113 protein-coding genes, 6 tRNA genes and 3 rRNA genes (2 of these 122 running past the window's edge) are annotated in these 114,256 nt (G+C 60.4%); 27 read left to right on the top strand and 95 right to left on the bottom strand.

Annotated features, from left to right (window positions below):
- The 48 genes from KI611_RS02005 to ilvD all read right to left on the bottom strand — a co-directional run.
- On the bottom strand, positions 1–901 hold the 5' portion of the coding sequence (locus tag KI611_RS02005; RefSeq protein WP_226418160.1) for a DNA-directed RNA polymerase subunit alpha. The gene continues 74 nt to the left of window position 1, outside the view; 901 of the gene's 975 nt are visible here — the first part of the coding sequence; it begins with the start codon at positions 899–901; its stop codon lies beyond the left edge, outside the window.
- Positions 902–925: 24 nt separating this feature from the next.
- Positions 926–1,555 (bottom strand): 30S ribosomal protein S4, encoded by a 630-nt coding sequence (rpsD, locus tag KI611_RS02000; RefSeq protein WP_226418159.1) that lies wholly within the window; start codon positions 1,553–1,555, stop codon positions 926–928.
- Positions 1,556–1,567: 12 nt separating this feature from the next.
- Complete coding sequence (rpsK, locus tag KI611_RS01995) at positions 1,568–1,957, bottom strand: 30S ribosomal protein S11 (RefSeq protein ID WP_226418158.1); 390 nt, start codon at positions 1,955–1,957, stop codon at positions 1,568–1,570.
- A 12-nt stretch (positions 1,958–1,969) separates the two neighbouring features.
- Positions 1,970–2,332 carry a 30S ribosomal protein S13 gene (rpsM, locus tag KI611_RS01990; protein ID WP_226418157.1) on the bottom strand — a complete coding sequence of 121 codons (363 nt, stop codon included), beginning with the start codon at positions 2,330–2,332 and terminating at the stop codon, positions 1,970–1,972.
- Between the two features lie 51 nt (positions 2,333–2,383).
- Positions 2,384–2,497 (bottom strand): 50S ribosomal protein L36, encoded by a 114-nt coding sequence (rpmJ, locus tag KI611_RS01985; protein ID WP_028994206.1) that lies wholly within the window; start codon positions 2,495–2,497, stop codon positions 2,384–2,386.
- A gap of 75 nt (positions 2,498–2,572) precedes the next feature.
- Positions 2,573–2,791, bottom strand: coding sequence for a translation initiation factor IF-1 (gene infA / locus KI611_RS01980; protein WP_226418156.1), 219 nt, complete (start codon positions 2,789–2,791; stop codon positions 2,573–2,575).
- A 6-nt stretch (positions 2,792–2,797) separates the two neighbouring features.
- The gene (secY, locus tag KI611_RS01975; protein ID WP_226418155.1) at positions 2,798–4,120 is read right to left on the bottom strand and encodes a preprotein translocase subunit SecY; all 1,323 of its coding nucleotides are present in this window, start codon (positions 4,118–4,120) and stop codon (positions 2,798–2,800) included.
- A gap of 20 nt (positions 4,121–4,140) precedes the next feature.
- A complete protein-coding gene (gene rplO / locus KI611_RS01970; protein ID WP_226418154.1) occupies positions 4,141–4,575 on the bottom strand; it encodes a 50S ribosomal protein L15 in 435 nt (144 codons plus the stop codon).
- 3 nt (positions 4,576–4,578) lie between these two features.
- Positions 4,579–4,761, bottom strand: a complete 183-nt coding sequence (rpmD, locus tag KI611_RS01965; protein WP_226418153.1) for a 50S ribosomal protein L30 — start codon at positions 4,759–4,761, stop codon at positions 4,579–4,581.
- A gap of 3 nt (positions 4,762–4,764) precedes the next feature.
- A complete protein-coding gene (rpsE, locus tag KI611_RS01960) occupies positions 4,765–5,292 on the bottom strand; it encodes a 30S ribosomal protein S5 (RefSeq protein WP_226418152.1) in 528 nt (175 codons plus the stop codon).
- A 26-nt stretch (positions 5,293–5,318) separates the two neighbouring features.
- On the bottom strand, positions 5,319–5,675 hold the full coding sequence (gene rplR / locus KI611_RS01955) for a 50S ribosomal protein L18 (protein ID WP_226418151.1): 357 nt from the start codon (positions 5,673–5,675) through the stop codon (positions 5,319–5,321).
- Positions 5,676–5,684: 9 nt separating this feature from the next.
- A complete protein-coding gene (rplF, locus tag KI611_RS01950; RefSeq protein WP_226418150.1) occupies positions 5,685–6,215 on the bottom strand; it encodes a 50S ribosomal protein L6 in 531 nt (176 codons plus the stop codon).
- A gap of 11 nt (positions 6,216–6,226) precedes the next feature.
- The gene (gene rpsH / locus KI611_RS01945) at positions 6,227–6,622 is read right to left on the bottom strand and encodes a 30S ribosomal protein S8 (RefSeq protein WP_117607656.1); all 396 of its coding nucleotides are present in this window, start codon (positions 6,620–6,622) and stop codon (positions 6,227–6,229) included.
- Between the two features lie 14 nt (positions 6,623–6,636).
- Positions 6,637–6,942 carry a 30S ribosomal protein S14 gene (gene rpsN / locus KI611_RS01940; protein WP_226418149.1) on the bottom strand — a complete coding sequence of 102 codons (306 nt, stop codon included), beginning with the start codon at positions 6,940–6,942 and terminating at the stop codon, positions 6,637–6,639.
- Between the two features lie 7 nt (positions 6,943–6,949).
- The gene (gene rplE, locus KI611_RS01935; protein ID WP_226418148.1) at positions 6,950–7,489 is read right to left on the bottom strand and encodes a 50S ribosomal protein L5; all 540 of its coding nucleotides are present in this window, start codon (positions 7,487–7,489) and stop codon (positions 6,950–6,952) included.
- A 9-nt stretch (positions 7,490–7,498) separates the two neighbouring features.
- Positions 7,499–7,816 carry a 50S ribosomal protein L24 gene (gene rplX / locus KI611_RS01930; RefSeq protein ID WP_226418147.1) on the bottom strand — a complete coding sequence of 106 codons (318 nt, stop codon included), beginning with the start codon at positions 7,814–7,816 and terminating at the stop codon, positions 7,499–7,501.
- A 10-nt stretch (positions 7,817–7,826) separates the two neighbouring features.
- Positions 7,827–8,195: a 50S ribosomal protein L14 gene (gene rplN / locus KI611_RS01925; protein ID WP_066879990.1), complete on the bottom strand. Its 369-nt coding sequence runs from the start codon at positions 8,193–8,195 to the stop codon at positions 7,827–7,829.
- A 156-nt stretch (positions 8,196–8,351) separates the two neighbouring features.
- Positions 8,352–8,618 carry a 30S ribosomal protein S17 gene (rpsQ, locus tag KI611_RS01920; RefSeq protein ID WP_226418146.1) on the bottom strand — a complete coding sequence of 89 codons (267 nt, stop codon included), beginning with the start codon at positions 8,616–8,618 and terminating at the stop codon, positions 8,352–8,354.
- The gene (rpmC, locus tag KI611_RS01915; RefSeq protein WP_226418145.1) at positions 8,615–8,809 is read right to left on the bottom strand and encodes a 50S ribosomal protein L29; all 195 of its coding nucleotides are present in this window, start codon (positions 8,807–8,809) and stop codon (positions 8,615–8,617) included. Before rpmC ends, rpsQ begins: the two co-directional genes overlap by 4 nt.
- A 2-nt stretch (positions 8,810–8,811) precedes the next feature.
- A complete protein-coding gene (gene rplP / locus KI611_RS01910; RefSeq protein ID WP_226418144.1) occupies positions 8,812–9,225 on the bottom strand; it encodes a 50S ribosomal protein L16 in 414 nt (137 codons plus the stop codon).
- 1 nt (position 9,226) lies between these two features.
- Positions 9,227–10,012 (bottom strand): 30S ribosomal protein S3, encoded by a 786-nt coding sequence (gene rpsC, locus KI611_RS01905; protein ID WP_226418143.1) that lies wholly within the window; start codon positions 10,010–10,012, stop codon positions 9,227–9,229.
- A gap of 9 nt (positions 10,013–10,021) precedes the next feature.
- Entirely contained in the window at positions 10,022–10,351 is a 330-nt protein-coding gene (rplV, locus tag KI611_RS01900) for a 50S ribosomal protein L22 (protein ID WP_066879987.1), read from the bottom strand.
- A 9-nt stretch (positions 10,352–10,360) separates the two neighbouring features.
- A complete protein-coding gene (gene rpsS / locus KI611_RS01895; RefSeq protein ID WP_226418142.1) occupies positions 10,361–10,636 on the bottom strand; it encodes a 30S ribosomal protein S19 in 276 nt (91 codons plus the stop codon).
- Between the two features lie 10 nt (positions 10,637–10,646).
- A complete protein-coding gene (gene rplB / locus KI611_RS01890; protein ID WP_226418141.1) occupies positions 10,647–11,474 on the bottom strand; it encodes a 50S ribosomal protein L2 in 828 nt (275 codons plus the stop codon).
- Entirely contained in the window at positions 11,474–11,776 is a 303-nt protein-coding gene (gene rplW / locus KI611_RS01885) for a 50S ribosomal protein L23 (protein WP_226418140.1), read from the bottom strand. Before rplW ends, rplB begins: the two co-directional genes overlap by 1 nt.
- Positions 11,773–12,396 (bottom strand): 50S ribosomal protein L4, encoded by a 624-nt coding sequence (rplD, locus tag KI611_RS01880; RefSeq protein ID WP_226418139.1) that lies wholly within the window; start codon positions 12,394–12,396, stop codon positions 11,773–11,775. Before rplD ends, rplW begins: the two co-directional genes overlap by 4 nt.
- A 9-nt stretch (positions 12,397–12,405) precedes the next feature.
- Positions 12,406–13,044, bottom strand: coding sequence for a 50S ribosomal protein L3 (gene rplC / locus KI611_RS01875; protein ID WP_226418138.1), 639 nt, complete (start codon positions 13,042–13,044; stop codon positions 12,406–12,408).
- Positions 13,045–13,153: 109 nt separating this feature from the next.
- Entirely contained in the window at positions 13,154–13,465 is a 312-nt protein-coding gene (gene rpsJ, locus KI611_RS01870; RefSeq protein WP_028994183.1) for a 30S ribosomal protein S10, read from the bottom strand.
- Positions 13,466–13,527: 62 nt separating this feature from the next.
- Positions 13,528–14,718 carry an elongation factor Tu gene (tuf, locus tag KI611_RS01865; RefSeq protein ID WP_226418128.1) on the bottom strand — a complete coding sequence of 397 codons (1,191 nt, stop codon included), beginning with the start codon at positions 14,716–14,718 and terminating at the stop codon, positions 13,528–13,530.
- 21 nt (positions 14,719–14,739) lie between these two features.
- On the bottom strand, positions 14,740–16,833 hold the full coding sequence (fusA, locus tag KI611_RS01860) for an elongation factor G (protein WP_226418137.1): 2,094 nt from the start codon (positions 16,831–16,833) through the stop codon (positions 14,740–14,742).
- An 18-nt stretch (positions 16,834–16,851) separates the two neighbouring features.
- Entirely contained in the window at positions 16,852–17,322 is a 471-nt protein-coding gene (gene rpsG / locus KI611_RS01855; protein WP_226418136.1) for a 30S ribosomal protein S7, read from the bottom strand.
- Positions 17,323–17,432: 110 nt separating this feature from the next.
- On the bottom strand, positions 17,433–17,810 hold the full coding sequence (gene rpsL / locus KI611_RS01850) for a 30S ribosomal protein S12 (RefSeq protein WP_066879509.1): 378 nt from the start codon (positions 17,808–17,810) through the stop codon (positions 17,433–17,435).
- Positions 17,811–17,966: 156 nt separating this feature from the next.
- A complete protein-coding gene (gene rpoC, locus KI611_RS01845; protein WP_226418135.1) occupies positions 17,967–22,178 on the bottom strand; it encodes a DNA-directed RNA polymerase subunit beta' in 4,212 nt (1,403 codons plus the stop codon).
- A gap of 21 nt (positions 22,179–22,199) precedes the next feature.
- On the bottom strand, positions 22,200–26,483 hold the full coding sequence (gene rpoB, locus KI611_RS01840) for a DNA-directed RNA polymerase subunit beta (protein WP_226418134.1): 4,284 nt from the start codon (positions 26,481–26,483) through the stop codon (positions 22,200–22,202).
- A gap of 207 nt (positions 26,484–26,690) precedes the next feature.
- Positions 26,691–27,062 (bottom strand): 50S ribosomal protein L7/L12, encoded by a 372-nt coding sequence (gene rplL, locus KI611_RS01835; RefSeq protein ID WP_226418133.1) that lies wholly within the window; start codon positions 27,060–27,062, stop codon positions 26,691–26,693.
- Between the two features lie 38 nt (positions 27,063–27,100).
- Complete coding sequence (rplJ, locus tag KI611_RS01830; RefSeq protein ID WP_226418132.1) at positions 27,101–27,598, bottom strand: 50S ribosomal protein L10; 498 nt, start codon at positions 27,596–27,598, stop codon at positions 27,101–27,103.
- 227 nt (positions 27,599–27,825) lie between these two features.
- Positions 27,826–28,521: a 50S ribosomal protein L1 gene (gene rplA, locus KI611_RS01825; RefSeq protein ID WP_226418131.1), complete on the bottom strand. Its 696-nt coding sequence runs from the start codon at positions 28,519–28,521 to the stop codon at positions 27,826–27,828.
- A 2-nt stretch (positions 28,522–28,523) separates the two neighbouring features.
- Positions 28,524–28,955 (bottom strand): 50S ribosomal protein L11, encoded by a 432-nt coding sequence (rplK, locus tag KI611_RS01820; RefSeq protein WP_226418130.1) that lies wholly within the window; start codon positions 28,953–28,955, stop codon positions 28,524–28,526.
- Between the two features lie 107 nt (positions 28,956–29,062).
- The gene (nusG, locus tag KI611_RS01815; protein ID WP_226418129.1) at positions 29,063–29,596 is read right to left on the bottom strand and encodes a transcription termination/antitermination protein NusG; all 534 of its coding nucleotides are present in this window, start codon (positions 29,594–29,596) and stop codon (positions 29,063–29,065) included.
- Positions 29,593–29,946, bottom strand: coding sequence for a preprotein translocase subunit SecE (gene secE / locus KI611_RS01810; protein ID WP_264180018.1), 354 nt, complete (start codon positions 29,944–29,946; stop codon positions 29,593–29,595). Before secE ends, nusG begins: the two co-directional genes overlap by 4 nt.
- 24 nt (positions 29,947–29,970) lie before the next feature.
- Positions 29,971–30,046: transfer RNA gene (locus KI611_RS01805), tRNA-Trp, on the bottom strand.
- 61 nt (positions 30,047–30,107) lie between these two features.
- The gene (tuf, locus tag KI611_RS01800) at positions 30,108–31,298 is read right to left on the bottom strand and encodes an elongation factor Tu (RefSeq protein WP_226418128.1); all 1,191 of its coding nucleotides are present in this window, start codon (positions 31,296–31,298) and stop codon (positions 30,108–30,110) included.
- 52 nt (positions 31,299–31,350) lie between these two features.
- Positions 31,351–31,425, bottom strand: a tRNA-Thr gene (locus KI611_RS01795).
- A 30-nt stretch (positions 31,426–31,455) separates the two neighbouring features.
- Positions 31,456–31,529: transfer RNA gene (locus tag KI611_RS01790), tRNA-Gly, on the bottom strand.
- Positions 31,530–31,571: 42 nt separating this feature from the next.
- Positions 31,572–31,656, bottom strand: a tRNA-Tyr gene (locus KI611_RS01785).
- Positions 31,657–31,750: 94 nt separating this feature from the next.
- Positions 31,751–32,059: a c-type cytochrome gene (locus KI611_RS01780; protein WP_226418127.1), complete on the bottom strand. Its 309-nt coding sequence runs from the start codon at positions 32,057–32,059 to the stop codon at positions 31,751–31,753.
- A 173-nt stretch (positions 32,060–32,232) separates the two neighbouring features.
- The gene (rhtB, locus tag KI611_RS01775; RefSeq protein ID WP_226418126.1) at positions 32,233–32,853 is read right to left on the bottom strand and encodes a homoserine/homoserine lactone efflux protein; all 621 of its coding nucleotides are present in this window, start codon (positions 32,851–32,853) and stop codon (positions 32,233–32,235) included.
- On the bottom strand, positions 32,850–34,706 hold the full coding sequence (gene ilvD, locus KI611_RS01770; protein ID WP_226418125.1) for a dihydroxy-acid dehydratase: 1,857 nt from the start codon (positions 34,704–34,706) through the stop codon (positions 32,850–32,852). Before ilvD ends, rhtB begins: the two co-directional genes overlap by 4 nt.
- An 88-nt stretch (positions 34,707–34,794) precedes the next feature.
- Between ilvD and lgt the strand changes: the two genes are divergently transcribed.
- The 3 genes from lgt (at position 34,795) to KI611_RS01755 (ending at position 36,891) form a co-directional block, all read left to right on the top strand.
- Positions 34,795–35,583: a prolipoprotein diacylglyceryl transferase gene (gene lgt, locus KI611_RS01765; protein WP_226418124.1), complete on the top strand. Its 789-nt coding sequence runs from the start codon at positions 34,795–34,797 to the stop codon at positions 35,581–35,583.
- 73 nt (positions 35,584–35,656) lie between these two features.
- The gene (locus tag KI611_RS01760) at positions 35,657–36,133 is read left to right on the top strand and encodes a VOC family protein (protein WP_203468420.1); all 477 of its coding nucleotides are present in this window, start codon (positions 35,657–35,659) and stop codon (positions 36,131–36,133) included.
- A gap of 8 nt (positions 36,134–36,141) precedes the next feature.
- On the top strand, positions 36,142–36,891 hold the full coding sequence (locus KI611_RS01755) for a hypothetical protein (protein WP_226418123.1): 750 nt from the start codon (positions 36,142–36,144) through the stop codon (positions 36,889–36,891).
- Here the strand turns inward: KI611_RS01755 and KI611_RS01750 are convergent.
- From KI611_RS01750 to htpX, 6 genes are all read right to left on the bottom strand, one after another.
- Complete coding sequence (locus KI611_RS01750; protein WP_226418122.1) at positions 36,888–37,808, bottom strand: PAS domain S-box protein; 921 nt, start codon at positions 37,806–37,808, stop codon at positions 36,888–36,890. The genes KI611_RS01755 and KI611_RS01750 overlap by 4 nt on opposite strands.
- Positions 37,809–37,933: 125 nt before the next feature.
- Entirely contained in the window at positions 37,934–38,269 is a 336-nt protein-coding gene (locus KI611_RS01745; RefSeq protein WP_226418121.1) for a P-II family nitrogen regulator, read from the bottom strand.
- Positions 38,266–41,376 carry an efflux RND transporter permease subunit gene (locus KI611_RS01740; protein ID WP_226418120.1) on the bottom strand — a complete coding sequence of 1,037 codons (3,111 nt, stop codon included), beginning with the start codon at positions 41,374–41,376 and terminating at the stop codon, positions 38,266–38,268. The genes KI611_RS01745 and KI611_RS01740 overlap by 4 nt, the downstream gene beginning before the upstream one ends.
- Entirely contained in the window at positions 41,373–42,512 is a 1,140-nt protein-coding gene (locus KI611_RS01735) for an efflux RND transporter periplasmic adaptor subunit (protein ID WP_226418119.1), read from the bottom strand. The genes KI611_RS01740 and KI611_RS01735 overlap by 4 nt, the downstream gene beginning before the upstream one ends.
- Positions 42,509–43,708: a TolC family protein gene (locus KI611_RS01730; RefSeq protein ID WP_226418118.1), complete on the bottom strand. Its 1,200-nt coding sequence runs from the start codon at positions 43,706–43,708 to the stop codon at positions 42,509–42,511. The genes KI611_RS01735 and KI611_RS01730 overlap by 4 nt, the downstream gene beginning before the upstream one ends.
- 79 nt (positions 43,709–43,787) lie before the next feature.
- Positions 43,788–44,666, bottom strand: coding sequence for a protease HtpX (gene htpX, locus KI611_RS01725; RefSeq protein WP_226418117.1), 879 nt, complete (start codon positions 44,664–44,666; stop codon positions 43,788–43,790).
- 105 nt (positions 44,667–44,771) lie between these two features.
- On the opposite strand from htpX, the gene KI611_RS01720 reads away from it, so the two are divergent.
- The 6 genes from KI611_RS01720 to lipA are packed head-to-tail and all read left to right on the top strand — an operon-like array spanning position 44,772 to position 49,618.
- On the top strand, positions 44,772–45,680 hold the full coding sequence (locus tag KI611_RS01720; protein ID WP_226418116.1) for a LysR family transcriptional regulator: 909 nt from the start codon (positions 44,772–44,774) through the stop codon (positions 45,678–45,680).
- Positions 45,681–45,719: 39 nt separating this feature from the next.
- The gene (locus tag KI611_RS01715; protein ID WP_226418115.1) at positions 45,720–46,859 is read left to right on the top strand and encodes a D-alanyl-D-alanine carboxypeptidase family protein; all 1,140 of its coding nucleotides are present in this window, start codon (positions 45,720–45,722) and stop codon (positions 46,857–46,859) included.
- Between the two features lie 5 nt (positions 46,860–46,864).
- Positions 46,865–47,740: a D-amino acid aminotransferase gene (locus tag KI611_RS01710; protein WP_226418114.1), complete on the top strand. Its 876-nt coding sequence runs from the start codon at positions 46,865–46,867 to the stop codon at positions 47,738–47,740.
- Between the two features lies 1 nt (position 47,741).
- Positions 47,742–48,011 (top strand): YbeD family protein, encoded by a 270-nt coding sequence (locus KI611_RS01705; RefSeq protein ID WP_226418113.1) that lies wholly within the window; start codon positions 47,742–47,744, stop codon positions 48,009–48,011.
- A 28-nt stretch (positions 48,012–48,039) separates the two neighbouring features.
- The gene (lipB, locus tag KI611_RS01700; RefSeq protein WP_413463943.1) at positions 48,040–48,651 is read left to right on the top strand and encodes a lipoyl(octanoyl) transferase LipB; all 612 of its coding nucleotides are present in this window, start codon (positions 48,040–48,042) and stop codon (positions 48,649–48,651) included.
- The gene (gene lipA, locus KI611_RS01695) at positions 48,644–49,618 is read left to right on the top strand and encodes a lipoyl synthase (protein ID WP_226418111.1); all 975 of its coding nucleotides are present in this window, start codon (positions 48,644–48,646) and stop codon (positions 49,616–49,618) included. Before lipB ends, lipA begins: the two co-directional genes overlap by 8 nt.
- Before the next feature lie 84 nt (positions 49,619–49,702).
- Here lipA and KI611_RS01690 read toward each other — a convergent pair whose 3' ends face one another.
- The 6 genes from KI611_RS01690 to KI611_RS01665 all read right to left on the bottom strand — a co-directional run bounded on the left by KI611_RS01690 (position 49,703) and on the right by KI611_RS01665 (position 54,557).
- Positions 49,703–50,236, bottom strand: a complete 534-nt coding sequence (locus tag KI611_RS01690) for a YMGG-like glycine zipper-containing protein (RefSeq protein ID WP_226418110.1) — start codon at positions 50,234–50,236, stop codon at positions 49,703–49,705.
- Positions 50,237–50,241: 5 nt separating this feature from the next.
- The gene (locus KI611_RS01685; protein ID WP_226418109.1) at positions 50,242–50,571 is read right to left on the bottom strand and encodes a hypothetical protein; all 330 of its coding nucleotides are present in this window, start codon (positions 50,569–50,571) and stop codon (positions 50,242–50,244) included.
- A 146-nt stretch (positions 50,572–50,717) separates the two neighbouring features.
- A complete protein-coding gene (locus tag KI611_RS01680; RefSeq protein ID WP_226418108.1) occupies positions 50,718–52,013 on the bottom strand; it encodes an acetyl-CoA hydrolase/transferase family protein in 1,296 nt (431 codons plus the stop codon).
- Between the two features lie 104 nt (positions 52,014–52,117).
- Positions 52,118–53,263, bottom strand: a complete 1,146-nt coding sequence (locus tag KI611_RS01675) for a THUMP domain-containing class I SAM-dependent RNA methyltransferase (RefSeq protein WP_226419861.1) — start codon at positions 53,261–53,263, stop codon at positions 52,118–52,120.
- Positions 53,260–53,676, bottom strand: coding sequence for a CopD family protein (locus KI611_RS01670; RefSeq protein ID WP_226418107.1), 417 nt, complete (start codon positions 53,674–53,676; stop codon positions 53,260–53,262). Before KI611_RS01670 ends, KI611_RS01675 begins: the two co-directional genes overlap by 4 nt.
- A complete protein-coding gene (locus tag KI611_RS01665) occupies positions 53,664–54,557 on the bottom strand; it encodes an NAD-dependent epimerase/dehydratase family protein (protein WP_226418106.1) in 894 nt (297 codons plus the stop codon). The genes KI611_RS01670 and KI611_RS01665 overlap by 13 nt, the downstream gene beginning before the upstream one ends.
- Positions 54,558–54,590: 33 nt before the next feature.
- On the opposite strand from KI611_RS01665, the gene KI611_RS01660 reads away from it, so the two are divergent.
- Positions 54,591–55,607, top strand: coding sequence for a CDP-6-deoxy-delta-3,4-glucoseen reductase (locus KI611_RS01660; RefSeq protein WP_226418105.1), 1,017 nt, complete (start codon positions 54,591–54,593; stop codon positions 55,605–55,607).
- On the opposite strand, the gene KI611_RS01655 is transcribed toward KI611_RS01660, so the two are convergent.
- From KI611_RS01655 to KI611_RS01630, 6 genes are all read right to left on the bottom strand, one after another.
- Entirely contained in the window at positions 55,608–56,228 is a 621-nt protein-coding gene (locus KI611_RS01655) for a COG3650 family protein (protein WP_226418104.1), read from the bottom strand.
- Between the two features lie 89 nt (positions 56,229–56,317).
- A complete protein-coding gene (locus KI611_RS01650) occupies positions 56,318–57,022 on the bottom strand; it encodes an ABC transporter ATP-binding protein (RefSeq protein WP_226418103.1) in 705 nt (234 codons plus the stop codon).
- Positions 57,015–57,776: an ABC transporter ATP-binding protein gene (locus KI611_RS01645; RefSeq protein ID WP_226418102.1), complete on the bottom strand. Its 762-nt coding sequence runs from the start codon at positions 57,774–57,776 to the stop codon at positions 57,015–57,017. The genes KI611_RS01650 and KI611_RS01645 overlap by 8 nt, the downstream gene beginning before the upstream one ends.
- Positions 57,776–58,834, bottom strand: a complete 1,059-nt coding sequence (locus KI611_RS01640) for an ABC transporter permease subunit (protein ID WP_226418101.1) — start codon at positions 58,832–58,834, stop codon at positions 57,776–57,778. The genes KI611_RS01645 and KI611_RS01640 overlap by 1 nt, the downstream gene beginning before the upstream one ends.
- Positions 58,831–59,754, bottom strand: a complete 924-nt coding sequence (locus tag KI611_RS01635) for a branched-chain amino acid ABC transporter permease (RefSeq protein ID WP_226418100.1) — start codon at positions 59,752–59,754, stop codon at positions 58,831–58,833. The genes KI611_RS01640 and KI611_RS01635 overlap by 4 nt, the downstream gene beginning before the upstream one ends.
- A gap of 70 nt (positions 59,755–59,824) precedes the next feature.
- Positions 59,825–61,189 (bottom strand): branched-chain amino acid ABC transporter substrate-binding protein, encoded by a 1,365-nt coding sequence (locus tag KI611_RS01630; RefSeq protein WP_226418099.1) that lies wholly within the window; start codon positions 61,187–61,189, stop codon positions 59,825–59,827.
- A 121-nt stretch (positions 61,190–61,310) separates the two neighbouring features.
- On the opposite strand from KI611_RS01630, the gene KI611_RS01625 reads away from it, so the two are divergent.
- From KI611_RS01625 to KI611_RS01600, 6 genes are all read left to right on the top strand, one after another.
- On the top strand, positions 61,311–62,606 hold the full coding sequence (locus tag KI611_RS01625) for a GNAT family N-acetyltransferase (RefSeq protein ID WP_226418098.1): 1,296 nt from the start codon (positions 61,311–61,313) through the stop codon (positions 62,604–62,606).
- Positions 62,603–63,994, top strand: a complete 1,392-nt coding sequence (locus KI611_RS01620) for an FAD-binding oxidoreductase (protein ID WP_226418097.1) — start codon at positions 62,603–62,605, stop codon at positions 63,992–63,994. The genes KI611_RS01625 and KI611_RS01620 overlap by 4 nt, the downstream gene beginning before the upstream one ends.
- 51 nt (positions 63,995–64,045) lie before the next feature.
- Entirely contained in the window at positions 64,046–65,911 is a 1,866-nt protein-coding gene (locus tag KI611_RS01615) for a hybrid sensor histidine kinase/response regulator (protein WP_226418096.1), read from the top strand.
- Positions 65,912–66,029: 118 nt separating this feature from the next.
- Entirely contained in the window at positions 66,030–69,521 is a 3,492-nt protein-coding gene (locus tag KI611_RS01610; protein ID WP_226418095.1) for an indolepyruvate ferredoxin oxidoreductase family protein, read from the top strand.
- A gap of 7 nt (positions 69,522–69,528) precedes the next feature.
- Complete coding sequence (locus KI611_RS01605; RefSeq protein WP_226418094.1) at positions 69,529–70,278, top strand: class I SAM-dependent methyltransferase; 750 nt, start codon at positions 69,529–69,531, stop codon at positions 70,276–70,278.
- Between the two features lie 6 nt (positions 70,279–70,284).
- Positions 70,285–72,375, top strand: coding sequence for an ATP-binding protein (locus KI611_RS01600; RefSeq protein WP_226418093.1), 2,091 nt, complete (start codon positions 70,285–70,287; stop codon positions 72,373–72,375).
- On the opposite strand, the gene KI611_RS01595 is transcribed toward KI611_RS01600, so the two are convergent.
- A complete protein-coding gene (locus KI611_RS01595) occupies positions 72,345–73,007 on the bottom strand; it encodes a response regulator transcription factor (RefSeq protein WP_226418092.1) in 663 nt (220 codons plus the stop codon). The genes KI611_RS01600 and KI611_RS01595 overlap by 31 nt on opposite strands.
- A gap of 142 nt (positions 73,008–73,149) precedes the next feature.
- Between KI611_RS01595 and KI611_RS01590 the strand changes: the two genes are divergently transcribed.
- A complete protein-coding gene (locus tag KI611_RS01590; RefSeq protein ID WP_226418091.1) occupies positions 73,150–73,602 on the top strand; it encodes a PhaM family polyhydroxyalkanoate granule multifunctional regulatory protein in 453 nt (150 codons plus the stop codon).
- Here KI611_RS01590 and KI611_RS01585 read toward each other — a convergent pair whose 3' ends face one another.
- Entirely contained in the window at positions 73,603–74,502 is a 900-nt protein-coding gene (locus KI611_RS01585) for an AEC family transporter (protein WP_226418090.1), read from the bottom strand.
- Between the two features lie 108 nt (positions 74,503–74,610).
- Here KI611_RS01585 and KI611_RS01580 point away from each other — a divergent pair, with 108 nt between their 5' ends.
- Positions 74,611–75,051, top strand: a complete 441-nt coding sequence (locus KI611_RS01580; protein ID WP_226418089.1) for an NfeD family protein — start codon at positions 74,611–74,613, stop codon at positions 75,049–75,051.
- A 12-nt stretch (positions 75,052–75,063) separates the two neighbouring features.
- The gene (locus KI611_RS01575; protein WP_413463998.1) at positions 75,064–75,927 is read left to right on the top strand and encodes an SPFH domain-containing protein; all 864 of its coding nucleotides are present in this window, start codon (positions 75,064–75,066) and stop codon (positions 75,925–75,927) included.
- An 11-nt stretch (positions 75,928–75,938) separates the two neighbouring features.
- Here the strand turns inward: KI611_RS01575 and KI611_RS01570 are convergent, their stop codons facing one another.
- The 10 genes from KI611_RS01570 to KI611_RS01525 form a co-directional block, all read right to left on the bottom strand.
- Positions 75,939–76,160 carry a hypothetical protein gene (locus KI611_RS01570; RefSeq protein ID WP_226418088.1) on the bottom strand — a complete coding sequence of 74 codons (222 nt, stop codon included), beginning with the start codon at positions 76,158–76,160 and terminating at the stop codon, positions 75,939–75,941.
- Positions 76,161–76,340: 180 nt separating this feature from the next.
- A complete protein-coding gene (locus KI611_RS01565) occupies positions 76,341–77,498 on the bottom strand; it encodes a CaiB/BaiF CoA transferase family protein (protein ID WP_226418087.1) in 1,158 nt (385 codons plus the stop codon).
- Entirely contained in the window at positions 77,495–77,995 is a 501-nt protein-coding gene (locus KI611_RS01560; protein WP_226418086.1) for a hypothetical protein, read from the bottom strand. The genes KI611_RS01565 and KI611_RS01560 overlap by 4 nt, the downstream gene beginning before the upstream one ends.
- 13 nt (positions 77,996–78,008) lie before the next feature.
- The gene (locus tag KI611_RS01555; RefSeq protein ID WP_226418085.1) at positions 78,009–79,238 is read right to left on the bottom strand and encodes a phenylacetate--CoA ligase family protein; all 1,230 of its coding nucleotides are present in this window, start codon (positions 79,236–79,238) and stop codon (positions 78,009–78,011) included.
- Complete coding sequence (locus KI611_RS01550) at positions 79,235–80,062, bottom strand: ABC transporter ATP-binding protein (protein WP_226418084.1); 828 nt, start codon at positions 80,060–80,062, stop codon at positions 79,235–79,237. The genes KI611_RS01555 and KI611_RS01550 overlap by 4 nt, the downstream gene beginning before the upstream one ends.
- 72 nt (positions 80,063–80,134) lie before the next feature.
- The gene (locus tag KI611_RS01545) at positions 80,135–81,457 is read right to left on the bottom strand and encodes an ABC transporter substrate-binding protein (RefSeq protein WP_226418083.1); all 1,323 of its coding nucleotides are present in this window, start codon (positions 81,455–81,457) and stop codon (positions 80,135–80,137) included.
- Between the two features lie 64 nt (positions 81,458–81,521).
- The gene (locus KI611_RS01540) at positions 81,522–82,598 is read right to left on the bottom strand and encodes a branched-chain amino acid ABC transporter permease (protein ID WP_226418082.1); all 1,077 of its coding nucleotides are present in this window, start codon (positions 82,596–82,598) and stop codon (positions 81,522–81,524) included.
- A gap of 53 nt (positions 82,599–82,651) precedes the next feature.
- Positions 82,652–83,566, bottom strand: coding sequence for a branched-chain amino acid ABC transporter permease (locus KI611_RS01535; protein ID WP_226418081.1), 915 nt, complete (start codon positions 83,564–83,566; stop codon positions 82,652–82,654).
- Between the two features lie 12 nt (positions 83,567–83,578).
- Positions 83,579–84,361 (bottom strand): ABC transporter ATP-binding protein, encoded by a 783-nt coding sequence (locus KI611_RS01530; protein ID WP_226418080.1) that lies wholly within the window; start codon positions 84,359–84,361, stop codon positions 83,579–83,581.
- A 2-nt stretch (positions 84,362–84,363) separates the two neighbouring features.
- On the bottom strand, positions 84,364–86,331 hold the full coding sequence (locus tag KI611_RS01525) for an AMP-dependent synthetase/ligase (RefSeq protein WP_226418079.1): 1,968 nt from the start codon (positions 86,329–86,331) through the stop codon (positions 84,364–84,366).
- A 181-nt stretch (positions 86,332–86,512) separates the two neighbouring features.
- On the opposite strand from KI611_RS01525, the gene KI611_RS01520 reads away from it, so the two are divergent.
- Both KI611_RS01520 and pepA read left to right on the top strand, forming a co-directional pair.
- Complete coding sequence (locus KI611_RS01520) at positions 86,513–87,187, top strand: Crp/Fnr family transcriptional regulator (protein ID WP_226418078.1); 675 nt, start codon at positions 86,513–86,515, stop codon at positions 87,185–87,187.
- Between the two features lie 161 nt (positions 87,188–87,348).
- On the top strand, positions 87,349–88,155 hold the full coding sequence (gene pepA / locus KI611_RS01515) for a flocculation-associated PEP-CTERM protein PepA (RefSeq protein WP_226418077.1): 807 nt from the start codon (positions 87,349–87,351) through the stop codon (positions 88,153–88,155).
- A 28-nt stretch (positions 88,156–88,183) separates the two neighbouring features.
- Here the strand turns inward: pepA and KI611_RS01510 are convergent, their stop codons facing one another.
- From KI611_RS01510 to icmF, 3 genes are all read right to left on the bottom strand, one after another.
- The gene (locus KI611_RS01510; protein WP_226418076.1) at positions 88,184–89,512 is read right to left on the bottom strand and encodes a M48 family metalloprotease; all 1,329 of its coding nucleotides are present in this window, start codon (positions 89,510–89,512) and stop codon (positions 88,184–88,186) included.
- A gap of 168 nt (positions 89,513–89,680) precedes the next feature.
- Complete coding sequence (locus KI611_RS01505; RefSeq protein ID WP_226418075.1) at positions 89,681–91,288, bottom strand: methyl-accepting chemotaxis protein; 1,608 nt, start codon at positions 91,286–91,288, stop codon at positions 89,681–89,683.
- A gap of 199 nt (positions 91,289–91,487) precedes the next feature.
- Entirely contained in the window at positions 91,488–94,751 is a 3,264-nt protein-coding gene (icmF, locus tag KI611_RS01500; RefSeq protein WP_226418074.1) for a fused isobutyryl-CoA mutase/GTPase IcmF, read from the bottom strand.
- 172 nt (positions 94,752–94,923) lie between these two features.
- Here icmF and KI611_RS01495 point away from each other — a divergent pair, with 172 nt between their 5' ends.
- A complete protein-coding gene (locus KI611_RS01495) occupies positions 94,924–95,973 on the top strand; it encodes an AraC family transcriptional regulator (RefSeq protein WP_226418073.1) in 1,050 nt (349 codons plus the stop codon).
- 87 nt (positions 95,974–96,060) lie between these two features.
- On the opposite strand, the gene KI611_RS01490 is transcribed toward KI611_RS01495, so the two are convergent.
- Positions 96,061–96,819, bottom strand: coding sequence for a TerC family protein (locus KI611_RS01490; RefSeq protein ID WP_226418072.1), 759 nt, complete (start codon positions 96,817–96,819; stop codon positions 96,061–96,063).
- Positions 96,820–97,145: 326 nt separating this feature from the next.
- Between KI611_RS01490 and KI611_RS01485 the strand changes: the two genes are divergently transcribed.
- Positions 97,146–97,886, top strand: a complete 741-nt coding sequence (locus tag KI611_RS01485) for a PEP-CTERM sorting domain-containing protein (RefSeq protein WP_226418071.1) — start codon at positions 97,146–97,148, stop codon at positions 97,884–97,886.
- A 114-nt stretch (positions 97,887–98,000) separates the two neighbouring features.
- On the opposite strand, the gene gpmI is transcribed toward KI611_RS01485, so the two are convergent.
- Positions 98,001–99,641, bottom strand: a complete 1,641-nt coding sequence (gene gpmI / locus KI611_RS01480; protein ID WP_226418070.1) for a 2,3-bisphosphoglycerate-independent phosphoglycerate mutase — start codon at positions 99,639–99,641, stop codon at positions 98,001–98,003.
- A gap of 278 nt (positions 99,642–99,919) precedes the next feature.
- On the opposite strand from gpmI, the gene minC reads away from it, so the two are divergent.
- The 4 genes from minC (at position 99,920) to clpX (ending at position 102,895) form a co-directional block, all read left to right on the top strand.
- Positions 99,920–100,699, top strand: coding sequence for a septum site-determining protein MinC (minC, locus tag KI611_RS01475; protein ID WP_226418069.1), 780 nt, complete (start codon positions 99,920–99,922; stop codon positions 100,697–100,699).
- Positions 100,700–100,737: 38 nt separating this feature from the next.
- On the top strand, positions 100,738–101,553 hold the full coding sequence (gene minD / locus KI611_RS01470; RefSeq protein ID WP_226418068.1) for a septum site-determining protein MinD: 816 nt from the start codon (positions 100,738–100,740) through the stop codon (positions 101,551–101,553).
- Position 101,554: 1 nt separating this feature from the next.
- A complete protein-coding gene (gene minE, locus KI611_RS01465) occupies positions 101,555–101,812 on the top strand; it encodes a cell division topological specificity factor MinE (protein WP_226418067.1) in 258 nt (85 codons plus the stop codon).
- 81 nt (positions 101,813–101,893) lie between these two features.
- A complete protein-coding gene (gene clpX, locus KI611_RS01460; RefSeq protein ID WP_226418066.1) occupies positions 101,894–102,895 on the top strand; it encodes an ATP-dependent Clp protease ATP-binding subunit ClpX in 1,002 nt (333 codons plus the stop codon).
- A 62-nt stretch (positions 102,896–102,957) separates the two neighbouring features.
- On the opposite strand, the gene KI611_RS01455 is transcribed toward clpX, so the two are convergent.
- The 12 genes from KI611_RS01455 to KI611_RS01400 form a co-directional block, all read right to left on the bottom strand.
- Complete coding sequence (locus KI611_RS01455) at positions 102,958–104,199, bottom strand: hypothetical protein (RefSeq protein ID WP_226418065.1); 1,242 nt, start codon at positions 104,197–104,199, stop codon at positions 102,958–102,960.
- 12 nt (positions 104,200–104,211) lie between these two features.
- On the bottom strand, positions 104,212–104,967 hold the full coding sequence (locus tag KI611_RS01450; RefSeq protein WP_226418064.1) for a hypothetical protein: 756 nt from the start codon (positions 104,965–104,967) through the stop codon (positions 104,212–104,214).
- A 61-nt stretch (positions 104,968–105,028) separates the two neighbouring features.
- The gene (locus KI611_RS01445) at positions 105,029–105,562 is read right to left on the bottom strand and encodes a hypothetical protein (protein ID WP_226418063.1); all 534 of its coding nucleotides are present in this window, start codon (positions 105,560–105,562) and stop codon (positions 105,029–105,031) included.
- Positions 105,559–105,837: a DnaJ domain-containing protein gene (locus KI611_RS01440; protein ID WP_226418062.1), complete on the bottom strand. Its 279-nt coding sequence runs from the start codon at positions 105,835–105,837 to the stop codon at positions 105,559–105,561. Before KI611_RS01440 ends, KI611_RS01445 begins: the two co-directional genes overlap by 4 nt.
- Before the next feature lie 202 nt (positions 105,838–106,039).
- Positions 106,040–106,152: ribosomal RNA gene (gene rrf, locus KI611_RS01435) — 5S ribosomal RNA — on the bottom strand.
- Positions 106,153–106,257: 105 nt separating this feature from the next.
- Positions 106,258–109,138 (bottom strand): 23S ribosomal RNA (locus KI611_RS01430).
- 208 nt (positions 109,139–109,346) lie between these two features.
- Positions 109,347–109,422: transfer RNA gene (locus KI611_RS01425), tRNA-Ala, on the bottom strand.
- A gap of 12 nt (positions 109,423–109,434) precedes the next feature.
- Positions 109,435–109,511: transfer RNA gene (locus tag KI611_RS01420), tRNA-Ile, on the bottom strand.
- Positions 109,512–109,575: 64 nt separating this feature from the next.
- Positions 109,576–111,113 (bottom strand): 16S ribosomal RNA (locus KI611_RS01415).
- The 16S, 23S and 5S rRNA genes sit together here with 2 tRNA genes alongside, the layout of an rRNA operon.
- Positions 111,114–111,529: 416 nt before the next feature.
- A complete protein-coding gene (locus KI611_RS01410) occupies positions 111,530–112,174 on the bottom strand; it encodes an acetate uptake transporter (RefSeq protein ID WP_226418061.1) in 645 nt (214 codons plus the stop codon).
- A 176-nt stretch (positions 112,175–112,350) separates the two neighbouring features.
- Positions 112,351–113,994, bottom strand: a complete 1,644-nt coding sequence (locus KI611_RS01405) for an electron transfer flavoprotein-ubiquinone oxidoreductase (RefSeq protein ID WP_226418060.1) — start codon at positions 113,992–113,994, stop codon at positions 112,351–112,353.
- 2 nt (positions 113,995–113,996) lie between these two features.
- A protein-coding gene (locus KI611_RS01400; protein ID WP_226418059.1) for an acyl-CoA dehydrogenase crosses the window boundary here: on the bottom strand, positions 113,997–114,256 show its end. 1,519 nt of this gene lie beyond the right edge of the window; only the last 260 of its 1,779 coding nucleotides appear in the window; its start codon lies off the right edge, out of view — the gene reads right to left on this strand; the stop codon is at positions 113,997–113,999.

Below are 114,256 nucleotides of genomic sequence, written 5' to 3'. Positions count from 1 at the left end.
CTTCCTTGATCTCATTCAACGACTTGCGACCCAGATTCGGGGTCTTGAGAAGTTCATTCTCGGTGCGCTGAATCAGATCGCCGATGTAGTAAATGTTCTCAGCCTTGAGACAGTTCGCAGAACGAACGGTCAATTCGAGATCATCAACCGGGCGGAGCAGAACCGGATCAACCTGGGCCGGCTTGGAGGCCTCGGTAACCGGTGCAGTACCTTCCAGGTCGGCAAAGACGGAGAGTTGTTCCATCAGCACGCGTGCCGCGTAGCGAATGGCCTCTTCCGGCTCGACGACGCCGTTGGTTTCAATATCGACGATCAGCTTGTCGAGGTCGGTCCGCTGCTCGACGCGAGCGCTTTCCACAGCGTAGGCGACGCGGCGAATCGGGCTGAACGAAGCATCCAGAACCAATTTACCGATCGTCTTGGCATCGCCCAGATTACGGACGTTGCCCGGCACATAGCCGCGACCTTTTTCGACCTTGATCTCCATGGACAGCTTGCCGCCGGGAGACAGGTGAGCGATCACATGTTCGGGGTTGATGATTTCCGCATCGTGCGGCAATTCGATATCACCAGCACGAACCGGACCTTCACCTTCCTTGACCAGATTGAGATTCACGACATCGCGGCCGTGCAGCTTGAATACGACACCCTTCAGGTTGAGAAGGATATCGACGACATCCTCCTGAACACCATCAACGGTGGAGTACTCATGGAGCACGCCTTCGATTCCGACTTCGGTCGGCGCATAACCCGGCATCGAAGACAGCAGAATGCGTCGCAGGGCGTTTCCCAAGGTGTGACCGTAACCGCGTTCAAACGGCTCCATCACAACCTTGGCTTGCACGGGCGAAACGCTCTGCACATCAATGATGCGGGGTTTCAGAAGTCCACTGCTTTGCATGGGCTAAATTCCTCTGCTCAGTGCTTACTTCGAATAAAGTTCGATGACGAGACCTTCGTTCAGGGTCGACGGCAGCTCTGAGCGCTGCGGCATGGCCTTGAACGTTCCCTTGCCTTCTTTGACGTCAACTGCAATCCATTCCGGGAAACCACGGGATTCCGCAGCTTCGAGGGCGGCCTTGCAACGCAGGGAGGCACGGGACCGATCGGTCAACTGCACCACGTCGCCCGGCTTGACCAGATACGACGGGATGTTGACGCGCTTACCATTGACCAGCACGCCGTTGTGACGGACGACCTGGCGGGATTCGCTGCGCGAAGCGGCAAAACCCATACGGTAGGCAACGGAGTCGAGACGGGCTTCCAGCAGTTGCAGCAGATTCTCACCGGTCTGGCCCTTGCGGCGCTCAGCTTCGGCGAAAGTCTTGCGGAACTGGCCTTCGAGCACGCCGTAGACGCGACGAATCTTCTGCTTGGCGCGCAGGTGCACGCCGTAGTCGGACAGACGGGCGCCGGATTTTTGACCGTGTTGGCCAGGAGCGTACGAACGACGCTCGATGGCACACTTGTCGGTAAAACACTTTTCGCCCTTCAGGAACAGCTTTTCGCCTTCGCGGCGGCACTGACGGCATTTCGGATCGAGATTACGAGCCACTTGTCTTTCTCCTTAGATGCGGCGCTTTTTAGGCGGACGGCAGCCGTTATGCGGCACCGGCGTCACGTCGGAAATTGAAGTGATCTTCATGCCCAGTGCGTTGAGCGCACGGACGGAAGATTCACGACCAGGACCGGGGCCCTTGATACGGACTTCAATATTCTTGACGCCACATTCCTGAGCAGCCTTACCGGCAGCTTCGGCAGCGACCTGAGCGGCAAACGGGGTGGACTTACGCGAACCGCGGAAGCCGGCACCACCGGAAGTTGCCCAGGACAGCGCGTTGCCCTGACGGTCGGTAATGGTGATGATGGTGTTATTGAACGAGGCGTGAATGTGGGCGATGCCCTCAGCGACGTTCTTTTTAACCTTTTTGCGAACTTTGGTAGCAGTCTTTGCCATGTTCTGTCCCTATTACTTCTTGCCAGCGATGGCCTTGCGCGGACCTTTGCGGGTACGTGCATTGGTACGGGTGCGCTGACCACGGCAAGGCAAACCCTTGCGATGGCGCAGTCCACGGTAGCAACCTAGGTCCATCAGACGCTTGATGTTCATCGTAACTTCGCGGCGCAAGTCACCTTCAACGGTGAATTTCCCCACTTCGTCACGCAGACGATCCATGTCCGTGTCGGACAAGTCTTTCATTTTGATGGTACGACCAACGCCGGCCGCATCACAGATCTTCTGTGCGCGGGTACGACCGATGCCGTAAATCGCCGTCAAGGCAATTTCAGCATGCTGATGGTTCGGAATGTTTACCCCTGCAATACGGGCCATCGAATCACTCCAATATTTCGAAAATTAACAAATGCCGGACACGACAGAGCATTAGCCCTGGCGCTGCTTATGACGCGGGTCCTTGCAAATGACGCGCACCACACCCTTGCGACGGATGACTTTGCAATTGCGGCAAACGCGCTTCACTGAAGGTTGAACTTTCATGTTTTACTCCTCGTCTGCGAGAGCTTGGAAGCAGCCGTGATTCCTTGCCCTGCGGTTTATTGCGTAGAGAACTTTTTACTTAACGCGGAAAACGATCCGCGCCTTGGTTAAATCGTAGGGCGTCAACTGCACGGTCACCTTATCGCCCGGAAGGATGCGTATATAGTGCATACGCATTTTTCCAGAGATGAATCCATGCACTATGTGCCCATTTTCCAGCTTGACCTTGAAGGTCGCATTCGGGAGGTTCTCAACCACCTCCCCTTGCATTTCAATGTAATCTTCCCTGGCCATAACTGATTACTTGTTCATAGGTGCTCCCTTGAAGTTTGCTTTCTTCAAGAGACTTTCGTATTGATGCGACATGACATAAGCCTGAACCTGAGACATGAAGTCCATGGTCACGACTACGATAATCAACAACGAGGTGCCACCGAAATAGAACGGAACGTTCCATTTCAAAATCAGGAATTCGGGGAGCAAACAGACGATAGTGATGTAACCGGCGCCAATCAGCGTCAAGCGCATCAGGATTTTGTCGATGTAGCGCGCCGTTTGCTCGCCAGGACGAATACCGGGAACGAACGCACCGCTCTTCTTCAGGTTATCGGCGGTCTCTTTTGAATTGAAGACCAGCGCGGTGTAGAAGAAACAAAAGAAGATGATCGCGGCAGCATAAAGCATCACGTAAATCGGCTGACCCGGAGAAAGCGTACCCGCCACGTCTTTCAGCCAGCTCATCGACTCTCCGGAGCCGAACCAACCTGCGATGGTCGCCGGGAACAGGATGATGGACGACGCGAAGATCGGCGGGATGACGCCCGACATATTCAGTTTGAGCGGCAGATGCGAACTCTGCCCGCCGTAAATTTTGTTACCAACCTGGCGTTTGGCGTAATTGACGAGAATTTTTCGCTGACCACGCTCGACAAAAACCACAAATCCGGTAACGGCCACTACAAGAATACAAATGATCAGGGCGGTCAGCGGATGCATTGCTCCGGTGCGCACCAACTCGAGCAAGCCGCCAATGGCAGTCGGCAATCCGGCGGCAATACCCGCGAAAATAATAATCGAGATACCGTTACCAAGCCCACGCTCGGTGATCTGCTCACCCAGCCACATAAGGAACATCGTGCCGGTCAGCAGGGTCGACACAGTCGTCAAACGGAACATGAACCCTGGATCGTTGACCAATCCGGCCTGCGACTCGAGAGCAACGGCAATACCGATGCCTTGAAACAGCGCAAGCAACACGGTGCCGTAACGGGTGTATTGGGTAATCTTGCGACGCCCCGCCTCGCCTTCCTTCTTGAGGGCCTCAAGTTGGGGACTGGCTACACTCATCAATTGCATGATGATCGACGCCGAAATATACGGCATGATCCCCAATGCAAAAATCGTAAACCGCGACAAGGCGCCCCCGGAGAACATGTTGAACATGCCCAGGATGCCACCTTGCTGCGAATTGAACAGATCGGAAAGAACGTTGGGATCAATCCCGGGCACCGGGATATGGGCGCCCAAGCGGTAAACCACGAGCGCACCGAGCAGGAACCAAAGACGGCGTTTCAGATCGCCAAATTTGCCACCTTTACCAACGGTATTGGGATTTGCAGCCAACGTTCTAACCTTTCCCTAACTTACTCGGCGACCGAACCACCGACTGCTTCGATAGCAGCCTTGGCACCTTTGGTCGCACCGACGCCCTTGAGCGTAACTTTGCGGGTAATTGCACCTGCGAGGATGACCTTGGCGGCCAGCGCATCACCAGGAACGATACCTGCGGCTTGCAACGCCAACAGATCGATCTCATCGATCGGCAGGCGATCGAGATCGGTCAGGCGGACTTCGTAGTTGCGAGCGCGCGTCAGCGAGTTGAAACCACGCTTGGGCAAGCGACGTTGCAACGGCATTTGACCGCCCTCGAAGCCGACCTTGTGGAAACCGCCGGAACGGGACTTTTGACCCTTGTGACCGCGACCACAGGTCTTGCCGAGGCCAGAACCGATGCCACGGCCAACACGCTTGGCGGCCTTCTTGGCACCTTCGGCCGGTTTGATGGTATTCAGACGCATGGCTTAACCCTCAACCTTAACGAGATACTGAACCTTCTGGATCATGCCGCGAACAGCCGGCGTATCTTCCAGTTCGGCCGAACTGTTCAGCTTGCGCAGCCCCAGGCCGCGCACGGTGGCGCGATGGTCCTGCTTGGTACCGATGATGCTTTTGACGAGCGTCACTTTGATTTTTTTGTCAGCCATGACTTACCCCAGAATCTGATCAACCGACAAGCCACGCTTGGCGGCAATCTCGGCCGGCGTATTCACTTTCGACAAACCGTCGATAGTGGCACGCACGATGTTGTAGGGATTGGTCGAGCCATGAGCCTTGGCCACCACATTGGTGACACCGACAACCTCGAAGACAGCGCGCATGGCGCCACCGGCGATGATGCCCGTACCTTCCGGAGCAGGCTGGATCATCACGGTAGTAGCGCCGTGGCGACCAAAAACGGTGTGATGAACGGTACCGTTCTTCAGGCTGACCTTGGCCATCTTGCGACGGGCCTCTTCCATAGCCTTCTGAGCGGCAACCGGCACTTCGCGGGACTTGCCCTTACCCATGCCGATGCTGCCATCACCGTCGCCAACCACGGTCAGTGCTGCGAAACCGAGAATACGGCCGCCCTTCACTACCTTGGTGACGCGGTTGACCGCAACCATCTTCTCGCGCATACCGTCATCACGCTCTTCAGCGTGTTGCGGCTTTTTGTTTCTTTCAGGTTTAGCCATTTTCTAACCTTATCCTTATGCGGCGATCAGAACTTCAGACCGGCTTCACGCGCGGCTTCAGCCAGCGCCTGAATACGACCATGGTACTGAAGACCGGAACGATCGAAAGCAACCTGCTCGATGCCGGCAGCTTTGGCGCGCTCGGCGATCAGCTTGCCAACCGTAGTTGCCGCAGCCTTGTTGCCGCCATTCGGCAGGTCCGTACGGACCACCGTTTCGAGCGTGGAAGCCGAAGCCAAGACCTTGCCGCCGCAGGGTGAAATGATCTGGGCGTAAATGTGGCAGTTCGTGCGATTAACGCACAAGCGCACAGCCTTAAGCTCGGCGATTTTGGCCCGGGTTTGGCGGGAACGGCGCAGACGCGCTTGTTTCTTGTTAAACATATGCCACCCTTACTTCTTCTTGGTTTCCTTGATAACCACCACTTCATCCGAGTAACGAACACCCTTGCCCTTGTAGGGCTCGGGTTTGCGATACGCACGGACTTCGGCAGCAACCTGGCCGACCTGTTGCTTGTCAGACCCCTTGATCAGGATTTCGGTCTGGGTCGGACATTCGACTTTCACACCAGCAGGCATCTTGTGCGCCACCGGGTGAGAAAACCCCAGCGACAGATTCAGAATATCGCCTTGAGCCTGAGCGCGGTAACCCACGCCAACCAGCTGCAGCTTCTTCTCAAACCCCTTGGAGACACCGATCACCATGTTGTTGAGGTTGGCACGCATGGTGCCCCACATGGCGCTGGAGTTAACCGCACCTTCAACTTTGGAGACCTGGACGTTCTGACCTTCAACAGACACCTGTACGGACGGGTGAGCAGCAGCCAACAAGGTACCCAGCGGCCCCTTGACGGAAATGCGCTCACCAACCGTGACTTCGACGCCGGCGGGCAGAACAATAGGATTCTTACCAATACGAGACATGAATTCCCTCCTTACGCCACGATGCAAAGGACTTCGCCGCCAACCTTGCTGGCACGAGCCTTGCGGTCAGTCATGACGCCCTTGGGGGTCGACACAATGGCGACGCCCAGACCGTTCATGACGCGGGGGATATCTTCACAGCCCTTGTAAATCCGCAGACCAGGCTTGGAGACACGCTCGATGCGCTCAATGACCGGACGACCGGCATAGTACTTGAGTGCGATATCGAGTGTCGGCTTGCCATCAGCCTGACGAACTGCGAAATCATCAACGTAACCTTCATCTTTCAGCACAGCGGCGATAGCCACTTTCACCTTGGACGACGGCATGGAGACAGACGCCTTTTCGGCGAGCTGGGCGTTGCGGATGCGTGTCAGCATGTCCGCGATCGGATCGCTCATAGCCATTTCTGAATCTCCTTTTACCAGCTGGCCTTAACAACACCCGGGATCTCGCCATTGAAGGCCAGCTCACGGATCTTGTTACGGCACAGACCGAATTTACGGAAAACACCACGCGGACGACCGGTCAGAGCGCAACGATTGCGCAGACGGGACGGGCTGGAGTTACGCGGAAGTGCCTGCATCTTCAGACGAGCGTCGTAGCGCTCCTGGTCAGAGAGGCTTACGTCATTGAAGATCGCCTCCAGGGCCGCACGCTTTTTGGCGTATTGCGCGACCATTTTGCGGCGCTTTTCATCACGGTTGATCAGAGCAAGTTTTGCCATGATTGCCTCAATTCTTGAACGGGAACTTGAACGCTACGAGCAGGGCTTTCGCTTCTGCATCGGTCTTCGCGGTCGTGGTGATGCTGATATTCATACCCCGGAGAGCATCGATCTTGTCGTACTCGATTTCCGGGAAAATGATCTGCTCTTTGACGCCCATGTTGTAGTTGCCCTGGCCATCGAAACCCTTGCCGGAGATACCACGGAAGTCACGAACACGCGGCAGAGCCACGGTTACCAGACGATCGAGGAACTCGAACATACGGGGACCACGCAGGGTGACCATACAACCAATCGGGTAACCGTCACGAATCTTGAAACCAGCAATGGACTTGCGAGCCTTGGTCGTCACCGGCTTTTGACCCGCAATCTTCTGCATGTCGCCAACGGCATTCTCAAGAACCTTCTTGTCAGCCACAGCCTCACCAACACCCATATTCAAGGTGATCTTGGTGATCCGCGGCACTTCCATCACCGATTTGTAGCCAAATTGCTTGGCCAAATCACCGACGACGGTTTCTTTATAAAACTGCTGCAAACGCGCCATGACTGTCCCTTATGCGTTCACCAGTTCGCCGTTCGACTTGAACACGCGAACCTTGCGGCCATCATCCAACTGCTTGAAGCCAACACGATCGGCTTTCTTGGTAGCAGGATTGAACAGCGCAACATTGGAGAGATGAATCGGCATGTCTTTATCAACAATGCCGCCAGCTACGCCCTTGATCGGGTTCGGCTTCACGTGCTTTTTGGCACGATTGACACCCTCAACAAGCACATGCTCTTCACCGACGCGAGACAGCACGGAACCGCGCTTACCCTTGTCTTTACCGGTAATAACTACGACTTCGTCGCCTTTACGAATCTTTTCCATCTCGCGTTCCTTACAGCACTTCAGGAGCAAGGGACACGATCTTCATAAAGCGCTCGGTACGCAGTTCGCGTGTCACCGGGCCAAAGATGCGCGTGCCAAGAGGCTCGAGCTTGTTGTTGAGAAGAACTGCGGCATTGCCATCAAAGCGAACCAGCGAACCATCCGGACGACGAACACCCTTGGCGGTACGAACCACCACGGCATTGTAAACATCGCCTTTTTTAACGCGGCCACGCGGCGCAGCATCCTTGATGCTGACCTTGATGATGTCACCAATACCCGCATAGCGGCGCTTGGATCCACCCAGCACTTTGATACACATTACTGAACGGGCGCCGGTGTTATCGGCGACGTCCAGAGTCGTCTGCATCTGAATCATTAATTTATACTCCAACTTAATCCGCTTGCGCGGTCAGTCTTGGAACCCGTACGGGTCGAACAACTTTGCAAGCCAGCGAATGTGGCGGCTCGCAAAAAAGAAGCCGGATTATACCGGCTTCTTAGTTGACTAGGCAAGCGCTTTCAAAATAAATCGTTATACAACGATCGCTTTTTGCAGAACGCTAGTTACTGCCCAAGACTTGGTACGGGAAACCGGACGCGTTTCGACAATCTCTACCAGATCACCGGCTTTGGCCGTATTGCCGTCATTGTGAGCGTGATATTTCTTGGAACGAACCATCACCTTGCCATACATCGGGTGCTTGACCTTACGTTCGACAAGGACGGTGACCGTTTTTTCCATCTTGTCGCTGACAACGCGACCGATCAGAGTACGTTTGTTACTGGTGGTTTCGCTCATTGCTGCACCGCCTTTTCACGGATAAGCGTGCGGACGCGAGCGATGTCGCGGCGCACCTTGGACATTTGGCTGGTATTGGACAGCTGCTGGGTAGCAAGCTGCATACGCAGACCGAACCGGGCCTTCAGGAGGTCCAGCAATTCCTTGTTGAGCTCGTCCACGCTCTTGGTTCTCAATTCACTAGCTTTCATGATTACCCCAGATGACGAGTCACGAAGGTGGTGGCAATTGGCAGCTTAGCGGCCGCAAGCGCAAAGGCCTCGCGCGCCAGAGCTTCATTGACACCATCCATCTCATAGAGCACTTTGCCCGGCTGGATTTCGGCAACCCAATACTCCGGATTACCCTTACCGTTACCCATTCGAACTTCGGCAGGTTTCTTGGAAACCGGCTTGTCCGGGAAAATACGGATCCAGATGCGGCCGCCACGCTTGATGTGGCGGGTCATCGCACGGCGAGCTGCTTCAATCTGACGAGCCGTCAGACGGCCGCGACCGGTCGCCTTCAGGCCCCACTCACCAAACGACACCTTGGTGCCGCGGGTGGCCAGACCTTCGTTACGTCCCTTTTGCTCCTTGCGGAACTTGCGACGATTTGGTTGCAACATGTTAAGCACCTGCCTTTCTTACGCGCTTGGCCGGATCACCTGCGCCGTCGGCCTTCTTGACGGTGCGGGTGCGCGGCTTGTCACCTTCCGGCTTGCCGGGGGCACGACGCGGGCGGCGATCATCAGCAGCTGGCTCAACAACTTCCGGCTGCTCGTTGCGATCAAGCATGTCGCCCTTGTAAACCCAGACCTTGATCCCGATGATGCCGTAGGTGGTCAGCGCTTCAGAAGTTGCGTAATCGATATCGGCACGCAATGTATGAAGCGGCACGCGACCTTCGCGGTACCACTCGCTACGGGCGATTTCGGCACCGTTCAGACGACCGGCACTCATCACCTTGATCCCTTGGGCACCAAGACGCATCGCGTTCTGCATCGCACGTTTCATGGCGCGGCGGAACATGATGCGCTTTTCAAGTTGCTGGGCAATCGAGTCGGCGATCAGTTGCGCATCGATTTCCGGCTTGCGGATTTCTTCGATCGAAACATGGACGGGAACGCCCATGATGCGCTGAAGATCCGAACGGAGTTGTTCGATGTCTTCGCCCTTTTTGCCGATGACGACGCCAGGACGAGCAGAGAAAACGGTTACGCGGGCATTCTTCGCCGGGCGCTCGATAAGAACGCGACCAACCGAAGCATGTGCCAGCTTGCGCTTGAGATACTCACGAACCTTGATATCTTCGTTGAGCATCCCGGGAAAGTCCTTGCTGTTAGCGTACCAGCGTGAACTCCAGTTCTTGGTGACGGCCAGACGGAAGCCAGTCGGATGAATTTTCTGTCCCATGGCTTTTCCTTAGTTACCAACGGTCAGATAGATGTGGCAGGTCGGCTTGATGATCCGATTGCCACGACCTTTGGCGCGCGCCGTAAAGCGCTTGAGCACCATGCCTTTTTCGACGTAGATGATTTTCACCTTCAATTCGTCGATATCAGCACCGTCGTTATGCTCGGCGTTGGCGATAGCCGACTCCAGCACTTTTTTAACGATACCAGCTCCCTTTTTCGGGGAAAAGGCCAGGATGTTGAGAGCCTGACCAACCGGCTTGCCACGCACCAGATCAGCCACGAGGCGACCTTTTTGCGCAGAGAGGCGTACGCCTCGCAGACTTGCACGAGTTTCCATGTCAGCTCCTTACTTCTTGGCCTTCTTGCCGGCGGTGTGACCCTTGAACGTCCGGGTCAGCGAAAATTCGCCGAGCTTGTGACCGACCATATTTTCGGTGACGAACACCGGAATATGCTGCTTGCCATTGTGAACAGCGATCGTCAGACCGATAAACTCGGGGAGGATCGTCGAACGACGCGACCAAGTCTTGATCGGGCGCTTATCGCCTGTGGCGCGAACCGCTTCGACCTTGTCGATCAGGTACGCATCAACAAACGGGCCTTTTTTGAGAGAACGTCCCATTTCCTACCCCTTAACGCTTATGACGGCGCTGAACGATCATGCTGTTCGTGCGCTTGTTGCTGCGAGTGCGGTAGCCCTTGGTGGGCTGACCCCACGGGTTAACCGGCACACGACCTTCGCCAGTACGACCTTCACCACCACCGTGCGGGTGATCAACCGGGTTCATGGCAGTACCACGAACGGTCGGACGAACACCGCGCCAACGCATGGCACCGGCTTTACCGTATTTGCGCAGGTTGTGCTCTTCGTTACCGACTTCACCGATGGTGGCGCGGCACTCGACGTGAACCCGACGAACCTCACCGGAGCGTAGACGGATCTGCGCATAGGTACCTTCGCGAGCCAGCAATTGAGCCGATGCGCCAGCAGAGCGAGCCAACTGAGCTCCCTTGCCAGGCAACATTTCAATGCAGCAAATCGTCGTACCAACCGGAATATTGCGAATCGGCAAAGCATTCCCGGACTTGATCGGCGCTTCGGAACCGCTCATGACCGGCTGACCAACCACCATGCCTTTGTTGGCAATGATGTAACGACGCTCGCCATCGGCATAGCACAACAGTGCGATATTGGCGGTGCGATTCGGATCATATTCGAGACGTTCAACCTTGGCCGGAATACCATCCTTGGCCCGCTTGAAATCGATTACACGATAAGACTGCTTGTGCCCGCCACCTTGGTGACGAACGGTAATGCGGCCATTGTTGTTACGACCGGCATTCCCGGACTTGGCTTCAACCAGACCTGCAAAAGGCTTGCCCTTGTGCAGATTCGGATTGACGACCAAAACGACGGCACGGCGACCCGGGGAAGTCGGCTTGACTTTAACGAGAGCCATTAGGCATTCCCCCCTTCAACAAAATTGATTTCCTGGCCCGGCTTCAGGCTCACATAGGCTTTCTTCCAGCCTTTGCGCCGACCGGTTGCGCCCTTGAAGCGCTTGACCTTACCCTTGACGTTGGCGACCTGAACGGACTCAACTTCAACCTTGAACAACAGTTCGACGGCAGCTTTGATTTCCGGCTTGGTTGCATCGGTGGCAACGCGGAAGATCACTTGCTCGAACTTGTCGGCCAGGTAAGTGGCCTTCTCGGAGATTTGCGGTGCCAGCAGCACCTGCAGCAGACGTTCTTGGTTCATCCCCACATCTCCTCGAACTTGGCCACGGCATCCTTGGTAACGAGAACCTTGGCAAAGCGAACCAGGGATACCGGATCAGCTTCCTGGGCCTCGAGAACCAGAACGTTGGGCAGATTGCGTGACGAGAGATACAAATTCTCACTCAGCTTGTCGGTGATGATCAGAAGATTGCCTTCCAGACCCAAGCCTTTCAACTTCTCGGTGAAGAGCTTGGTCTTCGGCGCGTCGATGGAAAGGCTATCGATCACAACCAGGCGATCCTGACGGGCCAACTCGGAGAGGATCGCGGCCATACCGGCGCGGAACATCTTCTTGTTAACCTTATGGCTAAAATTCTCTTCAGGAGAGCTCGGAAAAATCCGACCGCCCCCACGCCACAGCGGGCTGCCATTACTACCGGCACGGGCACGACCCGTACCCTTCTGGCGCCACGGCTTGGTCGTGGTGTGACGGACTTCGGAGCGATCCTTCTGCTGACGGTCACCGGAGCGCCCATTGGCCTGATAGGCCACGACGATCTGATGCACCAGCGCTTCATTGAAGTCGCGACCGAACAGCACGTCGGAAGCCTGCAACTTGGCCGCTTCCTGTCCTTGTTCGTTAATTACCTTAAGTTCCATGTCGCCCCCTTAAGCCTTGACTGCCGGACGCACAACGACGTCGGAACCCTTGGCACCAGGAACGGCACCTTTGACCAGCAGAAGCTGGCGTTCAACATCGACGCGAACAATCGTCAGTCCTTGCATCGTGGTCTGGACATCACCCATATGACCGGCCATGCGCTTACCCGGAAAAACACGACCCGGATCCTGCGCCATACCGATAGAACCCGGCGCGTTATGCGACAGCGAGTTACCGTGGGTAGCACGATTGGAGCTGAAATTATGGCGCTTGATGCCGCCTTGGAAGCCCTTACCAATGGACTTGCCACTGACATCCACTTTCTGCCCTTCGGCAAAAATGGTGGCAGCAACCTGATCGCCGGCCTTAAAAGTAGCCAGCTGATCAGCATCGATACGGAATTCCTTGAAGACGTGCCCGGATTCCACACCCGCCTTGGCCAAATGGCCAGCAAGGGGCTTGGAAACACGCGAGGCACGGCGCTTGCCGAAAGAGACCTGAATGGCTGCATAGCCATCGGACTCCGGCGTTTTAACTTGGGTCACACGGTTATTCGACACGTCAAGCACAGTTACCGGAATGGACGCGCCATCCTCAGCAAAAATGCGAGTCATGCCGACCTTGCGACCTACAAGGCCTAGACTCATGGTTATTCTCCTCATCGCCGGCTGCGATTGGCCGGTCGATGTAAAACAACAAATGGGCAGCCGTCGCCGGCCACCCCCGAAAGGCGCGGATTATATCCGCAACCCCTAATTACTGCAACTTGATTTCGACGTCGACGCCTGCCGGCAGATCCAGCTTCATCAGGGCATCAACGGTTTTGTCGGTCGGATCAACGATATCCATCAGACGCAGATGGGTGCGAATTTCCAACTGATCACGGGAAGCCTTGTTGACGTGCGGCGAACGCAGGATGTCAAAACGCTGCTTACGCGTCGGCAGCGGCACGGGACCACGAACAACAGCACCGGTACGCTTGGCGGTTTCAACGATTTCCTGAGCAGACTGATCGATCAGGCGATAGTCGAAGGCCTTCAGACGGATACGGATTTTTTGACTTTGCATGTTTGGCTTCCAAAGAACGATGGGGTGAAATCGCTTCCACCCCGGATTTCAAAAAGAACGAATTACTCGATGATCTTGGCAACGACACCGGCGCCGACGGTACGACCGCCTTCACGGATGGCGAAACGCAGACCTTCTTCCATGGCGATCGGAGCGATCAGCTTGACGGTCATCTGGATGTTGTCACCCGGCATGACCATTTCAACGCCTTCCGGCAGCGAGATCGCGCCGGTCACGTCGGTCGTGCGGAAGTAGAACTGCGGACGATAGTTGTTGAAGAACGGGGTGTGACGACCACCTTCGTCTTTCGACAGCACGTACACTTCGCCGGTGAAGTGGGTGTGCGGGGTGATCGAACCCGGCTTGCACAGCACTTGACCACGTTCGACATCTTCCCGCTTGGTGCCGCGCAGCAGCGCGCCGACGTTGTCGCCAGCCTGACCTTGGTCAAGCAGCTTGCGGAACATTTCCACACCGGTACAGGTGGTCTTGACGGTCGGGCGGATACCGACGATTTCGATTTCTTCGCCAACCTTGACGACGCCGCGTTCGATACGACCGGTAACGACAGTGCCGCGACCGGAGATCGAGAAGACGTCTTCCACCGGCATCAGGAACGGCTGATCAACGGCACGTTCCGGGGTCGGGATGTAGGAGTCCAGAGCATCAGCCAGACGGAAGATCGACGGTTCGCCGATTTCGGATTGATCGCCTTCCAGAGCCTTCAGGGCGGAGCCGTGAATGATCGGGGTGTCGTCGCCCGGGAAATCGTACTTGGAGAGCAGCTCGCGCAGTTCCATTTCGACGAGTTCGAGCAGTTCGGCATCGTCAACCATGTCGCACTTGTTCATGTACACCAGCACGTACGGCACGCCGACCTGACGGGCCAGCAGGATGTGCTCGCGGGTCTGGGGCATCGGGCCGTCAGCGGCGGAACAGACGAGAATGGCGCCGTCCATCTGGGCGGCACCGGTAATCATGTTCTTGACGTAGTCAGCGTGGCCCGGGCAATCAACGTGGGCGTAGTGACGGTTGGCGGTTTCGTACTCGACGTGGGCGGTATTGATGGTGATACCGCGAGCCTTTTCTTCCGGCGCCGCATCGATCTGGTCATACGCCTTGGCGGAGCCGCCGAACTTCTTGGCCAGCACCGTGGTGATCGCAGCCGTCAGCGTGGTCTTGCCATGGTCAACGTGACCAATCGTGCCCACGTTTACGTGCGGTTTCGTACGTTCAAATTTCTCTTTTGCCATTATCGGTTCTCCAATAACGAATTACTTTTTGTTAATGACGGCCTCGGCGACATTCTTCGGCGCCTCGGTATAGTGCTTGAATTCCATCGAGTAGGTCGCGCGACCTTGCGACAACGAACGCACGGAAGTCGAATAACCAAACATCTCGGACAGCGGAACCTCGGCCTTGACCAACTTGATGCCGCCGACCTGATCTTCCATGCCCTGGACGATGCCACGACGGGAGGAAAGGTCACCCATGACGTTGCCCATGTACTCTTCCGGGGTCTCGACTTCAACGGCCATCATCGGCTCAAGCAGCGTCGGATTAGCCTTCTTCATGCCTTCCTTGAAAGCCATGGAAGCGGCCATGCGGAACGCGTTTTCATTCGAGTCAACGTCGTGATAGGAGCCGTCGAACAACGTGAACTTCACGTCGACAACCGGGAAGCCAGCCAAAACACCGCTCGTCACTGCATCACGCAAACCCTTGTCAACCGCGGGAATGAATTCGCGGGGCACGACACCGCCCTTGATCGCATCGATGAATTCGTAACCCTTGCCGGCTTCGTTCGGCTCGATCTTGAGCCAGACGTGACCGAACTGACCACGACCACCGGATTGCTTGACGAACTTGCCTTCCTGTTCGACAGCCTTCTTGATGCACTCGCGGTAGGCAACCTGCGGCGCACCGACGGTTGCTTCGACGTTGAATTCACGACGCATGCGATCAACCAGAATTTCCAGGTGCAGCTCGCCCATACCCGAAATAATGGTCTGACCGGACTCTTCGTCGGTACGCACACGGAACGACGGATCTTCCTGAGCCAGACGACCGAGCGCCAGGCCCATTTTTTCCTGGTCGGCCTTGGTCTTCGGTTCGACGGCAACGTGAATCACCGGTTCCGGGAAAACCATGCGCTCCAGGGTGATGACCTTCGCCGGATCACACAGCGTATCGCCGGTCGTGGCTTCTTTCAGGCCCACGGCAGCAGCGATGTCGCCAGCGCGCACTTCCTTGATTTCTTCACGCTGATTGGCGTGCATCTGCAGGATGCGACCGAGACGTTCCTTGCGGCCCTTGACCGGGTTGTAGACCGTATCACCAGAATTGATCACGCCGGAATAAACGCGGAAGAAGATCAACTGGCCAACGAACGGGTCGGTCATGATCTTGAAGGCCAGCGCGGAGAACGGCTCATCATCGGCGGCACGACGTTCGCCTTCGGTTTCGTTCTCGAGAATACCCTTGACCGGCGGAATATCGACCGGCGACGGCAGCAGCTCGATCACGGCGTCCAGCATCTTCTGCACGCCCTTGTTCTTGAAGGCGGTACCGCAGAGCATCGGCTGGATTTCGCAAGCCAGCGTGCGCGTGCGCAAACCAAAAATGATGTCGGCTTCGGAAAGCTCACCATTTTCGAGGTACTTGTTCATCAGGTCTTCTGACGCCTCGGCAGCGGCCTCAACCATTTGCTCGCGCCACGTATTGGCTTCATCAACCAGATTGGCCGGGATTTCGCGAGCGTCGTACTTCATGCCTTGCGACGCTTCGTCCCAGTAGATCGCCTTCATGCGAATCAGGTCGACCACACCTTCGAAGTTGTCCTCTGCACCAATGGGGATGACCACCGGGATCGGATTCGCCTTGAGGCGCACCTTCAGTTGCTCGACCACCTTGAAGAAGTTGGCGCCAGAGCGGTCCATCTTGTTCACGAAGGCCAGGCGGGGCACGCCGTACTTGTTAGCCTGACGCCAAACGGTTTCCGACTGCGGCTGCACACCACCGACGGCGCAATAGACCATACAGGCGGCATCAAGCACACGCATCGAACGTTCGACTTCAATGGTGAAGTCCACGTGCCCCGGGGTGTCGATAATATTGATATGGTGCGGCGGGAACTGCTTGTCCATACCGCTCCAGAAGCAGGTGGTCGCAGCAGAGGTAATGGTAATACCACGTTCCTGTTCCTGCTCCATCCAGTCCATGGTGGCAGCGCCATCATGCACTTCACCGATCTTGTGGTTAACACCGGTGTAGAAAAGGATACGTTCAGTCGTCGTCGTCTTGCCGGCGTCGATGTGAGCGCTGATACCGATATTCCGGTAGCGCTCGATAGGAGTTTTACGTGCCACGTTAGAGCCCTTTGAAAATTAGAAGCGGAAGTGAGCAAAAGCCTTGTTGGCTTCAGCCATACGGTGCACTTCATCACGCTTCTTGACGGCACCACCGCGATTTTCAGCGGCTTCCATCATTTCGGCAGCCAGACGCTGACCCATGGATTTTTCCGAACGCTTGCGGGCCGACTCACGCAACCAGCGCATGGCAAGCGCAGCACGGCGAGCCGGACGCACTTCAACCGGCACCTGGTAGTTGGCACCGCCAACACGACGGGACTTCACCTCAACCATCGGGCGAACGTTCGACATGGCCGAACCGAAAACTTCTAGCGGATCCTTGCCACCCTTGGTGGTGATGATCTCGAAAGCACCGTAAACAATGCGCTCGGCAACCGACTTCTTGCCGCTCTGCATGATTGCATTGATGAACTTGGAAACTTCGACATTGCCGAACTTGGGATCCGGAAGAATGTCACGTTTTGCTACTACACGACGACGGGGCATATTAACCTCAAATAAACACGATTCAGTTGAAAAGCCGGGTATGGGTTAACACCCACCCGGCTCTCACGGCCATCCAGAAGAATGACCACTTACTCAGGCTGCTTAGTGAATCAGGCAGCCTTCGGACGCTTCGCCCCGTACTTGGAACGGGACTGCTTGCGATCTTTGACGCCCTGGGTATCCAGGGAGCCGCGCACGGTGTGGTAACGCACACCCGGCAAATCCTTGACACGACCACCACGAATCAGGACCACGGAGTGTTCCTGCAGGTTATGGCCTTCACCACCGATGTAGGAAATGACTTCAAAGCCATTCGTCAGACGAACCTTGCACACTTTACGCAGCGCAGAGTTCGGCTTCTTCGGGGTGGTGGTATAGACGCGAGTACAAACGCCACGCTTCTGCGGGCACTTTTCCAGAGCGGGAACCTTGCTCTTGGTGACCTCGGCAACGCGCGGCTTGCGCACGAGCTGATTGATAGTCGGCATATCGAACTTCCTTCAACGACCGGGCACCAAAAGACGGCGCACGACGGCAATTTTGTTATCCAAAGCAGAGACAATGATTAGTCTCTGCCGACAAAGACCATAGATTCTATGGTTGATCAACCCCCGTGTCAACGAGACACGAGGGTCGCTCTTGACTTACAGGCCCAGATCGGCATCCTGCGTTGCGTTTTCCGCAGCAGCCGGCTCGAGAGCCCTTGCCGCTGCGATGTCCTCACCCGCCAGCTGAGCCTTGCGGCTGCGGTGGTAGGCAAGACCGGTACCGGCCGGAATGAGGCGTCCGACGATAACGTTTTCCTTGAGGCCACGCAGTTCGTCGCGCTTGCCCATGATGGCAGCCTCGGTGAGAACACGCGTGGTTTCCTGGAAGGACGCGGCAGAGATGAACGAATCGGTCGACAGCGAGGCCTTGGTAATACCGAGCAACATGTGGTCGAAGGTAGCCGGCAGCTTGCCCTGGGCGATCATGCGATCGTTTTCGGCCAGCAGTTCGGCACGCTCCACCTGTTCCGACTTGATGAACTTGCTATCACCCGGCTCGACGATGGCGACCCGACGCAGCATCTGACGAACAATCACTTCAATGTGCTTGTCGTTGATCTTCACGCCTTGCAGACGATAGACGTCCTGGACTTCGTCGGTAATATAGCGGGCCAGCGCTTCGACCCCCTGCAGACGGAGAATGTCATGCGGATCGGGCAGACCTTCGACGATCTTCTCGCCCTTGTTCACTACCTGACCGTCATGGACCAGCACATGCTTGTCCTTCGGAATCAGGAATTCGTGGACCGTACCGTCGAGATCGGTGATCACCAAGCGCTGTTTGCCCTTGGTGTCCTTGCCGAAGCTGATAGTCCCGGTGAACTCGGCCAGCACTGACGCATCCTTCGGCGTCCGGGCTTCGAACAACTCGGCGACGCGCGGCAGACCGCCGGTAATGTCGCGGGTCTTGGCGGACTCCTGCGGCATCCGGGCCAGCACATCGCCGACACCAACCTGCTGACCGTCAACCACCGAGATGATCGAGCCAACCTGGAAGGCGATCGACACATGGTGGTCGCTGCCGGTGATCTTCACTTCCTGACCGCTTTCATCAAGCAGCTTGACCACTGGACGAATACCCTTGGTGGCAGCCTTGCCACCACGTTTGTGGTCGATAACGACGAGAGTCGACAGCCCCGTAACATCGTCCACCTGCTTGGCGACGGTGACGCCCTCTTCGACATTCTCGAAGCGGACCGTACCGGCATATTCGGTAACGATCGGACGGGTGTGCGGATCCCAGGTCGACAACTTGGCACCAGCCTTGACCACCTTGCCTTCATCGACGGAAAGCGTGGCGCCGTACGGCACCTTGTGGCGCTCGCGCTCACGACCATGGTCGTCGGTAATCAGCACTTCACCGGAGCGGGAGATGACAACCTTCTCGCCCTTGGCACTGGTCACATAACGCATATTCGAGGTGTAGCGAATCGTACCGGCCGATTTGGCTTCAATCTGCGATGCAACAGCAGCCCGGGAGGCCGCGCCGCCGACGTGGAAAGTCCGCATGGTCAGCTGGGTACCCGGCTCGCCGATCGACTGAGCGGCGATAACGCCGATGGCCTCGCCGGCATTGACCATCATGCCGCGACCGAGGTCACGACCGTAGCACTTGGCACACAGACCATAGCGGGTATCGCAGGAAAGCGGGGTGCGAACCTTGACTTCGTCGATACCCAACTTGTCGATCAGATCAACCAGATCCTCGTCCAGCATGGTACCGGCGAAAATAACGGTTTCCTGGGTTTCCGGGTCGACCAGATCGTCAACCGTGACACGGCCGAGAATCCGCTCGCGCAACGGTTCGATGACCTCACCGCCTTCGACCAGGGCCTTGACGACAAAGCCGTTCTGCGTTCCGCAGTCATCTTCGGTAATGACCAGATCCTGCGTCACGTCCACCAGACGGCGGGTCAGGTAACCGGAGTTGGCGGTCTTCAGTGCCGTGTCTGCCAGGCCCTTACGAGCACCGTGGGTCGAGATGAAGTACTGGAGGACGTTCAGGCCTTCGCGGAAGTTGGTGGTAATCGGCGTCTCGATAATCGAGCCATCCGGTTTCGCCATCAGGCCGCGCATACCAGCCAGCTGACGGATCTGGGCAGCAGAGCCGCGAGCCCCGGAGTCGGCCATCATGTAGATGGAGTTGAAGGACTCTTGCTTGACCTTCTTGCCGTGGCGGTCGATGGTGTCCTCGTGGCCGAGTTCGTCCATCATGACCTTGGCGACCTGGTCACCGGTCCGGCCCCAGATATCGACGACCTTGTTGTAACGCTCGCCATTGGTCACCAGACCGTTGGTGTACTGGATTTCGATTTCTTTCACTTCCGCTTCAGCGGCGGAAATGATTTCGTACTTCTTGCTCGGCACCAACATGTCGTCGGAACAGAAGGAAATGCCGGCCCGGGTGGCCAGGGCATAACCGTTCTGCATCAGCTTGTCGGCGAAGATAACCGTTTCCTTCAAACCGCAGCGACGGAAGGATTCGTCGATCAGCTTGGAGATTTCCTTCTTCTTCAGGGCGCGGTCGATAACCTTGAACGGCAACCCCTTCGGCAGGATCTTGGAAAGCAGCGCACGACCAGCCGTCGTTTCGACGCGAACGATTTTCTCGACCCATTCACCATCCACCGCAGCCGGTTCGTATTGCTTCAGGCGAACCGAAATCCGCGACTGGACGTCGAGTTCCTTGGCGGCCATGGCGCGTTCGATTTCGGCGATGTCGGCAAAGTACATGCCTTCACCCTTGCCATTGGTCTTTTCGCGGGTCGCGTAGTACAGACCAAGCACGATATCCTGCGACGGCACGATGATCGGCTGGCCGTTGGCCGGCGACAGCACATTGTTGGAGGCCAGCATCAGCGTGCGGGCTTCCATCTGGGCTTCAAGGGACAGCGGCACGTGAACAGCCATCTGGTCACCGTCGAAGTCGGCGTTGAAGGCCGCGCAGACGAGCGGGTGCAGCTGGATGGCCTTGCCTTCGATCAGGGTCGGCTCGAAAGCCTGGATACCCAGACGGTGCAGGGTCGGCGCGCGGTTCAGCATGACCGGATGTTCGCGGATGACATCTTCGAGGATGTCCCAGACGACCGGTTCCTGGCCTTCGACCATCTTCTTGGCTTGCTTGATGGTGGTGGCGTAGCCGAGCACTTCCAGCTTGTGGAAGATGAAGGGCTTGAACAGCTCCAGGGCCATCAGCTTGGGCAGGCCGCACTGGTGCAGCTTGAGCTGCGGACCGACGACGATGACCGAACGGCCGGAGTAGTCGACGCGCTTACCGAGCAAGTTCTGACGGAAACGACCGCCCTTGCCCTTGATCATGTCGGCCAGCGACTTCAGCGGACGCTTGTTGGCACCGGTCATGGCCTTGCCGCGACGACCGTTGTCGAGCAGCGAGTCGACCGACTCCTGCAGCATGCGCTTTTCGTTGCGGACGATGATTTCCGGCGCCTTCAGCTCGAGCAGACGCTTCAGACGGTTATTCCGGTTGATGACGCGACGGTAGAGGTCGTTCAGATCGGAGGTCGCGAAGCGGCCGCCGTCGAGCGGAACCAGCGGACGCAGATCCGGCGGCAGAACCGGCAGGACTTCAAGAATCATCCAGTCCGGCTTGATGCCGGATTTCTGGAAGCCTTCAAGGATCTTCAGGCGCTTGGCCAGCTTCTTGTTCTTGGCTTCCGAACCGGTCACTTCCAGTTCGGCATGCAAAGACTCGACTTCGCTGGTCAGATCGAGGTTGCGCAGCAGTTCGCGGATACCTTCGGCACCCATGAACGCGACGAACTCGTCGCCGTGCTCTTCCATCATTTCCAGATACTGCTCTTCGGTGAGCAGTTGGGCACGCTGGAGGTTGCTGACCATGCCGGGATCAGTCACGACATAGGCTTCGAAATACAGGACGCGCTCGATATCGCGCAGCGTCATGTCGAGCACCATACCGAGACGGGACGGCAAGGATTTCAGGAACCAGATGTGGGCGGTCGGCGAGGCCAGCTCGATGTGACCCATGCGGTCACGACGAACCTTGGCCAGCGTCACTTCGACGCCGCACTTCTCGCAGATCACGCCACGGTGCTTGAGGCGCTTGTACTTGCCGCACAGGCATTCGTAATCCTTGATCGGGCCAAAGATCTTGGCGCAGAACAAGCCATCGCGTTCCGGCTTGAAGGTGCGGTAGTTGATGGTTTCCGGCTTCTTGACTTCGCCGTAGGACCAGGAACGGATCTTTTCGGGCGAAGCGAGGCCAATGGTAATGGCATCAAATTCCTCTTCCGCCGTTACCTGCTTGAATAGATCGAGCAATGCTTTCATCGTTTAACTCCCAGCCCTAAATCAGTAACGTTCCAGATCGATATCGATCGCCAGCGAACGAATTTCCTTGACCAGCACATTGAAGGATTCCGGCATGCCGGCATCGATCCTGTGCTCGCCCTTGACGATGTTTTCGTACACCTTGGTACGACCATTCACGTCATCGGACTTCACGGTCAGCATTTCCTGCAGCACGTAAGCTGCACCATAGGCTTCCAGCGCCCACACTTCCATTTCACCGAAGCGCTGACCACCGAACTGCGCCTTGCCGCCCAGCGGTTGCTGGGTAACCAGCGAGTACGGACCGGTTGAACGAGCGTGCATCTTGTCATCGACCAAGTGGTGCAACTTCAGGTAGTGCATGTAGCCGACGGTTACCGAGCGCTCGAAAGCTTCGCCAGTGCGGCCGTCGTACAGCGTCATCTGACCGGAAGACGGCATGCCGGCGAGCGCCAGCATCGCCTTGATTTCTTCTTCCTTGGCCCCGTCGAACACCGGCGTCGCGAACGGCACGCCGCTTTGCAAATTGCCAGCCATCTCCATCACTTCGACATCGTTCAACTCGTCGAGGTTCTCGGACTTGCCACTGGAGTTGTATACCGTATCCAGGAAGCCACGCATTTCCTTGGCACTGGACTGGGCGCGCAACATCGCGCCGATCTTGTGACCGAGGCCCTTGGCGGCGAGGCCGAGGTGGACTTCGAGAATCTGACCGACGTTCATCCGCGACGGCACGCCGAGCGGGTTCAGCACGATATCGACCGGGCTGCCGTCAGCCATGTGCGGCATGTCTTCGACCGGCAGGATGCGGGAAACCACACCCTTGTTACCGTGGCGACCGGCCATCTTGTCACCCGGCTGCAGGCGACGCTTGACGGCGACATAGACCTTGACCATCTTCTGCACGCCCGGCGGCAGTTCGTCGCCCTGGGTCAGCTTCTTGCGCTTGGCTTCGAAAGCCAGATCGAAGTCCTTGCGGGCCTGTTCCAGGCCATCCTTGACCTGTTCCAGCTGCAGTGCGGCGTCATCTTCGGACAGACGAATATCGAACCAGTGGTGCGGATCCATGCCATCGAGATAGGCCTGATCGATGCTCGCGCCCTTGGCCAGCTTCTTCGGTCCGCCATTGGCTTTCTTGCCAACAATCAGACGACCAACCCGCTCGAACGCGTCGCGCTCGACGATACGCATCTGGTCGGCCAGATCCAGCTTGTAGTGCCGCAGGTGCTCGTCGATGATCGACTGGGCACGCTTGTCGCGCTCGATGCCTTCGCGGGTGAACACCTGAACGTCGATGACCGTACCAGCGATGCCCGAAGGAACGCGCAGGGAAGTGTCCTTAACGTCGGAAGCCTTTTCGCCAAAGATGGCGCGCAACAGCTTTTCTTCCGGCGTCAGCTGGGTTTCGCCTTTGGGCGTAACCTTGCCGACCAGCACGTCGCCGGCTTCGACTTCGGCACCGATATAGACGATGCCGGAATCATCCAGACGCGACAGCTGGACTTCACCCAGAGACGCGATGTCGCGGGTGATTTCTTCAGGACCAAGCTTGGTGTCGCGGGCGACGACCGTCAGTTCCTCAATATGGATCGAGGTATAGCGGTCTTCGGCAACGACCCGTTCGGAGATCAGGATCGAGTCTTCGAAGTTGTAGCCATTCCACGGCATGAAGGCGATCAGCATGTTCTGACCGAGGGCCAGTTCGCCCTTGTCGGTAGAAGCGCCGTCGGCCACCACGTCGCCCTTGGCGATAATGTCGCCAACGCGGACCAGCGGACGCTGGTTGATGTTGGTGTTCTGGTTGGAACGGGTGTACTTGACCAGGTTGTAGATATCGACGCCGACTTCACCGGCAATCGTTTCATCGTCGTTAACCCGGACCACGACGCGCGCTGCATCGACATAGTCGACCTTGCCGCCGCGCAGGGCGACAACCGCGGTACCCGAGTCGACCGCAACGGTGCGCTCGATACCGGTTCCGACCAACGGCTTTTCCGGACGCAGACAAGGCACGGCCTGACGCTGCATGTTGGCGCCCATCAGCGCGCGGTTCGCATCGTCATGCTCAAGGAACGGAATCAGCGATGCGGCAACGGAAACGATCTGGCCGGGAGCCACGTCCATGTATTGAACACGGGCCGGTTCAGCCAGGATGGTTTCGCCCTTTTCGCGGCAGGTGACCAGATCGTCGGACAGACGACCGTTTGCGTCGAGCGAAGAATTGGCCTGGGCGACGACATAGTTGCCTTCCTCGATCGCCGAGAGGTATTCGATCTCGTTGGTAACCTGACTGTCGGAAACCTTGCGGTAGGCCGTTTCGATAAAGCCGTAATCATTGACCCGGGCAAACAGTGCCAAGGAGTTGATCAGACCGATGTTCGGACCTTCCGGTGTTTCGATCGGGCAAACACGACCATAGTGGGTCGGGTGCACGTCGCGGACTTCAAAGCCGGCGCGTTCACGCGTCAGACCACCTGGGCCGAGAGCGGAAACCCGACGCTTGTGGGTAATTTCCGACAGCGGGTTGGTCTGGTCCATAAACTGCGACAACTGACTGGAACCGAAGAATTCCTTGATCGCGGCACTGATCGGCTTGGCGTTGATCAGGTCGTGCGGCATCAGGTTGTCGGATTCGGCTTGCGACAGACGTTCCTTGACGGCGCGTTCGACACGAACCAGACCGGCACGGAACTGGTTTTCGGCCAGTTCGCCGACCGAACGGACGCGGCGATTACCGAGGTGATCGATATCGTCGATTTCACCGCGGCCATTGCGCAGTTCAACGAGGATCTTGATCACTTCAACGATGTCGCGCGGCGACAGGGTCAGTTGCTCACGCACTTCGGCATTGGCGCCGAGCGGCTTGATCTTGGCAACCAGCGACTCGGCTTCTTCCAGAGTCAGGTTCTCCGAGAAGGCACGCGGGCCGTAAGGCAGCAGACCGACCAGATCCTGAATGGCGGCCATCGAGAAGCCCGAACCTTCAGACAGGTTCTTCAGAGCTGCTTCGGCACGCGACGCCAGATTCTTGACCGTAACCTTGTATTCAATGACACCGGGGCGCGTCAGGCGGCGATTGAACTTCATCCGGCCAACGCCGGACAGGTCGTAGCGCTCATCCGAGTAGAAGAGACCGTTGAACAGGATCTCGACAGCTTCCTCGGTCGGCGGCTCACCCGGACGCATCATGCGGTAGATGGCGATGCGAGCGGCCTGGCGGGAAGCTGTTTCGTCAGCCCGCAGGGTGTTCGAGATGAAGGCACCACGATCGAGTTCGTTGGTGTACAGCGTCTCAACGGTCGTGATCTCGGCTTCGCGCAACTTGGCGAGCAGGGTTTCAGTGATTTCGTCGTTGGCATTGGCAATGACTTCGCCAGTGGCCTTGTCGATGATGTTACGGGCGACCACGCGGCCGACGATGAAATCTTCCGGCACGACGAGTTGCTGCAGCCCAGCGGCGCCAATATCGCGGATGTGCTTGGCGGTGATGCGCTTGTCCTTGGCGACGATAACCTTGCCGTCCGGACCAACAAAATCAAAGCGGGCAACTTCACCGCGCAGACGCTCGGGAACCAGCGTGAATTCGATCTTTTCCTTACCCAGCAGGAAGGTATCGAAATCGAAGAACTGGTCGAGGATCTCCTCGGAGGACATGCCGATGGCTTTGAGCAGCGTGGTCACCGGCATCTTGCGACGACGGTCGACACGGAAGAACAGCGTGTCCTTCGGATCGAACTCGAAATCGAGCCAGGAACCGCGGTAAGGAATGATCCGGGCGGAGAAAAGCAGCTTGCCCGAGCTGTGGGTCTTGCCCCGATCATGCTCGAAGAAGACGCCAGGCGAGCGATGCAACTGCGAAACGATGACGCGCTCGGTGCCGTTGATCACGAAGGAACCATTGGTCGTCATGAGCGGAATTTCGCCCATATAGACTTCCTGCTCCTTGACTTCCTTCACGGTGTCCGGTGCTTCGCGATCCATGATCACCAGGCGCACCCTGGCGCGCAGCGAAGAGGCAAAGGTAAGGCCGCGCTGCTGACACTCGGTTACATCAAAGGCCGGAGCACCCAACATGAAGCTGACGAACTCGAGGCGCGCATTGCCGGAGTGAGAAACAATCGGAAAGATCGAGTTGAATGCAGCCTGCAAGCCTTCATTTTTGCGTTTTTCAGCGGGGACTTCCGCTTGCAGGAAAGCTGTAAAGGACTCGAGCTGGGTCGCAAGCAGAAAGGGAACATCAAGCACGCTGGCGCGCTTGGCGAAACTCTTGCGGATGCGTTTCTTCTCGGTGAAGGAGTAAGTCATGGTAACTCCGTGAGGATTAAATCAAACGTAGAACCTGTCGAAACAGGCAAACGCAAACGTGCTCGCCTCCCGTTCAGGGAAGAGGAAAGCGTCGTTTGCGTTTGCCGCTTGGCGATATTCAAGTTCGTTTTTTGGATCAATGAAACCTGTCGTACAAAGCACAAAAGGGCTGGCGGGTGAACCGCCAGCCCGAACACCTGTCGTCGATTACTTGACTTCGACCTTGGCGCCTGCGTCTTCCAGTTGCTTCTTGAGGGCTTCCGCGTCAGCCTTGGAAACGCCTTCCTTGACGGCCTTCGGGGCACCATCAACCAGGTCCTTGGCTTCTTTGAGGCCCAGACCGGTCACTGCGCGCACGACCTTGATGACTTCAACCTTCTTGTCGCCGGCAGCATTGAGCATGACGGTGAATTCGGTCTGCTCTTCGGCAGCAGCGGCACCAGCAGCAGCCGGGCCAGCAACGGCGACGGCAGCGGCGGAAACGCCGAACTTCTCTTCGAATGCCTTGACCAGGTCATTCAGTTCCATAACGGTCAGGGAGCCAACGGCTTCCAGGATGTCTTCTTTGCTAATTGCCATTTCAATAAACTCCTAAATCAGTTCGTATGCGGTAAGGATCAAGCGGCGACTTCTTCGCGCTGCTTGGCAAGAGCATCCAGAGCACGGACGAAGCCGGCAACCGGAGCCTGCATGACATACAGCAGCTTGGAGAGCAACTCTTCGCGGCTCGGGATGGAGGCAAGCGCCTGCACACCGGCTTTGTCGAGCACGTTGCCGGCATAGGAACCGGCCTTGAGCACGAGCTTGTCGTTGGTTTTGGCGAAATCGCTGAGAACCTTTGCAGCAGCTACCGGATCGGCAGACACGCTGTAAATCAGCGGACCGACCATTTGGTCAGCCAGGCCGGCGAACGGGGTGTCCGCGACCGCGCGACGCACCAAGGTATTCTTCAACACACGCAGATACACACCAGACTCGCGCGCCTTCTTGCGCAGCACGGTGAGGTCGACGACCCCAATGCCACGATATTCGGCAATCACGATGGTCTGTGCGTTGGCCACTTGTGCCGACACCTCAGCTACAACCGCTTTTTTGTCGTTCAGATTGAGACCCACAGGTCTTTCCTCCTTTCAAGTCATAACACGGCGGAAAGAATTTTCCGCCGCACCTACGGCGACCTGAACCAGAAGCTATGCTGCCCTCATCGGCCAGCAAGAAATCTTGTTCTGGGGCACCGTCTGCGCAGGTTGCAGTTGCGATTAAGCTCCGTTACCGGGGCGCCTGCGGTCTTTGACGATCCGCTGATTGCTGCCTAGACAGCAATCAGCAGCCCAAAGTACTTTTAGCCAACCAGCGTAGCCTGATCAACGCGAACGCCCGGGCCCATGGTGGCGGCGACCGCGACTTTGCGCAGATACTGCCCCTTGGAGGAAGCGGGCTTCGCCTTGTTCAAGGCATCAATCAAGGCCTTCAGGTTGCTTTCAAGGCTTTCGACAGAGAACGATGCGCGACCGATCGTGGCGTGCACGATGCCGCCCTTGTCGGTGCGGTATTGAACCTGGCCGGCCTTGGCGTTCTTGACAGCCGTCGTGACATCCATCGTCACGGTACCAACCTTCGGGTTCGGCATCAGGCCGCGCGGGCCGAGAATCTGGCCGAGCTGACCAACGATACGCATGGCGTCCGGCGTGGCGATGACGACATCGAAGTTCAGATTGCCGGCCTTGACTTCGGCAGCCAGGTCGTCGAAACCGACGACTTCGGCGCCTGCAGCCTTGGCGGCCTCAGCCTTTTCGCCCTGAGCGAACACGGCAACGCGAACCGACTTGCCGGTACCGGCCGGCAACACGACCGAACCACGCACAACTTGGTCGGACTTACGTGCATCAACGCCAAGGTTAACGGCGACGTCGATCGACTCATCGAATTTGGCAGTGGCGGTTTCCTTGGCCAGGGTCAGCGCTTCCTGAACCGGATAGAGCTTTTGCGCGACGACCTTGCCCTGCTGGGCTTTTTGTTTCTTCGTAAGCTTAGCCATGATTAGAGGCCCTCCACCGTGATGCCCATCGAGCGGGCGGAGCCGGCGATGGTGCGGACAGCTGCTTCGAGATCGGAAGCGGTCAGATCCGGCTGTTTGGCCTTGGCGATTTCTTCAGCCTGAGCACGCGTAATTTTGCCAACCTTGTCGGTATGCGGCTTGGCCGAACCGGACTTGATGCCAGCGGCCTTCTTGATCAGGATGGTAGCCGGCGGGGTCTTCATCACGAAGGTGAAAGACTTGTCCGCGAAGGCGGTAATCACGACCGGAATCGGCAGGCCCGGCTCGACGCCTTGCGTCTGGGCATTGAAGGCCTTGCAGAATTCCATGATGTTCAGGCCGCGCTGACCCAGCGCCGGACCAATCGGGGGCGACGGGTTTGCTTTGCCCGCCGGCACTTGCAGCTTGATGTAGCCAACAATCTTCTTCGCCATAATGGCTCCTAATAAATGAGTGGTAGCGCGCCTTCATGAGGATCACCTCACTACCAACGCTCCTCTTGCCGAAACACAAGGCTTTCGGCCTGCCCTAAACTAAACAATCAGGCTTTTTCGACCTGACCGAACTCCAACTCAACTGGCGTCGCCCGACCAAAAATGGTCACGGAAACACGCAGGCGATTTTTTTCGTAATTGACGTCCTCGACCGAGCCGTGGAAATCAGTGAACGGACCTTCCTTGACCCGAACCACTTCCCCTGCCTCGAAGAGCACCTTGGGACGGGGCTTTTCAACCCCTTCCTGCATTTGCTGCATGATCTTTTCGACTTCCTTTTCGGAAATCGGGGTCGGCTTGGTGGCGGTCCCGCCAACGAATCCGGTGACCTTGGGCGTGTTCTTCACCAAGTGCCAGGAATCGTCGTCCATATCCATTTCGCACAGCACGTAGCCTGGAAAGAACTTACGCTCGGAAATGGCCTTTTGACCGCCCTTCATTTCCACAACTTCTTCAACCGGCACCAGAATGCGGCCGAATTTTTCTTCCATACCCAAACGGGTGATGCGCTCCTGTATGGCGCGCATCACACTTTTCTCGAAGCCGGAGTAGGCATGTACGACGTACCAGCGTTTGCTCATGATTTCTTCCAGCCCAACACGAGGTCGTAGAGAACCCACTCGAGGCTCTTGTCAGTCAGATAGAGGAAGACCGCCATAACCACGACAAAGGCAAAAACCGCCCCGGTGGTCTGCATGGTTTCCTTGCGGGTTGGCCAGACAACTTTCTTGGCTTCAACCACTGACTCGTTGGCAAATACAAAAAAGCGCTGACCGGGCTCAGTCTTCCAAGCCACGGCAATCGCCAGCGCAAACCCAACGAGGACCGCCAGGACGCGCAAAATCATTGCCTGCTCCGAGAGCAGGTAGAAGCCAGCCACGCCAGCTGCCAGAATTACCAGCGCCAGCGCAAACTTGATCTTGTCAGCCATGAAGTTCGCGATCTTTAAAGAGGGTGGCAGGGGCGGAGGGAATCGAACCCCCGACCTACGGTTTTGGAAACCGTTGCTCTACCAATTGAGCTACACCCCTGCTGCAGAAACATCAAAGCGCCTCGGTCTCCCGAAGCGCCTTGATTACAAAAGACTACCGATTACTCGATGATCTTGGCAACGACACCGGCGCCGACGGTACGACCGCCTTCACGGATGGCGAAACGCAGACCTTCTTCCATGGCGATCGGAGCGATCAGCTTGACGGTCATCTGGATGTTGTCACCCGGCATGACCATTTCAACGCCTTCCGGCAGCGAGATCGCGCCGGTCACGTCGGTCGTGCGGAAGTAGAACTGCGGACGATAGTTGTTGAAGAACGGGGTGTGACGACCACCTTCGTCTTTCGACAGCACGTACACTTCGCCGGTGAAGTGGGTGTGCGGGGTGATCGAACCCGGCTTGCACAGCACTTGACCACGTTCGACATCTTCCCGCTTGGTGCCGCGCAGCAGCGCGCCGACGTTGTCGCCAGCCTGACCTTGGTCAAGCAGCTTGCGGAACATTTCCACACCGGTACAGGTGGTCTTGACGGTCGGGCGGATACCGACGATTTCGATTTCTTCGCCAACCTTGACGACGCCGCGTTCGATACGACCGGTAACGACAGTGCCGCGACCGGAGATCGAGAAGACGTCTTCCACCGGCATCAGGAACGGCTGATCAACGGCACGTTCCGGGGTCGGGATGTAGGAGTCCAGAGCATCAGCCAGACGGAAGATCGACGGTTCGCCGATTTCGGATTGATCGCCTTCCAGAGCCTTCAGGGCGGAGCCGTGAATGATCGGGGTGTCGTCGCCCGGGAAATCGTACTTGGAGAGCAGCTCGCGCAGTTCCATTTCGACGAGTTCGAGCAGTTCGGCATCGTCAACCATGTCGCACTTGTTCATGTACACCAGCACGTACGGCACGCCGACCTGACGGGCCAGCAGGATGTGCTCGCGGGTCTGGGGCATCGGGCCGTCAGCGGCGGAACAGACGAGAATGGCGCCGTCCATCTGGGCGGCACCGGTAATCATGTTCTTGACGTAGTCAGCGTGGCCCGGGCAATCAACGTGGGCGTAGTGACGGTTGGCGGTTTCGTACTCGACGTGGGCGGTATTGATGGTGATACCGCGAGCCTTTTCTTCCGGCGCCGCATCGATCTGGTCATACGCCTTGGCCGAGCCGCCGAACTTCTTGGCCAGCACCGTGGTGATCGCAGCCGTCAGCGTGGTCTTGCCATGGTCAACGTGACCAATCGTGCCCACGTTTACGTGCGGTTTCGTACGCTCGAATTTTTCCTTAGCCATTCCAGTTCCTCAATGATCAAATAACAAAAAATCCAGAATCCAAGCTAAACGGTGGTGCCCATGGGCAGGATCGAACTGCCGACCTCTCCCTTACCAAGGGAGTGCTCTACCACTGAGCCACATGGGCCTACCTTAAAAACCCAGCCTTACCGCATCGTGGAGCGGGTGAAGGGAATCGAACCCTCGTCTTAAGCTTGGAAGGCTTCAGCTCTACCATTGAGCTACACCCGCAAAACCCAACGCCCGCAGCACAGGCCGCTACAGCATTAAATCTGGTGGAGGGGGAAGGATTCGAACCTTCGAAGGCAGAGCCGTCAGATTTACAGTCTGATCCCTTTGACCGCTCGGGAACCCCTCCGGAGAACGCAAGATTATCCGGACCCAGCCGAAGACTGTCAACCCCTAAAATAAAAAAAGCCGGCTCGAGGCCGGCCTTTTCCGCAGAGAGCAGATTATTTCTGGGACAAAACCCAGGTAACCAGCTTCTTGGCTTCGTCATCGGTCACATTGTTCGGCGGCATCGGAATCTGACCCCAGACGCCCTTGCCGCCTGCCTTGACCTTGGCAGCCAAGGTAGCAACCGCGCCCTTGTCACCCTTGTACTTGGCGGCAACTTCCTTGTAGGCCGGGCCAACGAGCTTTTTGTCGATGGCATGGCAGGACATACAGTTCTTGGCTTTGGCCAAGGCTTCGTCGGCGTGGGCCTGGCCGGTCATCACGATGCCTGCGGCAGCCATCATGGCGATATAAACAGCTTTCATTCGTTCACTCCGTGTGTCAGGTTTATAGGTAGAAAATCAGCTTCGGATGATAAGACCCTTTCCCGTCGCGTGCAAACCGCTTCAGCAGTAGGGGATTTCGCTGGCGGGAACGTCGGCCGACCGGTATCGGTGGTCAATTAACGCACACCTCGACCGGACGTTGACCAGCACACTCAGGAAGATCGAGAGGACATTGCCAGGAGCGCCCCGGCCGATACGAACAAACCGCCGAAGGCGCGATTCTGCAGACAAATGGTACGCGGATCATGCAACCAGCGCGCCAAACTTGCCGCGCCCAAGGCGTAGGTCGACATCACCATCATGTCAGTCAGGCACAGCGTCACGGCGATCAGCAAATACTGGGGCACCTGCGGCCTTGCCGGATCGATAAACTGCGGCACCAGGGCACAGATGAAGACAATTGCCTTAGGGTTGGTCAGATTGACCAGCAGTCCCTGGAAAAACAGGCCTTTATGCGTCAAAGGCACCGCACCAGCTGCCGCCGGAACGGTCGGAGCACGCCATTTCTGAATGCCCAGCCAGACCAGATAGGCGGCGCCTACGAATTTGACGATGGAAAAGGCCGTTTCGGAAGTTGCCAGCAACGCCCCCAGACCGATTGCCACGATCAGCAGATGCAGAATGATCGCCGCCTGCAGGCCGCAAATGGCCAACAATGCCGCCCGGTAGCCATGACGCAGCCCGGTACTCATGCTGATCACGGCACCCGGCCCGGGCGTGACGGCGATCAGGATCGCCGCCAACAGGAACCCGAGCCAGACCGCGAAACTCATTTGCGGCGCTGAATCTGCGTCACGTCGCGCACCGCGCCCTTGTCAGCCGAGGTCGCCATCAACGCGTAAGCCTGCAAGGCGGCCGAAACAACACGTTCACGGTCGACCGGCAGCCAGGCGGCGTCACCCTTGGCATCCATGGCGACCCGACGCGCCGTCAGTTCGTCATCGCTAATCGCCAGATGAATGCGCCGATTCGGGATATCGATCTCGATCGTATCGCCTTCTTCCACCAGACCGATCGCGCCGCCATTCGCCGCTTCCGGCGAAGCATGCCCGATCGACAGCCCGGAGGTGCCCCCCGAGAACCGGCCATCGGTCAACAGTGCACATTCCTTGCCCAGCCCCATCGATTTCAGATAAGAGGTCGGATAGAGCATTTCCTGCATGCCCGGGCCGCCCTTCGGGCCTTCGTAGCGAATGACGACAACGTCACCGGCAACGATTTTCTCACCGAGAATGGCCTCCACCGCGGCATCCTGGCTTTCGAAGACACGCGCCTTGCCGGTGAATTTCCAGATCGATTCATCGACCCCGGCGGTCTTGACGATGCAGCCGTCGAGGGCGATGTTGCCATAGAGCACGGCCAGCCCGCCATCTTGCGTATACGCATTGGCCTTGTTGCGGATGCAGCCATGCGTGCGATCGAGATCGAGTTCGTTGTAACGGCGATCCTGCGAGAAGGCGGTCTGCGTCGGCACGCCACCCGGGGCGGCCTTGAAAAACTCATGCACCGTCACGTCATGCTCACGGACGACGTCCCAACGGTCAATGGCCTCACCCAGCGTTGCTGAATAGACCGTCGGCAAATCGCGGTGCAACAGGCCGGCCCGATCGAGTTCGCCCAAGATGCCCATGATGCCGCCGGCACGGTGTACGTCCTCGATGTGGTATTCCTGGGTCGCCGGCGCCACCTTGGCCAGGCAGGGCACGCGGCGGGAAATGCGATCGATGTCCGGCATGGTGAAATCGACGCCGCCTTCGCGCGCCATCGCCAGGATGTGCAACACGGTGTTGGTCGAACCGCCCATCGACACATCGAGGGTCATGGCGTTCTCGAAGGCTTCCTTGGTGACGATCGAGCGCGGCAGCACCGACGCGTCGTCCTGTTCGTAATAGCGCTTGCACAAGTCGACGACGAGACGGCCGGCGCGCAGGAAAAGCTGCTTGCGGTCGGCATGCGTGGCGACGACCGTTCCATTGCCGGGCAAGCTGAGACCCAGGGCCTCGGTCAGACAGTTCATCGAATTGGCGGTAAACATGCCGGAGCACGAACCGCAGGTCGGACAGGCGGAACGCTCGAAGCTCTCGACTTCCTGATCGGAAACCGACCGGTCGCCGGCCTTGATCATCGCATCGATCAGATCGACCTTGATGGTCTGGTCTTTCCAGCTGACCTTGCCGGCTTCCATCGGACCGCCGGAGACGAAGACCACCGGGATGTTCAGGCGCATGGCTGCCATCAGCATGCCCGGGGTGATCTTGTCGCAGTTGGAGATGCAGACCATGGCGTCGGCACAGTGGGCATTGACCATGTATTCGACGGAGTCGGCGATCAGGTCGCGCGACGGCAAGGAATACAGCATGCCGCTGTGCCCCATGGCGATGCCGTCATCGATGGCAATCGTGTTGAACTCCTTGGCGATGCCGCCGGCCGCCTCGATTTCGCGGGCGACCAGCTGGCCCATGTCCTTCAGGTGCACATGGCCCGGCACGAATTGCGTGAAGGAGTTAACGACGGCAATGATCGGTTTGCCGAAATCGCCGTCCTTCATGCCGGTGGCGCGCCACAAGGCGCGCGCGCCGGCCATGTTGCGACCGTGGGTGGAAGTGCGGGAACGGTACTGGGGCATGACTATCTCCGTCAAAACTATGCGCCGGAATTCGATAACGAAAGGCGCGAACTATAATCGGCTAATTCTAGCCCACTCTAAGCCATCAATGCTTCTTCACCCCCAGTTCGACCCGGTCGCTTTTTCGCTTGGCCCACTGTCGGTGCGTTGGTACGGTTTGATGTACCTCGTTGCCTTCGTTCAGTTTATTTTGCTCGGCCGCTACCGGATCAAGACCCGCCCCGGCTTCATTACTGCCGAACAGCTCGACGATCTGCTGTTCTACGGCATGCTCGGCGTGATCATTGGCGGCCGGCTCGGCCAGGTGCTGTTTTACGAGCCGGCCTATTACTTGAGCCACCCGCTTGAGATCGTCGCTGTCTGGAAGGGCGGCATGAGCTTTCATGGCGGCTTTCTCGGGGTCTTGCTGGCCATGACGCTGTGGGCACGGAAAAATCGCCTGGCCTGGTTCGACATCACCGATTTCATCGCCCCGCTCGTCCCGCTAGGCCTGGCCGCCGGCCGTCTCGGCAATTTCATCAACGGCGAGTTGTGGGGCCGCGTCGCCGACGCCAGCCTGCCGTGGGCGATGATCTTTCCGCAAGCCGGCGACATGCAGCCGCGCCACCCATCGCAGCTCTATCACATCGGTCTCGAAGGCCTCGCACTGTTCATCATCCTGTGGCTCTACACCAGCCGGCCACGCGCGCGTGGCGCGGCCTCCGGCGTGTTCTTGATCGGCTACGGCGCATTCCGCTTCTTCACCGAATTTTTCCGCGAACCGGATGCCGGGATTTTCGGCCAGTCCTACACCATCAGCATGGGGCAATGGCTGTCGCTGCCGATGATCTTGATCGGTATCGGCCTGCTCCTCATGGCGCACCGACGACGCACCTGAAGCGCCTTCCCAGGCGGCGCCCAGCCTTTATAATTATGGATTAGGTCTTTCAATTCACGACAGGAATCAAGCCATGCAACGTCCGTTCAAGGTACTCGGCATTCAGCAAATCGCCATCGGCGGCCCCTCCAAGGAAAAGCTCCGCACCTTGTGGGTCGAGAAATTCGGCCTCGAAATCACCAGCACTTTCGTTTCCGAGCGCGAGAACGTCGACGAGGACATCTGCGCCATGGGCACCGGCCCGTTCAAGGTTGAAGTCGACCTGATGCAGCCGCTCGACCCGGAAAAGAAACCGGCCGTGCACACCACGCCGCTCAATCACGTCGGCCTGTGGATCGACGACCTGCCCAAGGCCGTCGAATGGCTGTCGGCCAATGGCGTGCGTTTCGCCCCGGGCGGCATCCGCAAGGGCGCCGCCGGCTTCGACATCACCTTTCTGCACCCGAAGGGCAATGAAGAATTTCCGATCGGCGGCGAAGGCGTACTGATCGAACTGGTCCAGGCGCCGCCGGAAGTTGTTTCCGCCTTCGCCAAACTGGCCGCGCAATAATCATCGACATGTCCGACATCCCCGAGAAGGATCTCGAGGAAACCCGCGCGGCGCTCGCCCCCACCCTGGAGGCGACCGCCGCCATCCTGCCCTGGCTGGCCAAACCACAGCCACTGCGTTTCGATGAAAAGCTCAACGAGCACTGGATTGCCGCTTGCGGTTGTCTCGCCCAGGCCTGGTCGGATCGCTACCGCGACGATGGCAGCGCAGTGCGCAGCGCCATTTTTGCGCTCTATGGCGTGGCGCTGGAAACCGCCGATGCCGACTGCCTGCGCCTGGGTGAAGCGCTGGCCAGCGCCGCCGATCAGCTGGAACGGACGACTGCCCCGCGCCTGATTGCGGCACTGACCGCGACCATCGAGTGTCTCGGCGAAGCAGGCGGTCTGGAACACAAGGTTTTTGCCGAGCGCGCCCGTCATTTCGCCCAGCGACTGGAGGCGACGCTGAGCGTGCGCCCGGAAGCCGGCGAGCGCTCAGCGGTGCTCGACCACTTGTTTGCCGAGGAAGCCCGGGAACACATCGAACAGATGCATGACGCGCTGGCTGCCCTACCGCCCGATGCCTATGCACTGAAGAGTGCAGCGACGCAGATCGCCCAGCAGGCGGAGCATCTCGAACTCTACGGCCTCATGCATCAGGGGCGCCAACTGGCCGATCTCGTCGGCAGTGAACTTGATCTCGACAACGATGCCGCCCGCCGGCGGATCAACGAGAGCCTGCGCCAATTGACTGCGGCGATTGCGTTGGTCGACGCCTAAACCTGGCGAAAAATGCCGAGCGCCAGGCGCCGGCCGTCGCTGAGATCGGCGACTTCAGTGGTGATTTCGACCGCCTGGACCGTGCCGTCGCTACGCTTGATTTCCGAGAGCTGCACGGCATCGCCCAGCCCATCAAGGACCCGTTGAAACTCGCGAGCCGCTTTCGCCGCGACCGATTCCGGATGCAATTGCCGGTGATGCCGCCCGACCAGTTCGCGACGCGCGCAGCCAAACAGCTTTTCCGCCTGACGATTGGCATCGAGAATCACCCCGCTTTCCCCATCGGACAGCAACAGGGCATCCCGTGAGGCACTGAATACCGCCTCCAGGCGCTCCTTGGCGCTCGCCGCCAAACGCCGCGCCTCGTCGGCTTCATACTCGACCAGCGCCAGCGTCACCAGATTCGCCACGGCATGGGCAAAGAGCCGGTGGGCCGTTGCCCAGGGCTGGCGCGAGCCGACCTGTTCGAGGCGAAAAACGCCCTGCAACTCGCCGCGGATATGTATCGGCGTATCGAGCATGGCGGTTATTTTGTGCTTGGCCAGATAATCGCCGGCGAACTCGGCGGTCGATGGATGCAAGCTGGCGTCGTCGGCGGAAATGCAGTTCGCACTGCTCAAATCGATGAAATAGCGCGGATAGCGGCTGGCCCGCACCGCCTCGCCGCGACTGTGCCGGCGCCCGGCCAATTCATAGAGATCCAGGCAGCGCAATTCCTGCTGCTGATCGGTCAACGCCCAGATGCTGACCCGCTCGATGCCCGACATCTGCGCCGCGGACTCGGTGAGGATGCTCAGCGTCATCTCGAACGAGGCCTCTTTGAAATAGGCCCCACGCGAAAGGCTGGCGACGCCTTCCTGCAATTCGGTCGGCGACATCAGCGTAAGGCTGGCGCCAGGATTCAGTACATTTTCCATAAACTCGACAAGCCGCCCACCCAAATCGGGACATGAACAGCTGTCGAGTGTACAAATGCCTGGCGAATCCCAGCGTGAAAAGCTTCACATATCACGAAAGTAATACACCGAAAAAACATGCAGTACTAATCTGCGCCTGGCGTGCTCTTGAAAATGAAAGCGGCCTTCTCAAGTTCGGTGATCCAGACCAGGCCATCACCATAATGGCCGGTCTGGGCGACCTCGGTAATCCGCTGGAAAATGGCTTCGGCGACATCGTCGGGAGCAACGATCTCGATCCGCACCTTGGCGGTGTAATCGGTCAGCACCTCCTTGATCGTATGCCTTGCCACATGGCGCGATGGCGCACTGCAACCTTCGACGCGGGTAACCGTCATGCCGGGAAAACCGGGCAGGGAAACCAGCGCGTCACGCAATGCGGACAGTTTGTTGGGGCGGATAACCGCCTTGATTTCTTTCATGCTTCGACCTCCTCATCGTCAAACCAGCGGTAAATGGTTGGCAAAACCAGCAGCGTCAGCAAGGTGCAGGTGATCAGCCCGCCGATGACGACAATCGCCAGCGGCCGCTGCACTTCCGAACCCGGCCCGTTGGAGAACAGGAAGGGAATCAGGCCAAGCATGGCGACGGTTGCCGTCATCATCACCGGCCGGAAACGCAGCGATGCCCCTTCGATCACCGCCTCACGCACGGTGCGTCCTTCCTGACGCAAGCCGCGAATATACGAGACGAGCACGACACCGTTGAGCACGGCGATGCCCCACAGCGCGATGAAGCCGACCGAGGCCGGCACCGACAGGTATTCCCGGCTGACGAACAGACCGACGATGCCGCCGATCGAGGCGAAGGGCAGTACGGTAATGATCAGCGTGGCGAAACGCAGCGAATTGAAGAGCAGGAACAGCAGGAAGAAAATGGCCGCAATGGTGATCGGGATAATCACCGTCAGGTGGCCCAGCGCCCGCTCCATGTTCTGGAACTGACCGCCCCACTCGAGGTAATAGCCTTCCGGCAACTTGATCTCCTGCCCGACTTTTTGCTGCAGCTCGGCGACGAAACTGCCGAGGTCGCGATCCTTGACGTTAACACCGACGACAATGCGACGCTTGCCGAGTTCACGCGAAATCTGGGCCGGACCGTCCATCACCTTGATTTGCGCGACGTCGGCCAGGCGGGCCTGGGCGCCGTTCGGCGAGGTGATCAGGACGTTCGAGATCGCCTCGACATTATTCCGGAAGCGCTCCGGCAGGCGAACGACCCCGGGAAAGCGGCGCTCGCCTTCGAAGATTTCCGTCGCCACCTTGCCACCAATCGCCGTTTCCAGCAGATCGTTGACATCCGAGACGTTGATGCCGAGCCGGGCAATGGCCTGCCGGTCGATTTCGACCGACAGATACTGCTGGCCGCTGATCCGCTCGATGCGCAGATCCTGCGCGCCGGGCAGCGCCTGCGCCACCTTGCCGATCTGGCCGGCAATTTTTCGCAGTTGATCGAGATCGTCGCCAAACACCTTGACGGCAATGTCCGAACGAACCCCGGTCACCATTTCGTCGACCCGGTCAGAAATCGGCTGGGCCATGACAATCTGCACGCCGGGCAAGGCTTTCAGCTTGTCGCGCATGGCATCCTGAATATCGTCCTGGTTCCAACCGGACGGCCACTCGCTGCGCGGCTTCAGGCTGACGATGGGGGTCGATTCGTTCGGCCCCTGCGGATCGGCCGGCGACTCACCCCGACCGACGCCGGAGACCGCCGATTTGACGCCGGGCACCTGCATGACCAAGCGCATCGCCTCCATTTCCATCTTGATCGATTCGTCGAGGGAGATGTTCGGCACCCGGTTGATGCCGGGCACCACCGAGCCTTCCTTCATTTCCGGAATGAAGGCGGTGCCGAGGAAGGGCAGGACGCCGACCGTCGCGACGAAAGCCGCGACAGCCAGGGTAACGGTCTTCTTCTCGTTGCCCAGCGTCCAGTGCAGCAGCTTCATGTAGCGCTTCTTCATCGCGGCGATCAGCTTGGTGTCGTGATCGCCATCATGGACCGGCGGCTTGAGCAGGTAGGTCGACATCACCGGCGTCAGGGTCATCGACAGGATCAGCGAAATGCCCAGCGCAATGGCAATGGTGTAGGCGAGCGGCGCAAACATCTTGCCTTCCATGCCCTGCAGCGTCATCAGCGGCAGGAACACCAGGATGATGATGCCGACACCGAAGATGACCGGCGTCGCAACTTCGACCACCGCCCGCAATATCACCCGCAGCTGGCTTTCGCCGGACTTGGCCTGACGGCCGAGCTGGAGGAAGGCATTCTCGACCACCACCACCGAACCATCGACCATCAGACCGATGGCGATCGCCAGACCGCCCAGCGACATCAGGTTGGCCGAAATGCCCAACTGGTTCATCGCCATGAAGGTCAGCAGCGGCGTCAGCACCAGGGTGGCGACGACGATCAGCGAGGAGCGGACATCGCCGAGGAAGAGGAACAGCACGACGACGACGAGCACGACGCCTTCCAGCAAGACCTTGGTGACGGTCCACAAGGCGGCATCGACGAGTTCGGAACGGTCGTAGTAGGCGGTGATTTTCAGGCCATCCGGCAACATGCCCTTGGCGTTGATCTCATCGACTCGCGCCTTGATCAGGCCGACCACCGCCTTGGCGTTGCCGCCGGCGGTCATCATCACCACACCGCCAACCGCCTCGGTCACCCCATTCTTGATCACCGCGCCCTGGCGCACCTCGTGGCCGATCTCCACTTCCGCGACATCGCGGACATAGACCGGCACACCGTCCTTTTCGCGCAGCACGATGGCGCGCAGGTCTTCCAGGTCACGGACCAGGCCGACGCCGCGAATCAGGTACTGCTCGGCGAATTGCGGCAGCACACCGCCGCCGGCATTGGCGTTGTTGCGCCCGACCGCCTGATAGACATCAGCCACCGACAAGCCGTAATGGCGCAACTTGTCGGGGTTGACCAGCACCTGGTACTGCTTGGCATAGCCACCCTGGGAGTTGATCTCGGCCACCCCGGGAATCGAGCGCAACAACGGCCGGACCACCCAATCCTGGGCAATCCGGCGCTGCATCAGCTCTTCCGGCGTCAAGGTCCGGTCGCCATCGTCCGGGCGTTCCAGCGTGTATTGATAGACCTCGCCGAGGCCGGTCGACACCGGCCCGAGCACTGGCGTGATGCCCTGCGGCAGGCGCGAACCGACTTCGAGCAGGCGCTCCATGACCAACTGGCGGGCAAAATAGACATCCGTCTTGTCGTTGAAGACCAGGGTGATCAGCGACAGGCCCGGCTTGTTCAAGGAGCGCATTTCCTCCAGCCCGGGCAGGCCGGTCATCGCCACTTCGAGCGGCACGGTGGCAAAGCGCTCGACCTCTTCCGGCGAGCGCCCTTGCGCCTCGGTGGCGATCTGGACCTGGACATTGGTGACATCGGGGAAGGCATCAACCGACAGCTTGCGTGCGGCATCCATACCAAACACAAAAAGCACGATGGCGATGACGACGACAATCAGGCGCTGCTTGAGCGCCGCACGAACTAGTGACTCGATCACGCGCCCTCCATTTCCTTGCGATTACGCTCGTTGTTCAGGTGGAAAGCGCCGTCGATGACCAGCTTTTCCTGGCCTTTCAGGCCGGACAGCACGACCCGCCGTCCGCCCTGCTCCGGCCCCAGCTTGACCTTGAGCAGCCGGAATGCCCCATTCGCCTCGGCAACGAAGACGTGGTCTTCGTCGTTCTCGCGCACCACGGCGCTGGCCGGCACGACCAGGCGGTCGACGGCCTTCGCCTCGATCAGCATGGTGGCCAGCATGGCCGGCTTCAAACGGCCATCGGCATTGTCGAGTTCGGTCCGCACCAGCACGGTCCGGGTGTCCGGATCGATCGTCTGGCCGACGAAAATCAGCTTGCCGACCAGCTTCTCATTACCCAGCGCCGGCACTTCGATGTTGACGATCTGCCCGGTCTTGACCTGGCTGACCTGCTGCTCCGGCACCTGGGCCACCGCCCACAACCGGGTCAGGTCGGCGACGACAAACAAGGCATCGGCCGGCTGCACAACCTGTCCCTGCGCCAGCTTGCGTTCGACAACCACGCCGCCCAGGCTGGCCACCACCGGCGTCACCGAATCGACGGCGCCCTGCTTGGCCAAACGGTCGATGGCCGCCGGGCTGACGCCGAGCAATTGCAACTGGTCGGCGGCGGCCCGGGTTTCGGCCAGCGAAATCTGGTGTTCGCTTTCGCGCCGCTGCAGTTCAGCGGCTCCGATCACATCGGCCTGGAACAGCGCCTTCGCCCGTTCGGCGTTGCGCCGGTTCAGTTCGAGCTGGGCGCGCGCCTTGAGGTAGGCCAATTGCTGACTGGACAGTTCACTGCTGTTCAGGCGCGCCAGGACCTCGCCCTTTTTGACCGCTTGGCCAAGCAGGGCGTCGATCTGGGTGACCCGCCCGGTTACCGTCGCCCCGATCCGCGCCAGACGCTGTTCGTCAAAATCGATCTTCCCGGCCACCCGCAAGGTTTCCGCGACCGGCTCGGTAGTGACCTGGTGCAGCTTGAGCTGCGCCAACAGTTCCGGGGCCGGTGTGACGACCGCCGGATCGGCAACCGGGGCGGCGGCCCCTGGCGCATCCTCCTTGTCGCAGCCAAGCAGCAGCGCCGCGCTCAACAGTAAAACCAACGCATTTTTCATTCTGTTTTTTCTCCGGGAGTCGCCCGCAGCCTTTCAATATCAACCCAGGCCGCTGCCAGTTCGTAGGCAGCCGCAATCAATTCGGAACGCGCCGCGCGATAAACGCGCTGGGCATCAAGCACTTCAAGGAAACCGCGCTCGCCAAAGCGGTAGGCCGATTCGGCCACCTTCAGGGCCGCCTGGGCCTGCTTGACGATGCCGCCTTCCAGCGCGGTGACCTGCGCCTCGGCGATTTCATATTGCTGATAGGCCACCTGCAACGCCTGGCCCAGCGAAAACTCCTGGGCCTCCAACTCGTTGCGGCTCCGCGCCAGTTGCGCCGCCGCTTCGCCGACTGGTCCGCGCCGCCGATCCCAGAGCGGGATCGAGACGACGACGCCGAACTTCGAGGTGCGCATATCGGGGTCCTCATCGACGCTGGCTTTCAGCGCCAGGTTGGGCCAGCGCTGGGCTTTCTCGAAATCAAGCTGACGCTGGGCGCGGCGCATTTCGGCACGGGCCCGCGCCAAATCGGGGCTGTTTTCCGCCAGTTGCTTGCTCAGGCCGGGCAGCGGCGGCAGATCGGGCACATCCCTGAGCCGCCCGCTCAGCGTAAAGTCAGCCGGCAGCGCATTGCCGACCGCCTGGCGCAGCAAGGAGCGCGACTGCTCAACGCGAAAGCCCGCCGCCTGGGCGGTTTTCCGGGCCATCAGCATTTCCGCATCGGCCTTGATCAGCTCGAAACGCGGCGCCTCGCCGACCTCGACGCGCAAGGCAATCCGCGAGCGCACATCGTCCATCAGCGCGGCATCCTCCAAGGCGTTCTGCAACTCGACCTGACGCCGCAACACTTCGAAGTAACGCATGCGCAGACGGGCCAGGATGTCGGCCTCGAAAGCCCGTGTGGCCGCCACGGTGACATCCAGCCCGGCCTCGGCCGCACCGATCCGGGCTACCCGACGCCACGGCATGTCGAGCGGCTGGGTCAAGGTCAGGCTGCGGGCATCGCCCGGATTACCGGCCGCCCCTCGCGAACGTGCCGTACCGGCGAGGAACTCGACTTCGGGATTGGCGAAGGCGCCGGCGCTGTCGATCGCCGAACGTGCCGCCGTTACCTGATCGCGGGCGGCGAGAACCGCCCGGCTCGATTCCATGGCCAACGCTTCCAGATGCGGCAGGTCATAGGCCGGCTGGGCGAAGGCGAGGCTGGCGCTCAAGCCCAGTCCGAGAGCGATTAATTTTGTGCAGCGCATCATGGTTTTGTATTGGCTAACTCGCATGCCTTTCAGCACCCGCTCAGCGCGACTGGGCCAGCGCAGCGATACGCTCTTCCAGCGGTGGATGGGTCGAAAACAGTGCCATCCAGCCCTGACCACCGGCGATCCCTGAGGCCGCCATGTTCTGCGGCAGGGGTTCGGTGTGCAGATTGCCCAGGCGACGCAGCGCGTTCTGCATCGGCAACGGCGAACGCATCAACTGCGCCGCCCCGGCATCGGCCCGAAACTCGCGCTGCCGCGAGAACCAGGCGACGATGATGCTGGCCAGAACACCGAACACCACTTCGCAGATCATGCTGGTCACCATGTAGCCGATGCCGGGGCCGCTACTCTCCTGGTCGTTCTTGCGCAGGAAGGAATCGACCAGATAGCCGACGACCCGCGACAGGAAGATGACGAAAGTGTTCACGACGCCCTGGATCAAGGTCAGCGTCACCATGTCGCCGTTGGCGATGTGGGCAATCTCATGGGCCAGCACCGCTTCCGCCTCTTCCCGCGTCATGCTGGCGAGCAAGCCGGTGGACACGGCAACCAGCGAACTGTTTTTGCTGGCGCCGGTAGCGAAAGCGTTCGGCTCGCCATCGTAAATCGCCACTTCCGGCATCGGCAGGCCGGCCCGTTCGGCCAGACGGGCCACGGTATCGACCAGCCAGACCTCGGTCGAACTGCTCGGCGACTCGATGACGCGCGCCCCGGTGCTCCACTTGGCCATCATTTTCGACATCAGCAGCGAAATGAAGGAGCCGCCGAAGCCGATCACGGCAGCGAAGACGAGCAGCATGCCAAGATTGAGGCCGTTGGCGGTCAGGAAGCGATTGACGCCGAGCAGGCTGGTGACCAGACTGAGGACCAGCATTACGGCAAGATTGGTAGCAAGGAAGAGTAGAACGCGTTTCATGGCGAACTCCTAAATGAGGGAAACAGCGGAATAATATTGCATCGCACACTACGGTAAAATCACATCTAACTTGACAATTACATCGGTTTTTTCTGCAAAACAACCATGACGCCACTCAATTACAAACACCTCCACTATTTCTGGGTCGTCGCCCAGGAAGGCAGCATCACCCGTGCCGCCGAACGCCTCGGGCTGGCCGTGCAGACGATCAGCGGCCAGCTGTCGCTGCTCGAACGCCAGTTGGGCAAGGCCCTGTTCAACAGCCAGGGGCGCGGCCTCGTGCTGAGCGAGGCGGGACGGGTGGCGCTCGGCTACGCCGACCAGATATTCCAGTTGGGCGACGCACTGGTCGATGCCGTCCAGGCCAGCGGCAGCGAATCGACGCTGCGTCTGCGCACCGGGATTTCCGACGGCATCCCGAAACTGCTTGCCTATCGGCTGCTCTCGTCGGTCACCAGCATGCCGGTCGACGTCCGGCTGATCTGCGACGAGGGCGAGTTCGAGAGCTTGCTCGCCGAGCTCGCCCTGCACCGCCTCGATGTCGTGCTCACCGACCGGGCGGCGCCGGTCGGCGGCAATCTGAAGGTCTTCAGCACACGCCTGGGCGACTTCGAAAACGGCCTGTTCGCCACGCCCGATTTGCTTGAGCGCTATCAGGCCGGTTTCCCGAAAAGCCTGGATGGCGCGCCGCTGCTGCTGCCGACCCGGCACAACGCCCTGCGCGGGCGGATCGACCGCTGGCTGGAAAGCACCGGGATCCGCCCGAAAATCGTTGGCGAGTTCGAAGACAGCGCCCTGCTCAACACCTTTGGCCGCGGCGGACTCGGCATCTTTCCGGCGCCGCTGGTTCTTGCCGAACAGATCGCAAGCCAGCTCAACGCCCGCGTACTCGGCCCGATGACCGGCGTCAGCGAGCAGATTTACGCCATCTCGAATGAACGCCGCATCCGTCATCCAGCCATCGAGGTCCTCTGCGCCGCCTCGGCACAGGTCCAGTCCGGGCCGGGGGTATAATCAATTCCCCCCAACGCACCGCGAAATAAAACAAATCCCATGCCGATGTTTCACAAGACTTTCCTCTTCGCACTCAGCCTCTTTTTCGCCGCCCAGGCAGCCGCCCAGCAACTGCCCATCCCGCCGTCGCTGGCTGCCAAGTCCTGGCTGTTGCTGGAAACCGGCTCCGGCCAGATCTTGAGCGCGGAGTTGCCGGACGAACGCCTTGAGCCGGCCTCCCTGACCAAACTGATGACCGCCTACCTGACCTTCTCGGCCATGCGCCAGAAGACCATTGCCCTCAGCCAGTCCCTGCCGGTCTCGGAAAAAGCCTGGCGGACCGGCGGTTCGAAGATGTTCGTCCGGGTCAACACCCAGGTGCCGGTCGAAGACCTGATCAAGGGCATGATCGTCCAGTCGGGCAACGACGCCTGTGTCACGCTGGCCGAAGGCATTGCCGGCAGCGAGGAAAACTTCGCCCAGATGATGAACCGGGAAGCACAGCGGCTGGGGATGAAAAACTCCAGCTTCCGCAACTCAACCGGCCTGCCCGATCCGCAGCATTACACCACCGCCCGCGACCTCTCCGTTCTGGCCAGCGCGCTGATCCATGACTTCCCCGAGGAATACAAAAAGTATTACTCGATGAAGGAATTTCGCTACAACAACATCACCCAGCCCAACCGCAACCGCCTGCTCTGGGTCGACCCCACCGTCGATGGCGTCAAGACCGGCCACACCGATGCCGCCGGCTATTGCCTGATTTCCTCGGCGCAGCGCAACAAGCGCCGTCTGCTCTCCGTCGTGCTGGGCACCAGCTCCGACTCGGCGCGCGCCAGCGAATCCCTGAAACTGCTCAACTGGGGCTTCACGGCCTACGACGCCGTCAAGCTCTACGCCGCCAATCAGCCGGTCTCGTCGCTGCGTGTCTGGAAGGGCGCCCAGAAGGAGGCCAAGGCAGGTTTCCCCGCCGACCTGATGGTCGCCGTACCGAAGGGCTATGCCGACAAGGTGCAGGCCCAGTTTATCTCGCAACAACCGTTGATGGCCCCGGTCCAGATCGGCCAGAAAGTCGGCGTGGTCAAGGTCAGCATCGATGGCAAGGCCTACGGCGAATATCCGGTCAGCGCCCTTGAAAATGTGCCGGTCGCCGGCATCTTCGGTCGCACCATCGACACTGTAAAACTCTGGTTCAACTGAGACCCATGACCCCTTACGTCGCTGATCCCGTTTATCTGAACGGTCAATTCCTGCCCCTGGCCGAGGCCGGCATCTCGCCGCTCGACCGCGGCTTTCTCTATGGCGACGGGGTTTATGAGGTCATTCCGGTTTACTCCCGGCGCGCCTTTCGCAGCGACGAACACCTGCGGCGCCTGCAAGCGACACTGGCCGGCATCAAGCTGGCCAATCCGCTCGATCTCGCCGGCTGGACGGCGGTCGTCGAGCAGTTGATCGGCAGCGCGCCATGGGATGACCAGTCGATCTACCTGCAGGTCACGCGCGGCGCCGACAACAAGCGCGACCACGCCTTCCCGCCGGCCAGCGTACCGCCGACGGTCTTCGCCTTCGCTTCACCGCTGGTCACTCCGTCGGCCGAAACGCGGGCCCAGGGCGTTGCGGCGATCACCGTGGCCGACCAGCGCTGGGCGCGTTGCGACCTCAAGGTCATTTCGCTGCTCGCCAACGTGCTGGCCCGCCAGCAGGCGATCGAGGCCGGCTGCGCCGAAGCGCTGCTGGTTCGCGACGGCTACCTGAAGGAAGGCGCCGCCTCGAACATTTTCCTGGTCAAAAACGGCGTGCTGCTTGCGCCGCCGAAGACGCAGCTGATGCTGCCCGGCATCACCTACGACGTCATCCTTGAACTGGCCGACCTCCACGGTCAAGCCATCGAAGTCCGCGAGATCCAGGAAATTGAACTTCGTACCGCCGACGAGGTCTGGATGACCTCGTCGACCAAGGAAATCCTGGCGATCACGACCCTCGACGGTAGCGCTGTCGGCACCGGCCAACCAGGCCCGATCGGCGAAAAGATGTGGCGGTGGTATCAGGATTTCAAAAACACGGTAATGCGCAAAGGCTGAAATGGCTTCCTACAAGGACACCCTCCTCGAATTCCCCTGCGCCTTCCCCCTGAAAATCATGGGCAAGGCGGAGGAGACGCTCGCCCAGGTCGTTCTCGAAATCGTCACCCGACATGCCCCGGACTTCGACGCGGCGCGGATGGAAATGCGTGCCAGTTCGGGCGGCAACTACCTGAGCCTGACCTGCACCGTGATTGCCACCTCGAAGCCGCAGCTTGATGCGCTGTACACCGAGTTGAGCGGCCACCCCCTGATCAAAGTGGTGCTGTGAGGTACCGAGCAGGGGCAAGGCTGTGAACCTGCTGGTCAAACGGCTTGGCCGGGTCGACTACGCCCCGACTTTTCAGGCCATGCAGGATTTCACCGCCAGCCGCCAGCCGGACACCGCGGACGAGCTGTGGATCGTCGAACACCCGCCGGTGTACACGCTCGGCCAGGCCGGCAAGCCGGAACACATCCTGCGCGACATCGGCATCCCCATCGTCAAGATCGACCGCGGCGGCCAGGTCACCTACCACGGCCCTGGCCAGGTGGTGATCTACCTGCTGCTCGACCTGCCCCGCCTGAAAATCAAGGTGCGCGAACTGGTCACCGCCATCGAACAGGCGGTCATCGACCTGCTCGCCGCCCATGGCGTCAGCGCCGAACGGCGTGCCGGGGCGCCCGGCGTCTACGTCGGCGAAGCCAAGGTCGCGGCACTCGGCCTGCGCATCCGCAATGGCTGCTCCTACCATGGCGTTTCGCTCAATGTCGATATGGATCTTTCCCCATTTACCGCCATCAACCCCTGCGGCTATGCTGGACTGGAAGTAGTCCAGACCAAGGATCTGAACATCCCGCTCACCGTCCGCGAGGCCGGCGAACAACTCTCCCAACATCTACTGCAGCAACTGGACAAACAACATGGCTGACAACGTAGGCAGCGCGAAGCAAAAAGGCGTCAAACAAAAAGGCGAACTGAAGACCGCGCGCATCCCGATCAAGATCATCCCGGTCGATCAGCCGCTGAAAAAGCCCGACTGGATACGCGTCAAGGCCGGCAACAGCGCCGGCCGCTTCGGCGAAATCAAATCCATGCTGCGCGAACGCAAGCTGCACACCGTCTGCGAAGAAGCGACTTGCCCGAACATCGGCGAATGTTTCGGCCGTGGCACCGCAACCTTCATGATCCTCGGCGACATCTGCACCCGCCGCTGCCCGTTCTGCGACGTCGGCCACGGCCAGCCCTTGCCGCCCAACCCGGACGAGCCGCGCCAGCTCGGCGAATCGGTCGCCGCGCTGAAACTCAAATATGTCGTGATCACCAGCGTCGACCGCGACGACCTGCGCGATGGCGGTGCCCAGCATTTCGTCGACGTGATCGGCCAGGTGCGTGAGCTGTCGCCGAGCACGACCATCGAAACGCTGGTGCCGGACTTCCGCGGCCGGATGGAGGTTGCCCTCGACGTCCTCGGCGGCGCGCTGCCCGACGTCCTCAACCACAACATGGAAACCGTGCCCCGCCTCTACAAGCAGGCCCGCCCGGGCGCCGATTACGCACACTCGCTGGAATTCCTCAAGCAGTTCAAGGCACGCTATCCGAACGTTTCCACCAAGTCCGGCCTGATGGTCGGGCTCGGCGAAACCGACGAGGAAATCCTCGACGTCATGCGCGACCTGCGCGCCCACGATGTCGAAATGCTGACCATCGGCCAGTACCTCGCCCCGACCGGCCATCACCTGCCGGTCGTCCGCTACGTACCGCCCGATACTTTCAAGATGTACGAAGCAGAAGCCAAGAAAATGGGGTTCACCGGCGCCGCCTGCGCCCCGATGGTCCGTTCCAGCTACTGGGCAGATGAGCAAGCGCATTCGGCCGGGATCAATCCGCTCAGTTGAACGGCGCCGGCCGCTTTCAGGCCACCTGGGTAAAACGCAACAATGGCGCTCCGCGGAGCGCCATTGTCATTTCCGGTCAGCTGATTATTTGGCCGGCGGCGGTGGCGGCGGAGCGCCCGGCGGCGGTGGTGGAATACCGGCATCGGCGGCCCGTACCGGCCGGGAATAGCTGACATTGGCTGGCACCGGCACCCGATGCCCCTTGGCGTACATGCACTGGATGTAGGCATTGTCGTACTGGCGCTGGGTACCGATACCCGAACTACGCGCCGCATCGCTGCCGACCGCACTGCCCATCAGCAGGCCGGCACCGGCACCGACTGCGGCGCCATCACGGCCACCGCCGATCGCCGCCCCGGCCAGCGCGCCAACCGCCGTTCCGACCGCGGCACTGGTCACCGCCGACTGCCGCGCGGCCTGTTCGGCTGTCTTGCCGCCGATCTGGACATAGGCGAATTGCCGGCACAGCGCATCATCGTCGCGGAAGCGTTCCAGCGTCTGCCCGGTCCCCGGCAAGACCATTACATCGGGCCCGCTTGGCATGACCGTGCACGCCGTCAGGAAAACCACGCCGAATACGGCGGGCACCCGGTAAAACACACTCATTTTATTTGCCATGCTGATCACCTTGCCGGTTGCGGCAAGACCTTCTGCCAACCGCCCGGGCATTCCTGAACATAAGGATAGTAGCCCTTGGCAGCGGCGCAGTAATACCAGTATTGCTGGGCTGCTGCGGCCGGCTCGGCGGGCGCTTCGTATTGTTCGACGTAGACCGGCGGCGGCGAGGGCCGCACGACGATGACCTGGGGCGGATAGTAGAACGGCGGCGGATAGCCCCAGAACGGATTCACATAGACGCCGACCTGCCCTCGAACGCCGTGGGCCAAGGCCCCGCCGATTCCGGCGAAGCCGAGAACCAGCAAGGCCAGCAGCAGTTTTTTCGCTTTCATCATCACACCCGATCGTCCTGATACTCGCTATTCACAATAGCGAATTATCAGGCGACCGGATGAATTAAATTGCTACATTTTGTAAGCAGGCCGGGCGCTCGATGCTTTCCAGTTGCTGGTCGCCGTAGCGGGTCGGTAGCGAGACGCCCTCAGAGCAAGTTCATCCGCTTGGCCGACTCGCGCAACTCGCTGCGAAAATCCGGGTGGGCGATGCCAATCAGGGCGGCACAACGCTGCTGGGCTGTCTTGCCGCGCAACTGGGCAACGCCATACTCGGTGACGACGTAGTTGATGTCGTTCTTGCTGGTCGTCACATGGGTGCCCGGCGAGAGGGTCGGGACGATGCGCGAAATGGTGTCGTTCTTGGCCGTGGACGGCAGAACGATGAAGGCCTTCCCGCCGTTCGAACGGTTCGCCGCACGGACAAAATCGCTCTGCCCACCGGTACCGGAATACGGGGCGAACCCGAGACTCTCCGAACCGCACTGCCCGATGAAGTCGATCTGCATCGTCGCGTTGATGGCATGCAGGTTGTCGTTCTGACCGGCCAGGAACGGGTCATTGGTGAAATCGACCGGATGCATTTCGAGCGAAGGATTGCGATGCATGAACTGATACAGCTTCTTGGAGCCGAGCGCGAAGGTCGCCAGCATCTTGCCCGGGTGGTAGTTCTTCTTCCGGTTGGTGATGACGCCGGCCTCAACCAGGGTCATGATGCCGTCGCCGACCATTTCGGTATGGATGCCGAGATCGTGCTTGTGCGTCAGCTGCATCACCACGGCATCCGGAATGCCGCCATAGCCGATCTGCAGGGTCGCGCCATCGGGAATCATCTCGGCGACATACTTGCCGATCGCCTCCTGAACCGGGCCGATTTTCGGCAGGCCGACTTCCAGGATGGGATCCTCGCTCTCGGTCAGCGCGGTGACCTGAGAAATGTGAATATGGCAATTGCCGTTGGCGAACGGCACGTTCGGATTGACTTCGAGGACCACCGCACGGGCCTTGGCAATGGCGGCCATGGTGTAGTCAGGGGCCAGGGAAAGCGAGAAGTAGCCGTGCTCGTCCATTGGCGATACCAGCGAGAAGACGACATCGGCCGGAGAAAGATTGCGATTGATCAGCGCCGGCAGTTCGGAGAAGAAGGCCGGGATATAGTCAATCCAGCCGGCCTGGCCGCCCGGGCGAGTCACGCCACTGAAAAAATAGGCCGAGTGCCGTACGTGCTCCGCCGTTTCCGGGTCCAGATATCCGTACTTGCGAACCGGCAGAATCTGCGAAATCTGTACGTCGCGAAAATCGCGACGCGCTTCGGAAAGCGCCGTCAGCAAGGCCGGGGGTTCGCCCACGGCGGTCGGCACGACGATCGTGTCGCCATTCTTGACCACCCGGATGGCATCGGTGGCAGGCATGCGTTTTTGCTGATACAGCGACTGAACAGACATACGACTATCTCCAATAATTGTTTTGAAAAACTACGATGCTCGCATAGCGATCAGCGCAAATTGCTGACCAGGATCAAAAGGACGAGTTTATTGCAACGCAACAATCACGGCTTGCGGTTGCTCCCCGCCACCATCCGGATTTCAAACAGCCGACATTCGAGCGGGCCGTTGAACAGCGGCGTTTTGCGACTGGGTTTGAGACCGACCAGCTTGGGCAGACGCAGGTCGGCGGTAAAGAAGAAACAGTTCCAGCCGGCCCAGTATTTCTTCAGGGCCGAACCGAGTTGCGGATAGAACTCGGCCAGTTCTTCCTGCTCGCCGATCCGCTCGCCGTAGGGCGGATTGGCGACGAGGATACCGTGCTCGGTGAGCGGCTGGACCTCCAGCACATCGGCGTGATCGACCGTGACCACGCCGCCGAAGCCAGCCTCCTGCAAATTGCGGCGGGTCGCCCGGACGGCCTTTTCATCGCTGTCGTAGCCGCGAATGTCCATCGGCTCTGCCGGCTTGCAGCGCAACTCGGCAGCCCTCCGGATATCGGCCCAATTCAGGGCCTCGAATTTGCCGAGCAGTTCGAAGGCAAAGCCGCGATCCAGGCCGGGCGCCCGGTCGAGCGCCATCTGCACAGCTTCGAGCAGGAAAGTCCCGCTGCCGCACATCGGATCGATCAGCGGCGTACCGGGCTGCCAGCCAGTCAGTTTCAGAATGCCGGCCGCCAGATTTTCCTTCAGCGGCGCATCCACGCTGGCCTTGCGGAAACCGCGCTGCCACAAGGGCTGACCGGAGGTATCGAGGTACAGCGTGCACTCGTTCTCGCTGAGGAAGACATGGACGCTGACATCGGGATTGCGCGTCTCGATATTCGGCCGCTCGCCGAGATCCTCGCGGAAGCGGTCGCAGACGGCGTCCTTGACGCGCAGCGTGACGAAGTCGAGCGACTTGAGCGGACACTTGATCGCCGTCGTCACGACACGCATCGTCCGCGATACGGCAAAGTGATTCGGCCACAACTGGCGGACGGCCAGCCGGTAGATATCCTCTTCCTTGGCGTAAGGCCCCTTGACGATATGCCAGAGGATGCGCGTCGCCAGCCGGGATTCCAGATTGGCCCGATAACAGACCGACCAGTCCCCGGCAAAAAATACGCCGCCGTGCGTCGTGCGCAGTTCGCTGGCGCCAACGCCAGCCAGTTCGGCGAGGAGCAGTTCTTCCAGCCCGCGCGGGCAGATTGCAAAATATTTATTCATCAGAAAGGCTTCAGGACAGCGAGAAAGACCACGGCGAACAAGACGACCACCGGCATTTCGTTATAGAAACGGAACCAGACATGGCTACGGGTATTGCGCCCGGCGCGAAAGGCGTTCAACAGCACGGCGCAATGCACGTGGTAAGCGACAAGCAAGGCGACCAGCGCGGTCTTGGCATGCAGCCAGCCACCGGAAAAACTATAGCCAAACCATAACCACAGGCCAAGCAGCACCGCCAATATGCCGAGCGGCGTCATGAACTTGAACAGTTTGCCGGCCATCAACAGCAGGCGATCGCGCTCAGCCGGACTGTCGGCCGGCACCATGGCCAGATTGACGAAAATTCGCGGCAGGTAGAACAGCCCGGCGAACCAGGCGACAACCAGTGAAATATGAAGCGCTTTCACGACGAGCATGCATTTCTCCTTGAGCGAAGGGCCTCTGCTATCCCGTCGTCGATCGTCGGGTACGCGAAGCTTAATTTGAGTTCTTTCTTGATTCTACGATTGCCGATCCGCCGCGATTCGCGCATGAATGACATCTGCACCGGCGACAAGGTCTTTTCGGCTTGGTCACGGGTGATGCGCGGCGCTCGGGGCAAGGCAAAAGCATCGGCGACCCGGTCGAAATACTCGGCCATGCGCAGAGCGGAATCATCGACCGCATTGTAGGCGCGGTTAGCCCCGCCGCGGCGCAACGCGGCAACGCAAGCGGCGGCCAGATCGTCGGCGTGAATATGATTGGTGAACACGTCATCGGCCGCAACGAGGGCCGGCAGGCCCTTGTGCAGACGCTCGACGGGCAGGCGATCCGCGGCGTAAATGCCGGGCGCCCGCAGGATCGAGACCTGGACGCCAGTCTGCTTGCCCCAGCGGCGCAGGCAACGTTCGGCATCGACCCGCCGGCCGGCCCGCGCGCTTTCCGGATTCAGGCGGCGCGTTTCATCGATCGAGGCCCCGGCGCAATCGCCGTAAACCCCCGTCGTGCTTACGTAAACCAGCCGGCGTGGTAGACTTTTGCTCTTGCCCAAGGCGGCCAGCAGGTTGCGGGTGCGCGTATCCCTCGGCCCTTCGGCCGGCGGTGGTGCCAGATGCAGAACCAGATCGGCCAGGCCGCTCAGACGCTGCAAGCTGGCCCGGTCGTCAAGATCAGCCACCACCGGTTTGGCGCCGGCGTTACGCCACGCGACGGCCCGGCCTGAATCGCGCAACAAGGCGTAGACACGATAGCGGCGGGCAAGGCGGGAGAGAATGCGGCGGGCCACGTCCCCGCTGCCGACAATCAGGATTTTTTGCACGCCGGCATTGTAGCCGACGACCAAGGGGAACCAATGAGCTACCAGATTACTGTCCAGCCCAGCGGACGTCAGTTCGCCGCCGAAGCCGATGAAACGCTGCTCGACGCCGCCTTGCGCCAGGGCCTGACCCTGCCCTACGGCTGCAAGGATGGCGCCTGCGGCGCCTGCAAAGGCAAGGTGCTGGCCGGCAGCGTCGAGCACGGCAAAGCCCAGGAGCATGCGCTGAAAGAGAGCGAAAAGGCCGCCGGTCTGGCGCTCTATTGCTGCGCCACGGCCAAGTCGGATCTGGTCATCGAATGCAAGCAGCTCGGCTCGATCAACGACATTCCGGTCAAGACCCTGCCCTCGCGCATCGAAAAGCTGGAAAAACTGGCGCCGGACGTCATCGAAATGCACCTGCGCCTGCCGGCCAATGAACGCCTGCAATTCTGGGCCGGCCAATACATCGACATCCTGCTCAAGGATGGCAAGAAACGCAGTTTCTCGCTGGCCAACGCGCCGCACGACGACGCCGTGCTGCAACTGCACATCCGCCACGTGGCGGGTGGCCTGTTTACCGAGCAGGTGTTCTCGACGATGAAAGTGCGCGACATCCTGCGCTTCAATGGTCCGCACGGCAGTTTCTACCTGCGCGAAGACTCGTCGAAGCCGATGATCCTGCTGGCCGGCGGCACCGGTTTCGCGCCGATCAAGGCGATTGTCGAACACGCCATCGCCGAGCAGTGCCAACGCCCGATCTACATTTATTGGGGCGCCAAGGCGCGTGTCGATCTTTATCAAAATGCCCTGGCCGAGCAATGGGCCGCCCAACACGCCAACATCACCTACCTGCCGGTGCTTTCCGAACCGGCCGCCAGCGATGCCTGGAGCGGCCGCACCGGCTTCGTGCACCAGGCGGTGCTGGCCGATTTTCCGGACCTCTCCGGCTACCAGGTTTATGCCTGCGGGGCGCCGGTGATGATCGATGTCGCCCGGCGCGACTTCACCACGACGCGGCAGCTGCCGGAAGAGGAATTCTTCGCCGACGCGTTCACCTTCTCGGCCAGCTGATCAACGCTGCCAGGCACAGCCTTTCAGGGTCTGGCCATTGGCCGTCACCGTGGCCGTCCAGCCGAAGACGGCAGTGGCCAGCGCATCGCGACACAAGCTATTGTCCAGACGCAGCGTCAGCTTGTCGGAGGTGAAACTGGCCCGCCCCCCGTCAAGCTTCAAGGGGGTGTAGGGCACGACGACGTCCGGCTGGCCCGGACGTTTCAGGGTGACGCTATCGCCGCCCGCCGCAAGCAGCCAGCCCGGCTCGTTGCCGGCTGCCCGCCAGGCCTCGTCCCGGGTGCCGGGCAACTGGCAGCGCCCTTCGGTCTGCGCCATATTGATCGCCGAGGCTTTCAGGGTATCGCCTTCGACGACGGCCAGCAGCTCGGCATAAAGCTTCTTGCCGGCGGCCAGCCCGACGCTGTTCAAGGCCTTGGTCACTGCCTTGTCGGGTGAGACATCTTCCATGGTGGAGTAACTGCGATCGCGGCACGGCGAGAACACCACCTTGTCGCCGTGCTTGAGCATCATTCCGTAAGCGAATTTCGGTGCGTTGTCGGCCGGTTTGGCCTCCTCGGCCTGAAGACCGATAGCCAGCAAGGTGGCGCTCAAGGCGAACAGCGAATGACGGATCTTCATGGCAGAGGGCACTTCACGGGAAAGACGATCCGCCCATTTTGCCCTGCCTGCCTGCCGAACAGTTTGATGCAGTTAAAAAATAGCGGCAATTACTCGCCCAGATAGGCGGCGCGCACCTTCGGGTCGTTCAACAACTGGGCCGACTCGCCGGTCAGCGTGATTTCGCCGCTTTCCATGACATAGCCCCGCTGGCTGACCTGCAGCGCCAGCTTGGCATTCTGCTCGATGAGCAGCGTCGTCATGCCCTCGGCGGCGACGATCCGGATCACCTCAAAAATCTTCTGCACCATGATCGGCGCGAGGCCCATCGACGGCTCGTCGAGCAGCAGCATTTTCGGCCGGCTCATCAGGGCGCGGCCGATCGCCAGCATCTGTTGCTCGCCACCGGACAAGGTGCCGGCCAGCTGGGCCGCCCGTTCCTTAAGGCGCGGAAAGTAGCCGTAGATTTTATCGAGATCGCCGGCGATGTCCGCCTTGTCGTTGCGCAGGAAGGCGCCCATCGCCAGGTTTTCGACGACGCTCAGGCGCGGAAAGACCCCCCGCCCTTCCGGCACCAGCGCGATGCCTTTGCCGATGATGTGGTGCGGCGCAATGCGGCTGATCTTTTCGCCGCGAAAATGCACGTCGCCGCCAACCGCATCGATCACCCGGGCGATCGCTTTCAGGGTGCTGCTCTTGCCCGCCCCGTTGGCCCCGATCAGGGCGACCATCTCGCCCTCGTTGACGTGGAAGGTAATGCTGCGCACCGCCTGGATGCCGCCGTAGGCGACGTGGAGTCCGGTAACTTCAAGCACCTAGATAAGCCTCAATGACACGTTGATCCTTCTGCACGACGGCCGGCACATCCTCGATGATCAGCGCGCCGTAATCGAGCACGGCGACGCGATCGCACAACCCCATGACCAGTTTGACGTCGTGCTCGATGAGCAGGATGGTCGTGCCGTCGTGGCGAATGCCGTCGATCAGTTCGCGCAGCTCGGCGGTTTCGGTGCCGTTCATGCCGGCGGCCGGCTCGTCGAGACAAAGCAGTTTCGGTTCGGTGGCCAGGGCACGGGCAATTTCCAGCCGGCGCTGGTCGCCGTAGGACAGATTCTTGGCCAGGTCGTCGGCCCGCTCCTCGATGCGCACGTAGTGCAGCAGGTCGATGGCGCGCTGGCGGATCGCCGCTTCTTCGGCCCGGGTCGCCGCATTCTGCAGCATCGCACCGAGCACGCCGGCCCGGGTCCGGACATGGCGACCGACCATGACATTCTCCAGCGCCGTCATGTTGGCAAACAGGCGGATGTTCTGGAAAGTCCGGGCAATGCCGCGCTCAGCCGCCTGATGCGGCGCATCGGCAAGCAGCGGCGCCCCGGCGAAGGTAAAACCGCCGCCGTCCGGTATGTAGAGGCCGGTCATGCAGTTGAAGAAGGTGGTCTTGCCAGCGCCGTTCGGGCCGATCAGGCCGTAGATTTCGCCCTGGCGGATGCTCAGCGAGACATCGCGCAAGGCTTTGACGCCGCCGAAATGTTTGGCGACGGCCTTGGCTTCAAGCAATACCTCGGCCATCAGGCATCCCCCTGCAGTTCGCGCTTGCGCTCGGGCGACGGCCACAGGCCGGCCGGCTTGAAGCGCATAACGAGGACCAGCGCCAGGCCGAAAATCAGCATGCGCAGGCTTTCCGGATCGACCAGCATCTTGCCGAAGAGGGCCATCTGGATCGGCCCGACGCCGTAGCGCAAGGCCTCCGGCAGGATGCTGAGCAACACCGCGCCGAGAATGACGCCGGGAATGTGCCCCATGCCGCCGAGCACGACCATCGCCAGAATCATGATCGACTCGATCAGCGAAAAGCTTTCCGGCGAGACGAAACCCTGCATCGCCGAGAAGATGCCGCCGGCCACCCCGCCGAAGCTCGCCCCCATGGCGAAGGCCAGCAACTTGATATTGCGGGTGTTGATGCCGATCGCCTTGGCGGCGATCTCGTCCTCGCGGATCGCCTGCCAGGCCCGGCCGATGCGGGAATTTTGCAGGCGCAGGTTGATGAGGATGACGAGAATGGCCAGGACGACCAGCAGGTAGTAGTACTTCTGCGGGCCACTCAGCGAAACGCCGAGAATCTGCGTTGAACTCGAGAACTTGAAACCACCAATGGCCACCGGATCGATCAGCGTTATGCCCTGGGCGCCGTTGGTCACATTGATCGGCGCATTCAGGTTGTTGAGGAAGATACGGACGATCTCGCCAAAACCCAGCGTGACGATGGCCAGATAATCGCCGCGCAGTTTCAGCGTCGGCGAGCCAAGCAGTACGCCGAAGAAACAGGCAACCATCGCACCGATCGGCAGAATGACCCAGAACGGCCAGTGCAGGCCGAAATGCGGACTGGCCAGCAGGGCATAGACGTAAGCGCCGACGGCGTAGAAGGCGATATAGCCAAGATCAAGCAAGCCGGCAAAACCGACGACGATATTCAGGCCGAGCGCCAGAAACACATAGAGGATGGCGAAATTGAGAATGCGCACCCAGGCCTGGCCGCCCATCGCGGCGACAAACGGCAGGGCGATCAGGGCGGCGGCGATCAGCGCGATGCCGAAGGCCGAACGGGGATTGAGCCACTTTTTCATGCGCGATCTCCCGTCTTCTCGCCGAACAGGCCGGAAGGCCGGAACATCAGCACGCCGATCAGCACGATGAAGGCGAAGATGTCCTGGTAGTGGCTGCCGAGGAAGCCGCCGGTCAGGTCGCCGATATAACCGGCGCCCAGCGCCTCGATCAGGCCGAGCAGGATGCCGCCGGCCATCGCCCCGCCGAGATTGCCGATACCGCCCAGCACCGCTGCGGTAAAGGCTTTCAGGCCGAGCATGAAGCCCATCTGGTAATGGGCGATTTCGTAGTAGGAGCCGACCATCACGCCGGCCACCGCGCCGAGCGCCGAACCGATGATGAAGGCGGCGGCGATGACGCGGTTGATATTGACCCCCATCAGGCTGGCCACCGCCGGGTTCTGCGCCGTCGCGCGCATCGCCATGCCGAGCTTGGTGCGATAGACGAGGAGCAGCAGACCGCCCATGGTCGCGGCCGAGACCAGCACGATGACGATCTGGACCGCGGTGAAGTTGGCCCCGGCGAACTCGTAATCGATTTTCGGCAGGAAGGCGGGAAAAGTCATGTAATTACGCCCCCAGACGATCATCGCCAGATTCTGCAGGACGATCGACATGCCGATGGCCGTGATCAGCGGCGTCAGACGCGGCGCGCCGCGCAACGGGCGATAGGCGATGCGTTCCAGCCCCCAGCCGAGCGCGATGCAGACCAGCACCGAAACGCTGACGCCGGCCAGGCCGGCCAGCGCCACCGGCATGCCGGCCTTGATCAGGGTGCCAGTCACCGTAATGGTGACCAGCGTGCCGATCATCACCACTTCGCCATGCGCGAAATTGATCAGGCCCATGATCCCGTACACCATCGTGTAGCCGAGCGCGACCAGAGCATAGATGCTGCCCTGGACGAGTCCGTTGATGATCTGCTGAAGGAAAATATCCATATTGTGTAAGTCGACCGCAGCATATGGAAACGGCACCTTGCGGTGCCGTTTCCTTTAGCCTGTTTGGGCTTTACTTCTTCTCGACTGCTGACTTAGTGGCTTCCGCCGCGCTCTTCACCGCCTCGGCCCCGGCCTTGACGGCATTGGCCCCGGCTGTGGTGGCCGCGCCGGCTACCGCCTGGGCGGCTTCCTTGACTTCGGCAACCGCCTCCTTGACTTCCGCCTTGGCGGAATCAACCGGACCGCCACCACCCAGCGTTTCGACGTATTCCAGCTTGCCACCCTTGTACTGGTAGACGGAAATTGCGCCGCCCTTGAGGTCGCCGAACTGGTCGAACTCGATCAGCGCAGTCACGCCGTCGTACTTGGTCTTGCCGATTTCCGGCAGATATTTGGCGGGCTCGACGGAGTTGGCGCGCTTCATGGAATCGGCCACGACCATCACCGCATCGTAGACATAGGGCGAATAGAGCTGGATTTCGGCACCGAACTTCTTGCCGAACTTATCCTTGAACTCCGGCCCCTTGGCCAGTTTTTCCAACGGCATGCCGGGCAGGGAACAATATTGCCCCTCGCTGGCCGGGCCGCCCAGTTTCATGAATTCCGGCGTACAGACGCCGTCGCCGCCGAGGAACTTGGCCTTGATGCCGAGTTCCTTCATCTGCTTGGCCATCGGGCCGCCCTGGGCATCCATGCCGCCGAAGAAGACGAGTTCGGCCTTCTTCGACTTGATCTTGGTCAGGATGGCCTTGAAGTCGGTGGCCTTGTCGTTGGTGTATTCGGTAGCGACCACCTTCAGACCGGACGCCTCGGCGGCCTTCTTGAACTCGTCGGCCAGCCCCTGGCCGTAGGCGGTACGGTCGTCGACGATGGCTACGCTCTTGACCCCCTGCTTGGCGGCAAACTCGCCAAGTGCCTTGCCTTGTTGCACATCGTTGGCCATCACCCGGAAGGCCGTGGCGAAGCCCTGCTGGGTATATTTCGGATTGGTCGCCGAACCCGAAACCTGCGGGATGCCGGCATCGGCGTACAACTTGGAGGCCGGAATGGTCGTCCCGGAATTGAGGTGACCGATCACCCCGTTAACCTTGGCATCAACCAGCTTCTGGGCGACGATCGAACCCTGTTTCGGGTCGGCCTGATCGTCTTCCGCCACCAATTCGAACTTGACCTTGGCCCCACCGATTTCCAGACCCTGGGCGTTCAATTCCTCAACGGCCAGCAAAGCGCCATATTCGTTGTCCTTGCCCAGGTGAGCTTGCGGGCCGGTCATCGGTGCCACATGCCCCAGTTTGACCACGACTTCCGGCTTCGCTGCCGGAGCGGCCGGCGTGATCGGCGCGGCGACCGGTTTCGGTTCTTCCTTCTGACCGCAAGCGGATAACGCAAAAGCCGTGATGACGGAGAGTGCAACTACGGAAAGCTTGGCGTGCATCGGTATTCTCCTGAACTCTGGTGGGTGAAAAGGGTTCATACGATTGTGCGGAGCCTCAGAATACATGTCAATAACAAGGTGCTACTATAAATGCAGCAATAATTCCAAATGAGAGGAGCCGATGTCGACTTATTCCCGTCTGCGCAATCTCGTCCATCAGGCTGCCCGCAAGCTGTTCGCCCTGCTGCCGAAGGGAAAGCGGCATACCATCTATCGCTCCTTCGTCGACTGCGATCCGGAACCCAACCAGCGCTTGGTCCTGAAGATTGCCGAAACGCGCGAAGAGCTTGAAGCCTGCTTCAAGCTGCTGCATGACGCCTATGTCAGCAGCGGCTTCATGACCCCCGATCCGTCCGGCATGCGCGTCACCATTTACCACGCCCTGCCGACGACGACGACCCTCTGCGCCAAATACAATGATCAGGTCGTCGGCACGCTGTCGCTGATCCGCGAAAGCGCCATCGGTTTTCCGCTGCAGCGCATCTTCGATCTGACCAATGTGCGCAAAAAGGAAGGGAATATCGCCGAGGTCTCGGCGCTCGCCGTACACCCGCGCTTTCGCCGGACCGGCGGAACGATCCTGTTTCCGCTGATGAAGTTCATGTACGAGTACTGCACGACGTTTTTCGACACCCGTCATCTGGTCATCGCGGTCAACCCGCGCCACATCGAGATGTACGAGTCGCTGCTCTTCTTTCGCCGGCTGACCAGCACGGTCGTCGAGAACTATGACTTCGTCAATGGCGCCCCCGCCGTCGGCGCCACGCTCGACCTCAAACACGCGCCGGATATCCTGCGCGAGGCTTACGCCAACAAACCGTTGCGCCGGAATCTCTATCATTATTTCCTGGAAACGACGCTGCCCAACATCCAGATTCCGCACCGGCGGTTCTTCACCACCAACGATCCGGTGCTGACCCCCGACCTGATCGACTACTTCTTCAACCAGCGGACCACGGTCTTTGCCGAGTTGAGCGACCGCAAGAAGACCCTGCTGCATCTGATCTACGATCTGCCCGAGTATCGCAAGGTCCTGCCGCCGCTGCCCGACAAGCAGGCTGACAGCAAGATCCGCCGGCACCAGCGCTTTTCCGTCAAATGCCCGGCCCAACTGCTCAGCCAGGGCGACGAGAAGGCCATCCCGATCGAAATCAGCGAAGTCTCCCGCTACGGCTTCCGCGCCCGAACCAGCCGCAAAATCCCGGGCGAAGTCTGGCTGACCGCGGTGATCCAGCTTGGTGCCCAGGAGGTCTCGCGGCTCACCGTCCAGGTGGTCCAGGGTACCGATCAGGACGACAAGCACTACAGCGGTTTTCGCATCGGCGAACCGGATCTGGTCTGGAGAAAATTCGTCACCGCGCTCTATCAAGGGCATACTCATTCCGATCTCGACCAAGCCACCCGTTTCCTCTCGTGACCCAGACAACACTCCCCGACGCACTATCCCTCGCGCTTAGCGAACATTTTCAACAACGTTTTTCGCGTGGCGAGTCGACCCGACTGCAGCATGGTCGCGACGAATCGGTGCATCACCCGCAGGCACCGGACGGCGTCGTCATGGCGGAAAGCACCGACGAAGTCGTACTGACCCTGAAGCTGTGCGCCGCACACGGCGTACCGGTAATCCCCTACGGCGTCGGCAGCTCGGTCGAAGGCCACGTCCTGGCACCGCAGGGCGGCATTTCGCTCGACCTTTCGAGCATGAACCAGGTTCTCGCCATCCATGCCGAAGACGGCGATGCAACGGTCCAGGCCGGCGTCACCCGCAAGCAGTTGAACGATGCACTGAAAGGCAGCGGCCTGTTCTTCCCGATCGACCCCGGTGCCGATGCGACGCTCGGCGGCATGGCGGCGACCCGCGCCTCCGGCACCAATGCCGTACGCTACGGCACGATGCGCGACAACGTGATGGCGACCACCACAGTGCTGGCCGATGGCCGGGTGATGCAGACCGGCGGCCGCGCCCGCAAGTCGTCGGCCGGCTACGACCTGACCCGCCTGCTGGTCGGCTCGGAAGGCACGCTGGGCATCATGACCGAACTGACCGTCAAGCTCTACCCGATCCCGGAAGCCATATCGGCTGCCGTGTGCACCTTTCCCGATATCGATTCGGCCGTCCAGACGGTCATCCAGACCATCCAGCTCGGCATCCCGGTGGCCCGCATCGAACTGCTCGATGCGCTGTCGCTGAAGGCCATCAACCTGTTCAGCAAGACCACGTTGAGCGAAGCGCCGACCCTGTTTTTCGAATTCCACGGCAGTCCGGCCTCGGTCGCCGAACAGGCGGAAACCGTGCAGGCCATTGCCGACGAACTGGGCGGCGCCAACTTCGCCTGGGCAACCCACCCGGAAGACCGCAGCCGCCTCTGGCAGGCCCGCCACGACGCCTATTTCGCCTGCCTGCAACTGAAGCCCGGCTGTCGTTGCTTTCCGACCGATGTCTGCGTACCAATCTCCCGCCTCGCCGAATGCATTGCCGCGACCAACGAGGACATTGCCCAGGTCGGCATTCCAATTGCGCTGTTCGGCCATGTCGGCGACGGCAATTTCCATCTCGTCGTGCTGGTCGATACCGGCAACGACAAGGAAATGGCCGAGGCCGCCTGGATCAGCCAGCGCGTCGTCGAACGCGCCATCGCCATGGAAGGCACGTGCACCGGAGAACATGGCATCGGCCTCGGCAAACGCAAATACCTGCCACTGGAGCATGGCGAAGTGGCGGTCGACGTGATGCGGGCGATCAAACAGGCGCTCGACCCAAAAAACCTGATGAATCCGGGGAAAATACTGCCGCCGCAAGCATGAGGCACCCGGACCAGCATTTACAATGCGCGCCAACCCTGTAACTCGAGCCTCATGCCATCCCTCAGCCTGAAACTGAAGCTCACGCTCGGCGCCATCACCATTGCCTTGCTGCTGCTCCTCGTCCAGTCTTTCGGGCAGTTCTATGCGCTGCGGGGCGACCTCGCGGCCCGCATCGAAACCGGGCAGTTCGAGCTTCTTTCCGAACTGGCCGGCCACCTCGACGACAAGCTCGAAGAACGGCTGATCGTCCTCGCCCACTCGACCAGTTCGCTGCCGCTCGACAAGCTGGACGACCTCGCAGCGCTGGAACGCCACCTGCAGAGCAAATCGGCCCTGCTGACGCTGTTCGACGACCTCTATATTTTTGACGCGAACGGCAGGTTGCTGATCGACTGGCCGATGAAGGCGGGCCGCCGCGGACTCGACATGTCGGGCCGGGATTACATCGAAAACGTCCGCAAGACGCTGAAGCCGACAATCTCGCAACCGGTCCTCGGCCGGGCCACGAAACAGCCCATCGTCGTCCTTGCCGCGCCGGTTCTCAATGCGCGAGGCGAACTCGTCGCCATCGTCGGCGGGGTGCTCAACCTCTACAAGCCAAACCTGATCGGCATGCTCGGTGCGCGCAAGATCGGCGAGCAGGGCTATTTCTATCTGGTCTCCAACGAAGGCCTGATGATCGCCCACCCGAATCGCGAGCGGATCATGCAGCCGGTCCCGGATGCCCGGACCAACCCGGCCCTCGCCCGCGCACTGGCCGGCTTCGAAGGCACCATCGAGGGCGTGAACAGCGACGGCCTGGATGGCTTGTTTACCTTCAAGCGCCTGCAATCGACCGGCTGGATACTGGCTTCGGTCGTCACCATCGACGAAGCCTTCCGGCCGATCGCCAGCATCCAGCGCAACATGGCGCTGATCACCGCGACCCTGATGCTGATCATCGTCCCGCTGCTCTGGGCCTTCTCGCACCGCCTCGTTCGCCCACTCGGGCAGCTCGCCCGGGCGATGCGCGCCCGGGCCGCCAGCATGCAGCCTGGGCAGCCGGCCTTGCCGGTGGCCGAAACCGGGAGCAGCGAAATCCGTACCGTCGGCGCCGCCTTCAACGAATTTCTCGCCGCCCGCAACGACGCCGAACTGGCGCTCGCCGTCAGCGAACAGCAGCGTTCGCGGATCATGGCCAGTCTGGCCGAAGCCAAGGAGGCAGCGGAAACAGCCAACCGGGCCAAGAGCGAGTTCCTGGCCAACATGAGTCACGAAATCCGGACGCCGATGAACGGCGTCATCGGCATGATCGAACTGGCGCGCATGAACCCGCTCGATGCCGAAACGCAGGAATACCTGCGGATTGCCCAGCACTCGGCGGAAAGCCTGCTGGCCATCCTCAACGACATCCTCGATGTCTCGAAAATCGAGGCCGGCAAGCTGCATATCGAACAGACACCTTTTGAATTGCGCACGCTGGTCACCGAAGTGCTTCGCCTGATGGCGCCACTGATCAACGAAAAAGGCCTGAGCCAGCAGCTCACCTGGCCCGCCGAGCTGCCGGAAAGACTGATCGGCGACCCGCTGCGCATCCGTCAGGTGCTGCTCAACCTGATCGGTAACGCCATCAAGTTCACGACGCAAGGCAGCATTACCGTGGACGTCAGCTTTGCCGCCAAAACGGCGAGCGGACTGACTCTGACCGTCGCCATCGCGGATACCGGCATCGGCATTGCCGCCGACCGCCTGGAAACCATTTTCGACGCCTTCGCCCAGGCCGACGGCTCGACCACCCGCAACTACGGCGGCACCGGCCTCGGCCTGACCATCTCCAGCCAGTTGGTCGAGCTGATGGGCGGGCGAATTACCGCACAAAGCCGGGCCGGCGTCGGCAGCACCTTCAGCTTTACGCTACCGCTCGGCATCGCCGAATAAATCCGCTTGCCGGAACGTTTTCCGGCCGCGACAATCCGACCTCCAGGTTGCACACCGCCAACACCCCCGGCGAGGTGCCATTCAACAGCGCCCACAAGGCGTCATAAAGGAGACAAAAATGAGCAACATGGCTCAGCCGGCGCCACTCGCCGACCCGTCCGCTGTGCTGGACGAGAAATACACCCGCAGCTCCGGCCGCGTCTTTCTGACCGGCACCCAGGCCCTGATCCGGCTGCCGATGCTGCAGCGCGAACGCGATCTGGCAGCCGGCCTGAATACCGCCGGCTTCATCTCCGGTTATCGCGGCAGCCCGCTCGGCAATCTCGATCTCGGCCTGTGGAAAGCCAAGCAGCATCTCGCCGCCCACCACATCACCTTCCAGCCCGGCATCAACGAGGATCTTGCCGCCACCGCCGTCTGGGGCAGCCAGCAGGTCGGCCTGTTTCCCGACGCCCGCTACGAAGGCGTCTTCGCCATGTGGTACGGCAAGGGGCCGGGCGTCGACCGCAGCGGCGACGTCTTCCGCCACGCCAACGCCGCCGGTACGGCGCCGCATGGCGGCGTCCTGGTCATTGCCGGCGACGACCATGCCGCCAAGTCATCGACGCTGCCGCACCAGACCGAACACATCTTCAAGGCGGTGCTGATGCCGGTGCTCTACCCGGCCAACGTCCAGGAATACCTCGATTACGGCCTGCACGGCTGGGCGATGAGCCGCTACTCCGGCTGCTGGGTGGCCTTCAAGGCACTGGCCGACACCGTCGAGACATCGGCTTCGGTGCTGATCGATCCGGCGGCGCTGGAAATCGTCTTGCCGACCGATTTCGCGTTGCCGCCCGACGGCCTCAACATCCGCTGGCCCGATCCGCCGCTGGTCCAGGAAGCCCGCCTGCTCAACCACAAGCTCTACGCCGCCCTGGCTTATGCCCGGGCCAACAAGCTGAACCGGGTGATCATCGATTCGCCCAATCCGCGCCTCGGCATTCTGACCGCCGGCAAGAGCTATCTCGACGTCCGCCAGGCGCTCGACGAACTCGGCATCGACGAGGCGCTGGCCGCTGAGATCGGCATCCGGCTGTTCAAGGTTGGCATGGTCTGGCCGCTCGAGCCGGAAGGCGTGCGGCACTTTGCCGAAGGTCTGGAAGAAATTCTCGTCGTCGAGGAAAAACGCCAGTTGCTCGAATACCAGCTCAAGGAAGAGCTGTACAACTGGAAAGACGACGTCCGGCCGCGCATCGTCGGCAAGTTCGACGAAAAAGGCGAATGGTCGCTGCCGCACGGCGACTGGCTGCTGCCGGCGACCGGCGAACTGCCGGTGGCCAGCATCGCCCGGGTGATCGCCGAACGGATCGGCCGCTTCTTCACCTCGCCGACCATCGCCGCCCGCCTGCAGGTCATCGAAGCCAAGCAGAAGGCGGCACAGATGCCGCTCATTCTCGCCGAGCGCAAGCCGCATTTCTGCTCAGGCTGCCCGCACAACAGTTCGACCCGCCTGCCGGAAGGCTCGCGCGCCGTCGCCGGCATCGGCTGCCACTACATGGTGACGTGGATGGACCGCAACACCTCGACCTTCACCCACATGGGCGGCGAAGGCGTGCCCTGGGTCGGCCAGGCGCCGTTCACCACCGAAAAGCATATCTTCGCCAACCTCGGCGACGGCACCTATTTCCACTCCGGCCTGCTCGCCATCCGCCAGGCGATCGCCGCCAAGGTCGCCATCACCTACAAAATTCTCTACAACGACGCCGTGGCGATGACCGGCGGCCAACCGGTCGACGGCGTACTGAGCATCGCCCGGATGACGCGTCAGCTCGAAGCCGAAGGCGTCGCGAAGATGGTCATCGTCACCAACGAGCCGGACAAGTATGCCGAAGTCACCGACCTCGCGCCGCATGTCCCGATCCGCCACCGCGACGAGCTCGATCTGGTGCAGCGTGAATTGCGCGAGGAGCCGGGCGTCACTGTCCTGATCTACGACCAGCTGTGTGCCACCGAATCGCGCCGGCGCAAAAAACGCGGCAAATTGCCACCGACCAGCCGCCGCGTCTTCATCAACGAAGCCGTCTGCGAAGGCTGCGGCGACTGCTCGGTGCAATCCAACTGCCTCTCCGTGGTACCGCTCGAAACGCCCTTCGGCACCAAGCGGCAGATCGACCAGTCGGCCTGCAATCAGGACTTCTCGTGCCTCAAGGGCTTTTGCCCGAGCTTCGTCACCGTCGAAGGCGGCCGGCTGAAAAAAGGCAATGCAGCCCGCCCGGCCGGCGGTCTCGATGTTGCGGCGGCGCCCGGCAGCGCGTTGTGGCCGGCCTTGCCCGAGCCGCAACTGCCGGACACCGCCCGGCCCTACAACCTGCTGATCACCGGCGTTGGCGGCATGGGCGTCATCACGCTCGGCGCCTTGATCGGCATGGCCGCCCACCTCGACGGCAAGGGCATTTCCACCCTCGACATGACCGGGCTGGCGCAGAAATACGGCGCCGTCTTCTCGCACCTGCGCATTGCCGACCGGCCGGAAGACATCCACGCCGCGCGGATCGCCACCGGCGAAGCGCATGCCTTGCTCGGCGGCGACCTGGTGGTCAGCGCCGGCGCCGAAGCCCTGGCGAAAATGCTCGAAGGGCGGACCCGCGCCGTCGTCAGCTGCACCGCAACGCCGACCGCCGACTTTACGCGCAACCGCGACTGGCACTTCCCGCGCGGCGGCATGGAGCAAAGCCTGATCGACACGCTGGGGCGCGACCATGTCGAATTTCTCGACACCCAGCACCTCGCCACCCAGCTGATGGGCGATGCCCTCTACGCCAACATGCTGCTCCTCGGTTACGCCTGGCAAAAGGGGCTGGTCCCGGTTTCCGCCGCGGCGCTCGAGCGCGCCATCGAATTGAACGGAACCGCCGTCACGGCCAACCGACAGGCCTTCGCCTGGGGCCGGCGGGCAGCGGTCGAGCCCGAAAAGGTGGCGGAAATCGCCGGGCCGCTGGCCGGCGCCCGGCCGCCCGAAAGCACGCTGGACGAACTGATCGCCAGCCGGACCGCGCACCTGACGGCCTATCAGGATGCCGCCCTGGCCGAGCGCTACCTGGCTCGCCTGAGCCAGGTCCGCGCTCTCGGCGACGAGGCGCTGAGCCGGGCCGTCGCCATCCAGTACGCCCGCCTGCTCGCCCCCAAGGACGAATACGAGGTGGCCCGGCTGTATGCCGAAACCGATTTCCTCGGCCGCCTCGGCGAGCGCTTCGACGGCGACGTTCGCCTGGTCTTCCATCTCGCCCCGACGTGGCTGGCCAAGCCCGGGCCGGACGGGCGGCCGAAGAAAGTAAGCATCGGCCCGTGGCTGCTCGGCGCCCTGAAATGGCTGGCCAAAGCGCGGTCGATCCGCGGCAGCTGGCTCGATCCGTTCCGTTTCACCCCGGAAAAAGCCGTCGACCGGCAACTGCTGGCCGAATACGAAGCCGATCTCGACCTGATCATCGGCCACCCCGGACCGCTGCCAAAGGCGATCGATCTGGCCAGCTGGCCGGCCGAGGTCCGCGGCTTTGGCCCGGTCCGCAGCCAGGCGGCAGCACAGGCCGGCGCAGCAAGGGAATCGGCAAGGGCCGCACTGGTGGCATAATCGCGGCATGTCCGCGACCCCCACTCGACAGCTGGCCCTGCAAGGGGCGGCTGTCATTCTTGTTTTATCCCTCGCCTGGCCCTATTTCGGCTGGACGGCCCAGGCCATGCCGTGGCTGGAAACCAGCCTGGCCATCGGCGGCGTCGCCCTGCTGTTCGCCACGCTGTCCCGCCAACCGTGGTGGTGGCGCCTGATTCACCTCACCTTCATGCCGCTGGTCTGGGCAACCAACACGCTGGCCATCGACCCCAGCTGGTTCCTGCTCGCCTTCGTGCTGCTCCTTCTCGTCTATCGCGGCGCCCTGTCCGGGCAAGTCCCGCTCTACCTGTCGAACAAGGCAACCGTCGCCGAACTCGCCAAACTGCTCGGCGAACGCGGCCCGTCGCGCTTTCTCGACCTCGGGGCCGGTGTCGGCAGCACCACGGTGCCCCTCGCCGACCTGCTGCCGGACAGCCATTTCACCGGTTACGAGAACGCCCCGCTGACCTGGCTGGTCGGCCGTCTGCTCAGTCTCGGCCGGCCGAACATCCGCTGGCGCTGGGACGATCTCTGGCAGGCGCCGCTCGGCGAATTCGACGTCGTCTATGCCTTCCTCTCGCCGGTCCCGATGCCCGCGCTATGGCAGAAGGCGAAGGCCGAAATGCAGCCGGGCAGCCTGTTCATCAGCAACTCTTTCCCGGTACCCGGCGAGGTTCCGAGTCAGGTCATCGAGGTCGACTGCACGCCGCCCAGGCCGCTGTACTGCTACCAGATCTGAGCGCCGATGTTTCGGAAAAAACCGGAAACCCTCGCCCTGTTCATCGCGCTGATCAGCACCCTGACCGTGCTTGGCGTCTTCCTCACCGACCTGCTGCTCGCCCGCCACCGGGACTTTGAAGCCGGCGAGCGCCGCCTGCAGCATTTCGGCATCATGATGGCCGAACATACGGCGCGGACCTTCGAAGCCGTCGACGTTCTGCTGCGCGAGATGGCCACCGACCTTTCCCACAACCGGCGCGACTGGGAAAGCTGGGAAGCGAGCCAGGGCTGGGAATACGTCGCCCAGCGGCATTCCCGCGCCATGCCGCAACTGCGCGACCTGATCATCTTCGACCGCTACGGCAACCAGCGTTTCATTTCCACCTACTTTCCGCCGCCGCACATCAACGTCAAGGACCGGCCCTATTTCGTGGCACTCGAAAACGGTGCCGATGCCTCCTCCTTCGGCCCCTACATCGGCCGCAATTCCGGCCGCTACACCTACGCCATCGCCCGTCGCATCGTCGGCAGCGACGGACGGTTCAGCGGTGCCACCTTTGCCGCGATCGAGCCGGCCTATCTGCAGGATTTCTGCTGGTCGAACCGGCTGTCCGACGATTTCGAAGCGGTCCTGATCAACGGCAAGGGACAGATCGTCGGCTCCTGCCGGCCGACCGATCTGAGCCGGCAATCGCCGCTGCTCGGCGGCCAGGCGACCGAAGTCCTGTTCGACGGTATGCTGCGCGACCTGGTGCCGCAAACCGGCCTGGCCAACGGCAATGGCTTGCTCATCTCGGTCTCGCCGGTCCCCGGCTTTTCCGACCTGCGCATCCTGACAGCCATCCCGGAAAACACCTTGCTCGCCAACTGGCGCAGCCGTCTGCTCGAACTCGGCACGGTCGGCCTGCTGGTCAGCGTCGTGCTGCTCGTCGGCGCCCTGCTGGTCCGCCGTCAGCTGCGCGAAATGTCGGCGATGACCGAACAACTGGCGGCCAGCCATGAAAATCTTGAAGAGCGCGTGCGCACCGCAACCCTCGAACTGGCCGGGCAAAAGGATGCGGCGGAGCGTGCCAACAAGGCGAAAAGCCGCTTTCTGGCCGCCGCCAGCCACGACCTGCGGCAACCGCTGCACGCCCTTTCGCTGTTTGCCGCTGACCTCCAGCGCCAGGTGCGCGACGGCGGCCAGCAGGACCTGCCGCGCCTGGCCGAGCAAATCGCCACCTCGACCAGCGTGCTCAGCGAGCTGCTCGATTCGCTGCTCGACATTTCCCGGCTCGATGTCGCCGGCATCAAGCCGGACATCCGGCCGTTCGCCCTCGGCCCGATGTTCGAGCGCCTCAACAACTCCTTCCGGCGGGCCGCGGCCGACCGCAAACTGGGCTTGCGATTCCGGCCGACCACCTGCTGGCTGGACTCCGACCCGGTGATGATCGAACGGATGCTGGCCAATCTGGTTTCCAATTCCCTGCGTTACACGCCGCCCGGCGGACGCATCCTCGTCGCCGCCCGGCCGCGCGGCAACTACGTTCAGATCGAAGTGCGCGACAGCGGCGTCGGCATCGCCCCCGAACATCAGGCGGCGATTTTTGCCGAGTTTTACCAGGTCGGCAATCCGGCCCGGGAGCAGAACAAGGGCCTCGGTCTCGGGCTATCGATCATCGACCGGCTGGCCCGCGCGCTCGACGTCAAGGTCAGCCTCCGCTCACGGCTCGGCGAAGGCACGACTTTCGCGCTACTCGTTCCGGTCAGCGATCCCGCCGAGTACAACCGGCCGGAAAATCGCCCGCCATCGATCGGCAAGGCGCACTTCATCGGCAACTCCGACGAGTTGCTCGCCGGGCTGAAACTGGTCGAAAGCTGGAATTTCGGGGTCACTTCGGAAGATGGCACGGCGCGCCAGCGGCCACCGCAGGACGCCGTGCTGATTGTCGATGCCGGACTGGCCGGCGAGGTCAGTGCCGAACTATCGCCCGGCGCCCCGCTGATCGTCCTGACCGGCGCGGTCGGTCAGGCGCTGCCGGCCGGGGCCCACGCGCTGCCGACCCCGGTCAGGCCGGCCAAGCTGCGGGCGCTGCTCAACCAGCTTCAGAAAACGTTGCCGAAATCGATGCCGTAACGGGAAACGGCAACCAGCGCCTGGGTCCGGCTACCGACGCCGAGCGCCTTGAAGACGGCAGTTGCATGAATTTTGACGGTCCCCTCGGAGAGTTCGAGCTGATCGGCAATATCGCGATTCGACAGGCCGCGCACCATCAGCGCCAGCACCTGGGCCTGCCGGTCGGTCAGCCCGACTTCCTCGGGTTTGACGCCGAACTTCGACGGCGGCACCGGCGTCGCATCGTCGAGACGCGCCCCCTGCTGGCCGCTCGGCCGGAAGATGTTGCCGGCCAGCACTTCGCGGACCGCCGCCAGCAGCGCCTCGCCGGAAAATGCCTTGGGAATGAACCCGGAGGCACCGAGATTGAGCACCCGGGTAACGGTCGGCGTATCGTCGAAAGCCGAGACGACGGCGACCGGCATCGCCGGGTGACGGCGGCGCAAAATATCCAGACCGGCAAAGCCATCGATGCCGGGCAGCGCCAGATCGAGCAGCACCAGATCGAACTCGCCTTCTTCGTCGAGCACCGAAAGCGCCGATTCGAAATCCGCGCTTTCAAACACCGCGACCTCCTTCTCGATCTGCCCGAGCAGACGTACCAAGCCTTCGCGCACCAGTGCGTGATCTTCAACCACCAGCAACCTGAGCATACGTTCCCCCCTATTAACGGGCGCTAATTTATCACTTTGTCACATCGCGTGTTCATGCGAATTGCAAGCTGGAACCAATTACCGCGAACACCCTCCAAAAAGTGGTTTAAGATGTTTTTACGCTAATAAGAAGGAGAGACAAATGTCCGACAACCAAGCACAAGATCCCCTTAATTTCATGCGCAACATGTGGGGCAGGATGGGTTTCACGTTGCCGGGCATGGTCGCGCCGACATTCGATCTGGAAGAACTCGACAAGCGCATCAAGGATATGAAGGCCGTCGAAGGCTGGTTGCGGATGAACCTCTCGATGCTGCAAATGACCATCCAGGGTCTGGAAATGCAGCGCACCACGGTATCGACCGTGCAGACCATGAGCAAGATGGCCGTCGATGCCGCCAAGTCGATCAATCCGGCGGCGGCCGAAGAGGCTGCACCGGCCGATCCGGCGCAAAGTGCCTTTTCCGAAGCGGCGATGTGGCCGTGGCAGATGATGCAGCAGATGCGCGAACAAATGCAGCAAACCGCCGATGCCGCCGCTCAGGCCAGTGCCGAGAGCAAGGCCGAAGAGCTGTCGGGCAGCCGCAAGAAGTAGTCAGCGGCCGGCCAGCCACGCTGCCCAGAGCGGCAGCGTGAGCATCGAACCCAGCGTCGTCGCCGAGATCAGCCAGGCCACGCTGCGCCCGTCACCGCCCATGCGCATCGCCAGGATGTAGGCCGACGACGCCGTCGGCAAGGCGGCGAACAGCACCACCACCTGATAATTGAGACCGCTCAAGCCGAGTTGCGCGCCAACCGTCAGGGCAATCAACGGCAGGGCCAGCAGCTTGACGCCGAGCAGCCACAATGAAAGTCCCCGGACCCCGGGCAAGCTGTCCAGCCGCAGTGCGGCACCGACGGTAATCAGGCCAAGCGCAATCGAGGCATCGGCCAGACGACCGAGAAAGGCCTGCAGCGGGGCCGGCGGCACGAAACCCGACAGATTCAGCAAGAACCCGGTGGCCGTTCCCCAGATCAACGGATTGCGCGCCACCTCGCGCCACAGGCCGACTTCGCCATGGCGCGCCAGCATCCACACCGAGACCAGATTGGCCACCGGCACGGCGGCGCCGACGATCAGGCCCATCGTGGCGATGCCGGGCGAACCGTACAACATGCCGGCGACGGCCAGCGCGATGTAGGAATTGAAGCGATAGCCGCACTGGAACAGCGAGGCATAGGTCAGCGCCGGCAAGCGGCTGAACAGTTTGGGCACGATGCCGAGAGCCATGCCGCCGAGCATCGCGGCGAATGCCGTGAGCAGCAGCGGCATCGCGGCGCCGAGATCGAGCCGCGTCTTGATGATGGCGTTGATCAGCAGGGCCGGAAACAGAATGAAATAGACCAACTTCTCGACGCCGTTCCAGAAATGGTCGCCGAGATGCATCCAGCGCCGGATGGCCGCCCCGAGCAGGATCAGCGCGAAGTCGGGAAAAAGGAGAAGGGCGGTGCTCATCGGCACATTTTAGGCGCTGCGCCGCCGGCGCCCAACTGTGGAAAGCCGCAAGCCGGCTTGACCGGGCCTGGCAAACCCGAAATACTGCTTTGCAGCTAGGAGAAATATATGAATCCCGAATGGTGGCACTGGGTCGTCGGCGGCATTGCGCTGGTTCTCGCCGAATTGGTCATTCTCTCGTTTTTCGTTGTCTGGTTCGGTTTGGGCGCGCTGCTCGTCGGCCTGCTGGCACTGGCTTTCGAACTGTCCCTGACGGCTCAGCTGGCGACCTGGACGGTCGCCTCACTGGCCATGGTCTGGCTGTGGTTCCGGGTTTTCAAGCAGAGTTTTCAACGGACGCGGATCGGCACGGCCGATGGCGAAGTCATCGGGGAAATCGGCCTGCTGGTCAGCGCCGTCGCCCCCTTCGAACGGGGCAAGGTGCGTTTTCAACGGCCGGTGCTCGGCGCCGAGGAATGGGTGTGCCTGTCCGATACGGCGATCGCGGCCGGCGAGCGGGTCAAGGTCATCGCGGTGGAAGGCAGTTTCCTGAAGATAGGCAAGGCTTAGAAAGGTCGAAAAATGGATATGAATGCTGGTTTCATGGTCACCCTGGCCATCCTCGTCTTTGTCGTGGTGACCATCGCCAAGGGCGTCCGTATCGTGCCGCAGGGCGAGGAATGGATCGTCGAGCGGCTCGGCAAATACCACGGCACGCTGAAGCCCGGTCTCAACATCGTCATCCCCTACCTCGACAAGGTGGCCTACCAGCTGGTCACCAAGGACATCATCCTCGACGTCCAGGAACAGGAAGTGATCACCCGCGACAACGCGGTGATCCTGACCAATGCCATCGCCTTCATCAAGGTCACCGACCCGGTCAAGGCGGTCTATGGCGTGACCGATTTCTCGGAAGCGATCCGTAACCTGATCATGACCACGCTGCGCTCCATCGTCGGCGAAATGGAACTCGACGAGGCGCTCTCCTCGCGCGACAAGATCAAGGCCCGGCTGCGCGAGAGCATCGCCGACGAGGCGGTGGACTGGGGCTTGACGGTCAAATCGGTGGAGATCCAGGACATCAAGCCGTCGCAGTCGATGCAGAAAGCCATGGAGATGCAGGCGGCGGCCGAACGCGAACGAAAAGCGGTGGTTACCCGCTCGGAAGGCGCCAAGCAGTCGGCCATTCTCGAAGCCGAAGCGCGACTCGAATCGGCCAAACGCGATGCCAACGCCCAGGTCATGCTGGCCGAAGCCTCGGCCGAGGCCATCCGCCGCATCACCGCGGCGATCGGCGAGCAGACCGGACCGATGTCCTACATGCTCGGCGAAAAGTACATCGCTGCGCTGGAGCGCATGGGCGAGAAGGACAACGCCAAGGTCATCGTGCTGCCGGCCGATCTGCAGGAGGCGGTACGCGGCCTGTTCGGACGCAGCAAGGGCTGAGCGGACGACCCTCAACGCTGGTCCGGCGGCGCTTTCCTGGCCCGCCGACGGGCGATGAAAGCGACATAGTGGCCCAGCCACTCGCTATGGGATAGCACATTCTCTTCAACTGCCGGCAGGCGCCGTTCAACCTTCAGCCGACGCTCGCGCCAGCCATACGGCGGGCCGAGCTCAAGCAGCCGCCGCTCCTGCAATCGGCGCCGATTCAGGCTTGGCGGCCCAGACCGTTTCATTGCTGACATCAGCCCCCCGGACATCGAATCTGGCCAAAGCCATAGGCTAACGGCCCTTCGGGAAAACGCTAGCGGCCGGTCGCTTCGGCGATGTAGGCGATCACGCTGGAACCTGTCGGGGACGACCTACAGGGGGTCAGCCGCTTCGTTTTGCCCTCGATTACCGGGGCGACCGGGTGTTCAGCCGAGGGCGCCGCTCACCGTCAGACGTTCGATCTGCTCCGGCGAATAGCCGGCGGCGAGGAGGATGGCGGTGTTGTGCTCACCGCTTTTCGGGGCGGGCTGGCGCACCGCGAACTGGAAATCCGCCATTTTCAGCGGCGGGGCGAACTGGGTCAGGCCATCGCTTTTGACGACCATGCCACGCGCCGCGATCTGTTCGTTGTCGAGCGCCTCTTCCGGCGTCAACACCGGCGTAACGCAACAGTCCGCCGTCGCAAAGCGAGCGGCCCATGCATCGCGCGGCTGGCCGGCAAAAACGCTCGCCATCTCGCTGCGCAGGCTGGCATCCCACTGCCGGGCGACCCAGTCCGGGCGGGCCAGCACTTTGCAGCAGATCGCCCAGAATTTGCCTTCGAGGGCGCCGACCGCCATGTATTTGCCGTCGGCGCAGCGATAGGTGGCGTAACAAGGCAGGCCGCCGGTCAGCATGTCGGTGCCGCGCGGCGCCGATTGGCCGGCGTCGTTCAGCCGGAGCATGGTGAAATAGGTGTGGGCCAGCACGCTGTCGGTCATCGATACGTCGATGTAGCGGCCCTGCCCGGTCCGCTGCGCTTCGAGCACGGCGGCGAGAATGCCCATGGCGGCAGTCAGCGCGCCGCCCAGCAGGTCGGCGATCTGGAAATTGGGAATCGCCGGCTGATCGCCTTCGCTGCCGATCTGGTCGAGTACCCCGGCGTAGCCGAGGTAGTTGATGTCATGGCCGGCGAGATCACGGTACGGGCCGTCCTGGCCGTAGCCGCTGATCGAGCAGTAGGCGATTTTCGGATTGAGCGCCGCTACCGTCGCATAGCCGATGCCGAGCTTGTCCATGACGCCGGGTCGAAAGCTTTCGACGATGACATCGACCGTGCCGGCCAGCCGCAGGAAGATGTCGACGCCTTCCGGCTTCTTCAAATCCAGCCGCAGGCCCTGCTTGTTGCGGTTGATCATCCGGAAATAGGCGCTGTCCTCACCCTGGCCAGTGCCCAGCGTCCGGGCATAGTCACCGACCTGCGGATCCTCGATCTTGATCACTTCGGCGCCGAGGTCGGCGAGATGCAAGGTGGCCACCGGCCCCGGCAGCAGGCGGGTCAGGTCGAGAATGCGGATGCCGGCCAGCGGTCCCGGCCGGCTCATTTGTCGCAGACGCCGAGGAGATCGGCTTCCAGTTCGATCTCCATGCCTTTTTCCAGCCGCCGGTCGATGAACATGCCGCGATAGAGACGCCCGGCATTGGCCGCTTTCACACCATGCGGCGTTTCCCACTCGGTGACGCGCAGGCGAACCATGCCGATCTGTTCATCGCGTTCCGGCTGCGTTGCCGCCACACAGGGATAGGCCAGCGCCTGGCGATTGAATTCGGCCCGGCTATATTGCTCGATATTCTTGCCCGGCACCGTCGGGCAGTGGCCGAGATGGCGGGTCTGTACTTCGGTGTCGATGACCTGCCCCTTCAGATAATAGACCGGGTCGGTGACGACCCAGCCGCTGCCCCCCTCTTGATAGACCACGCAGGCACCCGCCTGCAGCAATTCCGGCTGCTTGAAGAGCAGCCGGGCCGACGGACGAAGCGCCGGCTCGGCGGCCAGCGCCGGGGTCGCCAGCAGGGCCAGCAGCACAAGAAGATTTCGCATGAACACAGCCGGTTTAATAGACCCGGCTATCTTCGATCACCTTGCCATCGTTGGGCAAGCCCCCGGGCGCCGAAAAAGCCACCTCGCCACGCAGCTTGGTAACCTCGCGCAGGCTGGCAACCAGCGCCTTGTCGAGCGCCTCGCCACCGGCTTCGATTTCGCAATGCAGCACCATCCGATCCTGGCCGCCCGGATTATCGACGACCAGGCGCATGCGATGAATTTCCGGATGACGCCGGGCGATGTCGGCGACCTGCTCGGGATGCACGAACATGCCCTTGATCTTGGTCGTCTGGTCGGCCCGGCCGAGCCAGCCTTTCAGCCGGATATTGCTGCGCCCGCACGGCGAACGGCCGGGCAGGATGGCGGAAAGATCGCCGGTGGCGAAGCGGATCAGCGGGTAATCAGGGTTGAAGGTGGTGACTACCACTTCGCCGACCTCGCCCTCGGCGACCGGGTCGCCGGTACCGGGACGAACGATTTCGAGCAGCAACTCCTCCTCGACGACCAGCCCGGCCTCGGCTTCGGTTTCATAGGCGATCGCCCCGATGTCGGCCGTGGCGTAACACTGGCGGACGCTGATGCCGCGTTCGTTGAGCCAGCTCCGGGTGACCCCGGGCAAGGCTTCGCCCGAGACGCAGGCCTTGCTCAGCGAACTGATGTCGGCGCCGATTTCCTCGGCTTTTTCGACAATGATGCGCAAAAAGGACGGCGTGCCGACATAGCCGTCCGGCTTCAGGTCGACCATCGCCTGCACCTGCTGCTCGGTCTGCCCGACGCCGCCGGGAAACACCGCACAGCCGAGCTTGCGTGCCCCGCCCTCCATCAGAAAGGCGCCCGGCGTGAAGTGATAGGAAAAGCAGTTGTGAATCAGGTCGCCGTTACGAAAGCCAGCCGCATAAAGCACGCGGGCCATGCGCCAGGGATCCATGTCCTTGCCCTGCAATTCGTAGATCGGCCCGGGCGACGAAAAAACGCGCTTGGCCTTGTGGCGCGGCAGCGAATTGAGACCGCCGAACGGCGGCGTCTTCTTCTGCAATTCGATCAGATCGCGCTTGCGGGTCAGCGGCAGTTTGGCCAGCGCCTCGCGCGTCACGCACTCGAACGGATTGACCCCGGCCAGCGCCTGGAAATAGTAATGGGTCGTTTCCTTGGCATGCGCCACCTGACGGGCCAGCTTGTCCATCAGGTCTTCTTCGCGCTCGTCCGGATCGCGGGTTTCCAGCGGATCGTAATAGCTCATGATAACCAGCGCTTTCTGCGACGGTAGTGCTTCACATCTTTAAATGACTTGCGCCCGGCCGACGACAGGCCAAGGTAGAACTCCTTGACGTCCTCGTTGGTGCGCAGTCCTTCGGCATCGCCTTCCATGACCACCCGGCCGTTTTCCAGGATGTAGCCGAAGTCGGCGTATTTCAGCGCGACCATGGTGTTCTGTTCGGCCAGCAGGAAACTGACGTTCTCGCGGCTGTTCAGATCCTTGACGATCTCGAAAATCTCTTCGACGATCTGCGGCGCCAGCCCCATCGACGGCTCGTCGAGCAGGATCATTTCCGGCTTGGCCATCAAGGCCCGGCCGATGGCGCACATCTGCTGCTCGCCGCCCGAGGTGTAACCGGCCTGCGAGCTGCGCCGCGTCTTCAGGCGCGGGAAGTAGTGATAGACCTTGTCGAGGCTGTCCTTCAGTTCGCCGCGCGAAATCGAGCGGGTGTAGGCGCCGGTCAGCAGGTTTTCCTCGATGCTCAGGTGGCCGAAGCAATGCCGCCCTTCCATCACCTGGATGACGCCGCGCTTGACCAGTTCGTTCGGGGTCAGTTGGTCGATGCGATTGCCCTTGTATTCGACCGAGCCCTTGGTGACATCGCCGCGTTCGGCGCGCAACAGATTGGAAATCGCTTTCAGCGTCGTCGATTTGCCGGCGCCGTTGGCGCCGAGCAACGCGACAATCTTGCCTTTCGGCACGTGCAGCGACACGCCCTTGAGAACCAGGATCACGTGGTCGTAGATGACCTCGATGTTGTTGATGGCGAGGTAGTGGTCGGTAGCGGTAGTGGTTTGTGCAGTCATGGGATTCCTTTTAGTTGCTAGTCGCTAGTCGTGAGCAAGAGCCCCGGCTAGCGACTAACGACTACCGACTAATTACTTTTCTTTGCTGCAATCACGCGGCGTGATGCCCTTTTCCTTGGCGTACTGCTTCGCCGAGGCCTGGAACAGCGGGTGGATCAGCGCCTTGTTGCCTTCGATCCAGCCGGAGACCGGCACCCACTTGGCGCCGTCCCATTGCTGGACTTTCACCTTGCCGGAACCTTCGTGGTTGTCACAGGAAGTCTTGATTTCCGGCAACAGGTCGGTGGCGCCCAGCGTCTTCAGGCGGGCCTCGGTGATGTTCAGGTTTTCCAGCGCCCAACGCATCTGCTCGCCGTTCAGCGCCTTGCCCTTGCCGTACTTCTCCTGGCCCTTGCGGATCGCCTCGACCGACAGCACGGCGGCGGAAACGCCACGGTTGTAGAGAACGGTGCCAATCTTGGCCTTGTCCTGCAGGTTGCCCTTGTTGGCGCCGTAGACCACCTTCTCGATGTCGGAAATCACCGGCACCTGCTTGCCGGCGACGTTCCAGGTCGCAGCCATGTAACCCTTGGCGGCTTCGCCGGCCGGAATGACGTCTTCCTCTGAACCGGTCCACCATGAGCCGATCATCTTGTCACGCGGGTAGCCGACCTTCTGGGCCGCCTTCAGCGCCGTCTGGTTCATCACGCCCCAGCCCCAGAACACGACGTAATCCGGCTTCTCCTGACGAATCTTCAGCCACTGGGCGCCCTGCTCGTTGCCTGGGTGGGCGACCGGAATCTGCACCAGCTGGAACTTGTTCAGCGAGGCTTCGGCTTCCATCGCGATGATGGCTTCCTTGCCGTAGGCCGAGTCGTGATACAGGTAGACGATCTTCTTGCCGGTCAGATTGCCGGCATTCTTGTCCTTGATGAACTTGACGATGGCCGAGGCCTGCATCTGGTAGGTGGTGACCAGCGGGAAGGCGTAGGGGAAGACCGAGCCGTCCACCGCATCGGTCCGGCCGTAGCCCATCATCGCCAGCGGCAGCTTGTCCTGCGCCGACTTGTCGACCAGGGCGTAGGAGATGCCGGTGGACATCGTGTGGATCGGGCCGGCCGACTTGGCGGCCTTGCTCTTCAGGCGCTCGTAACACTCGACGCCCTTGGCGTTGTTGTATTCGGTTTCGCACTCTTCCCAGGTCATCTGGACGCCATTGACGCCCTTTTCCTTCATGTTGACGTAGTTCAGGTAGTCGATGAAACCGCCGTAGAAGGCCTGGCCGTTCGAACCGTAGGGACCGACGCGGTAGTCGATCAGCGGGAAGAACTGCTCTTCCGCGGCGACCGCCATCTGCGACAGCAGGGCCAGGGACACCGCAGCGGCGGCGAGGGCGGGTTTGAATTTTTTGATCATTGAATGTCTCCTCCAGATTTACAGAAAAGCGACGGGGCCGCCGCCGCTTGGACAATAGCCCTTCCTAGTGCGGGAACGGCCACAGACGCAGTTTCTCCTTGGCGATTTGCCACAGACGGGCCAGCCCGTGCGGCTCAACGATCAGGAAGAACATGATCAGCGCACCGAACACCAGGATCTGGATGTGCGACACGGTGGCGCTGGCAAAAGGCAGGCCGAACAGATCGGCGACGAAGGGCAGAGCCACATCGAGGAAGATCGGCAGCAGCAGGATGAAGGCGGCGCCGAGGAAGCTGCCCATGATCGAACCGACACCGCCGATGATGATCATGAACAGGATCTTGAACGACATCTCGAGCGAGAAGCCGTCCGGCTCGACCGAGCCGAGGTAGCAGAAGGCGTAGAGCGCCCCGGCCACGCCGCAGTAGAAGGAACTGACGGCAAAGGCGAGTAGCTTGGTCGGCATCAGCCGGATGCCGATCACCGAGGCGGCGACGTCCATGTCGCGTACCGCCATCCAGGCCCGGCCGGTCGACGAGCGGACCATGTTCTTGGCGGCCAGCGCCATGACGACGACGATGGACAGCACCAGCAGGTATTTCTCGACCGGCGTGGTCAGCTCATGGCCGAAGATGATCAGCTTCTGGGTCGAAATCACGCCGGACGACGAGTTGTTCGACAGCCAGGGAAACTTGGTCAGGCACCAGACGATGAAGAACTGTGCCGCCAGAGTCGCCACCGCCAGATAGAAACCCTTGATGCGCAGCGAGGGCAGGCCGAACAGGATACCCACCCCGGCGGCGGTGAGGCCGGCCAGGACAAAGGAAACCAGCAGCGGAATGCCCTCGACCCGCAACTGGAAGTTGTAGGCGGCGTAAGCGCCGACCGCCATGAAGGCGGCCGAACCGAGCGACAACTGGCCGGCATAGCCGGTCAGCACATTCAGGCCGAGCGCCGCCAGGGCGAAGATCAGGAAGGGAATCAGGATCGCCGAGAACCAGTATTCGCTGGCCAGCAACGGCACCCCGAGGAAAGCGACGGCGAGCAGCACGATGACCCCGATGCGGTCCTGGCGGATCGGGAACAGTTGCTGGTCGGCGGCGTAGGTGGTCTTGAATTGACCGGCTTCACGGTAAAGCATGTTTTATTAGTCCTTAGTCGCTAGTCTTTGGTCGCGGAGCAGAAGCAGCGGCGCTACACGCGGTCGATGTGCTTCTCGCCAAACAAGCCTTCCGGCCGCACGAGAAGGAAGAGCAGCGCCAGCACATACGGGAACCAGCCCTCGATGCCGCCGAAATTGCCGCCGAACAGATCCTGCATGACCGGCGGGATGTAGATTTCCGCCAGCTTTTCGGAGGCGCCGATGATCAGGCCGCCGACAATCGCCCCCGGCACCGAGGTGAAGCCGCCGAGAATGAGTACCGGCAGCGCCTTGAGCGCGGTGAAAGTGAGCGCAAACTGCACGCCATTGCGGGCGCCCCACATCATGCCGGCGACCAGCGCGACGAAACCGGCGACGCCCCAGACGATGGCCCAGATGTGCTGCAGCGGAATGCCGATCGACAGGGCCGCCTGATGGTCGTCGGCAACGGCGCGCAGGGCCCGGCCGATGCGGGTGTATTGGAAGAACAGGGCGAGCGTCGCGACCAGCACGGCGGCTACGCCGGCCGCCACCAGATCGAACTTGGAAATGACCATGTTCCAGTTGTCGAGAATCCAGGGAATCGGCTCGTCGACAATGCCCAGCTCCAGGGCCCGCGGGTCGCTGCCGAAGATCATCGGGGCCAGGCCTTCGATGAAGAAGGCCAGACCGATGGTCGCCATGAACAGCGAAATCGGCGGCTGGTTGACCAACTTGCGCAGCACGAACTTCTCGGTGGCGATGCCGAACAGCGTCATGATGCCGAACGCGAGGATGATCGCCAGCCACAGCGGCGCCCCCTTCTCGATGCAGCCGACCACCGACAGCGCCGCCATATAGACCATCGCGCCCTGGGCGAAGTTGAACACCCCCGAGGCCTTGTAGATCATCACGAAGCCGAGCGCCACGAGGGCATACATGACCCCCGAGAGCAGTCCGCCGATCAGGACTTCAAAGAAAAAATTCATCTCCCCGTCTCCTTAGTGACCAGCGCCAAGATAGGCCTTGATCACATCCTCATTGTTTTTCACTTCGTCGGGCACGCCGTCGCCGATCTTCTTGCCGTAGTCGAGCACGACGACGCGGTCGGAAATATCCATGACGACGCCCATGTCGTGTTCGATCAGCACGATGGTCGTGCCGAACTGGTCATTGACGTCGAGGATGAAGCGGCACATGTCCTGTTTCTCTTCGACGTTCATACCGGCCATCGGCTCGTCGAGCAGCAGCATCGACGGCTCTGCGGCCAGCGCCCGGGCCAGCTCGACGCGCTTTTGCAGGCCATAGGGCAGGCGGCCGACCGGCGTCTTGCGGATGTGCTGGATTTCCAGGAAATCGATCACTTCCTCGACCTTCTGGCGATGCGCCAGCTCTTCCTGGCGGGCCCGACCGAACCACAGGGCATGCTCGATGAAGTTGGACTTCATCTTGGTGATGCGCCCGGTCATGATGTTGTCGAGCACGGTCATGCCCTTGAACAAGGCAATGTTCTGGAAGGTGCGAGCGATGTTCTGGCGGGCCGCCATGTGCGGCTCCATCTTCTTGCGCTCCTGGCCGTGCCAGAAAATCTTGCCGTCCTGCGGGTGATAAACGCCGTTGATGACGTTCAGCATCGAGCTCTTGCCGGCCCCGTTCGGGCCGATGATGGCGCGGATTTCGTGTTCGCGGACGTCGAAGGAGATGTCGGTCAGCGCCTTGACGCCGCCGAAACGCAGGGAAATGTTCTGCAGGTCGAGAATGACGTCGCCTATTTTTTTGCTCATGTTCAGGCAGCCTTTTTCACGATCGGAAAGGTTTTCGCTTCGATGATCTTCAGGTCGGCCGACACCTTGCCGCGCCGGCCATCCTCGAACTTGACCTCGGTTTCGATGAACTGATTGGTCTTGCCCGCGTAGAGCGCGTCGATCAGCACCTTGTATTTCTCGGCAACGAAGCCGCGGCGCACCTTGCGCGTCCGCGTCAGTTCGTCGTCGTCGGGATCGAGTTCCTTGTGCAGCACCAGGAAACGATGGATCTGCGAATCGGCGACCATCGTGTCATGGACCAGTTCGGCATTGATCTGCTCGATGCACTCGCGGATCAGTTCCAGCACCTCCGGCTTGCCGGCCAGGTCGGCATAACCGGCGTAGGAGATGCCGCGCCGCTCGGCCCAGTTGCCGACCGCGCCGACGTCGATATTGATGAAGGCGCAGACCATGTCGCGCTGGTCGCCGAAGCAGACAGCTTCCTTGATGTGCTGGAAGAACTTCAGCTTGTTCTCGATGTAGTTCGGGGCGAACATCGCGCCGTTCGACAGCTTGCCGACGTCCTTGGCCCGGTCGATGATCTTCAGGTGGCCGTCCTCGTCGAGGAAGCCGGCATCGCCGGTCATGAAATAGCCATCGACGTTGATCGCCTCGGCGGTGGCATCGGGGCGCTTGTAGTATTCCTTGAGCAGCATCGGCCCCTTGACCAGCACCTCGCCGCTATCGGCGATCTTGATTTCGACGCCGGGAGCCGCCTGGCCGACCGAGTCGAACTTGATCGCGCCGTCCGGCTGGATGCAGACATAGGCGCAGGTTTCGGTCTGGCCGTAGAACTGTTTCAGATTGACGCCCATCGAGCGATAGAAGCGGAACAGTTCCGGCCCGATCGCCGCCCCGGCCGTGTAGGCCACGCGGATGCGGCTCATGCCGAGGACGTTGCGCAGCGGACCATAGACCAGCAGGTTGCCCAGCCAGTACTGCAGACGATCGCCGAAGCCGACCGACTTGCCATCGAGAATATCGGCGCCGCAGCGCTTGGCGACCGCCATGAAGTAATGGAACATCTTCTGTTTCAGCGGGCCGGCGTCTTCCATGCGGATCATCACCGAGGTCAGCAGGCTTTCGAAGACGCGCGGCGGGGCGAAATAGCAGGTCGGGCCGATTTCGCGCAGGTCGGTCATCACCGTCTCGCCGGATTCCGGACAGTTGATGGTGAAGCCGGCGACCAGCGCCTGGGCGTAGGAGAACAGGTGATCGCCGACCCAGGCCATGGGCAGGTAGGAGAGGATGTCGCCATCCGCCCCCAGCTTGTCGACCTGCACCCCGCCCTGGGCGGCGGCAATGAAGGCGGCGTGCGTCTGGCAGACCCCTTTCGGCTTGCCGGTCGTGCCCGAGGTGTAGAGCATCACCGAAACGTCGTCGAAATGTCCCTGCTCGACTTCAGTGTTCAAGAAATCGCTGTGATTGCGGTCATGAATCCGGCCCATCTCCATCAGTTCGTGGATGTCGTGCAGGAAGGGCTGGCTGTAATGGCGCATGCCGCGCGGGTCGTCATAGACGATATGTTCCAGCGTCGGCACCTGATCCTGGATTTCCAGCATCTTGTCGACCTGTTCCTGATCCTCGACGACGACGAAGCGGATGCCGGCATCCTGCAGCACGAAGAGCATTTCGCTGGCCACCGCATCCTGGTAGAGCGGTACCGGCACACCGCCCAGGCACTGGGCGGCGGTCATCATCATGTAGAGATGCGGCCGGTTGTCGCCGATGATCGCCAGATTGTCGCCGCGCTTGAAACCGAGCGAGGCCAGGCCGCAAGCCAGCGCCCGGACGCGCTCGGCGACATCGGACCAGGTCCACGTTTGCCAGATGCCGAGATATTTCTCGCGCATGGCCGGTGCATCGGGCCGCGTCTGGGCATGATGAAACAGTAATCGCGGGAAGGTATGCAAACCATCCAGCGAAGCAAAATTCGCCTGCCTGGGCATTCTTTAGTCTCCTCTTTGCCGCGTTTTTAGGTACGCGGTCTAACGTTCGTTTGAATCATTGTGGGCACGATAGCCTTACACAAACCTTGCAGCGCACCACAACGATCACAGATTGTCGCGGCCCAGTGTAGGCACAGCCGGGGCTTATAATTGTCATCCGGCAGACAATCCAGGAAATAAATTGAAGAACGCCGAAGAACTATTGCGCACCTCCCTGTGGGGGCGATCCCTCACCGAAGAAGAAATGCTCAAAGCACTGGCCGGCACCAGCGAGCGCACCTTCGCGGCCGGCGCCTTCATCTGCATGAAGGGCGAACCGGTCGACTACTGGATGGGCATCATCAACGGCCTGGGCAAGATGGCCAGCCACTGGACCACCGGCAAGACCACCTCGCTGACTGGCATCAGCTCCGGCGGCTGGTTCGGCGAAGGCTCCCTGCTCAAGACGGAGGTTCGCCGCTACGACGTCATGGCGATCCGCGAAACCCGCGTCGCCTTCATGAATCGCGCCACCTTCAACTGGCTGCTCGACCACAGCATTCCGTTCAACCGTTACCTGGTCGCCCAGTTGAACGAACGCCTCGGCCAGTTCATCGGCATGATCGAAAACGAGCGCATGCTCGACACCGATGCCCGCATCGCCCGCGGCCTGGCCGCGCTGTTCAACCCGGTGCTCTACCCGGGCACCAACCGCCTGTTGCAAATTTCGCAGGAAGAGCTCGGCTACCTGGCCGGGGTTTCGCGGCAGCGCGCCAATCAGGCGCTGAAAGTGCTCGAAGATGCCGGCCTGGTGCGCAGCGAGTACGGCGGCATCAACGTCCTCGACCTCGACGGCCTGCGCAGCTTCGGCGACTGAGCGGAGCGGCCACCGGCCGACCGCAAGCCCGATTTCCCCCGAAAAGGCTTTGTCGCCAATGCCGGATGCCCTATAGTTTTCCGGCACCCGATTTATGCCATTTGGTTTAATCGATGGCATTCGGCCCAATGGTCACCACAAACCTACTTAGGGGGAAATTCATGACGCAAGGCAGAACGGCAAACCGCATCAAACAGGCGCTGTGCATCCTGGCTCTGGCACTCACCGCGCCGATCGCCCAGGCGGCCCCGGCCTGGCAGATCAACCCTTCGGGCCTTGGCGTCAGCGGCGCCACAGCGGTGTCCGAGGTCACGGTTGGCGGCGTCGGTTTTGTCCAGAGACAACCGACCAGTGAGACGGACTTCACCTTTATCGAGCATGGCGCCTACCGCCTTGCGCTACCAGGCGCCCAGGAAATCACCGTGGTCTACTCGGTGGCCGGCAACGGTCTATTCGCCAATCCCTTTGCCCTCCATTTCAATACGGGCAGCATCAACCTGTATGCCGATCCGAACTTCGATTTCGCCAGCGCGACCGGCACCTACGGCGCCGACAATGGTACGCCGCTGGCTAGCTTCAGCATTTTCGCCGGTGGCATAGCGAGCAACGGAATGGTCAATCTGAGCGCCCGACTCGACGCCGGTACGCTGCGCTCCGGCTATTTGTTCGACGCGGCCGGCAATGATCTGGCCAATGCCGACAATGTGCTGATGCAACTCGGCGTCTTCAACCAGACGACAACGCCGGACGCCCTGCTGCTTTCCGAAATCGTCTGCGGCCTGGCCGGCTATGGCGGCGCCGGCTGCAACGGCAGCCCCTACGTCGCTTCATCATTCGCCTTCACCGTGCAGGATGGCGGCCAGATGTCGCTGGCCAGCGTGCCGGAACCGGCGACCAGCGGTTTGTTGCTGGCCGGCCTTGGCTTGATTCCGCTGGCCGCCCGGCGGCGTCGGCGGCGCGCCGAATAATCGCGCCAGCCAGGAGCACAGACCGGGGCTACTTCAGGTAGCCCCAGCTCCTCAGGCGGCTTTGCGAATACTCGGCCGCCTTGCCCTGTTTGTTCTGGCCGAGATAGGTCGAAAACAAACGGGCCGCTTCCTGCTTGTTGCCCATGCCTTCCTGGGCGATGCCTTTGAGGAAGGTAACCCCCGCCTCGCCGGGAAGCAGACGGTCATAGCGATCGAGTTGCTCGTAGGCCCCAGCCGGATCACGCTGACCGAGGGCCAGCACGCCGGCCAGCTTGTGGGCCTGCGCTTCCTGCGGATAGATCGCCGTTGCCGTCCGGGCATATTCCAGCGCCTGAGCATCCTTGTCCTGCACCGACAGGCATTTCGCCATCAGCAGGTTGGCGGCGTAATCGCGCGGCGTACTTTTCAGCGCCGCCCGGAACTGCTCCTCGGCCTTGCCGTACTGCTTGCCCGCCATCGCCGTTTCGCCTCTCTGGCAGGCCTCGATGGTCGGCTTGATGCGGCGCAGCGCCGCCGTGTTGTCCATGAAACGCTCGCGCCCGACCTCGCGCTTGTTGCTCGCCGCGTACTTGCTCTCGGCCAGCTGTTTCGCGGTATCACGCCGCTCGCTGCTCATCGGGTGGGTCGAGAACATCGTCTGCAGCATGCTCGGCGCTTCCTTCTGCTGATCGACCAGCAATTGCTGCAGGCCGACCATGCCGCTCGCCGGATAGCCGGCGCGCACCATGTATTCCTGGCCCAGCGCATCGGCCTCGCGCTCGTTGTCGCGGGAATAACTGGAGAGCAGCACGCTGGCCCCGAGCTTGGTCCCGAGATCGACCAGACCGCCGTAACCGGCGGCTGAGCCGATCAGATTGGCGCCGCTGACCGCAATCTGGGTAACCATCGCCTGGCCCTGGCGCTGCGCGGCATGACGGGCATTGACGTGACCCAGTTCGTGGCCGAGCAAGGCGGCCAGTTCGGCCTCGTTGTCGAGGTCGACCAGAATGCCGCGCGTCACCCCCACCGCCCCGCCGGGAAAGGTGTAGGCATTGACGTAATTGGCGTTGAGCACGCGGTAGGAATACGGCATTTGCGGCCGATGCGTGTTGGCATCCAGTCGCTGGCCGACGCTGCCCAGGTAGCCATTGAGCGAGGCATCCTGGACCGGCCCGAGATCCTGGGAAAACTGCTGCGGCGCGACCTTCCTATCGACGTTCTTTTCCTCGTCCTCGCTCATGCCGACCAGGATGGCGCCACCGCCGACCGGCGAACTGGCGCAACCGGATAGAGCGGCCGCCCCGAACAACCCAAGTACCTGGCGACGGGTGAGGCGGTTGCGTTGCAGACTCAAGGCAAGATCATCGTGATGGCGCATCGGAACTCCCGGCAAGCTAAGAAAATGAGTGATTTTCGATTCTGCGACAAAATCCGGACGATTGCCATGCACCATGAAAAACGGCGAGGTTGATCGCCTCGCCGTCGGTTTTGTCGCCGCCCCCTTGCACCGAACAGCCGGCTGGGGGACTGGCGCTTCAAGAGATCATCAGACCCGGTACTGGGCGACCACCCGGTGCATTTCGGCAGCCAGCCGAGCCAGTTCGCCGGCCGTTTCCGAGGTGGAACTCGATGCCGAGCTGTTTTCTTCCGACATCTGGGCGATCTGCTCGACCTGCTGGGCGATGCTGGTGCTCGCCACGCTCTGCTCGCGAATCGCATCGCTGATGTCGCCGACCATATTGACCGCCTGACGCGAACTGCTGCCGATCGCCTGGATCGCCACATTGGCTTCTTCGGCGCTACTGACGCCGGCCTCGACCTTTTCCACCACCATCCCGATGCCCTGTACCGCCGACTGGGCGCTGGTCTGCATTTCGGCGATGGTTTTGCCGATTTCCTGGGTCGATTGGGTAGTCCGCTCAGCCAGCTTGCGTACCTCGTCGGCCACCACCGCGAAACCCCGGCCCTGCTCGCCGGCCCGCGCCGCCTCGATGGCGGCATTGAGCGCCAGCAGATTGGTCTGGTCGGCCACTTCCTTGATCACCGAGACAACATGGTTGATGCGCTCGCTCTGCTGTTCCAGGCGGGAAATCTGCTCGGCAGCGCTACGCACCGTTTCGGCGATACCATTGATGCCGACCACGGTCTGGCCGATGATGGTTTCGCCGCGCTGCGCCTGCTCGCCCGACGACACCGACAAACCGTTGGCTTCTCGCGCCCGGTCGGCAACGTGGTTGATGCTGACCGTCATTTCCTCGACCGTGGCAGCCATGCTGGAGGCTGCTTCGCTCTGGTGCGAGGAGGCAATCGACATCTGGTTGGAAGAGGTCGCCACCCGGTTGGCGGCAGAATTGACGCTCGTCGTGTGGCGGGCGATTTCCTGCAGGCTCCCCTGCAGGCGATCGAGCAGACGGTTGAAGGCACCACCGGCCTTGGCCACTTCGTCGTCGCCCTTGATCGGCAGACGACCGGTGAAGTCGAGTGAGCTTTCGATACGCAAGAAGATGGCGGCCATGCCGCCGAGCGACGTCGTTACATGGCTGTAGAGCATGAAGCCCATCAATCCGGTCAGGGCTGTGGCCAGCAAAATCACCAGGATGGAAACAACCTTGCCGCTGGAGTATGCGTCGGCAGCCTTTTGCACTTCCCCTTCGGCCAGCGTTTCGTTGTACTTGGCGTGCGCCTCGATGTTCTCGCCGATTTTCTTCGACAGCTCACCAGCCTGCCCCATGCCGGACTTGGCCTTGTCCGGCTGGCCGGCCTTGGTCGCAACTATGGCGTTATCGAGCAGCGGCAGGTAATCCTTGACCAGCCCCTTGCTGGTTTCCAGGTACTGCTTGTCCTTGTCGTCACTGATCAGCTTCTCGTAATCGCGCAGATGTAGTTCGAGATCCTGCTTGCTGTTTTCAATGCGCTTTTCGTAAGTCGGACGCTGTTCTTCGCTGCTCAGCAGATATCCCAGAACCGCAACGCGCAGTCGGAGGAAGCTGCTCTCCATGTTGGCCACCTTGCGAATGCTCGGAATCGAATTCTCGTGCGCATACTGCAGGTTGGAATTGATCGCCCCCATCTGACGCAGGCCGAACGAGCCAACCACAACCAAGCCTGCGACAGCCACCAATATCAAAATAGCCAAACGTTTGGCAATAGTCATTAGTTCTCCCTAATCAGTTCGGATTATTACTTTGCGGATAGTAATCCTCGAACTAGATAAAGACGAGTCGAGCAGGGCGCCACAAGGACTCTTCGAGCGATAACCGCAAATAAAAACGGCGAGGTTCATTGCCTCGCCGTCCGTTTTGTCTCCGCCACCCTATCGGGTTCCGGTTGCTGTTCCCCTTTCGGGGGTTTCCTTACATGCTGCGCCGGTACTGGCCGCCAACTTCGTAGAGCGCGGTACTGATCTGGCCGAGCGAGCAACACTTCACCGCCTCGACCAGCACGACAAAGACATTGCCGTCCTCGATCACCGTCTGCTTCAACTTTTCCAGCATGGCCGGCGCCTGGGCCGCGTTACGGGCCTGGAAGTCGCGCAGGCGCTTGATCTGCCCCTGCTTTTCCTCGTCGGTCGAACGGGCCAGCTCGATTTCCTGCTGCGCCATGCCTTTCGGATTGAGGAAGGTATTGACGCCGATGATCGGGTAGGAGCCGTCGTGTTTCTTGTGCTCGTAGAACATCGACTCTTCCTGGATTTTGCCGCGCTGATAGCCGGTTTCCATGGCCCCGAGCACACCACCACGCGAGGCGATGGCTTCGAATTCCTTCATCACGGCTTCCTCGACCAGATCGGTCAGTTCGTCGATGACGAAGGCGCCCTGATTCGGGTTCTCGTTCTTGGCAACGCCCCATTCGCGGTTGATGATCAGCTGGATGGCCATGGCGCGTCGCACTGACTCTTCGGTCGGCGTCGTGATCGCTTCATCGTAGGCATTGGTGTGCAGCGAGTTGCAGTTGTCGTAGATGGCGATCAGCGCCTGCAGCGTCGTGCGGATGTCGTTGAAGTCCATCTCCTGGGCGTGCAGCGAACGGCCGGAGGTCTGGATGTGGTACTTCAGCTTCTGGCTGCGCTCGTTGGCGCCATACTTGTTCTTCATCGCGATCGCCCAGATGCGGCGGGCAACGCGGCCGATCACCGAGTATTCCGGGTCCATGCCGTTGGAGAAGAAGAAGGACAGGTTCGGGGCGAAGTCGTCGATGTGCATGCCGCGCGCCAGATAGCTCTCGACGTAGGTGAAACCGTTCGACAGCGTGAAGGCGAGCTGGCTGATCGGATTGGCCCCGGCTTCGGCGATGTGATAGCCGGAGATCGACACCGAGTAGAAATTCTGCACCTGGTTATGGACGAAGAATTCCTGGATGTCGCCCATCATCTTCAGCGCGAATTCGGTCGAGAAGATGCAGGTATTCTGCCCCTGGTCTTCCTTCAAAATATCGGCCTGCACGGTGCCGCGCACGTTCGCCAAAGTCCATTCGCGAATTTTCTCGGCTTCGTCCTCGGTCGGCTGGCGGCCGTTGTCCTTCACAAACTTGACCAGCTGCTGCTCGATGGCGGTATTGAAGAAACAGGCTAGGATGATCGGCGCCGGGCCGTTGATGGTCATCGACACGGAAGTGGTCGGGCAGACCAGATCGAAACCGTCGTAGAGCACCTTCATGTCGTCGAGCGTGGCAATCGAGACGCCGGAATTGCCGATCTTGCCGTAGATGTCCGGCCGCTCGTCGGGGTCGCAGCCGTACAGCGTCACCGAGTCGAAGGCGGTTGAGAGGCGATGCGCCGGCATGCCTTCGGAGACGCGCTTGAAGCGGCGGTTGGTGCGGAAGGCATCGCCCTCGCCGGCGAACATCCGGGTCGGATCCTCGCCCTCGCGCTTGAAGGCGAAGACGCCTGCGGTGTAGGGGAAGGAGCCGGGAACGTTTTCCTTCATCAGGAAGCGCAGGGTTTCGCCGTCATCACCGAACTTGGGCAGGATCACCTTGCGGACCTTGGTGCCGGACAGCGATTCGGAGACCAGCTGGGTGCGGATTTCCTTGTCGCGGATCTTCACGACGTATTCGTCGCCGGCATAGGCGGCCACGGTGTCCGGCCACATGTCGAGCAGTTTCCTGGCCTTCGGATCGATTTCGCCATCTTTCCAGGCGATCATTTCGTCGAAGTCGGCGGTCGGCTTGTCGCAGCCCTTGAAAAGGCCGGCCGAAATGCGCAGCGACTGGCGCTCGCGAGCCAGTTTGACCTGCTCGTCGGTGTGGGCGTGATAGCCACGCACCGCATCGGCGATTTCCGCCAGGTAGCGAACGCGCTGGGCCGGCACGATGGCGCGCTGGCTGGACGACTGCTTGACGCCAACCCGCGGCAGCTTGCCTTGGGCCAGTTGCAGCCCCTTTTCGGCGAGGGCCGGAACCAGTGCCTGGTACAGCGCGGTCACCCCGTCGTCGTTGAAGCGGGCGGCCTGCGTGCCATACACCGGCATGTCGTCGGTCGGGGTGGTGAACAGCTCGCGGTTGCGCTGGTACTGTTTGCGGACATCGCGCAGCGCATCCTCGGAACCCTTGCGGTCGAACTTGTTGATCGCCACGAAATCGGCGAAATCGAGCATGTCGATCTTTTCCAGCTGCGAGGCGGCGCCGAACTCGGGTGTCATCACATACATCGAAATATCGACGAAGGGCACGATGGCGGCATTGCCCTGGCCAATGCCCGAGGTTTCGACGATCACCAGATCGAAACCGGCCAACTTGCAGGCGGCGATCACTTCGGGCAACGCGACGGAAATTTCGCTGCCGGTATCGCGGGTCGCCAGCGAGCGCATGAAGATGTTCGGATGCTCGATGGCGTTCATCCGAATGCGGTCGCCGAGCAGCGCGCCGCCGGTGCGCTTGCGCGACGGGTCAATGGAAATCAGGCCAATCTTGACCGCATCGTTCTGGTCGAGACGGAAGCGGCGGACCAGTTCGTCGGTCAGCGAGGACTTGCCGGCCCCGCCGGTACCGGTGATACCGAGCACCGGCACGGTCAACGCGGCGGCGGCCTTGAGCAAGGGCTCCTTGAGCGCCGGCGCCTCGCCGTTTTCCAGCAGCGTGATCAGACGGGCCAGCAGGCGTTTGTCACCGGCCTTGAGACCGGCCAGCGCCTCGTCGGCCGTCGGCACACCGTCGTCAGCCAGATCGAAGTCGGCGTTCTGCACGACCTCGTTGATCATGCCCTGCAGGCCCATATGGACGCCATCTTCCGGCGCATAGATGCGGGTCACGCCATAAGCGTGCAATTCCTTGATTTCGGACGGCACGATGACGCCGCCGCCGCCGCCGAAGACCTTGATGTTCTCGCCGCCATTGGCTTTCAGCAGGTCGATCATGTACTTGAAGAACTCGACATGGCCGCCCTGATACGAGGTAATGCAGATGCCCTGGGCGTCTTCCTGCAGTGCGGCATTGACGATTTCCTGCACCGAGCGGTTATGGCCGAGGTGGATCACCTCGGCGCCGGTCGATTGCAGGATGCGGCGCATGATGTTGATCGAGGCATCGTGACCGTCGAACAGCGAGGCGGCGGTGACGAAACGCACCTTGTTTTTCGGCTTGTACGGGGAAAGCTTCTTGGCAACGGAAAGATCGGTCATGGGAGCGATGCCTCATCAAAACTGGGGAAAGGCGCCATGGTATGCCGCTTTATCGACCATGCCATTGTCGCGAATGACGATAATCGTGCAAATTCCGCCAAGGTGATAAAGTGCTGCGGTCGTCCACTTGGGAACAGCATCAATGCTGCATCGCACCAATCCGAACGCCCCTATGCGCAGCCAAACCACTGTCGCCATGGGCTTTGTCACCGGCATGCTGGCCGGACTGCGGCGCCAGGGCCGAAACCCGGCCCCGCTGCTGGCCGCCACCGATATCGATATTGCAGACACCGCCAGCCGGATTCCGATCGAGCGCTATGCCGCGCTCTACAACCGGATCAACCGCGAACTGGACGACGAAGGCTTCGGGCTGTTCGCCCAGCCGATGCGGATCGGCAGCTTCGAATTTCTCTGCCGCGGCTGTATCAGCGCTCCGACGCTGGCCGAAGCCCTGCAGCGCGCCTGCCGCTTCCTGCACATCGTACTGCCCGACCTGACGCTCAGCATCCGGCGGCACCACGGTCAGGCCGAACTGGTGATCAGCGAAAGCCGTCGGCTGGCGGCCGACCCGGACGATCCGGGGCGCGTCTTCGCCTTCGAATGGCTGCTCCGCCTGCTGCACGGCCTGGCCTGTTGGCTGGCCGGGCGTGGCCTGGCGCTCGATAGCGTGATCTTTCCCTACCGCCGCCCGCCGCATTCAGCCGATTACGCCTTGATTTTCACCGAGGATTCCCGCTTCGCCCCGACCGTGCCGGGCGGCGTCGGCACGCTGGTCGCCAGCTTCAACGCCAACCTGCTCGACCTGCCGATCCGCCGCGACGAAGCGGCCCTCACCAACTTCCTCGACGGCGCCCCGGGCAAGCTGACCACCCTTTACCGGCGTGACCGGGAAATGGTCACCCGTGTCCGCGACCTGCTGCGCACGGCCTTGCCGGCAACGCTCAGTCTCGACGACATCGCCGACCGCCTGCACCTCTCACCGCGCACCATGCATCGTCGGCTGGAAGAGGAAGGCTCGAGTTTTCGCGCCATCAAGGACGCCCTGCGCCGCGACATGGCGCTGGCCCGGCTGACCAAAAGCCGCGATTCCATAGCCGAAGTCGCCGCCGACCTCGGCTATGCCGACACCTCGGCCTTCTATCGGGCTTTTGTCGAATGGACCGGGATGGCGCCGGCACATTACCGGCAGAAATGGGCCGGCAAGCTGGCCAGAGCGACTTGAGGCGCGTCGCAGCAAAGGCAATCGACAGCGCGCGCTTGCTCCAACCCAAGTCGCCTGCCGCGCTGTCGGCGCGGCAGGCAGGAGAGCTTAGGTAGACTCGGTTTCGCGGACGTACGGCTCGCGCAGATCGACCGGCTTGATGCCCTTCTTGCGCATGCGGATGTTGAGCATTTCGACACCGACCGAGAAAGCCATGGCGAAATAGATGTAGCCCTTCGGCACGTGATGGCCGAAGCCGTCTGCGATCAGCACGACGCCGACGACGACCAGGAAGGACAGCGCCAGCATCTTGATTGTCGGGTGATTGGTGACGAATTCGCCGATCGAGCGGGCAAACAGCATCATCAGACCGACCGAGGCGACCACTGCGGCAATCATCACGCCGACCTGACTGACCATGCCGACGGCGGTAATGATCGAGTCCAGCGAAAACACCAGGTCGATGACGATGATCTGGGCGATGACGCCGGCGAAGCTCGACGCCACCTTGCGCGACTCGCCGCCCTCCTCGCCCTCGAGCAACTGGTGCACCTCGCCGGTACTCTTCCAGATCAGGAACAGGCCGCCGGCAATCAGGATCAGGTCGCGCCCGGAGACGGCAAAGTGGAACAGCGTCAACACCGGCTCAGTCAGTCCGACAATCCACGACAGGACCAGCAGCAGGCCGATACGCATGAACATCGCGAGAAACAGGCCGAGGCGCCGGGCCAGCTCCTGTTTCTCCTTGGCCAGCTTGTCGACCAGAATCGAGATGAAAATGATGTTGTCGATACCGAGCACCAGTTCCAGCGCGGTCAACGTGAAGAAAGCAATCCAGATTTCGGGAGAAAGGAGTAGGTCGAACATAGGGATATCGCCAGAAGACAGTTCAAGGCGGAGATTGTAGCGAGGCCGGCATACATCGAAACACCCGCATTCCCAACAGCGATACTCTGAAAATAACGAAGTATCACTCGCGACTGCGTGGCAAAGATGTGAAAAACAGTCGTCGCCTCGCGACAGTACGCTCGCTCCGATCGCACATCTGATTACTGTCGAATTTCTTTACACAATACGCGATCATCATCGCCAACTGCATATCAAATCAATAACCTGCATTGTGGCCCGATTTCTGCTTTAACCCAGAAACCAATTCCAAACCGAGACGGTTTGACTAATCAAGGGGGTTTACAATGTTCAAGAGATCATCACGGTCACTGCTTTTTTCAGCAGCACTTCTCGGCTGCAGCGGAGCAGCCCTTGCTGCTCCAGTCACCTACTATGGAGTGGACACCAATCCAGGTGGCGTTGTTCCGGTAGGTGGCAACGCCGTAACTGCCCGCACCAACTTCCTGAATGGCCTGACCTCGGTCGGCAATGAAAGCTTCTCAGCTTTCGCCAATGGTCAATCGTCTCCGCTGACACTCTCATTCCCGGGCTCCTCCGGCAATCTGAGTGCGACACTGAGCTCCATCGGCGGCACCGTTATCGCGACGAACAGCAATCCCGTCGGCCAATTCTCAACATCGCCCTCAATGCATCTGGATGCCGGCTTCGGCTCCACCCTGTCAATCAACTTTCTGCTCAATCCAATCTCGGCTTTCGGCTTCTACGGCACGGATATTTCCGATAGCGGTGGCGATCTCGTCGTCTCCCTGACCGACACACTGAACAATGTCACCACTTTCAATATCATCCAGAATGCGGGCGGAATCAACGACGGCAATGTACTGTTCTGGGGCTTCATCGACACTGGCGTAACCTACTCCAACGTTTCCATTCGCAACACCAGCAGCAGCGACCGCTTCGGCTTCGACGACATGGTGATCGGTGACCGAGGACAAATCAACAATGTTCCCGAACCGGGCGCATTGCTGCTATTTGGTACCGCCCTGGCTGGCATGCTGTTCCGCCAGCGTCGCAAGGCCGCCTAAACAGCAGCTTCAGACCGGTAAGGACTGACCGCCGCATTTGGCACTTCAGTTACCCGCTCGGGGGAAAAGGGCATGCTACCTAACGGTACATGCCCTTTGTATTTGCAGGTCAGCCTAACGGAAGTCGAGAAGACTCTCCTCCCAAGCCGGATGCTTCTCCAACCCCAACAGGTTGGCAACTGTGCCCGCCAGATTAGCCAGGCCGGCGGTAGCCGTCTGCTTCAATCCCAACTTGCCGCCGCTCACCGTGTCGTAAAGAATCAGCGGCACCGGATTCAGCGTGTGCGCCGTCTTCGCCTTGAAGCTGCCGTCCTTGTGCCGGGCCGGCTCCTTGGTCTTCTTGTCGAGTTCGTACATTTCATCGGCATTGCCGTGGTCGGCGGTAATCAGCGCCACGCCGCCGGCCGCATCGACCGCCTGGAGCACCCGGGCCAGCGACAGGTCGACCGCCTCGATGGCCATCGTTGCCGCGCGGAAATTGCCGGTGTGGCCGACCATGTCGCCATTGGCGAAGTTGCAGCGCAGGGTCTTGTACTGGCCCGACTGCAGCGCGGCGATCATCGCGTCGGCAATTTCGGCCGCCTTCATCCACGGCCGCTGCTCGAAGGGGACGACATCGCTCGGCACTTCCTGCCAGGTTTCGCCCTCGAACTTGCCGGAGCGGTTGCCGTTCCAGAAATAGGTGACGTGGCCGAACTTCTGCGTTTCGGAACAGGCGAACTGGGTCAGGCCGGCCTTGCCGAACCATTCGCCCATGGTGTTGCGAATCGCCGGCGGGGCGACGAGAAAACGGGCCGGCAGCTTGAGGTCGCCGTCATATTGCAGCATGCCGGCGTAGGTCACGCGCGGCGTCCGAACCCGATCGAACTTGTCGAACGCACTTTCCTCGAAGGCCCGGCTGATTTCGATGGCGCGATCGCCACGAAAATTGAAGAAAACGACCGAGTCGCCATCCTCGACGGTACCGATAGCTTTGCCGTTCTCGCCAATGACGAAAGCCGGCAGGTCCTGGTCGATGGTGCCCTGATTCTGCTCGCGCAGGCCGTTGACCGCTGCAGTCGCCGTGGCGAATTGCTGCCCCTCGCCGAGCACATGTGTTTTCCAGCCTTTTTCGACCATGCTCCAGTTGGCATCATAACGATCCATCGTGATGAACTGCCGACCGCCACCGGAGGCAATCCGTGCATCGAAGCCGTCACCACTGATTTCGCCGAGAAAGGCCTCGAACGGCACGACGTAGTCAAGCGCGCTGGTTTCCGGCACATCGCGGCCGTCGAGCAGCGCATGAATACGCACCGTCTTGACGCCTTCGGCCTTGGCCTGGACGACCATCGCCTTCAGGTGATCGATATGGCTATGCACGTTACCGTCGGAGAACAGACCGATGAAATGCACTACACCGCGCCCGGCCTTGGCGCCGGCAACGATCTGCTGCCAGGCCTCACCCTGCCAGAGCGCCCCACTGGCGATGGCGTCGGCAACCAGCGAAGCGCCCTGGCTATAGACCTGGCCGGCACCGATCGCATTGTGGCCGACCTCGGAATTCCCCATGTCGTCGTCCGACGGCATGCCGACCGCCGTGCCGTGCGCCCGCAAGCGAATGTTCGGAAAATCGGCGAACAGGCGATCCAGGGTCGGCTTGCGAGCCGCCGCAATGGCGCTGCCCGCAGCGGATTGGGGAATGCCATAGCCGTCCATCACGATAATGACGACGGGGCCCGGAACGCCAGCGAAAGAAGAGAGCTTTTGTAGCATGGGAGAGGTTCCAGCAAGGGGAAATCGGGTTCGCATCCGTGACGCCGGAAACAACGGCGTCGCCGATAATTCAATTGAACCGACATTTTACCTTCGATCGCACAGGGTTCGGCGCGACAGAGGGAGGCACCAGAGCCATGCCGGCCTCCGCAAAGCACATGCCATCGCAATTTTCATGGACCATCAGGCGGCCTGGCAACGACGTGAAATGGTCAATATTCATTCCTGCTGCCGGCCTGTGGGATAATCGCGACCTCTCCGCTAAACACGCAGCAGGCATGGCAAAAGATTCACCGATTCAGTTCAAGGGCACGACGCTCAAGATCATCCAGACCCAGCTCCGGACCACCGATTTCGCCACTTTGCATGCCGCACTGGGCGAATTGACCGGCAACAGCCCGGATTTCTTCGAGGACGAGCTGGCCGTGCTCGATTTCAGCAATGCCGAGGACCTGCCGGAAGGTGCCGACTGGGGGCAGATTTGCCAGCTGTTTCGCAGTTCGGGCCTGACCGCCGTGGCGACCCATGGCCTGCCGGAAGCACTGGCCGCCGCAGCGTCTGCCGCCGGCCTGCCACCGCTCGGCCGCGATGCGCTGAGCCGGGCGCCGCGCGCCAAGCCGGTCGAACCGGCGCCGACGCCCGCGCCCGCGCCTGCCCCGGTTGCCGCGCCGCAAGAGCCAGCACCGCCAGCGGCCCGCGAAGCGGCACCGAGCACCGTCACCCTCGACAAGCCGCTGCGTTCGGGCCAGCGCTTCTATGCCCGCGGCAGCGACCTGATCGTCATGGCCATGGTCAGCGCCGGTGCCGAGGTCATCGCCGACGGCAACATCCACGTCTATGCCCCGCTGCGCGGCCGGGCCCTGGCCGGGGCCAGCGGCGACAAGACGGCACGCATTTTTACAACCAGCCTGGAAGCCGAACTGGTTTCCGTGGCCGGCCTGTACCGGACTTTCGAAGCAGGCGTCCCCGTCGAACTGGCGCGCCAGCCTGCCACCATCAGCCTGAGCGAAGAAGGCGGCGAAGCGCGCCTGACCGTCGCGCCGCTGGCTCTCCGCTAATCAATCCATTCAAACAACCTATCCAAAGAGAAATCATCGTGACCAGAATCGTCGTCGTTACTTCCGGCAAGGGCGGGGTCGGCAAGACCACCACCAGCGCCAGCTTTTCCACCGGCCTGGCGCAACGCGGCTTCAAGACGGCCGTCATCGACTTCGACGTCGGCCTGCGCAACCTCGACCTGATCATGGGCTGCGAGCGCCGTGTCGTTTATGACCTGATCAACGTCATCAACGGCGAAGCGACGCTGACCCAGGCGCTGATCAAGGACAAGCACTGCGACAATCTGTATGTGCTGCCCGCCTCGCAGACGCGCGACAAGGATGCGCTGTCCGAGGAAGGCGTCGAGAAGGTCATCAAGGAACTGGAACACCAGGGCTTCGATTACATCGTCTGCGACTCGCCGGCCGGTATCGAATCGGGCGCCGTGATGGCGCTGACCTTCGCCGACGAAGCGCTCGTCGTGACCAATCCCGAAGTGTCGTCAGTGCGCGACTCCGACCGCATCCTCGGCATCCTGCAGGCCAAGTCGCGGCGCGCCATCGAAGGCCGCGAGGCGGTCAAGGAACACCTGCTCATCACGCGCTACAACCCGAACCGCGTCGAAGCCGGCGAAATGCTGTCCTACAAGGACATCCAGGAAATCCTGCGGGTGCCGATCATCGGCGTCATTCCGGAATCGGAAGAAGTGCTGCAGGCCTCCAACCAGGGCGCCCCGGTCATCCATCAAAAGGAGACCGATGCCGCCGAAGCCTATCAGGATGTGATCGCCCGCTTCCTCGGCGAAGACAAGCCGCTGCGCTTCGTCGATTTCGTCAAGCCGGGCCTGTTGAAGCGCCTGTTCGGAGGCAAGTGACATGTCGCTGCTTTCCATGCTCTTCGGCAACAAGCCGAAAACCGCCCATCTAGCCAAGGAGCGCCTGCAACTGATCATCGCCCATGAACGCGATGGCGGCGGCAGTAGCGCCAACTTCCTACCCGACCTGCAGCGCGAACTGATCGCGGTGATCTCCAAGTACGTCAACGTAAACCCGGACGACATCCGCGTCTCGCTGGAAAAGCAGGACCGCTACGAGGTACTGGAAGTCAATATCGTGCTACCGGAAAAGAACTGAACGGCGACGGCACGTCACCAGCCTTTACCGGGCACCCACATCGGGCATAGCATCGGGGCCTTCGGAATAGCGGAAGCCCTGATGCCCTCCCTTCTCAAACCCAGCGAAATCGTCCACCGGCTCGACGAGCATGTGATCGGCCAGGACAGCGCCAAGCGCACGCTTGCCGTCGCCATCTACACGCATTTCCGGCGGATGACGGCGAATGCCGCCCTCGACAGCGTCGAACTGAGCAAAAGCAACATCCTGCTGATCGGCCCGACCGGCACCGGCAAGACCCTGCTCTGCGAAACGCTGGCGCGCATTCTCGACGTGCCGTTCGTCACCGCCGATGCCACCTCGCTGGCCCAGACGCAATTCGTCGGCGACGAAATCGAAGCCATCCTGCACCGCCTGGTCGACCGGGCCGAAGGCGATCTGCCGCGCGCCCAGCGCGGTATCGTCTTCGTCGATGAAGTCGACAAGCTGAAAGCCATCGGCGGCCAGGCCCGTGCCACTTCGGGCGAAAGCGTCCAGCACGCCCTGCTCAAGATCATGGAAGGCGCCCCGGTCCGTCTCAGGGATGGCCGTCACATCGACACCACGCACATCCTGTTCATCTGCGGCGGCGCCTTTGTCGGGATGGAGCGCATCCTGACCAAGACCCATACCTTCGGTTTCATCTCGACCTCGGATGGCGACGACCAGCAGATCCTCGAACGCCTGAACGCCCGGATCAAGCCGACCGACTTGCTCGAATTTGGACTGATCCCGGAATTCGCCGGCCGCCTGCCGATCGTCACCCGGCTGCATGAACTCAGTCAGGACATGCTGGTCCGCATCATGACCGAGCCGCGCAATGCGCTGGCCAGGCAGTTCACTGCCATGCTGCAGGCTGATGGGGTGGAATTGCAGATCGAAACCGAAGTTTTCCGCCAAATCGCCGAACTGGCCATCGAATACAAGGCAGGGGCGCGCAGCCTGCGTGGCATCTTCGAGGAAATGATGACCGATGTGATCTATGCGATCCCGGACAATCCGGCGATCCGCCGCGTCACCATCCGCTCGCTGTTCGAGCCAGCCGAGCTGACGACGGCCGCCTGAGGTCTCACCGCGGCTCCCACCACCGCCGTCGGCGCAATCCTGAAAACAACCGGGAACAGCCGCTAGCGGCTGCTTCCCTTCCAGGCGCCAACGCAGTTTTGCTTGAAATACCGCAGGGCTCGCTCCATGAAGGCATCCGGCATCTGCGGGTCGTTGTCGGCCAAATGCACCTCGGCATCCGGCAACAAGTCCTGCAACCACATTGCCTTGAGATCTTCGCGCTGCTCGAATGGGGCGAAGTCATCGACGAATTTCAGCACGGCATTCGAATCGAATCCCTGCGCGCGGTAGGACTGGATAATCGCTTTCGCCTCTTTAAGCAGGGCACTGGCCTTAGCCGGATGTCCCGTGGCGACGTTGAGGAAAATGGTCGCCAGCACCGCCGGATCATCGGCGTTGCCTTTGGTAATCCGAACCCACTCGCGGGCAACGATTTTGTCGTAGGCCACCACATCCTCTTCCGCCACCTCACGGATGAAGAAAGCCCCTTGCGCTTCGGCGTGCAGGATTTCATCCGCTGATTTTTCCGTCGATTTGAGGCGCGGCAACACGTCGTCGATAAACCCCTGCATGGCCTGGCGGGTCAGTTCATCGAACGCCTCCGGGGCATCGCGCAGGAAGGAATCAAGGGCGGCCGGTCTGGGCTTGAAGGTCTTCTTGCGGAGCATCCCGACCAGCTCGACGAACTGGCTCTTTGACGGCATTTCCAGTGCTTTGCCGCCAATAAAGAGGACCAGCATCGCCGAACGAATGACTTCCTCGGCACTGAAATCCTCGTACTCGTCCTGCTTTACATTCATCTGACGGGCCAGCCAACGGGCAAAATCGATCCGCATCTGGTTGGCCTGGCATTGCCTTACCTGTTCCCGGTAGCTGGCAACGCTGATCGGGAAGGCAAACGATCGCTCATTGACGAACAGCTTCTGCGCCAACGGATCGACTTTCCTTGAATGCAGGCTGGTCTCCCCGGGCATCGCGTGCAAGCGTTTCAACATTTCCGAGCCGCCGCGCGAATGGGAGAGCAGCGTGTTGTCGCGCAGGGAGATTGCTGCGGCACGCAAGTCGCCGTTCGCCGAGTCTTCCAGATAGAGGCTGATCAGGTTGGCCATCCGGGTCGCAGCACTCTCCAGATCGGTACGCAAATAAGCCGTGCCGAAATGGTCGGCAATCTGGACGATTCCCTTGGGCGCTTCGGCGGCCATCCGGCTCATGTTGTCCTGGGACAGAAGGCCTTGGGCGAGGCCGTAGCGAACGGCTTTCTCGAAGAATGGACGCGCATCGACAGTGGCAACTGATTTTGTCATTGGCTAGCTCCGTTACAGCGCCGATTCCTCTTCATCGGCCGAGGCGACGGTACCTGGCCGACTCTCAATCACCGCGGTTTCCTCAAGATCTTCAACGCGATGCGCCAGCCGGTCGCGCAAGGTGATGACGATCTGCTCAAAAATATCCGACAGCTCGTAGCGCAACAGCCAGGCGGTTTCCATCCAGTCATGGTCGGAGGTTTCCGAGCGCGTTACCTTGGGCCGCGAAGCGGTAATCGAGTCCCCTTCGTGGAGAGCCTCGTCGATTTCGTGGATTTTCTCGTTGAGCCAGGAGATCGATCTCGATTCCAGGCCACGCTCGGCGTTATAGTCTTCCGAGAACTCGCCCGACATGGCAAACGCCAGCAGTTCGTCGTCCCGTTCGCCGAAGTAATTGGCCAGCACCTCATAGCCGCCGTCCATCTCGCCGATCGCCTCGAGGTATTCGACGGTCAGCTCATCGTCACGGTAGAGGACGGCATTCATCATGCCGCGCAAGGCAGCATGGGTTTCGTCACGGTAGCGGGATTCAAGAACGACAGCCCGGGCGAACTGATCCGGCGTTACCACCAGATTGACCACCGATTGCTTGGAGCCATCAAAGCCCCGCATGATCGCCAGCAGATCCTTTGGCGGAACATCGTTGAGCACGGTGACCAAAGCATCATCACCTTCGGTTTCGGCAATCGAGGCCAACGCCGTTTCCGCACCTTTCAGGTCGCCGGCGAGAATCAGTTGTGATGTTCTAACTACGACTGGATGTGTCATGTCATGCCTTATTCAATAAATCGAATTCTGTATTGCGCCCGGACGATTATTGCCCAATCACTCAAGACTTGAATGAGTCGAAGCCCTGCTCGGCCATCCAGTCATCCCCTGCTTCGGCAAGGTCGCGCCCCTCGTCGTCGCCATCTTCCTCATCGTTTTTCCCGCCCTCCGACTCCGACGCCTCGGAAACTGGTGCCGACGTATCAAATTTGCGGATGAACTCCAAGCAGGCTGCCGTCACCATGAACATCTCGCCGGCGCTCTCGGCCAACACGGCATCCAGGAACGGCGCGGCCCAACTTGCTACATCGACGCTGGACGACAAGTCGTTCCAGTTTGGAAAATCGCCGTCATCCGGTTCACACATAACCGCCGCAGTCATGGCTTTGGCATTGGGGAAAGAAAATCCATCATAAAACACCGGCAGCACCATCTCCGGGCTGAACTCGATCATCGGCAAGATCGATTTGAGTTCCTTGCGCTTTTCCATCAACCGGGCTTTAAGGGCCGGGCTTCCCTCCGAATCGCTCATCAGATCCTGAAGTTCGGCATCGTAGGCAGAAGAGAGCTCTGAGAAATAGTAGGACTTTTTCATTTTTGAATGTTTTCCATATAGCTTGTCCAGATTTCACGCGCCACGACCAACGGGTCATCGACCAGGCTCTTGCGGCGGGTATCGTCGTACGCCTTGCGGCGATCGCCATCGGTTAGTGTTTCATATGCTTGTTGCACGGACCGAAACTTGGCCGCCGCGTCTGGCTCCGGGTTACGGTCGGGATGGAACTGCGCCGCCTTTTTCCGGTAAGCCGTTTTGATGATTTCTGTTGTTGCATCAGGCGATACGCCGAGCAAGCCGTAGTAATCCTTCATTCGTTTTCTCAGTAATGGCGGTTTTTGGTTGAGTACCTAGCGTTTCAGCGAAGCCACTCAGCGCTGAAGAGTCATGAAAGGATGCCGCATCGAACTCTGGTTCGGCGAATTTTTCCGCCCAAATCAGCAAATAGTCACGCGTAGCCAGAAGGCCGCATAGCAAAAACCCCGTTAGCTTGTGCTAACGGGGTTTTGAATGGGAGCCTGGCGGTGACCTACTTTCGCGAGCGGAAGCTCACTATCATCGGCGCTCATCTGTTTCACGGTCCTGTTCGGGAAGGGAAGGGGTGGGTCCAGAGGGCTATTGCCGCCAAGCGTAACTTGTGTGTTTGTCGCGTATTGAAGCGCGGCAAACGCAAAACGGGGAGGAAGGTTGTTGTTGTGACTGCTATGAGTTGCTGCAGTGTCTTACAAGGTTATAGGATCAAGCCGCACGGGCAATTAGTATCAGTTAGCTTAACGCATTACTGCGCTTCCACACCTGACCTATCAACGTCGTGGTCTTCGACGACCCTTTAGGGAGTTCAAGACTCCGGGAAATCTTATCTTAAGGCGAGTTTCACGCTTAGATGCTTTCAGCGTTTATCTCTTCCGAACATAGCTACCCGGCGATACGACTGGCGTCATAACCGGTACACCAGAGGTTCGTCCACTCCGGTCCTCTCGTACTAGGAGCAGCCCCCTTCAAATTTCCAGCGCCCACGGCAGATAGGGACCAAACTGTCTCACGACGTTTTAAACCCAGCTCACGTACCTCTTTAAATGGCGAACAGCCATACCCTTGGGACCGGCTACAGCCCCAGGATGAGATGAGCCGACATCGAGGTGCCAAACACCGCCGTCGATATGAACTCTTGGGCGGTATCAGCCTGTTATCCCCAGAGTACCTTTTATCCGTTGAGCGATGGCCCTTCCATACAGAACCACCGGATCACTATGACCTGCTTTCGCACCTGCTCGACTTGTGGGTCTCGCAGTCAAGCACGCTTTTGCCATTGCACTTTATGGGCGATGTCCGACCGCCCTAAGCGTACCTTCGTACTCCTCCGTTACCTTTTGGGAGGAGACCGCCCCAGTCAAACTGCCCACCATGCACGGTCCCCGATCCGGATTCACGGATCAAGGTTAGAACCTCAAATAAATCAGGGTGGTATTTCAAGGTTGGCTCCACCGAAACTAGCGTCCCGGTTTCACAGCCTCCCACCTATCCTACACAGACCGATTCAAAGTCCAATGCAAAGCTACAGTAAAGGTTCATGGGGTCTTTCCGTCTTGCCGCGGGGAGATTGCATCTTCACAAACATTTCAACTTCGCTGAGTCTCAGGAGGAGACAGTGTGGCCATCGTTACGCCATTCGTGCAGGTCGGAACTTACCCGACAAGGAATTTCGCTACCTTAGGACCGTTATAGTTACGGCCGCCGTTTACCGGGGCTTCGATCAAGAGCTTGCACCCCATCAATTAACCTTCCGGCACCGGGCAGGCGTCACACCCTATACGTCCACTTTCGTGTTTGCAGAGTGCTGTGTTTTTATTAAACAGTCGCAGCCACCATTTCACTGCAACCCCATCGGCCTTCGAGCGCGAGGCTCTACAACCTACCGGGGCACACCTTCTCCCGAAGTTACGGTGTTAATTTGCCGAGTTCCTTCTCCTGAGTTCTCTCAAGCGCCTTAGAATTTTCATCCTGCCCACCTGTGTCGGTTTGCGGTACGGTCAATTCTAGACTGAAGCTTAGTGGCTTTTCCTGGAAGCTTGGTATCAATCACTTCAGCACCGTAGTGCCTCGTCGTCACGCCTCAGCTTAGCCCCCCGGATTTGCCTAAGGGGCACGCCTACACGCTTAAACCACCTATTCCAACAGATGGCTGACCTAACCTTCTCCGTCCCCACATCGCATCTAGAATCGGTACAGGAATATTGACCTGTTTCCCATCGACTACGCATTTCTGCCTCGCCTTAGGGGCCGACTCACCCTACGCCGATGAACGTTGCGTAGGAAACCTTGGGCTTTCGGCGAGGGAGCTTTTCACTCCCTTTATCGCTACTCATGTCAGCATTCGCACTTCTGATATCTCCAGCATCCTTTACAAGACACCTTCACAGACCTACAGAACGCTCCCCTACCATATCTTTCGATATCCGCAGCTTCGGTGCACAGTTTGAGCCCCGTTACATCTTCCGCGCAGGACGACTCGACTAGTGAGCTATTACGCTTTCTTTAAAGGATGGCTGCTTCTAAGCCAACTTCCTAGCTGTCTATGCCTTCCCACTTCGTTTCCCACTTAACTGTGTCTTGGGGACCTTAGCTGGCGGTCTGGGTTGTTTCCCTCTTGACAATGGACGTTAGCACCCACTGTCTGTCTCCCAGGCTTGCACTTTGCGGTATTCAGAGTTTGCCATGGTTTGGTAAGTCGCGATGACCCCCTAGCCATAACAGTGCTTTACCCCCGCAAGTGATACCTGAGGCACTACCTAAATAGTTTTCGGGGAGAACCAGCTATTTCCGGATTTGTTTAGCCTTTCACCCCTATCCACAGCTCATCCCCTAATTTTTCAACATTAGTGGGTTCGGACCTCCAGTACCTGTTACGGCACCTTCATCCTGGCCATGGATAGATCATCCGGTTTCGGGTCTACGCCGTGCTACTAAACGCCCTTATCAGACTCGCTTTCGCTACGCCTCCCCTATTCGGTTAAGCTCGCAACACAACGTAAGTCGCTGACCCATTATACAAAAGGTACGCAGTCACGGAACAAGTCCGCTCCCACTGTTTGTATGCATGCGGTTTCAGGATCTATTTCACTCCCCTCCCGGGGTTCTTTTCGCCTTTCCCTCACGGTACTAGTTCACTATCGGTCGATCACGAGTATTTAGCCTTGGAGGATGGTCCCCCCATGTTCAGACAAGGTTTCACGTGCCCCGCCCTACTTTTCGCTAACTTAGTACCACGGATTCGTTTTCATGTACGGGGCTATCACCCACTACGGCCGGACTTTCCATTCCGCTCCATTAACGATTCCGCTATCACTAGCAGGCTGCTCCCCGTTCGCTCGCCACTACTTGGGGAATCTCGGTTGATTTATTTTCCTCCGGCTACTTAGATGTTTCAGTTCACCGGGTTCGCCTCAATATCCTATGTATTCAGATAAAGATACTCATTGCTGAGTGGGTTTCCCCATTCGGATATCGGGGGATCAAAGCTTCATTGCCAGCTCCCCCCCGCTTTTCGCAGGCTTGCACGTCCTTCATCGCCTGTGATCGCCTAGGCATCCACCACATGCACTTAGTCGCTTGATCCTATAACCTTGTGCTCTCGTCAGAGAGCGGCTACAGGCAAACTCATATTTGTGCGATCTTCATACTCCATACAAAGATCGATGCAATCACAACGCATCACCCAGGCCTCATCAGCCCAAGTGACACAACCTTCTTCCGTTTTGTTAAAGAGCGCAGCATTTGATTCCTCAAAAGCTAAAGATAAACAACCCTGTTTATCTTTAGTTTCTGGTGGAGGATAACGGGATCGAACCGTTGACCCCCTGCTTGCAAAGCAGGTGCTCTCCCAGCTGAGCTAATCCCCCGTTTTAAGACGTTGGTGGGTCTGGTTGGAATCGAACCAACGACCCCCGCCTTATCAAGACGGTGCTCTAACCGACTGAGCTACAGACCCTCGTCTGTTTGCGCTACGTTTGAACAATCGATAGGTTGTGGGTGCCACTGATGCTTTTCTCTAGAAAGGAGGTGATCCAGCCGCAGGTTCCCCTACGGCTACCTTGTTACGACTTCACCCCAGTCACGAACCCCGCCGTGGTAAGCGCCCTCCTTGCGGTTAGGCTACCTACTTCTGGCGGAACCCGCTCCCATGGTGTGACGGGCGGTGTGTACAAGACCCGGGAACGTATTCACCGTGACATGCTGATCCACGATTACTAGCGATTCCGACTTCATGCAGGCGAGTTGCAGCCTGCAATCCGGACTACGATCGGCTTTCTGGGATTGGCTCCCCCTCGCGGGTTGGCGACCCTTTGTACCGACCATTGTATGACGTGTGAAGCCCTACCCATAAGGGCCATGAGGACTTGACGTCATCCCCACCTTCCTCCGGTTTGTCACCGGCAGTCTCGCTAAAGTGCCCAACTAAATGATGGCAATTAACGACAAGGGTTGCGCTCGTTGCGGGACTTAACCCAACATCTCACGACACGAGCTGACGACAGCCATGCAGCACCTGTGTTCAGGTTCCCTTTCGGGCACATCTCAATCTCTCAAGACTTCCTGACATGTCAAGGGTAGGTAAGGTTTTTCGCGTTGCATCGAATTAATCCACATCATCCACCGCTTGTGCGGGTCCCCGTCAATTCCTTTGAGTTTTAACCTTGCGGCCGTACTCCCCAGGCGGTCAACTTCACGCGTTAGCTCCGGTACTAAAAGGTTTTACCCTCCCAACACCTAGTTGACATCGTTTAGGGCGTGGACTACCAGGGTATCTAATCCTGTTTGCTACCCACGCTTTCGTGCATGAGCGTCAGTATCGACCCAGGGGGCTGCCTTCGCCATTGGTGTTCCTCCACATCTCTACGCATTTCACTGCTACACGTGGAATTCCACCCCCCTCTGCCGTACTCTAGCCTTGCAGTCACAAGCGCAGTTCCCAGGTTGAGCCCGGGGATTTCACGCCTGTCTTACAAAACCGCCTGCGCACGCTTTACGCCCAGTAATTCCGATTAACGCTCGCACCCTACGTATTACCGCGGCTGCTGGCACGTAGTTAGCCGGTGCTTCTTATTCCGGTACCGTCATCCACACCAGGTATTAACCAATGCGATTTCTTCCCGGCCGAAAGAGCTTTACAACCCGAAGGCCTTCTTCACTCACGCGGCATGGCTGGATCAGGCTTGCGCCCATTGTCCAAAATTCCCCACTGCTGCCTCCCGTAGGAGTCTGGACCGTGTCTCAGTTCCAGTGTGGCGGATCATCCTCTCAGACCCGCTACAGATCGTCGCCTTGGTGAGCTTTTACCCCACCAACTAGCTAATCTGATATCGGCCGCTCTAACAGCGCAAGGCCCGAAGGTCCCCTGCTTTCCTCCTCAGAGAATATGCGGTATTAGCGTAACTTTCGCTACGTTATCCCCCACTGAAAGGTACGTTCCGATACATTACTCACCCGTTCGCCACTCGCCACCAGGATTGCTCCCGTGCTGCCGTTCGACTTGCATGTGTAAGGCATGCCGCCAGCGTTCAATCTGAGCCAGGATCAAACTCTTCAGTTCAATCCAACTAATTACTCACAATTCACTGACGGTAGAATTTGACTTCTACCTCGATGGATCTCTCCATCCGTGTGATTGCCTTTAATACTTTTTGCGACTTGCGCCGCTTTCGCATCAAGGCACCCACACCTATCGATTGTCCAAATTGTTAAAGATCACTTCCTGTCGCGCCGCTTCTTTCGAAGCCGTCTGCTGCGACGGGGGGCGAACTATATCCGCCACCCAGACCGCCGTCAAGCACTTTTAAACAATCAGGCAATAATAGTTTGCTGACGGTGACCGTCGATCAATAGACACCACATAAAAAAAGGGGCCCGAAGGCCCCTGAAAGGTTGAGACAACGGGTGCTGTTCTCCCGAAATCTCACCCGCAGAGTCAGTGGTGTTCCGTTCTCGCAGGCTTGGCGAAAAGCTGGCTTATTTCGCCGGCCCCTTGCGGATGAAACCGAAAGGCTTGCCCAGCGGCACGAGGGTCCGTCCGAAATAGCTGTTGAGGAAGAGGCCGCCGGCGGTATAGAAGCCGATCAGCGAAATCAGCAATTCCGACCAGGCCGCCAGAGGTGAGAACAGACCCGGATTGATGCCGAGGATGGACAGGGCCAGCGACGGCAGCAGGACGTTGATCAGCATCAGCATGATGGCGAACATCTTGTTGACCTCGAAGGCAGCCACCATGATGAACAGCGAGAAGAAGAAATAGCCCAGGCAGGCAAAGGCAAGTTGCTTCGGATCGGCCTTGGCTGGATCGAGGGCGCCGAGCAGACCCTGGCTGATCGCCCAGTGCATGGCAACCGCGCCCCAGAACAGGCCATAGGCACCAAGCACGATCGAGCCGAAGTAGTTGTTCTTCTTGAAGTCGATGGTCGACGCCCAGATCTGGGCTATGGAGCCGAGCAGCAAGGCCCAGGGAATCAGGTAGACGGACCCAGTTGTCCAGCCCATCTTCTGCGAGGCGGCAACAAAGGTCACCATCGAAAGACCGAACACCCCGAGCGCAGTCGGGTCGGACATGATGATCTTGGTTTCGGTAACAGCTTGTTGCGGTTGTATTTGTGCGGTCATGATCAAATCCCCATTTTGTGATTGTTTGACTTCAATTTATCCGGCCGATCACCATCAAAATTCGCGGATGCCTCCCCCCAGGCGGCATCCGGATACAACGCCCGGCCTGGCACGAGGCGCGACAGGCCGGGTTTGAACAACCGGAGTCCCGAAAAGGCGACGCCCGGTCCTTACCACTACATATTCGGATACGTCGGCCCGCCCCCACCTTCGGGTACCGTCCAGTTGATGTTCTGGGTCGGATCCTTGATGTCGCAGGTCTTGCAGTGCAGGCAGTTCTGACCGTTGATCTGCAGGCGCGGCTTGCCTTCATCCTCACCGAGGATTTCGTACACGCCGGCCGGGCAGTAACGCGTTTCCGGTGCGCCATACTTGGCATAGTTCACGCTGATGGCGACGCTTTCATCCTTCAGACGCAGATGGCACTGCTGGTTTTCCTCATGATTGGTGGCCGAGAGGAAAACCGAAGACAGCCGGTCGAAAGTCAGCTGACCATCCGGCTTCGGATAGTCGATTTTCGGATAAGCGCCCTTTTCGCCCAACTGCGTATGATCGGCGTGGTTGTGCATGGTCCACGGCGCCTTGCCCTTGAAGACATAGGTGTCGATCGCCCCGTAGGCCAGGGCGCCAAACAAGCCCCACTTGAAGGCCGGCCGGATGTTGCGCACCTTGTACAGCTCTTCCCACAGCCAGCTCTTCTTGAGCTGCTCGGCGTACTCGGTGGCTTCCGCCCCCACGTTGTCCTTGAACAGGTGCTCGAAAACGGCTTCGGCGGCGACCATGCCCGACTTCATCGCCATGTGCGTGCCCTTGATCTTCGGCACATTGAGGAAGCCGGCGGTGTCGCCGATCAACAGGCCGCCCGGGAAGGTCAACTTGGGTACCGACTGGTAGCCGCCTTCCGACAGCGCACGGGCACCATAGGAGATGCGCCGGGCGCCTTCGAAGACGCCGCGGATCGCCGGGTGCGTCTTGTAGCGCTGGAATTCTTCATAAGGCGACAACCACGGGTTCTTGTAGTCGAGGCCGACGACCATGCCGATCGCCACCAGATTGTTTTCCAGGTGATAGAGGAAGGAGCCGCCATAGGTGTCGCTTTGCAGCGGCCAGCCGACGCTATGGACGATCAACCCCGGCTGGTGTTTGGCCGGATCGACTTCCCACAATTCCTTGATGCCGATGCCGTAGGTTTGCGGATCGACACCGTCGCGCAAGTTGAATTTTGCCCACAGCTCCTTGGTCAGCGAACCCCTGCACCCTTCGGCAAAGATCGTCTGGCGGGCATGCAACTCCATACCCGGCTGGAAGTTGTGGCCGGGCTGGCCGTCCTTGCCGATGCCGAGATCGCCGGTGGCGACGCCCTTGACCGAGCCATCTTCGCGATAGAGCACTTCGGCGGCGGCAAAGCCGGGGTAGATCTCGACACCCAGCGCCTCCGCCTGCTCACCCAGCCAACGGCAGAGGTTGCCGAGGCTGATGATGTAATTGCCGTGGTTGCCCATCTGCGGCGGCGTCGGCAGCTTGTAGGAAGCGCCCTCGGTGAGGAACAGCAGGCGGTCTTCGCCGGCCGGCGTATTGAGCGGTGCACCGCGCTCCTGCCAGTCGGGGATCAGTTCAGCCAGCGCATGTGGCTCGAGCACCGCGCCGGACAGGATATGGGCGCCGATTTCGGAACCTTTCTCGAGCAGACAGACCGAGAGCTCCTTGCCATTGGCCAAACCCAGTTGCTTGATGCGGATCGCCGAAGACAGCCCCGAAGGGCCGCCGCCGACGATCACGACGTCGTATTCCATCGCATCGCGATCAGTACGCATGATCATGCTCAGAACAGGTTTTCCGGCAGCCCGAACACCGACTCGCTACCGCCGGTGACTTCGGCGGCGTAGGCGGAGGCGAAGGGCAACTGGTGGGCGGCGAAGTAGGTCGCGGTGGCCAGCTTGGCCTGATAGAACTGGTCGCTGTTGCCGGCCGCGATCTGCTTGACGGCAAGCGCCGCCGACTTGGCCATCAGCCAGCCGCCGGCGACGATGCCGGTCAGCTTGAGGAAAGGCACGGAGCCGGCATGGACGGCCTGCGGGGCGC

Origin of the sequence: Dechloromonas denitrificans (assembly GCF_020510685.1) — a bacterium.
In the GTDB taxonomy this organism is placed as follows: domain Bacteria; phylum Pseudomonadota; class Gammaproteobacteria; order Burkholderiales; family Rhodocyclaceae; genus Azonexus; species Azonexus denitrificans_A.
The sequence above is the reverse complement of the archived record's forward strand: the minus strand, read 5'-3'. Positions and strand labels throughout refer to the sequence as shown.

Coding starts and splice junctions, on each gene's coding strand:
- KI611_RS01550 (WP_226418084.1), bottom strand. CDS start 80,062: ATGACTGCACAAACCACTACCGCTACCGACCACTACCTCGCCATCAAC.
- rplF (WP_226418150.1), bottom strand. CDS start 6,215: ATGTCTCGTATTGGTAAGAATCCTATTGTTCTGCCCGCCGGCGTCGAA.
- rplB (WP_226418141.1), bottom strand. CDS start 11,474: ATGGCTCTCGTTAAAGTCAAGCCGACTTCCCCGGGTCGCCGTGCCGTC.
- KI611_RS01450 (WP_226418064.1), bottom strand. CDS start 104,967: ATGACACATCCAGTCGTAGTTAGAACATCACAACTGATTCTCGCCGGC.
- KI611_RS01640 (WP_226418101.1), bottom strand. CDS start 58,834: ATGAAAAAGTGGCTCAATCCCCGTTCGGCCTTCGGCATCGCGCTGATC.
- rplK (WP_226418130.1), bottom strand. CDS start 28,955: ATGGCGAAGAAGATTGTTGGCTACATCAAGCTGCAAGTGCCGGCGGGC.
- rpsH (WP_117607656.1), bottom strand. CDS start 6,622: ATGGCTATGAGCGATCCGATCGCGGACATGCTGACACGCATCCGCAAC.
- nusG (WP_226418129.1), bottom strand. CDS start 29,596: ATGAGCAAACGCTGGTACGTCGTACATGCCTACTCCGGCTTCGAGAAA.
- KI611_RS01720 (WP_226418116.1), top strand. CDS start 44,772: ATGACGCCACTCAATTACAAACACCTCCACTATTTCTGGGTCGTCGCC.
- KI611_RS01595 (WP_226418092.1), bottom strand. CDS start 73,007: ATGCTCAGGTTGCTGGTGGTTGAAGATCACGCACTGGTGCGCGAAGGC.
- KI611_RS01485 (WP_226418071.1), top strand. CDS start 97,146: ATGTTCAAGAGATCATCACGGTCACTGCTTTTTTCAGCAGCACTTCTC.
- KI611_RS01630 (WP_226418099.1), bottom strand. CDS start 61,189: ATGCACGCCAAGCTTTCCGTAGTTGCACTCTCCGTCATCACGGCTTTT.
- minE (WP_226418067.1), top strand. CDS start 101,555: ATGTCGCTGCTTTCCATGCTCTTCGGCAACAAGCCGAAAACCGCCCAT.
- KI611_RS01645 (WP_226418102.1), bottom strand. CDS start 57,776: ATGGCCGAGGTATTGCTTGAAGCCAAGGCCGTCGCCAAACATTTCGGC.
- KI611_RS01540 (WP_226418082.1), bottom strand. CDS start 82,598: ATGCTTTACCGTGAAGCCGGTCAATTCAAGACCACCTACGCCGCCGAC.
- ilvD (WP_226418125.1), bottom strand. CDS start 34,706: ATGCCCCAGTACCGTTCCCGCACTTCCACCCACGGTCGCAACATGGCC.
- KI611_RS01565 (WP_226418087.1), bottom strand. CDS start 77,498: ATGAGCCGGCCGGGACCGCTGGCCGGCATCCGCATTCTCGACCTGACC.
- KI611_RS01670 (WP_226418107.1), bottom strand. CDS start 53,676: ATGCTCGTCGTGAAAGCGCTTCATATTTCACTGGTTGTCGCCTGGTTC.
- tuf (WP_226418128.1), bottom strand. CDS start 31,298: ATGGCTAAGGAAAAATTCGAGCGTACGAAACCGCACGTAAACGTGGGC.
- KI611_RS01575 (WP_413463998.1), top strand. CDS start 75,064: ATGGATATGAATGCTGGTTTCATGGTCACCCTGGCCATCCTCGTCTTT.
- KI611_RS01525 (WP_226418079.1), bottom strand. CDS start 86,331: ATGCCCAGGCAGGCGAATTTTGCTTCGCTGGATGGTTTGCATACCTTC.
- KI611_RS01615 (WP_226418096.1), top strand. CDS start 64,046: ATGCCATCCCTCAGCCTGAAACTGAAGCTCACGCTCGGCGCCATCACC.
- KI611_RS01660 (WP_226418105.1), top strand. CDS start 54,591: ATGAGCTACCAGATTACTGTCCAGCCCAGCGGACGTCAGTTCGCCGCC.
- minC (WP_226418069.1), top strand. CDS start 99,920: ATGGCAAAAGATTCACCGATTCAGTTCAAGGGCACGACGCTCAAGATC.
- rpmC (WP_226418145.1), bottom strand. CDS start 8,809: ATGAAAGCTAGTGAATTGAGAACCAAGAGCGTGGACGAGCTCAACAAG.
- KI611_RS01685 (WP_226418109.1), bottom strand. CDS start 50,571: ATGATGAAAGCGAAAAAACTGCTGCTGGCCTTGCTGGTTCTCGGCTTC.
- rpsG (WP_226418136.1), bottom strand. CDS start 17,322: ATGCCCCGTCGTCGTGTAGTAGCAAAACGTGACATTCTTCCGGATCCC.
- rpsQ (WP_226418146.1), bottom strand. CDS start 8,618: ATGAGCGAAACCACCAGTAACAAACGTACTCTGATCGGTCGCGTTGTC.
- rpoB (WP_226418134.1), bottom strand. CDS start 26,483: ATGACTTACTCCTTCACCGAGAAGAAACGCATCCGCAAGAGTTTCGCC.
- rpsK (WP_226418158.1), bottom strand. CDS start 1,957: ATGGCAAAGACTGCTACCAAAGTTCGCAAAAAGGTTAAAAAGAACGTC.
- rplX (WP_226418147.1), bottom strand. CDS start 7,816: ATGGAAAAGATTCGTAAAGGCGACGAAGTCGTAGTTATTACCGGTAAA.
- rplL (WP_226418133.1), bottom strand. CDS start 27,062: ATGGCAATTAGCAAAGAAGACATCCTGGAAGCCGTTGGCTCCCTGACC.
- rpmJ (WP_028994206.1), bottom strand. CDS start 2,497: ATGAAAGTTCAACCTTCAGTGAAGCGCGTTTGCCGCAATTGCAAAGTC.
- KI611_RS01760 (WP_203468420.1), top strand. CDS start 35,657: ATGCAACGTCCGTTCAAGGTACTCGGCATTCAGCAAATCGCCATCGGC.
- rpsN (WP_226418149.1), bottom strand. CDS start 6,942: ATGGCAAAACTTGCTCTGATCAACCGTGATGAAAAGCGCCGCAAAATG.
- rpsS (WP_226418142.1), bottom strand. CDS start 10,636: ATGGGACGTTCTCTCAAAAAAGGCCCGTTTGTTGATGCGTACCTGATC.
- rplA (WP_226418131.1), bottom strand. CDS start 28,521: ATGGCTAAGCTTACGAAGAAACAAAAAGCCCAGCAGGGCAAGGTCGTC.
- rpoC (WP_226418135.1), bottom strand. CDS start 22,178: ATGAAAGCATTGCTCGATCTATTCAAGCAGGTAACGGCGGAAGAGGAA.
- KI611_RS01680 (WP_226418108.1), bottom strand. CDS start 52,013: ATGTCTGTTCAGTCGCTGTATCAGCAAAAACGCATGCCTGCCACCGAT.
- rplC (WP_226418138.1), bottom strand. CDS start 13,044: ATGAGTCTAGGCCTTGTAGGTCGCAAGGTCGGCATGACTCGCATTTTT.
- KI611_RS01405 (WP_226418060.1), bottom strand. CDS start 113,994: ATGATCATGCGTACTGATCGCGATGCGATGGAATACGACGTCGTGATC.
- KI611_RS01510 (WP_226418076.1), bottom strand. CDS start 89,512: ATGCGCCATCACGATGATCTTGCCTTGAGTCTGCAACGCAACCGCCTC.
- clpX (WP_226418066.1), top strand. CDS start 101,894: ATGCCCTCCCTTCTCAAACCCAGCGAAATCGTCCACCGGCTCGACGAG.
- KI611_RS01555 (WP_226418085.1), bottom strand. CDS start 79,238: ATGAGCTATTACGATCCGCTGGAAACCCGCGATCCGGACGAGCGCGAA.
- infA (WP_226418156.1), bottom strand. CDS start 2,791: ATGGCCAGGGAAGATTACATTGAAATGCAAGGGGAGGTGGTTGAGAAC.
- KI611_RS01530 (WP_226418080.1), bottom strand. CDS start 84,361: ATGAGCAAAAAAATAGGCGACGTCATTCTCGACCTGCAGAACATTTCC.
- rpsJ (WP_028994183.1), bottom strand. CDS start 13,465: ATGCAAAGTCAAAAAATCCGTATCCGTCTGAAGGCCTTCGACTATCGC.
- KI611_RS01750 (WP_226418122.1), bottom strand. CDS start 37,808: ATGGAAAATGTACTGAATCCTGGCGCCAGCCTTACGCTGATGTCGCCG.
- rpmD (WP_226418153.1), bottom strand. CDS start 4,761: ATGGCTGACAAAAAAATCAAAGTGACGCTCGTCAAAAGCATCATCGGT.
- KI611_RS01495 (WP_226418073.1), top strand. CDS start 94,924: ATGCGCAGCCAAACCACTGTCGCCATGGGCTTTGTCACCGGCATGCTG.
- rpsE (WP_226418152.1), bottom strand. CDS start 5,292: ATGGCTAAACCTGAAAGAAACAAAAAGCCGCAACACGCTGAAGAGCGT.
- KI611_RS01780 (WP_226418127.1), bottom strand. CDS start 32,059: ATGAAAGCTGTTTATATCGCCATGATGGCTGCCGCAGGCATCGTGATG.
- KI611_RS01490 (WP_226418072.1), bottom strand. CDS start 96,819: ATGTTCGACCTACTCCTTTCTCCCGAAATCTGGATTGCTTTCTTCACG.
- KI611_RS01455 (WP_226418065.1), bottom strand. CDS start 104,199: ATGACAAAATCAGTTGCCACTGTCGATGCGCGTCCATTCTTCGAGAAA.
- KI611_RS01690 (WP_226418110.1), bottom strand. CDS start 50,236: ATGGCAAATAAAATGAGTGTGTTTTACCGGGTGCCCGCCGTATTCGGC.
- icmF (WP_226418074.1), bottom strand. CDS start 94,751: ATGACCGATCTTTCCGTTGCCAAGAAGCTTTCCCCGTACAAGCCGAAA.
- rplD (WP_226418139.1), bottom strand. CDS start 12,396: ATGGAACTTAAGGTAATTAACGAACAAGGACAGGAAGCGGCCAAGTTG.
- KI611_RS01590 (WP_226418091.1), top strand. CDS start 73,150: ATGTCCGACAACCAAGCACAAGATCCCCTTAATTTCATGCGCAACATG.
- rplP (WP_226418144.1), bottom strand. CDS start 9,225: ATGTTGCAACCAAATCGTCGCAAGTTCCGCAAGGAGCAAAAGGGACGT.
- KI611_RS01605 (WP_226418094.1), top strand. CDS start 69,529: ATGTCCGCGACCCCCACTCGACAGCTGGCCCTGCAAGGGGCGGCTGTC.
- tuf (WP_226418128.1), bottom strand. CDS start 14,718: ATGGCAAAAGAGAAATTTGAACGTACGAAACCGCACGTAAACGTGGGC.
- KI611_RS01755 (WP_226418123.1), top strand. CDS start 36,142: ATGTCCGACATCCCCGAGAAGGATCTCGAGGAAACCCGCGCGGCGCTC.
- htpX (WP_226418117.1), bottom strand. CDS start 44,666: ATGAAACGCGTTCTACTCTTCCTTGCTACCAATCTTGCCGTAATGCTG.
- rhtB (WP_226418126.1), bottom strand. CDS start 32,853: ATGAGTTTCGCGGTCTGGCTCGGGTTCCTGTTGGCGGCGATCCTGATC.
- KI611_RS01440 (WP_226418062.1), bottom strand. CDS start 105,837: ATGAAGGATTACTACGGCTTGCTCGGCGTATCGCCTGATGCAACAACA.
- rplR (WP_226418151.1), bottom strand. CDS start 5,675: ATGTTTAACAAGAAACAAGCGCGTCTGCGCCGTTCCCGCCAAACCCGG.
- KI611_RS01570 (WP_226418088.1), bottom strand. CDS start 76,160: ATGAAACGGTCTGGGCCGCCAAGCCTGAATCGGCGCCGATTGCAGGAG.
- KI611_RS01580 (WP_226418089.1), top strand. CDS start 74,611: ATGAATCCCGAATGGTGGCACTGGGTCGTCGGCGGCATTGCGCTGGTT.
- KI611_RS01610 (WP_226418095.1), top strand. CDS start 66,030: ATGAGCAACATGGCTCAGCCGGCGCCACTCGCCGACCCGTCCGCTGTG.
- rplO (WP_226418154.1), bottom strand. CDS start 4,575: ATGCGTCTGAATACCATCAAACCGGCCGAAGGTGCCAAGAAGGCCGCC.
- KI611_RS01635 (WP_226418100.1), bottom strand. CDS start 59,754: ATGGATATTTTCCTTCAGCAGATCATCAACGGACTCGTCCAGGGCAGC.
- rplW (WP_226418140.1), bottom strand. CDS start 11,776: ATGAACCAAGAACGTCTGCTGCAGGTGCTGCTGGCACCGCAAATCTCC.
- rpsM (WP_226418157.1), bottom strand. CDS start 2,332: ATGGCCCGTATTGCAGGGGTAAACATTCCGAACCATCAGCATGCTGAA.
- gpmI (WP_226418070.1), bottom strand. CDS start 99,641: ATGCTACAAAAGCTCTCTTCTTTCGCTGGCGTTCCGGGCCCCGTCGTC.
- KI611_RS01545 (WP_226418083.1), bottom strand. CDS start 81,457: ATGATCAAAAAATTCAAACCCGCCCTCGCCGCCGCTGCGGTGTCCCTG.
- KI611_RS01710 (WP_226418114.1), top strand. CDS start 46,865: ATGACCCCTTACGTCGCTGATCCCGTTTATCTGAACGGTCAATTCCTG.
- KI611_RS01600 (WP_226418093.1), top strand. CDS start 70,285: ATGTTTCGGAAAAAACCGGAAACCCTCGCCCTGTTCATCGCGCTGATC.
- KI611_RS01505 (WP_226418075.1), bottom strand. CDS start 91,288: ATGACTATTGCCAAACGTTTGGCTATTTTGATATTGGTGGCTGTCGCA.
- KI611_RS01585 (WP_226418090.1), bottom strand. CDS start 74,502: ATGAGCACCGCCCTTCTCCTTTTTCCCGACTTCGCGCTGATCCTGCTC.
- KI611_RS01560 (WP_226418086.1), bottom strand. CDS start 77,995: ATGCGAAATCTTCTTGTGCTGCTGGCCCTGCTGGCGACCCCGGCGCTG.
- KI611_RS01655 (WP_226418104.1), bottom strand. CDS start 56,228: ATGAAGATCCGTCATTCGCTGTTCGCCTTGAGCGCCACCTTGCTGGCT.
- KI611_RS01715 (WP_226418115.1), top strand. CDS start 45,720: ATGCCGATGTTTCACAAGACTTTCCTCTTCGCACTCAGCCTCTTTTTC.
- rpsL (WP_066879509.1), bottom strand. CDS start 17,810: ATGCCGACTATCAATCAGCTCGTGCGCAAGCCGCGCGTTGCCGAGGTC.
- KI611_RS01735 (WP_226418119.1), bottom strand. CDS start 42,512: ATGAAAAATGCGTTGGTTTTACTGTTGAGCGCGGCGCTGCTGCTTGGC.
- rplE (WP_226418148.1), bottom strand. CDS start 7,489: ATGGCGCGTTTGCAGCAGTTTTATAAAGAAACCGTCGTCGGTGATTTG.
- KI611_RS01535 (WP_226418081.1), bottom strand. CDS start 83,566: ATGAATTTTTTCTTTGAAGTCCTGATCGGCGGACTGCTCTCGGGGGTC.
- lipA (WP_226418111.1), top strand. CDS start 48,644: ATGGCTGACAACGTAGGCAGCGCGAAGCAAAAAGGCGTCAAACAAAAA.
- KI611_RS01410 (WP_226418061.1), bottom strand. CDS start 112,174: ATGACCGCACAAATACAACCGCAACAAGCTGTTACCGAAACCAAGATC.
- KI611_RS01445 (WP_226418063.1), bottom strand. CDS start 105,562: ATGAAAAAGTCCTACTATTTCTCAGAGCTCTCTTCTGCCTACGATGCC.
- KI611_RS01705 (WP_226418113.1), top strand. CDS start 47,742: ATGGCTTCCTACAAGGACACCCTCCTCGAATTCCCCTGCGCCTTCCCC.
- KI611_RS01745 (WP_226418121.1), bottom strand. CDS start 38,269: ATGAAAGAAATCAAGGCGGTTATCCGCCCCAACAAACTGTCCGCATTG.
- pepA (WP_226418077.1), top strand. CDS start 87,349: ATGACGCAAGGCAGAACGGCAAACCGCATCAAACAGGCGCTGTGCATC.
- rpsC (WP_226418143.1), bottom strand. CDS start 10,012: ATGGGACAGAAAATTCATCCGACTGGCTTCCGTCTGGCCGTCACCAAG.
- rplV (WP_066879987.1), bottom strand. CDS start 10,351: ATGGAAACTCGTGCAAGTCTGCGAGGCGTACGCCTCTCTGCGCAAAAA.
- KI611_RS01625 (WP_226418098.1), top strand. CDS start 61,311: ATGTCGACTTATTCCCGTCTGCGCAATCTCGTCCATCAGGCTGCCCGC.
- secE (WP_264180018.1), bottom strand. CDS start 29,946: ATGGCTGACAAGATCAAGTTTGCGCTGGCGCTGGTAATTCTGGCAGCT.
- rplN (WP_066879990.1), bottom strand. CDS start 8,195: ATGATTCAGATGCAGACGACTCTGGACGTCGCCGATAACACCGGCGCC.
- lgt (WP_226418124.1), top strand. CDS start 34,795: ATGCTTCTTCACCCCCAGTTCGACCCGGTCGCTTTTTCGCTTGGCCCA.